Annotated in this window: 120 protein-coding genes, 6 tRNA genes and 4 rRNA genes (1 of these 130 cut by a window edge); 95 read left to right on the plus strand and 35 right to left on the minus strand. The window is 54.7% G+C overall.

Annotated elements, in window-relative coordinates; all coding sequences use genetic code 11:
* From fkpA to bfr, 11 genes are all read left to right on the plus strand, one after another.
* Positions 1-232, plus strand: the 3' end of a protein-coding gene (fkpA, locus tag LZU96_RS02445) for an FKBP-type peptidyl-prolyl cis-trans isomerase (RefSeq protein ID WP_233986952.1). 605 nt of this gene lie to the left of the window's left edge; only the last 232 of its 837 coding nucleotides appear in the window; its start codon lies off the left edge, out of view; it ends in the stop codon at positions 230-232.
* Between the two features lie 165 nt (positions 233-397).
* Positions 398-1,120, plus strand: a complete 723-nt coding sequence (locus tag LZU96_RS02450; protein WP_009087612.1) for a helix-turn-helix transcriptional regulator — start codon at positions 398-400, stop codon at positions 1,118-1,120.
* On the plus strand, positions 1,120-1,506 hold the full coding sequence (tusD, locus tag LZU96_RS02455; RefSeq protein WP_233986953.1) for a sulfurtransferase complex subunit TusD: 387 nt from the start codon (positions 1,120-1,122) through the stop codon (positions 1,504-1,506). The genes LZU96_RS02450 and tusD overlap by 1 nt, the downstream gene beginning before the upstream one ends.
* Entirely contained in the window at positions 1,506-1,865 is a 360-nt protein-coding gene (tusC, locus tag LZU96_RS02460) for a sulfurtransferase complex subunit TusC (RefSeq protein WP_233986954.1), read from the plus strand. The genes tusD and tusC overlap by 1 nt, the downstream gene beginning before the upstream one ends.
* 9 nt (positions 1,866-1,874) lie before the next feature.
* Positions 1,875-2,162 carry a sulfurtransferase complex subunit TusB gene (tusB, locus tag LZU96_RS02465; RefSeq protein WP_233986955.1) on the plus strand — a complete coding sequence of 96 codons (288 nt, stop codon included), beginning with the start codon at positions 1,875-1,877 and terminating at the stop codon, positions 2,160-2,162.
* Between the two features lie 124 nt (positions 2,163-2,286).
* Entirely contained in the window at positions 2,287-2,661 is a 375-nt protein-coding gene (gene rpsL / locus LZU96_RS02470) for a 30S ribosomal protein S12 (RefSeq protein ID WP_003852912.1), read from the plus strand.
* Positions 2,662-2,757: 96 nt separating this feature from the next.
* Entirely contained in the window at positions 2,758-3,228 is a 471-nt protein-coding gene (gene rpsG, locus LZU96_RS02475) for a 30S ribosomal protein S7 (protein ID WP_003852909.1), read from the plus strand.
* A 90-nt stretch (positions 3,229-3,318) separates the two neighbouring features.
* On the plus strand, positions 3,319-5,433 hold the full coding sequence (gene fusA / locus LZU96_RS02480; protein WP_031376823.1) for an elongation factor G: 2,115 nt from the start codon (positions 3,319-3,321) through the stop codon (positions 5,431-5,433).
* Positions 5,434-5,501: 68 nt separating this feature from the next.
* Entirely contained in the window at positions 5,502-6,686 is a 1,185-nt protein-coding gene (gene tuf / locus LZU96_RS02485) for an elongation factor Tu (RefSeq protein ID WP_105099977.1), read from the plus strand.
* Positions 6,687-6,863: 177 nt separating this feature from the next.
* Positions 6,864-7,058, plus strand: coding sequence for a bacterioferritin-associated ferredoxin (bfd, locus tag LZU96_RS02490; protein WP_094121651.1), 195 nt, complete (start codon positions 6,864-6,866; stop codon positions 7,056-7,058).
* A gap of 109 nt (positions 7,059-7,167) precedes the next feature.
* Positions 7,168-7,641, plus strand: a complete 474-nt coding sequence (gene bfr, locus LZU96_RS02495; protein WP_094121650.1) for a bacterioferritin — start codon at positions 7,168-7,170, stop codon at positions 7,639-7,641.
* Here bfr and LZU96_RS02500 read toward each other — a convergent pair.
* The gene (locus LZU96_RS02500; RefSeq protein ID WP_233986956.1) at positions 7,628-8,407 is read right to left on the minus strand and encodes a prepilin peptidase; all 780 of its coding nucleotides are present in this window, start codon (positions 8,405-8,407) and stop codon (positions 7,628-7,630) included. The genes bfr and LZU96_RS02500 overlap by 14 nt on opposite strands.
* A 398-nt stretch (positions 8,408-8,805) precedes the next feature.
* Here LZU96_RS02500 and rpsJ point away from each other — a divergent pair, with 398 nt between their 5' ends.
* From rpsJ to LZU96_RS02660, 32 genes are all read left to right on the plus strand, one after another.
* A complete protein-coding gene (rpsJ, locus tag LZU96_RS02505) occupies positions 8,806-9,117 on the plus strand; it encodes a 30S ribosomal protein S10 (protein WP_001181005.1) in 312 nt (103 codons plus the stop codon).
* Positions 9,118-9,149: 32 nt separating this feature from the next.
* A complete protein-coding gene (gene rplC, locus LZU96_RS02510; RefSeq protein ID WP_003850712.1) occupies positions 9,150-9,779 on the plus strand; it encodes a 50S ribosomal protein L3 in 630 nt (209 codons plus the stop codon).
* A 10-nt stretch (positions 9,780-9,789) separates the two neighbouring features.
* Positions 9,790-10,395, plus strand: coding sequence for a 50S ribosomal protein L4 (gene rplD, locus LZU96_RS02515; RefSeq protein ID WP_003850711.1), 606 nt, complete (start codon positions 9,790-9,792; stop codon positions 10,393-10,395).
* Positions 10,392-10,694, plus strand: a complete 303-nt coding sequence (gene rplW, locus LZU96_RS02520; RefSeq protein WP_094121649.1) for a 50S ribosomal protein L23 — start codon at positions 10,392-10,394, stop codon at positions 10,692-10,694. Before rplD ends, rplW begins: the two co-directional genes overlap by 4 nt.
* 17 nt (positions 10,695-10,711) lie before the next feature.
* On the plus strand, positions 10,712-11,533 hold the full coding sequence (gene rplB / locus LZU96_RS02525) for a 50S ribosomal protein L2 (protein ID WP_094121648.1): 822 nt from the start codon (positions 10,712-10,714) through the stop codon (positions 11,531-11,533).
* Between the two features lie 16 nt (positions 11,534-11,549).
* Positions 11,550-11,828: a 30S ribosomal protein S19 gene (gene rpsS, locus LZU96_RS02530; RefSeq protein ID WP_001138115.1), complete on the plus strand. Its 279-nt coding sequence runs from the start codon at positions 11,550-11,552 to the stop codon at positions 11,826-11,828.
* Positions 11,829-11,841: 13 nt separating this feature from the next.
* Entirely contained in the window at positions 11,842-12,174 is a 333-nt protein-coding gene (gene rplV, locus LZU96_RS02535; protein ID WP_008927136.1) for a 50S ribosomal protein L22, read from the plus strand.
* Positions 12,175-12,191: 17 nt separating this feature from the next.
* A complete protein-coding gene (gene rpsC, locus LZU96_RS02540) occupies positions 12,192-12,890 on the plus strand; it encodes a 30S ribosomal protein S3 (RefSeq protein ID WP_009087585.1) in 699 nt (232 codons plus the stop codon).
* Between the two features lie 12 nt (positions 12,891-12,902).
* Entirely contained in the window at positions 12,903-13,313 is a 411-nt protein-coding gene (rplP, locus tag LZU96_RS02545) for a 50S ribosomal protein L16 (protein WP_008927134.1), read from the plus strand.
* Positions 13,313-13,504: a 50S ribosomal protein L29 gene (gene rpmC, locus LZU96_RS02550; protein ID WP_003850146.1), complete on the plus strand. Its 192-nt coding sequence runs from the start codon at positions 13,313-13,315 to the stop codon at positions 13,502-13,504. The genes rplP and rpmC overlap by 1 nt, the downstream gene beginning before the upstream one ends.
* Positions 13,504-13,758: a 30S ribosomal protein S17 gene (gene rpsQ, locus LZU96_RS02555; RefSeq protein WP_003850147.1), complete on the plus strand. Its 255-nt coding sequence runs from the start codon at positions 13,504-13,506 to the stop codon at positions 13,756-13,758. Before rpmC ends, rpsQ begins: the two co-directional genes overlap by 1 nt.
* A gap of 359 nt (positions 13,759-14,117) precedes the next feature.
* On the plus strand, positions 14,118-15,470 hold the full coding sequence (locus LZU96_RS02560) for an 8-oxoguanine deaminase (RefSeq protein ID WP_233986957.1): 1,353 nt from the start codon (positions 14,118-14,120) through the stop codon (positions 15,468-15,470).
* 248 nt (positions 15,471-15,718) lie between these two features.
* Positions 15,719-16,090, plus strand: a complete 372-nt coding sequence (gene rplN / locus LZU96_RS02565; RefSeq protein ID WP_006120590.1) for a 50S ribosomal protein L14 — start codon at positions 15,719-15,721, stop codon at positions 16,088-16,090.
* 10 nt (positions 16,091-16,100) lie between these two features.
* Positions 16,101-16,415, plus strand: a complete 315-nt coding sequence (rplX, locus tag LZU96_RS02570; RefSeq protein WP_003850150.1) for a 50S ribosomal protein L24 — start codon at positions 16,101-16,103, stop codon at positions 16,413-16,415.
* Between the two features lie 14 nt (positions 16,416-16,429).
* Positions 16,430-16,969, plus strand: coding sequence for a 50S ribosomal protein L5 (gene rplE / locus LZU96_RS02575; RefSeq protein ID WP_031376676.1), 540 nt, complete (start codon positions 16,430-16,432; stop codon positions 16,967-16,969).
* Between the two features lie 14 nt (positions 16,970-16,983).
* Complete coding sequence (rpsN, locus tag LZU96_RS02580) at positions 16,984-17,289, plus strand: 30S ribosomal protein S14 (protein ID WP_094121646.1); 306 nt, start codon at positions 16,984-16,986, stop codon at positions 17,287-17,289.
* Between the two features lie 32 nt (positions 17,290-17,321).
* The gene (rpsH, locus tag LZU96_RS02585) at positions 17,322-17,714 is read left to right on the plus strand and encodes a 30S ribosomal protein S8 (protein WP_031376675.1); all 393 of its coding nucleotides are present in this window, start codon (positions 17,322-17,324) and stop codon (positions 17,712-17,714) included.
* 12 nt (positions 17,715-17,726) lie between these two features.
* Positions 17,727-18,260 carry a 50S ribosomal protein L6 gene (gene rplF, locus LZU96_RS02590; RefSeq protein ID WP_003850161.1) on the plus strand — a complete coding sequence of 178 codons (534 nt, stop codon included), beginning with the start codon at positions 17,727-17,729 and terminating at the stop codon, positions 18,258-18,260.
* Positions 18,261-18,269: 9 nt separating this feature from the next.
* On the plus strand, positions 18,270-18,623 hold the full coding sequence (gene rplR, locus LZU96_RS02595; protein ID WP_031376674.1) for a 50S ribosomal protein L18: 354 nt from the start codon (positions 18,270-18,272) through the stop codon (positions 18,621-18,623).
* Positions 18,624-18,637: 14 nt separating this feature from the next.
* A complete protein-coding gene (rpsE, locus tag LZU96_RS02600; RefSeq protein ID WP_003850164.1) occupies positions 18,638-19,138 on the plus strand; it encodes a 30S ribosomal protein S5 in 501 nt (166 codons plus the stop codon).
* A gap of 5 nt (positions 19,139-19,143) precedes the next feature.
* Entirely contained in the window at positions 19,144-19,323 is a 180-nt protein-coding gene (gene rpmD, locus LZU96_RS02605) for a 50S ribosomal protein L30 (RefSeq protein WP_031376672.1), read from the plus strand.
* 3 nt (positions 19,324-19,326) lie between these two features.
* Positions 19,327-19,761 carry a 50S ribosomal protein L15 gene (rplO, locus tag LZU96_RS02610; protein ID WP_009087579.1) on the plus strand — a complete coding sequence of 145 codons (435 nt, stop codon included), beginning with the start codon at positions 19,327-19,329 and terminating at the stop codon, positions 19,759-19,761.
* 7 nt (positions 19,762-19,768) lie between these two features.
* Positions 19,769-21,100, plus strand: coding sequence for a preprotein translocase subunit SecY (gene secY, locus LZU96_RS02615; protein WP_003850175.1), 1,332 nt, complete (start codon positions 19,769-19,771; stop codon positions 21,098-21,100).
* Between the two features lie 32 nt (positions 21,101-21,132).
* The gene (gene rpmJ / locus LZU96_RS02620; protein ID WP_004160566.1) at positions 21,133-21,249 is read left to right on the plus strand and encodes a 50S ribosomal protein L36; all 117 of its coding nucleotides are present in this window, start codon (positions 21,133-21,135) and stop codon (positions 21,247-21,249) included.
* Positions 21,250-21,395: 146 nt separating this feature from the next.
* Positions 21,396-21,752: a 30S ribosomal protein S13 gene (gene rpsM / locus LZU96_RS02625; RefSeq protein WP_003850176.1), complete on the plus strand. Its 357-nt coding sequence runs from the start codon at positions 21,396-21,398 to the stop codon at positions 21,750-21,752.
* 16 nt (positions 21,753-21,768) lie between these two features.
* Positions 21,769-22,158: a 30S ribosomal protein S11 gene (rpsK, locus tag LZU96_RS02630; RefSeq protein ID WP_004160563.1), complete on the plus strand. Its 390-nt coding sequence runs from the start codon at positions 21,769-21,771 to the stop codon at positions 22,156-22,158.
* 33 nt (positions 22,159-22,191) lie between these two features.
* Complete coding sequence (rpsD, locus tag LZU96_RS02635; protein ID WP_008927131.1) at positions 22,192-22,812, plus strand: 30S ribosomal protein S4; 621 nt, start codon at positions 22,192-22,194, stop codon at positions 22,810-22,812.
* 25 nt (positions 22,813-22,837) lie between these two features.
* Complete coding sequence (locus LZU96_RS02640; RefSeq protein ID WP_003850179.1) at positions 22,838-23,827, plus strand: DNA-directed RNA polymerase subunit alpha; 990 nt, start codon at positions 22,838-22,840, stop codon at positions 23,825-23,827.
* A 40-nt stretch (positions 23,828-23,867) separates the two neighbouring features.
* A complete protein-coding gene (gene rplQ / locus LZU96_RS02645) occupies positions 23,868-24,254 on the plus strand; it encodes a 50S ribosomal protein L17 (RefSeq protein WP_009087575.1) in 387 nt (128 codons plus the stop codon).
* A gap of 109 nt (positions 24,255-24,363) precedes the next feature.
* Positions 24,364-24,735 carry a DUF1992 domain-containing protein gene (locus LZU96_RS02650; RefSeq protein WP_233986958.1) on the plus strand — a complete coding sequence of 124 codons (372 nt, stop codon included), beginning with the start codon at positions 24,364-24,366 and terminating at the stop codon, positions 24,733-24,735.
* On the plus strand, positions 24,736-25,152 hold the full coding sequence (zntR, locus tag LZU96_RS02655; protein WP_233986959.1) for a Zn(2+)-responsive transcriptional regulator: 417 nt from the start codon (positions 24,736-24,738) through the stop codon (positions 25,150-25,152).
* Between the two features lie 59 nt (positions 25,153-25,211).
* Positions 25,212-25,475, plus strand: coding sequence for an alternative ribosome-rescue factor A (locus tag LZU96_RS02660; RefSeq protein ID WP_233986960.1), 264 nt, complete (start codon positions 25,212-25,214; stop codon positions 25,473-25,475).
* Here LZU96_RS02660 and mscL read toward each other — a convergent pair.
* The 5 genes from mscL to def all read right to left on the minus strand — a co-directional run bounded on the left by mscL (position 25,446) and on the right by def (position 30,190).
* Positions 25,446-25,856 (minus strand): large-conductance mechanosensitive channel protein MscL, encoded by a 411-nt coding sequence (mscL, locus tag LZU96_RS02665; protein ID WP_031376667.1) that lies wholly within the window; start codon positions 25,854-25,856, stop codon positions 25,446-25,448. The genes LZU96_RS02660 and mscL overlap by 30 nt on opposite strands.
* A 110-nt stretch (positions 25,857-25,966) precedes the next feature.
* On the minus strand, positions 25,967-27,343 hold the full coding sequence (gene trkA, locus LZU96_RS02670) for a Trk system potassium transporter TrkA (RefSeq protein ID WP_233986961.1): 1,377 nt from the start codon (positions 27,341-27,343) through the stop codon (positions 25,967-25,969).
* Between the two features lie 18 nt (positions 27,344-27,361).
* Complete coding sequence (gene rsmB / locus LZU96_RS02675) at positions 27,362-28,663, minus strand: 16S rRNA (cytosine(967)-C(5))-methyltransferase RsmB (RefSeq protein ID WP_233986962.1); 1,302 nt, start codon at positions 28,661-28,663, stop codon at positions 27,362-27,364.
* 49 nt (positions 28,664-28,712) lie between these two features.
* Positions 28,713-29,657, minus strand: coding sequence for a methionyl-tRNA formyltransferase (gene fmt, locus LZU96_RS02680; protein ID WP_233986963.1), 945 nt, complete (start codon positions 29,655-29,657; stop codon positions 28,713-28,715).
* A gap of 20 nt (positions 29,658-29,677) precedes the next feature.
* Positions 29,678-30,190, minus strand: a complete 513-nt coding sequence (gene def / locus LZU96_RS02685) for a peptide deformylase (protein WP_233986964.1) — start codon at positions 30,188-30,190, stop codon at positions 29,678-29,680.
* A gap of 115 nt (positions 30,191-30,305) precedes the next feature.
* On the opposite strand from def, the gene dprA reads away from it, so the two are divergent.
* From dprA to LZU96_RS02715, 6 genes are read left to right on the plus strand one after another with little or no spacing between them, the layout of a single operon-like run.
* Positions 30,306-31,421, plus strand: coding sequence for a DNA-protecting protein DprA (gene dprA / locus LZU96_RS02690; protein ID WP_233986965.1), 1,116 nt, complete (start codon positions 30,306-30,308; stop codon positions 31,419-31,421).
* Entirely contained in the window at positions 31,393-31,866 is a 474-nt protein-coding gene (gene smg / locus LZU96_RS02695) for a DUF494 family protein Smg (RefSeq protein WP_069729811.1), read from the plus strand. The genes dprA and smg overlap by 29 nt, the downstream gene beginning before the upstream one ends.
* A gap of 24 nt (positions 31,867-31,890) precedes the next feature.
* Positions 31,891-32,436, plus strand: coding sequence for a type I DNA topoisomerase (locus tag LZU96_RS02700; RefSeq protein WP_233986966.1), 546 nt, complete (start codon positions 31,891-31,893; stop codon positions 32,434-32,436).
* A gap of 6 nt (positions 32,437-32,442) precedes the next feature.
* A complete protein-coding gene (gene tsaC / locus LZU96_RS02705) occupies positions 32,443-33,015 on the plus strand; it encodes an L-threonylcarbamoyladenylate synthase type 1 TsaC (protein ID WP_233986967.1) in 573 nt (190 codons plus the stop codon).
* Between the two features lie 3 nt (positions 33,016-33,018).
* Positions 33,019-33,837: a shikimate dehydrogenase gene (aroE, locus tag LZU96_RS02710; RefSeq protein WP_233986968.1), complete on the plus strand. Its 819-nt coding sequence runs from the start codon at positions 33,019-33,021 to the stop codon at positions 33,835-33,837.
* Complete coding sequence (locus LZU96_RS02715; RefSeq protein WP_233986969.1) at positions 33,834-34,091, plus strand: DUF1488 domain-containing protein; 258 nt, start codon at positions 33,834-33,836, stop codon at positions 34,089-34,091. Before aroE ends, LZU96_RS02715 begins: the two co-directional genes overlap by 4 nt.
* Here the strand turns inward: LZU96_RS02715 and LZU96_RS02720 are convergent.
* On the minus strand, positions 34,058-34,612 hold the full coding sequence (locus tag LZU96_RS02720; RefSeq protein ID WP_233988117.1) for a gamma carbonic anhydrase family protein: 555 nt from the start codon (positions 34,610-34,612) through the stop codon (positions 34,058-34,060). The two genes, LZU96_RS02715 and LZU96_RS02720, sit on opposite strands and share 34 nt — an antisense overlap.
* A 491-nt stretch (positions 34,613-35,103) precedes the next feature.
* On the opposite strand from LZU96_RS02720, the gene LZU96_RS02725 reads away from it, so the two are divergent.
* The 7 genes from LZU96_RS02725 to rrf (LZU96_RS02755) all read left to right on the plus strand — a co-directional run bounded on the left by LZU96_RS02725 (position 35,104) and on the right by rrf (LZU96_RS02755) (position 40,697).
* Positions 35,104-36,645, plus strand: a 16S ribosomal RNA gene (locus LZU96_RS02725).
* A gap of 74 nt (positions 36,646-36,719) precedes the next feature.
* Positions 36,720-36,796: transfer RNA gene (locus LZU96_RS02730), tRNA-Ile, on the plus strand.
* Positions 36,797-36,938: 142 nt separating this feature from the next.
* Positions 36,939-37,014, plus strand: a tRNA-Ala gene (locus LZU96_RS02735).
* 212 nt (positions 37,015-37,226) lie between these two features.
* Positions 37,227-40,131, plus strand: a 23S ribosomal RNA gene (locus LZU96_RS02740).
* Between the two features lie 211 nt (positions 40,132-40,342).
* A 5S ribosomal RNA gene (gene rrf / locus LZU96_RS02745) occupies positions 40,343-40,458 on the plus strand.
* 14 nt (positions 40,459-40,472) lie between these two features.
* Positions 40,473-40,548 (plus strand) — tRNA-Thr (locus LZU96_RS02750).
* A gap of 33 nt (positions 40,549-40,581) precedes the next feature.
* A 5S ribosomal RNA gene (rrf, locus tag LZU96_RS02755) occupies positions 40,582-40,697 on the plus strand.
* Together the 16S, 23S and 5S rRNA genes with 3 tRNA genes alongside form the textbook arrangement of a ribosomal RNA operon.
* 171 nt (positions 40,698-40,868) lie before the next feature.
* Here rrf (LZU96_RS02755) and LZU96_RS02760 read toward each other — a convergent pair.
* The 14 genes from LZU96_RS02760 to msrP form a co-directional block, all read right to left on the minus strand.
* A complete protein-coding gene (locus LZU96_RS02760) occupies positions 40,869-41,630 on the minus strand; it encodes an amino acid ABC transporter ATP-binding protein (protein WP_094121126.1) in 762 nt (253 codons plus the stop codon).
* Between the two features lie 8 nt (positions 41,631-41,638).
* On the minus strand, positions 41,639-42,739 hold the full coding sequence (locus LZU96_RS02765; RefSeq protein ID WP_233986970.1) for an amino acid ABC transporter permease: 1,101 nt from the start codon (positions 42,737-42,739) through the stop codon (positions 41,639-41,641).
* A gap of 15 nt (positions 42,740-42,754) precedes the next feature.
* Positions 42,755-43,933: an amino acid ABC transporter permease gene (locus LZU96_RS02770; RefSeq protein ID WP_233986971.1), complete on the minus strand. Its 1,179-nt coding sequence runs from the start codon at positions 43,931-43,933 to the stop codon at positions 42,755-42,757.
* A 68-nt stretch (positions 43,934-44,001) separates the two neighbouring features.
* Positions 44,002-45,027 (minus strand): amino acid ABC transporter substrate-binding protein, encoded by a 1,026-nt coding sequence (locus LZU96_RS02775; protein ID WP_233986972.1) that lies wholly within the window; start codon positions 45,025-45,027, stop codon positions 44,002-44,004.
* Between the two features lie 545 nt (positions 45,028-45,572).
* Positions 45,573-45,869: a DNA-binding transcriptional regulator Fis gene (gene fis, locus LZU96_RS02780; RefSeq protein ID WP_003855228.1), complete on the minus strand. Its 297-nt coding sequence runs from the start codon at positions 45,867-45,869 to the stop codon at positions 45,573-45,575.
* 23 nt (positions 45,870-45,892) lie between these two features.
* Positions 45,893-46,858 (minus strand): tRNA dihydrouridine synthase DusB, encoded by a 966-nt coding sequence (dusB, locus tag LZU96_RS02785; RefSeq protein ID WP_031375133.1) that lies wholly within the window; start codon positions 46,856-46,858, stop codon positions 45,893-45,895.
* A gap of 369 nt (positions 46,859-47,227) precedes the next feature.
* The gene (prmA, locus tag LZU96_RS02790; protein WP_233986973.1) at positions 47,228-48,109 is read right to left on the minus strand and encodes a 50S ribosomal protein L11 methyltransferase; all 882 of its coding nucleotides are present in this window, start codon (positions 48,107-48,109) and stop codon (positions 47,228-47,230) included.
* A 16-nt stretch (positions 48,110-48,125) separates the two neighbouring features.
* Entirely contained in the window at positions 48,126-49,571 is a 1,446-nt protein-coding gene (gene panF / locus LZU96_RS02795; RefSeq protein WP_233986974.1) for a sodium/pantothenate symporter, read from the minus strand.
* The gene (locus LZU96_RS02800) at positions 49,561-49,803 is read right to left on the minus strand and encodes a YhdT family protein (protein WP_233986975.1); all 243 of its coding nucleotides are present in this window, start codon (positions 49,801-49,803) and stop codon (positions 49,561-49,563) included. Before LZU96_RS02800 ends, panF begins: the two co-directional genes overlap by 11 nt.
* A gap of 72 nt (positions 49,804-49,875) precedes the next feature.
* On the minus strand, positions 49,876-51,225 hold the full coding sequence (gene accC, locus LZU96_RS02805; RefSeq protein ID WP_233986976.1) for an acetyl-CoA carboxylase biotin carboxylase subunit: 1,350 nt from the start codon (positions 51,223-51,225) through the stop codon (positions 49,876-49,878).
* Positions 51,226-51,236: 11 nt separating this feature from the next.
* Positions 51,237-51,698 (minus strand): acetyl-CoA carboxylase biotin carboxyl carrier protein, encoded by a 462-nt coding sequence (gene accB / locus LZU96_RS02810; protein ID WP_031375128.1) that lies wholly within the window; start codon positions 51,696-51,698, stop codon positions 51,237-51,239.
* A gap of 25 nt (positions 51,699-51,723) precedes the next feature.
* Positions 51,724-52,176, minus strand: a complete 453-nt coding sequence (gene aroQ, locus LZU96_RS02815; RefSeq protein WP_233988118.1) for a type II 3-dehydroquinate dehydratase — start codon at positions 52,174-52,176, stop codon at positions 51,724-51,726.
* A 232-nt stretch (positions 52,177-52,408) separates the two neighbouring features.
* The gene (gene msrQ / locus LZU96_RS02820) at positions 52,409-53,014 is read right to left on the minus strand and encodes a protein-methionine-sulfoxide reductase heme-binding subunit MsrQ (protein ID WP_233986977.1); all 606 of its coding nucleotides are present in this window, start codon (positions 53,012-53,014) and stop codon (positions 52,409-52,411) included.
* Positions 53,015-54,019: a protein-methionine-sulfoxide reductase catalytic subunit MsrP gene (msrP, locus tag LZU96_RS02825; protein WP_233986978.1), complete on the minus strand. Its 1,005-nt coding sequence runs from the start codon at positions 54,017-54,019 to the stop codon at positions 53,015-53,017. It abuts the gene before it with no gap.
* Positions 54,020-54,304: 285 nt separating this feature from the next.
* Between msrP and csrD the strand changes: the two genes are divergently transcribed.
* The 8 genes from csrD to tldD all read left to right on the plus strand — a co-directional run bounded on the left by csrD (position 54,305) and on the right by tldD (position 66,814).
* Positions 54,305-56,254: an RNase E specificity factor CsrD gene (gene csrD / locus LZU96_RS02830; protein WP_233986979.1), complete on the plus strand. Its 1,950-nt coding sequence runs from the start codon at positions 54,305-54,307 to the stop codon at positions 56,252-56,254.
* Positions 56,255-56,564: 310 nt separating this feature from the next.
* The gene (gene mreB, locus LZU96_RS02835) at positions 56,565-57,608 is read left to right on the plus strand and encodes a rod shape-determining protein MreB (RefSeq protein WP_003855260.1); all 1,044 of its coding nucleotides are present in this window, start codon (positions 56,565-56,567) and stop codon (positions 57,606-57,608) included.
* Between the two features lie 148 nt (positions 57,609-57,756).
* On the plus strand, positions 57,757-58,779 hold the full coding sequence (gene mreC / locus LZU96_RS02840) for a rod shape-determining protein MreC (RefSeq protein WP_233986980.1): 1,023 nt from the start codon (positions 57,757-57,759) through the stop codon (positions 58,777-58,779).
* On the plus strand, positions 58,776-59,264 hold the full coding sequence (mreD, locus tag LZU96_RS02845) for a rod shape-determining protein MreD (protein WP_233986981.1): 489 nt from the start codon (positions 58,776-58,778) through the stop codon (positions 59,262-59,264). Before mreC ends, mreD begins: the two co-directional genes overlap by 4 nt.
* Positions 59,265-59,272: 8 nt before the next feature.
* Positions 59,273-59,866, plus strand: a complete 594-nt coding sequence (locus tag LZU96_RS02850) for a Maf family protein (RefSeq protein ID WP_233986982.1) — start codon at positions 59,273-59,275, stop codon at positions 59,864-59,866.
* A complete protein-coding gene (gene rng / locus LZU96_RS02855; RefSeq protein WP_233986983.1) occupies positions 59,856-61,325 on the plus strand; it encodes a ribonuclease G in 1,470 nt (489 codons plus the stop codon). Before LZU96_RS02850 ends, rng begins: the two co-directional genes overlap by 11 nt.
* 157 nt (positions 61,326-61,482) lie before the next feature.
* Positions 61,483-65,304, plus strand: a complete 3,822-nt coding sequence (gene yhdP / locus LZU96_RS02860; RefSeq protein ID WP_233986984.1) for an AsmA2 domain-containing protein YhdP — start codon at positions 61,483-61,485, stop codon at positions 65,302-65,304.
* A gap of 64 nt (positions 65,305-65,368) precedes the next feature.
* Complete coding sequence (tldD, locus tag LZU96_RS02865) at positions 65,369-66,814, plus strand: metalloprotease TldD (protein ID WP_094121111.1); 1,446 nt, start codon at positions 65,369-65,371, stop codon at positions 66,812-66,814.
* A gap of 33 nt (positions 66,815-66,847) precedes the next feature.
* On the opposite strand, the gene aaeR is transcribed toward tldD, so the two are convergent.
* Entirely contained in the window at positions 66,848-67,765 is a 918-nt protein-coding gene (gene aaeR / locus LZU96_RS02870) for an HTH-type transcriptional activator AaeR (protein WP_094121110.1), read from the minus strand.
* A gap of 232 nt (positions 67,766-67,997) precedes the next feature.
* Between aaeR and aaeX the strand changes: the two genes are divergently transcribed.
* From aaeX to LZU96_RS02895, 5 genes are all read left to right on the plus strand, one after another.
* Positions 67,998-68,201, plus strand: a complete 204-nt coding sequence (aaeX, locus tag LZU96_RS02875; RefSeq protein WP_031375118.1) for a p-hydroxybenzoic acid efflux pump operon protein AaeX — start codon at positions 67,998-68,000, stop codon at positions 68,199-68,201.
* A 7-nt stretch (positions 68,202-68,208) separates the two neighbouring features.
* A complete protein-coding gene (gene aaeA / locus LZU96_RS02880; protein WP_233986985.1) occupies positions 68,209-69,141 on the plus strand; it encodes a p-hydroxybenzoic acid efflux pump subunit AaeA in 933 nt (310 codons plus the stop codon).
* A gap of 9 nt (positions 69,142-69,150) precedes the next feature.
* The gene (gene aaeB, locus LZU96_RS02885; protein ID WP_233986986.1) at positions 69,151-71,103 is read left to right on the plus strand and encodes a p-hydroxybenzoic acid efflux pump subunit AaeB; all 1,953 of its coding nucleotides are present in this window, start codon (positions 69,151-69,153) and stop codon (positions 71,101-71,103) included.
* Positions 71,104-71,215: 112 nt separating this feature from the next.
* Positions 71,216-72,667 carry an NAD-dependent succinate-semialdehyde dehydrogenase gene (locus tag LZU96_RS02890; RefSeq protein WP_233986987.1) on the plus strand — a complete coding sequence of 484 codons (1,452 nt, stop codon included), beginning with the start codon at positions 71,216-71,218 and terminating at the stop codon, positions 72,665-72,667.
* Between the two features lie 55 nt (positions 72,668-72,722).
* Entirely contained in the window at positions 72,723-72,992 is a 270-nt protein-coding gene (locus LZU96_RS02895) for a barstar family protein (RefSeq protein ID WP_233986988.1), read from the plus strand.
* A 53-nt stretch (positions 72,993-73,045) separates the two neighbouring features.
* On the opposite strand, the gene yhcN (LZU96_RS02900) is transcribed toward LZU96_RS02895, so the two are convergent.
* From yhcN (LZU96_RS02900) to argR, 4 genes are all read right to left on the minus strand, one after another.
* Positions 73,046-73,309 carry a peroxide/acid stress response protein YhcN gene (yhcN, locus tag LZU96_RS02900; RefSeq protein ID WP_094121106.1) on the minus strand — a complete coding sequence of 88 codons (264 nt, stop codon included), beginning with the start codon at positions 73,307-73,309 and terminating at the stop codon, positions 73,046-73,048.
* Positions 73,310-73,406: 97 nt separating this feature from the next.
* Positions 73,407-73,679 (minus strand): YdgH/BhsA/McbA-like domain containing protein, encoded by a 273-nt coding sequence (locus LZU96_RS02905; RefSeq protein WP_233986989.1) that lies wholly within the window; start codon positions 73,677-73,679, stop codon positions 73,407-73,409.
* A gap of 94 nt (positions 73,680-73,773) precedes the next feature.
* Complete coding sequence (gene yhcN / locus LZU96_RS02910) at positions 73,774-74,037, minus strand: peroxide/acid stress response protein YhcN (RefSeq protein WP_233986990.1); 264 nt, start codon at positions 74,035-74,037, stop codon at positions 73,774-73,776.
* Between the two features lie 489 nt (positions 74,038-74,526).
* Positions 74,527-74,997 carry a transcriptional regulator ArgR gene (argR, locus tag LZU96_RS02915; protein ID WP_031375110.1) on the minus strand — a complete coding sequence of 157 codons (471 nt, stop codon included), beginning with the start codon at positions 74,995-74,997 and terminating at the stop codon, positions 74,527-74,529.
* A gap of 431 nt (positions 74,998-75,428) precedes the next feature.
* Here argR and mdh point away from each other — a divergent pair, with 431 nt between their 5' ends.
* A complete protein-coding gene (mdh, locus tag LZU96_RS02920; RefSeq protein ID WP_233986991.1) occupies positions 75,429-76,367 on the plus strand; it encodes a malate dehydrogenase in 939 nt (312 codons plus the stop codon).
* A gap of 47 nt (positions 76,368-76,414) precedes the next feature.
* Here mdh and mscM read toward each other — a convergent pair whose 3' ends face one another.
* From mscM to rsgA, 3 genes are all read right to left on the minus strand, one after another.
* Positions 76,415-79,747 (minus strand): miniconductance mechanosensitive channel MscM, encoded by a 3,333-nt coding sequence (gene mscM, locus LZU96_RS02925; RefSeq protein ID WP_233986992.1) that lies wholly within the window; start codon positions 79,745-79,747, stop codon positions 76,415-76,417.
* A gap of 13 nt (positions 79,748-79,760) precedes the next feature.
* The gene (gene asd, locus LZU96_RS02930) at positions 79,761-80,660 is read right to left on the minus strand and encodes an archaetidylserine decarboxylase (protein ID WP_233986993.1); all 900 of its coding nucleotides are present in this window, start codon (positions 80,658-80,660) and stop codon (positions 79,761-79,763) included.
* 213 nt (positions 80,661-80,873) lie between these two features.
* On the minus strand, positions 80,874-81,923 hold the full coding sequence (gene rsgA / locus LZU96_RS02935) for a small ribosomal subunit biogenesis GTPase RsgA (RefSeq protein WP_233986994.1): 1,050 nt from the start codon (positions 81,921-81,923) through the stop codon (positions 80,874-80,876).
* A gap of 101 nt (positions 81,924-82,024) precedes the next feature.
* Between rsgA and orn the strand changes: the two genes are divergently transcribed.
* From orn to LZU96_RS02955, 4 genes are all read left to right on the plus strand, one after another.
* The gene (orn, locus tag LZU96_RS02940; protein WP_233986995.1) at positions 82,025-82,573 is read left to right on the plus strand and encodes an oligoribonuclease; all 549 of its coding nucleotides are present in this window, start codon (positions 82,025-82,027) and stop codon (positions 82,571-82,573) included.
* Between the two features lie 154 nt (positions 82,574-82,727).
* Positions 82,728-82,803 (plus strand) — tRNA-Gly (locus LZU96_RS02945).
* Positions 82,804-82,827: 24 nt separating this feature from the next.
* Positions 82,828-82,903 (plus strand) — tRNA-Gly (locus LZU96_RS02950).
* 24 nt (positions 82,904-82,927) lie between these two features.
* A tRNA-Gly gene (locus LZU96_RS02955) sits at positions 82,928-83,003 on the plus strand.
* A gap of 348 nt (positions 83,004-83,351) precedes the next feature.
* On the opposite strand, the gene queG is transcribed toward LZU96_RS02955, so the two are convergent.
* Complete coding sequence (queG, locus tag LZU96_RS02960) at positions 83,352-84,491, minus strand: tRNA epoxyqueuosine(34) reductase QueG (protein WP_233986996.1); 1,140 nt, start codon at positions 84,489-84,491, stop codon at positions 83,352-83,354.
* On the opposite strand from queG, the gene nnr reads away from it, so the two are divergent.
* From nnr to LZU96_RS03035, 15 genes are all read left to right on the plus strand, one after another.
* Complete coding sequence (gene nnr, locus LZU96_RS02965) at positions 84,490-86,010, plus strand: bifunctional ADP-dependent NAD(P)H-hydrate dehydratase/NAD(P)H-hydrate epimerase (protein ID WP_233986997.1); 1,521 nt, start codon at positions 84,490-84,492, stop codon at positions 86,008-86,010. The two genes, queG and nnr, sit on opposite strands and share 2 nt — an antisense overlap.
* Positions 86,007-86,483 (plus strand): tRNA (adenosine(37)-N6)-threonylcarbamoyltransferase complex ATPase subunit type 1 TsaE, encoded by a 477-nt coding sequence (gene tsaE, locus LZU96_RS02970; protein ID WP_233986998.1) that lies wholly within the window; start codon positions 86,007-86,009, stop codon positions 86,481-86,483. Before nnr ends, tsaE begins: the two co-directional genes overlap by 4 nt.
* On the plus strand, positions 86,480-88,150 hold the full coding sequence (amiB, locus tag LZU96_RS02975) for an N-acetylmuramoyl-L-alanine amidase AmiB (RefSeq protein ID WP_233986999.1): 1,671 nt from the start codon (positions 86,480-86,482) through the stop codon (positions 88,148-88,150). Before tsaE ends, amiB begins: the two co-directional genes overlap by 4 nt.
* Before the next feature lie 49 nt (positions 88,151-88,199).
* The gene (mutL, locus tag LZU96_RS02980; RefSeq protein ID WP_233987000.1) at positions 88,200-90,044 is read left to right on the plus strand and encodes a DNA mismatch repair endonuclease MutL; all 1,845 of its coding nucleotides are present in this window, start codon (positions 88,200-88,202) and stop codon (positions 90,042-90,044) included.
* A complete protein-coding gene (gene miaA, locus LZU96_RS02985) occupies positions 90,037-90,987 on the plus strand; it encodes a tRNA (adenosine(37)-N6)-dimethylallyltransferase MiaA (RefSeq protein ID WP_233987001.1) in 951 nt (316 codons plus the stop codon). Before mutL ends, miaA begins: the two co-directional genes overlap by 8 nt.
* A 103-nt stretch (positions 90,988-91,090) precedes the next feature.
* Positions 91,091-91,405, plus strand: a complete 315-nt coding sequence (gene hfq / locus LZU96_RS02990; protein ID WP_094120614.1) for an RNA chaperone Hfq — start codon at positions 91,091-91,093, stop codon at positions 91,403-91,405.
* 76 nt (positions 91,406-91,481) lie between these two features.
* On the plus strand, positions 91,482-92,762 hold the full coding sequence (hflX, locus tag LZU96_RS02995; RefSeq protein ID WP_233987002.1) for a ribosome rescue GTPase HflX: 1,281 nt from the start codon (positions 91,482-91,484) through the stop codon (positions 92,760-92,762).
* A 227-nt stretch (positions 92,763-92,989) separates the two neighbouring features.
* A complete protein-coding gene (gene hflK / locus LZU96_RS03000) occupies positions 92,990-94,228 on the plus strand; it encodes an FtsH protease activity modulator HflK (protein ID WP_233987003.1) in 1,239 nt (412 codons plus the stop codon).
* A 3-nt stretch (positions 94,229-94,231) separates the two neighbouring features.
* Positions 94,232-95,236 (plus strand): protease modulator HflC, encoded by a 1,005-nt coding sequence (gene hflC / locus LZU96_RS03005; protein WP_233987004.1) that lies wholly within the window; start codon positions 94,232-94,234, stop codon positions 95,234-95,236.
* A gap of 56 nt (positions 95,237-95,292) precedes the next feature.
* The gene (locus LZU96_RS03010; protein WP_031376418.1) at positions 95,293-95,493 is read left to right on the plus strand and encodes a DUF2065 domain-containing protein; all 201 of its coding nucleotides are present in this window, start codon (positions 95,293-95,295) and stop codon (positions 95,491-95,493) included.
* Between the two features lie 165 nt (positions 95,494-95,658).
* Entirely contained in the window at positions 95,659-96,957 is a 1,299-nt protein-coding gene (locus tag LZU96_RS03015) for an adenylosuccinate synthase (RefSeq protein WP_233987005.1), read from the plus strand.
* A 219-nt stretch (positions 96,958-97,176) separates the two neighbouring features.
* On the plus strand, positions 97,177-97,620 hold the full coding sequence (gene nsrR / locus LZU96_RS03020) for a nitric oxide-sensing transcriptional repressor NsrR (protein ID WP_233987006.1): 444 nt from the start codon (positions 97,177-97,179) through the stop codon (positions 97,618-97,620).
* 16 nt (positions 97,621-97,636) lie between these two features.
* A complete protein-coding gene (gene rnr, locus LZU96_RS03025) occupies positions 97,637-100,129 on the plus strand; it encodes a ribonuclease R (protein ID WP_233987007.1) in 2,493 nt (830 codons plus the stop codon).
* Between the two features lie 70 nt (positions 100,130-100,199).
* Positions 100,200-100,934 carry a 23S rRNA (guanosine(2251)-2'-O)-methyltransferase RlmB gene (gene rlmB, locus LZU96_RS03030; protein WP_233987008.1) on the plus strand — a complete coding sequence of 245 codons (735 nt, stop codon included), beginning with the start codon at positions 100,200-100,202 and terminating at the stop codon, positions 100,932-100,934.
* Between the two features lie 220 nt (positions 100,935-101,154).
* Positions 101,155-102,783: an isovaleryl-CoA dehydrogenase gene (locus LZU96_RS03035; RefSeq protein WP_233987009.1), complete on the plus strand. Its 1,629-nt coding sequence runs from the start codon at positions 101,155-101,157 to the stop codon at positions 102,781-102,783.
* On the opposite strand, the gene bsmA is transcribed toward LZU96_RS03035, so the two are convergent.
* Entirely contained in the window at positions 102,757-103,083 is a 327-nt protein-coding gene (gene bsmA, locus LZU96_RS03040) for a biofilm peroxide resistance protein BsmA (protein ID WP_233987010.1), read from the minus strand. The two genes, LZU96_RS03035 and bsmA, sit on opposite strands and share 27 nt — an antisense overlap.
* 56 nt (positions 103,084-103,139) lie before the next feature.
* The gene (locus LZU96_RS03045; RefSeq protein ID WP_233987011.1) at positions 103,140-105,071 is read right to left on the minus strand and encodes a methyl-accepting chemotaxis protein; all 1,932 of its coding nucleotides are present in this window, start codon (positions 105,069-105,071) and stop codon (positions 103,140-103,142) included.
* A 159-nt stretch (positions 105,072-105,230) separates the two neighbouring features.
* On the opposite strand from LZU96_RS03045, the gene yjfP reads away from it, so the two are divergent.
* Entirely contained in the window at positions 105,231-105,980 is a 750-nt protein-coding gene (gene yjfP / locus LZU96_RS03050; protein WP_233987012.1) for an esterase, read from the plus strand.
* A 57-nt stretch (positions 105,981-106,037) separates the two neighbouring features.
* Here yjfP and LZU96_RS03055 read toward each other — a convergent pair whose 3' ends face one another.
* Entirely contained in the window at positions 106,038-106,241 is a 204-nt protein-coding gene (locus LZU96_RS03055; protein WP_233987013.1) for a hypothetical protein, read from the minus strand.
* A gap of 405 nt (positions 106,242-106,646) precedes the next feature.
* Here LZU96_RS03055 and rpsF point away from each other — a divergent pair, with 405 nt between their 5' ends.
* The 4 genes from rpsF to rplI are packed head-to-tail and all read left to right on the plus strand — an operon-like array spanning position 106,647 to position 108,087.
* On the plus strand, positions 106,647-107,042 hold the full coding sequence (gene rpsF, locus LZU96_RS03060) for a 30S ribosomal protein S6 (protein ID WP_031376410.1): 396 nt from the start codon (positions 106,647-106,649) through the stop codon (positions 107,040-107,042).
* A gap of 6 nt (positions 107,043-107,048) precedes the next feature.
* Entirely contained in the window at positions 107,049-107,366 is a 318-nt protein-coding gene (priB, locus tag LZU96_RS03065) for a primosomal replication protein N (protein ID WP_094120600.1), read from the plus strand.
* 4 nt (positions 107,367-107,370) lie between these two features.
* Positions 107,371-107,598 (plus strand): 30S ribosomal protein S18, encoded by a 228-nt coding sequence (rpsR, locus tag LZU96_RS03070; protein WP_000135199.1) that lies wholly within the window; start codon positions 107,371-107,373, stop codon positions 107,596-107,598.
* Between the two features lie 39 nt (positions 107,599-107,637).
* Positions 107,638-108,087, plus strand: a complete 450-nt coding sequence (gene rplI, locus LZU96_RS03075) for a 50S ribosomal protein L9 (RefSeq protein WP_233987014.1) — start codon at positions 107,638-107,640, stop codon at positions 108,085-108,087.
* Between the two features lie 70 nt (positions 108,088-108,157).
* On the opposite strand, the gene LZU96_RS03080 is transcribed toward rplI, so the two are convergent.
* A complete protein-coding gene (locus LZU96_RS03080) occupies positions 108,158-108,829 on the minus strand; it encodes an OapA family protein (protein ID WP_293002060.1) in 672 nt (223 codons plus the stop codon).
* A gap of 218 nt (positions 108,830-109,047) precedes the next feature.
* Between LZU96_RS03080 and fklB the strand changes: the two genes are divergently transcribed.
* Positions 109,048-109,668, plus strand: a complete 621-nt coding sequence (gene fklB / locus LZU96_RS03085) for an FKBP-type peptidyl-prolyl cis-trans isomerase (protein WP_233987016.1) — start codon at positions 109,048-109,050, stop codon at positions 109,666-109,668.
* Positions 109,669-109,713: 45 nt separating this feature from the next.
* On the opposite strand, the gene LZU96_RS03090 is transcribed toward fklB, so the two are convergent.
* The gene (locus tag LZU96_RS03090; RefSeq protein WP_233987017.1) at positions 109,714-111,657 is read right to left on the minus strand and encodes a bifunctional 2',3'-cyclic-nucleotide 2'-phosphodiesterase/3'-nucleotidase; all 1,944 of its coding nucleotides are present in this window, start codon (positions 111,655-111,657) and stop codon (positions 109,714-109,716) included.
* Positions 111,658-111,888 lie beyond the last annotated feature (231 nt).

Raw genomic sequence — 111,888 nt, forward strand, 5'->3', positions numbered from 1 at the left:
CCGTCTGGATGGTGTGATTCCGGGCTGGACTGAAGGTCTGAAGCATGTGAAGAAAGGCGGTAAGATTAAGCTGGTGATCCCACCACAGCTGGCTTACGGCAAAAATGGCGTTCCGGGTATCCCGGCTAACTCCACGCTGGTGTTTGATGTCGAGCTGCTTGATATCAAACCGGCCCCTAAAGCAGACGAAAAAGCGCAGGCACCTGCTGCTGACGCGAAAAAAGCACAGTAATCTGCTCACCGCCGCCTTCGGGCGGCGGTTTCATTTCTGCGTCATGACAAACCACTGGCATAAGCCGACGACATTTGCCAGACTAGCGCCTGCCTAATTATCCCAATATTGAGTCTGCCCATAAGCCGCTGTGACAGGCTCCAGCCATTCAGGGTGATCTCTTCAATGTCTAATCCATTCAATCCCGGTGAACTGAGCGACTTCGATCTGCTGGAGCAGCGCCCGTTCGAGCAAACAGATTACGATATTCTGAAATCATACGAGGCTGTCGTCGATGGTCTGGCGATGCTGATCGGTTCACACTGTGAAATTGTCCTGCACTCGCTGGAAGATCTGAAATGTTCCGCGGTGCGTATCGCCAATGGTGAGCACACCGGCCGTAAGGTGGGATCGCCGATTACCGACCTGGCGTTGCGGATGTTACATGACATGCACGGCGCCGACAGTAACGTCTCGCGCGCCTACTTTACCCGCGCCAAAAGCGGCGTGCTGATGAAGTCGGTCACTATTGCGATCCGTAACCGGCAGCAGCGGGTGATTGGCCTGCTCTGTATCAACATGAACCTGGATGTGCCGTTCTCTCAGATTATGTCGACCTTTATGCCGCCGGAGATGCAGCAGGTTGACTCCAGCGTCAACTTTGCCAGTTCCGTTGATGACCTGGTGATGCAGACGCTGGAGTTCACGATTGAAGAGGTGAGCGCTGACCGCAATGTGTCCAACAACGCCAAGAATCGCCAGATTGTGCTGAATCTGTATGAGAAGGGCATCTTCGATATTAAAGATGCAATTAACCAGGTTGCCGATCGGCTCAACATTTCGAAGCACACGGTCTATCTCTACATTCGCCAGTTCAAAAACGGTGATTTTCAAGGGCAGGATCGGTAATGCGCTACACCTTACTGGTTACCGGTCCGGCTTACGGCACGCAGCAGGCGACCAGTGCCTTGCTGTTTGCCCACGCGCTGCTGGCGGAAGGTCATCAGCTTGAGAGCGTCTTCTTCTATCGCGAAGGCGTGCTGAATGCAAACCAACTGACCGCACCGGCCAGTGATGAATATGATGTGGTTCGGGCCTGGCAGGCACTGCATCAGCAGCAGGGCGTGGCGCTTAATATCTGTGTGGCGGCTGCGCTGCGTCGTGGCGTGACGGATGAACAGGAGGCGGCACGCCTGCAACTGCCCGCCAGTAATCTCCAGCCCGGCTTTACGCTGAGCGGGCTGGGTGCGCTGGCCGAAGCCGCGTTAGGCTGCGAACGTCTGGTGCAATTCTGATGAATCGAGTGGCTTTTGTCTTTACCCGCGCACCGCATGGCAGCAGCGCAGGACGTGAAGGGCTGGATGCCGCGCTGGCAACCGGTGCGCTGAGCGAGGATATCGGATTATTTTTCATTGGCGATGGCGTGCTGCAGCTCAATTCACAGCAGCAGCCCGACGCGATTGCCAGTCGTCACTATGCGCCGACCTTTGGCGTGCTGGCGCTGTATGACATCGATCACTGCTATCTCTGTCGGGCGTCGCTGGCCGCGCGTGGAATGCAGGTTGACGCCGACCGGGTAATGGATGTTACGCTATTGTCTGCGCTGGAACTGCGTCAGACACTGGCCGGTTACGATCGCATTCTTACCTTTTAGAGGCTTTTCATGCTGCACACGCTCCTGCATTCACCGGCCTACAGCGATCTTGAGACGCTGCTGTTAATGGCTGGCGCGGATGACGACATACTGCTGTTGCAGGATGGCGTGCTTGCCGCTTTAGCCGGAAGCCGGGCGCTGCAACAGCTTTCAGCCTGTGCGGCAGCACTGTGGGTGCTGGAAGAAGATGTTCGCGCCCGCGGCCTGGCTGGACAAATTTCAACCAATGTGCGTCCGGTGGACTATACTGGTTTCGTCGCACTGACGGTAAAGCATCCACAACAAATGACCTGGTAATCGTCTAAAACCTGGTTATTTCTTGACACCCTTTTGACGCAGCCCTAAAATTCTGCCTCCTCGTAATTCTACGAGGCGATTTATTACGTGTTTACGAAGCAAAAGCAAATCCAGGAGCTATTTAATGGCAACAGTTAACCAGCTGGTTCGCAAACCACGCGTCCGCAAAGTTGCAAAGAGCAACGTGCCGGCGCTGGAAGCTTGCCCGCAAAAACGTGGCGTTTGTACTCGTGTGTACACCACCACTCCTAAAAAACCAAACTCAGCACTGCGTAAAGTTTGCCGTGTGCGTTTGACTAACGGTTTTGAAGTTACCTCCTACATTGGTGGTGAAGGTCACAACCTGCAGGAACACTCCGTGATCCTCATCCGTGGCGGTCGTGTAAAAGACCTGCCAGGTGTGCGTTACCACACCGTTCGTGGCGCGCTTGACTGCTCAGGTGTTAAAGACCGTAAGCAGGCTCGCTCCAAGTACGGCGTGAAGAAGCCAAAGGCTTAATGGTTCTCCGTTAAGTAAGGCCAAACGTTTTAAATTAAATGTCAAAATAAACTCATAGAGTTTTGGACAATCCTGAATTAACAACGGAGTATTTCCATGCCACGTCGTCGCGTCATTGGTCAGCGTAAAATTCTGCCAGATCCTAAGTTCGGATCAGAGCTGCTGGCCAAATTTGTAAATATCCTGATGGTAGATGGTAAAAAATCTACTGCAGAATCAATCGTTTATACCGCGCTTGAGACCCTGGCTCAGCGTTCAGGTAAAAACGCGCTGGAATCTTTTGAAGTAGCCCTGGAAAACGTGCGTCCGACTGTCGAAGTTAAGTCACGTCGCGTTGGTGGTTCTACTTATCAGGTACCAGTTGAAGTCCGTCCGGTTCGTCGTAATGCTCTGGCAATGCGCTGGATCGTAGATGCTGCTCGTAAACGCGGTGATAAATCAATGGCTCTTCGCCTGGCGAACGAACTTTCTGATGCTGCAGAGAACAAAGGTACAGCAGTTAAGAAACGTGAAGACGTTCACCGCATGGCAGAAGCCAACAAGGCGTTCGCACACTACCGTTGGTAATCACCACGTAGATGTTAAACCAGCGGGCGCTCAATCAGCCAACCCGCTGGGGTCGACTTACCTTGAACGTCCGAGAATCAGAGGAATCAAATGGCTCGTAAAACACCCATTGCTCGCTACCGTAATATCGGTATCAGTGCGCACATCGACGCCGGTAAGACTACCACTACCGAACGCGTTCTGTTCTACACCGGTGTAAACCACAAAATCGGTGAAGTACATGACGGCGCAGCAACCATGGACTGGATGGAGCAGGAACAGGAACGTGGTATTACCATCACTTCCGCTGCGACCACCTGTTACTGGTCTGGTATGGCCAAGCAGTTTGAACCACACCACATCAACATCATCGACACCCCAGGACACGTTGACTTCACCATCGAAGTTGAACGTTCTATGCGTGTGCTTGATGGCGCGGTAATGGTTTACTGTGCAGTTGGTGGCGTTCAGCCACAGTCTGAGACCGTATGGCGTCAGGCTAACAAATATAAAGTTCCACGCATTGCGTTCGTTAACAAAATGGACCGCATGGGTGCTAACTTCCTGAAAGTTGTTAACCAGATGGAAGTTCGTCTGGGCGCAACTCCAGTTCCTCTGCAGCTGGCTATCGGCGCAGAAGAGAAATTCACTGGTGTTGTTGACCTGGTGAAAATGAAAGCAATCAACTGGAACGACGCAGATCAGGGTGTAACCTTCGACTACGAAGATATTCCAGCTGATATGCAGGAACTGGCTGAAGAATGGCACGCGAAGCTGGTTGAAGCCGCTGCTGAAGGCTCTGATGAGCTGATGGAGAAATTCTTCGGTGGTGAAGAACTGACTGAAGAAGAGATCAAAACATCTCTGCGTAAGCGTGTTCTGAACAACGAAATTATCCTGGTAACCTGTGGTTCTGCATTTAAGAACAAAGGTGTTCAGGCGATGCTGGATGCAGTTGTTGAATATCTGCCAGCACCGACTGACGTTACCGCGATCAACGGTATGCTGGACGACGGTAAAGACACGCCGGCTGTTCGTCACTCTGATGACAACGAGCCGTTTGCTGCACTGGCGTTCAAAATCGCTACCGACCCGTTCGTGGGTAACTTAACCTTCTTCCGCGTTTACTCTGGTGTTGTTAACACAGGTGACACCGTGTTCAACCCGGTTAAGTCAAACCGTGAGCGTCTGGGCCGTATCGTTCAGATGCACGCTAACAAGCGTGAAGAGATTAAAGAAGTTCGTGCGGGCGATATCGCAGCTGCGATCGGCCTGAAAGATGTGACCACTGGTGACACCCTGTGTGACCCAGATAACGTCATCATCCTTGAGCGCATGGAGTTCCCGGAGCCGGTAATCTCTATCGCCGTTGAGCCAAAAACCAAAGCTGACCAGGAAAAAATGGGTCTGGCTCTGGGCCGTCTGGCAAAAGAAGACCCATCATTCCGCGTATGGACTGATGAAGAATCTAACCAGACCATCATCGCCGGTATGGGTGAATTGCACCTCGACATCATCGTTGACCGTATGAAGCGTGAGTTCAACGTTGAAGCAAACGTGGGTAAACCACAGGTTGCTTACCGTGAAGCGATTCGCACCAAAGTTACCGATGTTGAAGGTAAACATGCCAAGCAGTCTGGTGGTCGTGGCCAGTATGGTCATGTTGTTATCGACATGTACCCACTGGAGCCAGGTTCGAACCCGAAAGGCTACGAATTTGTCAACGACATCAAAGGTGGTGTGATTCCTGGTGAATACATCCCTGCGGTTGACAAAGGTATCCAGGAGCAGCTGAAATCAGGCCCTCTGGCTGGTTACCCGGTTGTGGATCTGGGCGTGCGTCTGCACTTCGGTTCTTACCACGATGTCGACTCCTCAGAACTGGCGTTTAAACTGGCCGCGTCTCTTGCCTTCAAACAAGGCTTTAAACAAGCGACACCTGTTCTGCTTGAACCTATCATGAAGGTTGAAGTTGAAACGCCAGAAGAGAACACGGGTGATGTCATCGGTGACCTTAGCCGTCGTCGTGGTATGCTCAAAGGGCAGGAATCTAACGCTACTGGCGTTCAGATTCACGCTGAAGTTCCGTTGTCTGAGATGTTCGGATACGCAACTCAGCTGCGTTCTCTGACCAAAGGTCGTGCTTCTTACTCCATGGAGTTCCTGAAGTATGACGATGCGCCAAACAACGTAGCGCAGGCCGTTATTGAAGCTCGTAGCAAATAAGCTACGGTTTAAATTTGAACTGATGCCTTCACCCAGATGGTGAAGGCACAACGTAAGGAATTATCGCCATGGCGAAAGAGCAATTTCAGCGTAACAAACTGCACGTAAACGTGGGCACCATCGGTCACGTCGACCACGGTAAAACCACCCTGACTGCAGCTATCACCACCGTACTGTCTAAAACTTACGGCGGCCAGGCGCGTGCATTCGATCAGATCGATAACGCACCAGAAGAGAAAGCACGTGGTATCACCATCAACACTTCACACGTTGAGTATGAAACCCCGACTCGTCACTACGCACACGTTGACTGCCCAGGCCACGCCGACTATGTGAAAAACATGATCACCGGTGCTGCGCAGATGGACGGCGCGATCCTGGTTGTTGCTGCGACTGATGGCCCAATGCCACAGACCCGTGAGCACATCCTGCTGGGTCGTCAGGTTGGCGTTCCTTACATCATCGTGTTCCTGAACAAGTGTGACATGGTTGATGATGAAGAGCTGCTGGAACTGGTTGAGATGGAAGTTCGTGACCTGCTGTCAGCTTATGACTTCCCAGGCGACGATACTCCAATCGTTCGTGGTTCTGCACTGAAAGCGCTGGAAGGCGAAGCTGAGTGGGAAGCGAAAATCATCGAACTGGCTGAGCATCTGGATAACTACATCCCAGAACCACAGCGTGCGATCGATATGCCGTTCCTGCTGCCAATCGAAGACGTATTCTCAATCTCTGGCCGTGGTACTGTTGTTACCGGTCGTGTTGAGCGCGGCATCGTTAAAGTCGGCGACGAAGTTGAAATCGTGGGTATCAAAGATACTGCGAAATCAACCTGTACCGGTGTTGAGATGTTCCGTAAGCTGCTGGACCAGGGTCAGGCAGGCGAAAACTGTGGTGTTCTGCTGCGCGGTATCAAGCGTGAAGACATCCAGCGTGGCCAGGTTCTGGCTAAGCCAGGCAGCATCAAGCCACACACCCAGTTCGAGTCAGAAGTTTACGTTCTGTCTAAAGACGAAGGTGGCCGCCATACTCCGTTCTTCAAAGGTTACCGTCCTCAGTTCTACTTCCGTACAACTGACGTAACTGGCTCAGTAGAGCTGCCAGAAGGCGTGGAAATGGTAATGCCAGGCGACAACATCAAAATGGTTGTTACCCTGATCCACCCAATCGCTATGGACGAAGGTCTGCGCTTCGCAATCCGCGAAGGCGGCCGTACCGTTGGCGCGGGTGTTGTTGCTAAAGTTATCGCTTAATTGTGATATCTGCTGTGGTCGTGTAAACGGCCACTGCAACAGAATAAAAGAGCACTTCGGTGCTCTTTTTTTTTGTCGGCCGAAAAGGCAAGGGTAAGTCCCCACAAAGGCTGGGTTTGAAATAAAAACGATTCGCATTTACACTGTGTACAGAAAATGTACCTGAGTGATGAGTCAATGTACGTCTGCCTGTGTAATGCCGTAAGTGATAAAACCCTTCGTGAAGTTGTACGCCGCTATCAGCCCAAATCTATCCAGCAGCTTCGTCAGCTTGTTCCGGTTGGCAAGCAGTGTGGTAAATGTATTCGCGCTGCGCGTGAAATCATGAACGAAGAGATGCAGCATGCCCCGCTGTATAAAGAGATTGCCTGAGCATCGGGCAATCTGTTCTCTGTGTGAATAACCACATTATTTGTCGCGTTTTTTTGACTTCTTTTTAACCGCATCTACGCTCTAATAAACCGGACGCGGAGGGTTAACAATGAAGGGCGACATAAAAGTTATCAGTCATCTCAATAAACTGCTTGGAAATGAGCTGGTTGCCATCAATCAGTACTTTTTGCATGCACGGATGTTCAAAAACTGGGGGCTGACACGCCTCAACGATGTCGAATACCACGAATCGATCGATGAGATGAAGCATGCCGACAAGTACATTGAACGCATTCTTTTTCTGGAAGGCATTCCCAACCTGCAGGATTTAGGCCGGCTTCGCATTGGTGAAGATGTTGAAGAGATGCTGGGTTCCGATCTTGCGCTGGAGCTGGAAGGGGCAAAAGATCTGCGTGAAGCGATCTCCTATGCAGACAAAGTTCATGACTACGTCAGTCGTGACATGATGATAGAAATCCTCGCCGATGAGGAACACCATATCGACTGGATCGAAACCGAACTTGAGCTTATCCGGAAAATGGGGATCCAGAACTATCTGCAGGCGCAGATCAAAGAAGAGTAAAGCGCGTCTGAAGCACAATCATCACCCAGCCCGCGATGGCCAGGAATGGGCCAAACGGCAGCGGGCTGTTACTTAACGCTTTAGATCCACGCCAATACCCAATCACCACACATCCCAGTGCCAGCGATGTCGCTCCCACGGCTATCCAGGGTAATGCCTGCCAGCCACAACAGCTACCCAGCGCCGCAAACAGCTTCATGTCGCCATATCCCAGCCCGTCACGCCTTCGATACAACCGATAGCCCCAGCCCAGCAGCCAAAGCGAGCAATAGCCTGCCAGGCCACCTGCAATCGCTGTCGCTTCAGATCCCGTCGTCATCGCATGGGTTAAACCCAGCCAGAGCAGCATAGCGTTGAGCGGGTCAGGCAGACAGAGATGCCGAAGGTCAATCGCGGCCAGTAACAGCAGCAGGCAAGAGCAGGCAATAATGAACAGGCAGTCCGTTATCTGCGTAAACGTATTGAGTGCCAGCAGGCAGAGCAGGGCGATTAGCATCTCTGTCATCAGGCTACACGGGCTAACAGGCTGACGGCAGAAGCGGCATCTACCCTTTAAGGCTGGCCAGCTTATCAGCGGTAAGCTGTCGCGCCACAGGAGCCGATGTTGGCAGCAGTCACACTGCGAGCCGGGTGAGCAGAGTGCGCCAAACCAGCGGGCAGGCGAGAAAGCGGGTGAGTAGCGATGAGAGGCCAGCGCGATAAAGCTGCCTAATGCACTGCCAGCGATAAGGGTAACGGCGTTAATCGCCATCAGAAGCGAGTTCATAGCGGTTCCTGAGTGGAATAAAAGGTCTGGCGGGACTCTGCGCGTAATCCGCTTGGCTGTCATGGCGCCGATCGCCTTATCGGGAAATGGCGCGCAGTAAAAGAGTGAAACAGAGACGAAGAGGAAGGTGCAGTGCGAGGCCGATCGAAAAACATCCGGCGATAATCCCAGGGAAAAGGGCAACACGGGTTGCTTCCTGAGCAGATTTACGTATAATGCGCGGGCCTGCAGATATTGCAGGCGCGATTCGAGCAGAATCGCAGACGGCAGAATTTTAGGCCGCCTGACAATACTCCCAATTGGGGAGTTATATGCTGAACGATTACACTCTCCCATCAATCGTAATGGGCTCGAGTAGTAATTTTTTTCGTCTATAAAAAGTTTGGAGCTCTGGTCTCATGCAGAACCAAAGAATCCGTATCCGTCTTAAAGCGTTTGATCATCGTCTGATCGATCAATCAACCGCGGAAATCGTTGAGACCGCCAAGCGCACTGGTGCGCAGGTTCGTGGTCCGATCCCGCTGCCAACCCGCAAAGAGCGCTTTACCGTTCTGATCTCTCCGCACGTTAACAAAGATGCGCGTGATCAGTACGAAATCCGCACTCACAAGCGTCTGGTAGACATCGTTGAGCCAACTGAAAAAACCGTTGATGCTCTGATGCGTCTGGATCTGGCTGCCGGTGTTGACGTGCAGATCAGCCTGGGTTAATCAGGTCATCGAGCGATTGAGAGGTTGAAACAATGATTGGTTTAGTCGGTAAAAAAGTGGGCATGACCCGCATCTTCACTGAAGATGGCGTTTCTATCCCCGTCACCGTAATCGAAGTTGAAGCGAACCGCGTAACTCAGGTCAAAGGCCTGGAAAACGATGGTTACCAGGCAATTCAGGTTACCACCGGTGCTAAAAAAGCAAACCGTGTGACCAAACCTGAAGCTGGTCATTTTGCTAAAGCTGGCGTTGAAGCTGGCCGTGGCCTGTGGGAATTCCGCACCGCTGAAGGTGAAGAATACTCTGTAGGTCAGAGCATCAGCGTTGAGATTTTCGCTGAAGTTAAAAAAGTTGACGTAACCGGTACCTCTAAAGGTAAAGGTTTCGCCGGTACCGTTAAGCGCTGGAACTTCCGTACCCAGGACGCGACTCACGGTAACTCCTTGTCTCACCGCGTTCCGGGTTCAATCGGTCAGAACCAGACTCCGGGCAAAGTGTTCAAAGGCAAGAAAATGGCAGGTCAGCTGGGTAATGAGCGCGTAACCGTTCAGAGTCTGGACGTAGTACGTGTTGACGCTGAGCGCAACCTGCTGCTGGTTAAAGGTGCAGTTCCCGGTGCAACCGGTAGCGACCTGATCGTTAAACCAGCTGTGAAGGCGTAAGGGGATAGCAATGGAATTAGTATTGAAAGACGCGCAGAGCGCGCTGACTGTTTCCGAAACTACCTTCGGTCGTGATTTCAACGAAGCGCTGGTTCACCAGGTTGTTGTTGCTTACGCATCTGGCGCCCGCCAGGGTACTCGTGCGCAGAAAACGCGTGCTGAAGTAACTGGTTCAGGCAAAAAGCCATGGCGTCAAAAAGGCACCGGCCGTGCGCGTGCAGGTTCTGTAAAGAGCCCAATCTGGCGTTCAGGTGGCGTGACCTTTGCTGCGAAGCCGCAGGACCACAGTCAAAAAGTTAACAAAAAGATGTACCGCGGCGCGCTGAAAAGCATCCTGTCCGAGCTGGTACGTCAAGATCGTCTGATCGTTGTCGAATCATTTGCTGTAGAAGCACCGAAAACCAAGCTGCTGGTACAGAAACTGAAAGACATGGCGCTGGAAGACGTGCTGATCATCACTGGCGAACTGGATGAGAATCTGTTCCTGGCTGCGCGTAACCTGTACAAGGTAGACGTGCGTGATGCATCAGGTATCGACCCAGTTAGCCTGATCGCCTTCGACAAAGTCGTTATGACTGCTGATGCAGTTAAGCAAGTTGAGGAGATGCTGGCATGATCCGTGAAGAACGTCTGCTGAAAGTACTGCGCGCGCCGCACGTATCTGAAAAAGCATCTAGCGCGATGGAAAAAACCAATACCATCGTTCTCAAAGTTGCTAATGACGCGACCAAAGCAGAGATCGTTGCTGCTGTTGAGAAACTGTTCGAAGTAGAAGTTAAAGACGTAAACACCCTGGTTGTTAAGGGTAAAGTTAAGCGTCACGGACAGCGTATCGGTCGTCGTAGCGACTGGAAAAAAGCTTACGTCACCCTGAAAGAAGGCCAGAATCTGGACTTCGCTGGCGGCGCTGAGTAAGTCGGAGGAGAAAGACAATGGCAGTTGTTAAATGTAAACCGACATCTCCGGGTCGTCGCCATGTAGTTAAAGTGGTAAACGCGGAGCTGCACAAGGGCAAACCATTTGCCCCGCTGGTAGAAAAAAACAGCAAATCCGGTGGCCGTAACAACAATGGTCGTATCACTACCCGTCACATCGGTGGTGGTCATAAGCAGGCTTACCGTCTGGTTGACTTCAAACGCAACAAAGATGGTATCCCGGCAGTTGTTGAACGTCTTGAGTACGATCCGAACCGCTCTGCGAACATCGCACTGGTTCTGTACAAAGACGGCGAGCGCCGTTATATCCTGGCCCCTAAAGGCCTGAAAGCCGGCGACCAGATCCAATCTGGCGTTGATGCTGCGATCAAAGCAGGTAACACTCTGCCGATGCGTAACATCCCGGTGGGTTCTACTGTGCATAACGTAGAAATGAAACCAGGCAAAGGCGGTCAGATTGCTCGCTCAGCCGGTGCTTACGTGCAGATCGTTGCGCGTGAAGGTTCTTACGTTACCCTGCGTCTGCGTTCTGGTGAAATGCGTAAAGTCGAATCTGACTGCCGCGCAACACTGGGCGAAGTCGGCAACGCTGAGCATATGCTGCGCGTTCTGGGTAAAGCTGGTGCAGCCCGTTGGCGTGGTGTTCGTCCGACCGTTCGTGGTACCGCGATGAACCCAGTTGATCACCCGCACGGTGGTGGTGAAGGTCGTAACTTTGGTAAGCACCCGGTTACTCCGTGGGGCGTTCAGACCAAAGGTAAGAAGACCCGTAGCAACAAGCGTACCGATAAGTTTATCGTACGTCGCCGTAGCAAATAATATTAGAGGATAAGCCATGCCACGTTCTCTCAAGAAAGGTCCTTTTATTGACCTGCACTTGCTGAAGAAGGTAGAGAAAGCGGTGGAAAGCGGTGACAAGAAGCCTTTGCGCACTTGGTCCCGTCGTTCAACGATCTTTCCTAACATGATCGGTTTGACCATCGCTGTCCATAATGGTCGTCAGCACGTTCCTGTCTTTGTTTCCGACGAAATGGTTGGTCACAAGCTGGGTGAATTCGCGCCGACACGTACTTATCGCGGTCACGCGGCTGATAAAAAAGCCAAGAAGAAATAAGTAGGAGGAAGAGATGGAAACTTTAGCTCAACATCGCCACGCTCGTTCTTCTGCTCAGAAGGTTCGCCTTGTTGCTGACCTGATTCGCGGTAAGAAAGTGTCGCAGGCACTGGACATTTTGACCTACACCAATAAGAAAGCGGCTGTACTGGTCAAAAAAGTTCTGGAATCTGCCATTGCTAACGCCGAACACAACGATGGCGCTGATATCGACGATCTGAAAATCACGAAAATTTTCGTTGATGAAGGTCCGACCATGAAACGCATTATGCCGCGTGCCAAAGGTCGTGCAGATCGCATCCTGAAGCGCACCAGCCACATTACTGTGGTTGTGTCCGATCGCTGAGACTCTGGAGACTAGCAATGGGTCAGAAAGTACATCCTAATGGTATTCGCCTGGGTATTGTAAAACCATGGAACTCTACCTGGTTTGCGAACACCAAAGAATTCGCTGACAACCTGGACAGCGACTTTAAAGTACGTCAGTTTTTGACTAAAGAACTGGCTAAAGCATCTGTCTCTCGTATCGTTATCGAGCGTCCAGCGAAGAGCATCCGTGTGACTATTCACACCGCTCGTCCGGGCATCGTTATCGGTAAGAAAGGCGAAGATGTAGAAAAACTGCGCACGGTCGTCGCGAATATCGCTGGCGTTCCTGCACAGATCAATATCGCCGAAGTCCGCAAGCCGGAACTGGACGCGAAACTGGTAGCTGACAGCATCACTTCACAGCTGGAGCGTCGTGTGATGTTCCGTCGTGCTATGAAGCGTGCGGTTCAGAACGCCATGCGTCTTGGCGCGAAGGGTATTAAAGTCGAAGTTAGCGGCCGTCTGGGTGGCGCCGAGATCGCACGTACCGAATGGTATCGTGAAGGTCGCGTGCCATTGCACACACTGCGTGCTGACATTGACTACAACACCTCTGAAGCGCACACCACTTATGGTGTAATTGGCGTTAAGGTATGGATCTTCAAAGGTGAGATCCTGGGTGGTATGGCTGCTGTTGAACAACCGGAACCGGCTGCTCAACCTAAAAAGCAGCAGCGTAAAGGCCGTAAGTAAGGAGAGTCGCTGATGTTACAACCAAAGCGTACGAAATTCCGTAAAGTGCACAAAGGCCGTAACCGCGGTCTGGCTGCGGGTACGGATGTCAGCTTCGGTACTTTCGGTCTGAAAGCTGTTGGCCGTGGTCGTCTGACTGCTCGTCAGATCGAAGCAGCACGTCGTGCTATGACCCGTGCAGTTAAGCGTCAAGGTAAGATCTGGATCCGAGTATTCCCGGACAAACCGATCACCGAGAAGCCGCTGGAAGTGCGTATGGGTAAAGGTAAGGGTAACGTGGAGTATTGGGTTGCCCTGATCCAGCCTGGTAAAGTCCTGTATGAAATGGACGGCGTACCAGAAGAGCTGGCCCGTGAAGCATTCAAGCTGGCAGCAGCAAAACTGCCTATCAAAACCACCTTTGTAACTAAGACGGTGATGTAATGAAAGCAACAGAGCTGCGTGAAAAAAGCGTTGAAGAGCTGAACACTGAGCTGCTTAATCTGCTGCGTGAGCAATTTAACCTGCGCATGCAGGCAGCATCTGGCCAACTGCAGCAGACTCATCTGCTGAAGCAAGTGCGCCGTGATGTTGCACGCGTTAAGACTTTACTGACTGAGAAGGCGGGTTCGTAATGACCGATAAAATCCGTACTCTGCAGGGTCGTGTAGTAAGTGACAAAATGCAGAAATCTGCAGTTGTTGCTATCGAACGTTTCGTGAAACACCCGATCTACGGCAAATTCATTAAGCGTACGACTAAGCTGCACATCCATGACGAGAACAATGAATGTGGAATTGGTGACGTGGTAGAAATCCGCGAATGCCGTCCACTGTCCAAGACTAAATCCTGGACCCTGGTTCGCGTAATTGAGAAAGCTGTTCTGTAATAAGAATCGTTTTTTCTGAGAAAACCCTCTGCTTCGGCAGGGGGTTTTTTTTTGCCTTGAGTCTGGAGCTTGATCCATTTGTGCCTGTGCGATTACAGAAGTGATGGCGCTCACAAATTTCGCAGGATCTGCGGCTTATGCTGCGGATCTCCGGGCCTGTCGCCTGGAAACCCTGATCTCAGTCAGAACAGGGTTATCATAACCGTACAAGGAAATGTGCTGTGAATATGGAGAGTCCAGACCGCTTGCGGCGGTCGCTGTTAAAATTGCCTCTGCTGGCTGCGTTACCTGCGGTTAGCTCAGCGAAAAACTTGCCGCTATTATCAGGAGCTACACAACAGCAACCTGCAGGCAATCAGATGGAACGAACGCTATTACTAAAGAACGCCGACTGTGTGGTTTGCATGGATGCCGACCGTCGTGAAATAGGTCACGCCAGTATTCTGATAAAAGGGAATCAGATCGTTGCCGTCGGGGCAGCAGCAACGCTTCCAGACCATGCTGATGAGGTGATCGACCTCAAAGGCCATATCGTCATTCCAGGGCTGATTAATACGCATCACCACATGTATCAGAGCCTGACCCGTGCAATCCCCGCCGTCCAGAATGGTGAGCTGTTTAACTGGCTGACTCACCTCTATCCGCTATGGCAGAACCTGACGCCGGAGATGATTCGAATCTCGACAAAAATCTCGATGGCGGAACTGATGCTATCGGGCTGCACTACAACCAGCGACCATCTCTATGTTTATCCTAACGGCTGCCGGCTTGATGACAGTATTGAAGCGGCGCAAGAGATGGGGATGCGTTTTCATGCCAGCCGCGGCAGTATGAGCGTCGGTAAGTCACTGGGCGGCCTGCCGCCGGACAGTCTGGTGGAGAATGAGGCTGCAATCTTAAAAGATACTCAGCGTGTCATAGAGCGCTATCACGACGCTAGCCACGGGTCGATGTTACGGGTGGTAGTGGCGCCCTGCTCGCCGTTCTCCGTCAGCCGAGAGCTGATGAAGCAGTCTGCAACGATGGCGCGTCACTATGGCGTTTCAATGCATACCCACCTGGCTGAAAACGACAGTGATATCCGTTACAGCCGCGAGAAGTTCAATATGACGCCAGCACAGTATGTAGAGGACCTCGGCTGGGTAGGTCCGGACGTCTGGCATGCGCACTGTGTGAAGCTGGATCAGCACGGTATTGAGCTCTTTGCCCGCACCGGTACCGGTATCGCGCACTGTCCCTGCTCGAATATGCGACTGGGCTCGGGTATCGCGCCTGTACGTCACATGTGCGATGCCGGTGTGCACGTTGGTATGGGTGTCGATGGTTCCGCCTCCAATGACAGCTCTGACATGATTGCAGAGGTGCGTCAGGCGCTGCTGCTACAGCGTGTCGGCTTTGGTCCGGACGCGATGACGGCACGACAGGCACTGGAACTGGCGACGCTTGGCGGGGCGAAGGTACTGAACCGCGATGATGTCGGAACGATTGCGCCGGGCATGATGGCCGATTTGGCGGTTTTTGACCTGAATCAGATTGGGCTGGCCGGGGCAGGGCACGATCCGGTTGCCTCGCTGGTCTTCTGTAATCCCGGTCAGGTCGCTTACAGCATCATCAACGGCAATGTCAGGGTGCGTAACGGCCAACTGACGGGAATTGAGCTGCCAGCGGTGTTGCGTCAGCATAACCAACTGGCCAGAAAGTTGGTCAGTTAGTCCATTCGGGCACTTTATTCAGGAAGCGACGAAAAATAAGGCAGATTACATTTGCTACTGTTCGCACTATTCCCTAGAATACGCCCTCCCTGTCATCAGGGAAAATCAGCGGCTCGATTGAGAGCCGTTTATTTTTTCTACCCATCTGTGAGAACCGGTGTTACAATGCCGCGCCCTCAATTATGGGGCTTTCTAACGACCTGAGGTTTAGGTCCCGAAGTAGTAGTTGACATTAGCGGAGCACTAAAATGATCCAAGAACAGACTATGCTGAACGTCGCCGACAACTCCGGTGCACGTCGCGTAATGTGTATCAAGGTTCTGGGTGGCTCGCACCGTCGCTACGCAGGCGTCGGTGACATCATCAAAGTTACCATCAAGGAAGCAATTCCTCGTGGTAAAGTCAAAAAAGGTGATGTCCTGAAGGCGGTAGTGGTGCGCACCAGGAAGGGTGTTCGTCGCCCGGACGGTTCTGTCATTCGCTTCGATGGTAATGCATGCGTTATTTTAAACAATAACAGTGAGCAGCCTATCGGTACGCGTATTTTTGGGCCGGTAACTCGTGAACTTCGTACTGAAAAGTTCATGAAAATTATCTCTCTGGCACCAGAAGTACTCTAAGGAGCGAACAATGGCAGCTAAAATCCGTCGTAACGACGAAGTTATCGTGTTAACCGGTAAAGATAAAGGTAAGCGCGGTAAAGTTAAGAATGTCCTGTCTTCTGGTAAGGTCATCGTTGAAGGTATCAACCTGGTGAAGAAACATCAGAAGCCGGTTCCGGCTCTGAACCAACCAGGTGGCATCGTTGAAAAAGAAGCTGCAATTCAGGTTTCTAACGTTGCACTGTTCAATGCGGCAACTGGTAAGGCTGACCGTGTAGGCTTTAGATTCGAAGACGGCAAAAAAGTCCGTTTCTTCAAGTCTAACAGCGAAACTATCAAGTAATTTGGAGTAGTACGATGGCGAAACTGCATGATTACTACAAAGACGAAGTAGTCCAGAAACTCATGACAGAGTTTGGCTACAATTCTGTCATGCAAGTCCCTCGGGTCGAGAAGATCACCCTGAACATGGGTGTTGGTGAAGCGATCGCTGACAAGAAACTGCTGGATAACGCAGCAGCTGACCTGGCAGCAATCTCCGGTCAAAAACCGCTGGTCACCAAAGCACGCAAATCAGTTGCAGGCTTCAAAATCCGTCAGGGCTATCCGATCGGCTGTAAAGTAACTCTGCGTGGCGAACGCATGTGGGAGTTCTTTGAGCGTCTGATCACCATTGCTGTTCCACGTATCCGTGACTTCCGTGGCTTGTCCGCTAAGTCATTCGATGGTCGTGGCAACTACAGCATGGGTGTACGTGAGCAGATCATCTTCCCAGAAATCGACTACGACAAAGTCGATCGCGTTCGTGGTTTGGATATTACCATTACCACTACTGCGAAATCTGATGATGAAGGCCGTGCTCTGCTGGCTGCCTTTGACTTCCCGTTCCGTAAGTAAGGTAGGGTTACTTAATGGCTAAGCAATCTATGAAAGCACGCGAAGTTAAGCGTGCAAAATTAGCAGACAAATTCTTCGCTAAACGCGCTGAACTGAAAGCGATCATTTCTGATGTGAACGCTTCCGACGAAGATCGTTGGGGTGCCGTTCTGAAGCTGCAGAGTCTGCCGCGTGATTCCAGCCCTTCACGTCAGCGTAACCGCTGCCGTCAAACAGGTCGTCCGCACGGTTTCCTGCGGAAGTTTGGGTTGAGCCGTATCAAGGTCCGCGAAGCCGCCATGCGCGGTGAAATCCCGGGCCTGAAAAAGGCTAGCTGGTAATTGTCACCAATTGAATCACGGGAGTAACACAGATGAGCATGCAAGATCCGATCGCGGATATGCTGACCCGTATCCGTAACGGTCAGGCCGCGAACAAAGTTGCGGTCACCATGCCTTCCTCCAAGCTGAAATTGGCAATTGCCAACGTTCTGAAGGAAGAAGGATATATTGAAGATTTTAAAATCGAAGGCGACACCAAGCTGGAACTGGAACTGACTCTTAAGTATTTCCAGGGCAAAGCGGTTGTGGAAAGCATTCAGCGAGTAAGCCGTCCTGGTCTGCGCATCTATAAGAAAAAAGATGAGCTGCCAAAGGTAATGGCTGGTATGGGCATCGCTGTAGTTTCTACATCTAAAGGTGTCATGACTGATCGTGCAGCGCGCCAGGCAGGTCTTGGTGGCGAAATTATCTGCTACGTAGCGTAATCGGAGGATACTATGTCTCGTGTTGCTAAAGCACCTGTCGTTGTTCCTGCCGGCGTAGAGGTAAAACTCAACGGTCAGGTAATTTCGATTAAAGGTAAAAACGGCGAGCTGACTCGTACTATCAATGATGCTGTTGAAGTTAAGCATGCTGACAACGCTCTGACTTTCGCTCCGCGCGAAGGTTTCGTTGACGGCTGGGCGCAGGCGGGTACGTCTCGCGCGCTGCTGAACGCAATGGTTATCGGTGTTACCGAAGGCTTCACTAAGAAGCTGCAGCTGGTTGGTGTAGGTTATCGTGCAGCCGTTAAAGGCGACGTGGTTAACCTGTCTCTGGGCTTTTCTCATCCAGTCGATCACCAGCTGCCCGCAGGTATCACTGCAGAATGTCCGACTCAGACTGAAATCGTGCTGAAAGGCGCTGATAAACAGCTGATTGGTCAGGTTGCAGCTGACTTGCGCGCCTACCGTCGTCCTGAGCCTTATAAAGGCAAGGGTGTCCGTTACGCCGACGAAGTCGTGCGTACCAAAGAGGCTAAGAAGAAGTAAGGTAACACTATGGATAAGAAATCTGCTCGTATCCGTCGTGCGACCCGTGCACGTCGCAAGCTCAAAGAGCTGGGTGCTACTCGCCTGGTGGTACATCGTACCCCGCGTCATATTTACGCACAGGTAATCGCCCCGAACGGTTCCGAAGTTCTGGTCGCTGCTTCTACAGTAGAAAAAGCTATCACTGAACAACTGAAGTATACCGGTAATAAAGAAGCCGCAGCTGCAGTAGGTAAAGTTATTGCAGAACGCGCAATCGAAAAAGGCATCACTGGTGTTTCTTTCGACCGTTCCGGTTTCCAATATCATGGTCGCGTCCAGGCACTGGCAGATGCTGCCCGTGAAGCTGGCCTTCAGTTCTAAGGTAGAGGTCTAAGATGGCACACATCGAGAAACAAGCTGGCGAACTGCAGGAAAAACTGATCGCGGTAAACCGTGTATCTAAAACTGTTAAAGGTGGTCGTATTTTCTCCTTCACAGCACTGACTGTGGTAGGCGATGGTAACGGTCGCGTTGGTTTTGGTTACGGTAAAGCGCGTGAAGTTCCAGCAGCGATCCAGAAAGCGATGGAGAAAGCCCGTCGCAACATGGTTAACGTCGCGCTGACCAACGGCACCCTGCAGCACCCAGTTAAAGGTGCACACACGGGTTCCCGCGTGTTCATGCAGCCGGCTTCTGAAGGTACCGGTATTATTGCCGGTGGTGCAATGCGCGCCGTCCTGGAAGTCGCTGGAGTTCATAACGTTCTGGCAAAAGCCTATGGTTCCACCAACCCGATTAACGTGGTTCGTGCAACTATCGACGGCCTGGGCAATATGAAATCTCCGGAAATGGTCGCTGCTAAGCGTGGTAAATCCGTTGAAGAAATTCTGGGGTAATCACGATGGCTAAGACTATTAAAATCACTCAAACCCGCAGTGCTATTGGCCGTTTGCCTAAGCATAAAGCCACTCTGGTTGGCCTGGGTCTGCGTCGTATTGGCCACACCGTTGAGCGTGAAGATACGCCTGCAGTACGCGGTATGGTTAACGCGGTTTCCTATATGGTTAAAGTGGAGGAGTAAGAGATGCGTTTAAATACTCTGTCTCCGGCCGAAGGGTCTAAGCACGCTACCAAGCGTCTGGGTCGTGGTATCGGTTCTGGCCTCGGAAAAACCGGTGGTCGTGGTCACAAAGGTCAGAACTCACGTTCTGGCGGTGGCGTACGTCGCGGTTTCGAAGGTGGTCAGATGCCTCTGTACCGTCGTCTGCCGAAGTTCGGTTTCACCTCTCGCAAAGCAATGATCACCACAGAGATTCGTCTGTCTGATCTGGCGAAAGTTGAAGGCGGTATCGTCGACCTGAACGCGCTGAAAGCAGCCAACATTGTCGGTGTTCAGATTGAATTCGTTAAAGTAATTCTTTCTGGTGAAGTTTCTGCACCGGTAACGGTTCGCGGTCTGCGTGTCACCAAAGGTGCACGTGCTGCAATCGAAGCTGCTGGCGGTAAAATCGAGGAATAAGTAGCAGATGGCTAAACAACCGGGATTAGATTTTCAAAGTGCCAAAGGTGGCTTTGGTGAGCTGAAACGCAGACTGCTGTTTGTAATCGGCGCACTGATTGTCTTCCGAATTGGCTCTTTCATTCCAATCCCTGGTATTGATGCCACTGTACTTGCCAAACTGCTTGAGCAACAGCGTGGCACCATCATTGAAATGTTCAACATGTTCTCTGGTGGTGCTCTCAGCCGTGCTTCTATTTTCGCACTGGGTATCATGCCGTATATTTCGGCATCAATTATTATCCAGCTATTAACGGTGGTTCATCCAGCGTTAGCGGAAATTAAGAAAGAAGGGGAGGCTGGCCGTCGTAAGATTAGCCAGTACACCCGATACGGTACGTTGGTATTGGCCATATTTCAGTCAATCGGTATTGCTACCGGTTTACCGAATATGCCAGGGATGCAGGGCCTGGTGATGAATCCAGGCTTTGCCTTCTATTTTACCGCTGTTGTGAGTCTGGTCTCAGGGACAATGTTCCTGATGTGGCTGGGCGAACAGATTACTGAGCGCGGTATCGGTAACGGTATTTCGATCATTATCTTCGCAGGTATTGTTGCGGGTCTCCCGCCGGCCATTGGCCATACCATCGAGCAAGCGCGGCAAGGTGACCTGCACTTCCTTCTGTTGCTGTTGGTTGCAGTACTCGTATTCGCCGTGACCTTCTTTGTTATTTTCGTTGAGCGTGGTCAACGCCGCATTGTGGTGAACTATGCAAAACGTCAGCAAGGTCGTCGTGTATACGCTGCACAGAGCACACATTTACCGTTGAAAGTGAACATGGCGGGCGTAATCCCGGCTATTTTTGCTTCCAGCATTATTCTGTTCCCGGCAACGATTGCATCGTGGTTCGGGGGCGGTACCGGTTGGAACTGGCTGACAACAATTTCGCTGTATTTGCAGCCAGGACAGCCGCTTTATGTGCTACTCTATGCGACTGCAATCATCTTCTTCTGTTTCTTCTATACGGCGTTGGTTTTCAACCCACGTGAAACAGCAGATAACCTGAAGAAGTCTGGTGCATTCGTACCGGGAATTCGTCCGGGAGAGCAAACGGCGAAGTACATCGATAAAGTTATGACGCGTTTAACCTTAATCGGTGCGCTGTATATTACTTTTATCTGCCTTATCCCGGAGTTCATGCGTGATGCGATGAAGGTTCCCTTCTACTTTGGCGGTACGTCACTGCTTATCGTAGTTGTCGTCATCATGGACTTTATGGCTCAAGTGCAAACTCTGATGATGTCAAGTCAGTACGAGTCGGCATTGAAGAAAGCTAACCTGAAGGGCTACGGCCGTTAATTCAGGTGGTTGAGAAGTTACGGAGAGTAAAAATGAAAGTTCGTGCTTCCGTCAAGAAATTATGTCGTAACTGCAAAATCATTCGTCGCGACGGTGTCGTCCGTGTGATCTGCAGCGCCGAGCCAAAGCATAAACAGCGCCAAGGCTGATTTTGTCACATATTTTTCTTGCAAAGTCGGGTTGAGCTGGCTAGATTAGCCAGCCAATCTTTTGTATGTCAGTGCGTTTCCATTTGAGTATCCTGAAAACGGGCTTTTCAGCATGGGACGTGCTTATTTAATTATAGGAGTGCATAGTGGCCCGTATAGCAGGCATTAACATTCCTGATCAAAAACATACCGTTATCGCATTAACTTCGATCTTCGGTATCGGTAAAACTCGTTCTAAAGCCATCTGCGCTTCAACGGGTATTGCTGAAAATGTTAAGATCAGTGAGCTGTCTGAAGAACAAATTGATCAGCTGCGTGATGCAGTTGCGAAATTCGTTGTAGAAGGTGATCTGCGCCGTGAAATCACCCTGAGCATCAAGCGTCTTATGGACCTTGGTTGCTACCGTGGTTTGCGCCATCGTCGTGGTCTCCCGGTTCGCGGTCAGCGTACCAAGACCAACGCACGTACCCGTAAGGGTCCGCGTAAACCGATCAAGAAATAATCGGGGTGAGTAAATAATGGCAAAGGCACCAGTTCGTGCACGTAAGCGTGTAAGAAAACAAGTCTCAGATGGCGTGGCTCATGTCCATGCTTCTTTTAACAACACCATCGTTACCATTACTGATCGTCAGGGTAACGCACTGGGTTGGGCAACCGCCGGTGGTTCCGGTTTCCGCGGTTCACGTAAATCCACTCCGTTTGCTGCTCAGGTCGCTGCAGAGCGCTGTGCAGAAGCGGTAAAAGATTACGGTATTAAGAACCTGGAAGTTATGGTTAAGGGTCCGGGTCCGGGTCGCGAATCTACGATTCGTGCCTTGAACGCCGCTGGTTTCCGCATCACTAATATTACTGATGTGACTCCGATCCCTCATAACGGTTGTCGTCCGCCGAAAAAACGTCGCGTATAACGCCCGTTTTTTTAGGATAGTTGGAGAAAGAAAATGGCAAGATATTTGGGTCCTAAGCTCAAGCTGAGCCGTCGTGAGGGCACTGACTTATTCCTTAAGTCTGGCGTTCGCGCGATTGATTCCAAGTGTAAGATCGAACAAGCGCCTGGTCAGCATGGTGCGCGTAAACCGCGTCTGTCTGATTACGGCGGTCAGTTACGTGAGAAGCAGAAAGTTCGTCGTATCTACGGCGTGCTGGAGCGTCAGTTCCGTAACTACTATAAAGAAGCAGCACGTCTGAAAGGCAACACAGGTGAAAACCTGCTGGCTCTGCTGGAAGGCCGTCTGGACAACGTAGTTTATCGTATGGGCTTTGGTGCCACTCGTGCGGAAGCACGTCAGCTGGTGAGCCATAAGTCTGTTCTGGTAAATGGCCGCGTTGTTAACATCGCTTCTTATCAGGTATCTCCGAATGATGTCGTTAGCATCCGTGAGAAAGCCAAAAAGCAATCTCGCGTGAAGGCCGCTCTGGAGCTGGCTGAGCAGCGTGAAAAGCCAACCTGGCTGGAAGTTGATGCGACTAAGATGGAAGGTGTGTTCAAGCGTATTCCTGAGCGTACTGATCTGTCTGCGGACATTAACGAACACCTGATCGTCGAGCTTTACTCTAAGTAAAGCTTAGTACCAAAGAGAGGACACAATGCAGGGTTCTGTGACAGAGTTTCTAAAACCGCGCCTGGTAGATATCGAGCAAGTGAGTTCGACGCACGCCAAGGTGACCCTTGAGCCTTTAGAGCGTGGCTTTGGCCATACTCTTGGTAACGCACTGCGCCGTATTCTGCTTTCTTCCATGCCGGGTTGCGCGGTGACCGAGGTTGAAATTGATGGTGTACTACATGAGTACAGCACCAAAGAGGGCGTACAGGAAGATATCCTGGAAATCCTGCTCAACCTGAAAGGGCTGGCGGTAAGAGTTCAGGGTAAAGATGAAGTCATTCTGACCCTGAATAAATCTGGCATTGGCCCTGTGACTGCAGCCGACATTACCCATGATGGTGATGTCGAAATCGTCAAGCCTCAGCACGTGATCTGCCATCTGACCGATGAGAACGCTGCTATCAGCATGCGTATCAAAGTTCAGCGTGGTCGTGGTTATGTGCCGGCTTCTGCCCGAATTCATTCGGAAGAAGATGAGCGCCCAATCGGCCGTCTGTTAGTTGATGCTTGCTACAGCCCTGTAGATCGTATTGCCTACAATGTTGAAGCAGCGCGCGTCGAACAGCGCACCGACCTGGACAAGCTGGTCATCGAAATGGAAACCAACGGCACAATCGATCCTGAAGAGGCGATTCGTCGTGCGGCTACCATCCTGGCAGAACAACTGGAAGCTTTCGTTGACTTACGTGATGTACGTCAGCCGGAAGTGAAAGAAGAGAAACCAGAATTCGATCCGATCCTGCTGCGCCCTGTTGACGATCTGGAATTGACTGTCCGCTCTGCTAACTGCCTTAAGGCAGAAGCTATCCACTACATCGGTGATCTGGTACAGCGTACCGAGGTTGAGCTGCTTAAAACGCCTAACCTGGGTAAAAAATCTCTTACTGAGATTAAAGATGTGCTGGCCTCACGTGGTCTTTCTCTGGGCATGCGCCTCGAGAACTGGCCGCCGGCAAGCATTGCTGATGAATAACCCGATCACAGGTTAAGGTTTCACTGAGAAGGATAAGGTCATGCGCCATCGTAAGAGTGGTCGTCAACTGAACCGCAACAGCAGCCATCGTCAGGCTATGTTCCGTAACATGGCTGGCTCTCTGGTTCGTCATGAGATCATCAAGACGACTCTGCCGAAAGCCAAAGAGTTGCGCCGCGTAGTTGAGCCGCTGATTACTCTTGCCAAGACCGACAACGTAGCTAATCGTCGTCTGGCATTCGCCCGCACTCGTGATAACGAGATCGTGGCAAAACTGTTTAATGAGCTGGGCCCGCGTTTCGCGAGCCGTGCCGGTGGTTACACTCGCATTCTGAAGTGTGGCTTCCGCGCTGGTGACAACGCTCCGATGGCATACATCGAGCTGGTTGATCGTCCAGAAGCTCAAGCAGAAGCAGCCGCAGAGTAATCTGTAGCAATGTAAAAAACCCGCTTCGGCGGGTTTTTTATTGCCCGGAATTTACTATCTTTAGGTCTTATCATCAGGTTGCGCTATCTGGAGAGCAGAGGAGTTGACCATGTGGTTGATTGATCAGCTTGCAGAACAACACATCAAAGCCGCGCTGGATAAGGGAGAGCTGAGCCAGTTGCCCGGTGAAGGCAAGCCGCTTCAGCTTGATGACGACAGTCATGTCCCGCCAGAGCTTCGTGCCGGTTATCGGCTGCTAAAGAATGCCGGTTTTCTGCCGCCCGAACTGGAACTACGTCGTGAAGCGATCGAAGTTAACGATCTGATTCGCCAGCTTGATCCTGCCGATCCGCGCTATCAGGATCATTGCCGCCGCCTTAAAGTTCTGGAGCTGAGGCTACAGCAGGCCGGTATGCGCACCGATTTTCTGCACGGTGACTATGCCGACGCCATCCAGCAACGTTTTTCTCAGGAGAAATAGATGTACAGAATTGGTCAGTTGGCAAAACTTGCCGATGTAACGCCCGATACTATCCGTTTCTACGAGAAGCAGCAGATGATGGACCATAACGGGCGTACGGAAGGCGGTTTTCGTTTATACAGTGAAAATGATCTGCAACGGCTTAAATTTATCCGTTACGGTCGTAAACTCGGCTTCAGCCTTGAAGCTATCAGAGAGCTACTTTCCATTCGCGTTGACCCGGCACACCATACGTGTCAGGAGTCGAAGTCGATCGTTGAAAAACGGCTTGGGGAAGTTGCGGAGATGATTGCTGAATTAGAATCAATGCAGCGCTCGCTTCAGCATCTGTCAGATGCCTGCTGTGGTGATAGTCACAGTAGCGTTTCGTGCTCAATTCTTGAAGCGCTTGAACGAGGAGAAGGGATCAGCAGTTAGGGATATTGTTTTTTTTGTGCAAAGGAATAAAGTATCTCGCTATTCCAACAGGAGGAATCATGAGTAAATATCAGCACACCAAAGGGCAGATACGCGATAACGCGATTGAAGCACTGTTACACGATCCACTGTTCCGGCAGCGCATAGAACAGAAGCAAAAAGGGAAAGGAAGTTTTAAACGGAAAGAGAAACACGCTAAGGGACAGAACTGGGAGGCCAGTGATAAGACAGCATCTTATCACTGGCCTTCTGCTTTCAGCGGGAAAAAAACCGCCTGGCAGGCGGCTTATTATTTAAACCCGGGTATTCTGCTGCTTCAGTAAGTCACGAATTTCAGTCAGTAAGACTTCTTCATTCGATGGCTTAGCCGCTGGCTTTTCGACTTCTTTTTTCGTATAGAGACGGTTCATCAGTTTAATCGCCATGAAAATGGCAAAAGCAATGATGACGAAGTCGAAGATTGTCTGCAGGAAAACACCGTACTGCATGACAACAGCAGGCGTATCGCCCACCGCAGGTTTAAGTACCCAGCTGAACGATTTGAAATCAACGCCACCAATCAGCAGCCCGAGCGGCGGCATAATGATGTTGGCGACGAGCGACGACACGATCTTACCAAACGCGGCACCGATAATTACACCCACCGCCAAATCCACCACGTTGCCGCGCATTGCAAAATCACGAAACTCTTTGAATAAACTCATACTTATCTCCTTGCCCTGGCCAATGCCCTAAAGTCTAACAAACCCTGCTGTTTTTGCCATAAGCTCAGGGAATTAAGCGGCAGTTTCCCGCTGGGTTTATCCCATTGCTGTTACAGGAAGAAAGGACTCGGCTGGAACAGGCGTTCCACATCTGACACAAACTTTTTGTCAGTCAGGAACATGATGACATGATCGCCTTGCTCAATACGCAGGTTGTCATTGGCTATCATCACATCATCACCGCGCACCACCGCACCGATAATGGTGCCAGGCGGCAGTTTGATATCATCGATGGAACGTCCGACAACGCGTGAGGTAGTTTCGTCGCCGTGGGCGATGGCTTCGATGGCTTCAGCGATACCGCGCCGCAGGGATGAGACGCCAACGATATCGGCTTTACGCACATGACCCAGCAAAGCAGAAATGGTGGCCTGCTGTGGGGAGATTGCGATGTCGATGACGCTGCCCTGGACCAGGTCGACATAAGCGCGACGCTGGATCAGCACCATCACTTTCTTCGCCCCCATCTTTTTCGCCAGCATGGCTGACATGATGTTAGCTTCATCATCATTGGTGACGGCGATAAACAGATCGACCTGCTCAACATGCTCTTCTGCCAGTAACTCCTGATCCGAAGCATCACCATAGAAAACGATCGTGTCCTGAAGATGCTCTGCCAGTTCCGCCGCGCGTTGCGGATTACGTTCAATCAGCTTCACGCTGTAATTTTTTTCCAGCCGCTGCGCCAGGCCGAAACCGATATTGCCGCCGCCGACCAGCATAATACGTTTATAGGGTTTCTCCAGACGCTGCATTTCACTCATCACCGCACGAATATTCTGGCTGGCAGCGATGAAAAACACTTCATCACCCGCTTCCACAATGGTTGAACCTTGCGGGCGAATAGGGCGGTCCTGACGAAAAATGGCGGCGACGCGGGTGTCAATGTGCGGCATATGCTCGCGCATGATGGAGAGTGGATTACCCACCAGCGGTCCGCCATAGTAGGCTTTGACTACCGCCAGGCTGACTTTGCCTTCTGCAAAGTTCACCACCTGTAACGCGCCCGGATACTGGATCAGACGATAGATATTGTCGATCACCAGCTGCTCGGGTGAGATCAAATGATCGATCGGTACCGCTTCAGGGATAAAAAGTTTATCGGCGTCACGCAAGTAATCCGCAGCGCGGATCCGGGCGATCCGGTTAGGCGTGTTGAAGAGCGAATAAGCGATCTGACAGGCGATCATATTGGTTTCATCGGAGTTGGTAACGGCAACCAGCATATCGGCATCTTCTGCGCCTGCTTCTCGCAATATCCGTGGATGGGAACCGTGACCCTGCACCACACGCAGATCGAATTTATCCTGCAAATGACGTAAGCGCGAAGAGTCAGTATCGACCACCGTGATATCGTTATTCTCACCGACCAGGTTTTCTGCCAGCGTGCCGCCGACCTGTCCTGCACCCAGAATGATTATTTTCATCGCTTATCAACGCTCATATCAATTAGCATCCGCTTTTTTTATCAGCTTAGCGTAGAAGAAACCATCTCCGCCCTCGGCCTCAGGAAAGAGCTGCCAGCCATTAGCTGGCGCATTCTGCAGCGGCTTCGCTTCGGCATCCGGCTGACGCTGTAAAAAGGCCTCAATTTGCTGCTGATTCTCTTCAGGCAGAATCGAGCAGGTGGCGTAAATCAGGGTGCCACCAGGTTTGAGGTGGGGCCAGACCGCATCCAGGATTTCGCGTTGCAGCTTCGCCAGTTCAGCGATGTCACGATCGCGACGCAGCCACTTAATATCCGGATGACGGCGAATGACGCCCGTTGCTGAGCAGGGCGCATCCAGCAGAATACGGTCAAACTGACGATCGCCGCACCACTGCTGTGGCGTGCGTCCATCACCCTGTTTCACCTCAGCCTTCATCCCCAGACGCTGAAGGTTTTCTTCAACGCGCTTGAGACGCTGTGCATCCACATCTACCGCCAGCACCTGAGCTTCGGGCGCCACCTCAAGAATATGTGTTGTTTTGCCGCCCGGCGCGGCACACAGGTCGAGAATCTGCTCACCATTCTGCGGCTCCAGCAACAAGGCGCAACGCTGGGCGGAGAGATCCTGAACGGTTACCCAGCCCTGATCGAAGCCCGGTAGCTGGCTGACCGATGCCGGCGATTCAAGACGCAGGGCATCCGGCACGTCTGCTGCGGGATGGGCGAGCTTGCCGCTTTCAGTCAGCATCGCCAGCCAGCCATCACGGTCGTGATGCTGACGGTTAACGCGCAACCACATTGGCGGGCGCAGATTGTTCGCTTCAACGATCTGCTGCCATTGTTCCGGCCAGGCGTGCTGTAACCGCTTTAACAGCCAGCCCGGATGCAGATAGCGCTGCGGGCCATCCTGAATGCTGGCAAGCAGCTCTTCTCTCTGGCGTTGATACTGGCGTAAAACACCGTTAAGCAACCCTTTCAGGCTGGTGCGTTTCAGTACTTCCGCGCCAGCCACGGTTTCAGCCAGCGCCGCATGAGCGGGAACGCGGGTATATTCCAGCTGATAGAGGCCGACCATGATCAGGTAATGCAGAACACGCTGTTTGCCGGTCAGTGGACGCTCCATCAGCTTGCCAATTAAGGCCTCAAGCTGCGGCAACGTACGCAACACACCAAAGCAGATCTCCTGCACTAAAGCGCTGTCTTTGTCAGAAAGTTTTTTCTGCGCCGCTGGTAATGCCGTATTAAGCGATTCGCCTTTATCGACAACGCGCTCAATGAGCTGAGCGGAGAGGCTACGCAGGTTGGTTGATTTATTCATAGGATTTTGTCATCAAACAAAAAGCCCGGTGCATGACCGGGCCAGAGAGTCAGTCGAGAAGGGTTCCAGCTTCAAACCATTCCCGGCGCGAGTTGAGAAGATCCTGAGCCGACATCGGTTTTTTACCGGCGGGCTGCAACTGCAACAGATTAAGCACACCCTGAGCGGTCGCCACCTGGATGCCATGTTTGTCAGCACGGATGATTTGACCGGGCTGATGATCGCTGTGTGGCAACACGCTGGCCTGCCAGACTTTAACCAGCTGGTCATCAACCATGAAGAAACTCATCGGCCAGGGGTTAAAGGCGCGAATACAGCGTTCGAGCTGTTCAGCCGGGAGCATCCAGTCCAGACGCGCCTCTTCTTTACTCAGTTTCTCCGCGTAATTAGCGAGTGATTCGTCCTGTTTTTCGGGTACAGCCTGCTGGCTGGCAACTAAGCTCAGCGTGTCAAGTAAGCCCTGCGGTCCCAGTTGCGCCAGCTTGTCGTACAGTGTCGCGCTGGTGTCCTGTGCCGTAATCGGACAGGTCAGTTTATACAGCATGTCTCCGGTATCTAATCCCACATCCATTTGCATGATGGTGATACCTGTCTCACTGTCGCCAGCCCAAAGCGCACGCTGGATAGGCGCGGCACCACGCCAGCGCGGCAGCAGAGAACCATGCACGTTGATACAGCCAAGACGCGGCATATCAAGTACCGGTTTCGGTAAAATCAACCCATATGCCACCACAACCATCACATCGGCCTGTAAATCGGCGACCAGCTGCTGGTTCTCTTCGGGTCGCAACGACTTAGGCTGATAAACCGGAATATTGTGAGCCAGTGCCAGCGTTTTAACCGGGCCGGGCGTTAACTTATTGCCGCGACCTGCGGGACGGTCAGGCTGGGTGAATACGCCGACTACCTGATGCTCAGAAGCAAGCAGCGCGTCAAGATGACGCGCTGCAAAGTCAGGTGTGCCGGCAAAGATAATTTTTAGCGGGGCAGACACGTTTATCCCTTCTCAGAAACTCAGGAAGCCTGCGCGTTCTGGCGCGCCAGCTTCTCTAACTTTGTTTTGATTCGCTGACGCTTTAAAGGCGACAGATAATCAATAAACAGTTTGCCATCCAGATGATCGATCTCATGCTGAATGCAGATGGCCAGAAGCTCACTGGCTTCCAGTTCAAAGCTGTTGCCGTCACGATCCAGCGCGCGAACCTTGACCCGTTCCGCGCGCGGCACAAAGGCACGCTGTTCAGGGATAGAGAGACAGCCCTCTTCGATACCGGTTTCGCCGCTTTTTTCCAGCAGTTCAGGGTTGATCAATACCAGACGCTCTTCACGACTTTCAGAAACATCAATGACGATGATGCGCTGGTGGATGTCCACCTGCGTCGCAGCAAGACCGATGCCTTCTTCGGCATACATGGTCTCGAACATATCATCAACGATACGCTGAATGTCTGCGTTAACTTCTTTAACGGGCGCAGCGATTTTGCGAAGGCGCTCGTCAGGGAAATGTAATACCTGCAAAACTGACATAAATATCCAGATCTGTATTCGGTTAAGAAAAGATTACTACCTCATATTGTAGACTTTTTGAGGCCTGATTGACAGCATTCTGCGGCAGGAAGCAAGCGGGATCAGGGAGTCAGAGATGGACAAAATAGCGCGCTATGTACGGCTGGCTGCGGTCAGCGGAATGACCGGCAGAGGCTGGATTGAGGTCGCCACCCAACTGGAGGCCGCGGATGGCGATCTGCGGCACACCAGACTGGATGCTGCACAATGCCTGCAGTATCAGGCACTGCCCGAAAAGCAGGTGGATGAGGTACGGCGCTGGCTGACAAGCAGCCCTGACCATCATCTGCTTACCGCTCTGGATGCGGGCTATCCTGTCCGGCTGAAAGAAACTGCGCGCTTTCCGCCCGTGCTGTACATCCAGGGCGATCCCGGCGTACTGAATACGCCTCAGCTTGGTGTGGTAGGCAGCCGTAATAGTTCGCACGCTGGCCGCTACTGGTGCGACTGGTTTACCCAGCAGCTGGCACTTAGCGGGCTGACTATTACCAGCGGTTTAGCGCGCGGGATTGACGGTGTGGCACATCAGGCCGCACTCAATGTGGGTGGCAAAACGGTGGCGGTGTCAGGCAGCGGCCTTCAGCATCTCTATCCGAAGAGCCATCTGCGGCTGGCCGGCGAGATTACAGAACAGGGCGGGGCGATCATTTCTGAATTTCCGCTGGCCACTCTTCCCCATCCACACAATTTTCCACGCCGGAATCGTATCATCAGCGGTTTAAGCCTCGGCGTGCTGGTGGTTGAAGCCTCACTGAAGAGTGGTTCACTGGTTACTGCTCGTTATGCGCTGGAGCAGAACCGGAATGTTTATGCGCTGCCTGGTGCGCTGGGCAATCCATCAGGCGAGGGCGTTAACTGGCTGATTCAGCAGGGGGCGCTGCTGGTGGCGCATCCGAATAATATCCTGGAGGATCTGGTGAGTGTCCTGAGCTGGTTGCCCGATACACAAACAGACCAAATTTATTCTGATGACAGTGACGATGCTCCATTGCCATTTGCTGATGTGTTGGCTAACGTAGGTGATGATGTTACACCTGTTGACGTTGTCGCTGAACGTGCCGGCCAACCTGTGCCAGTTATCTCAGCTCAGTTGCTGGAACTGGAGTTAGCAGGATGGATCGCAGCTGTACCCGGCGGCTATGTCCGATTAAGGAGGGCATGCCATGTTCGACGTACTCATGTACTTGTTTGAGACATATATCCACAACGAAGCAGAAATGGGTGTTGATCAGGACAGATTGACAGATGACTTGACGGATGCCGGGTTTCATCGTGAAGATATTTACAGCGCGTTGAACTGGTTAGAAAGGTTGGCCGACTATCAGGAAGGGCTGGTTGCGCCAATTTTACTGGCAAATGATCCGCTCTCTATGCGCATCTATACCGATGAAGAGAGCAACCGTTTAGATGCTGAAAGCCGTGGTTTCCTGCTTTTCCTGGAACAAATTCAGGTGCTGAGTCTGGAAACGCGCGAGATGGTCATCGAACGAGTCATGGCGCTTGATACCCCTGAGTTTGACTTAGAGGATCTCAAATGGGTGGTGCTGATGGTGCTGTTTAACATCCCCGGATGTGAAAATGCTTATCAGCAGATGGAAGAACTGCTATTCGACGTCAATGAAGGTATGCTGCATTAAAATTCCTTTCATGCATTCATCGTTATGAGTAAAGCTGCACTCTTCACCGTGCGTAAACAGGATCCCTGCCCCGCTTGCGGGGCAGAACTGGTTATACGCTCCGGCAAACATGGCCCTTTTTTGGGCTGCGCAAATTATCCAGCGTGCGACTATATCCGGCCTTTAAAAAGCCAGGCTGACGGACATGTCGTTAAAGTGCTGGAAGGACACGCCTGTCCGGACTGCGGCGCAGACAAAGTTTTGCGTCAGGGACGCTTTGGCATGTTTATCGGCTGCAGCCACTACCCGGAATGTGGCTATACGGAAACCATCGATAAACCGGATGAAACGACACTGACATGTCCGCAATGTCAGCAAGGTAAATTAGTCCAGCGGCGTTCACGCTATGGCAAAACCTTTCATTCCTGCGATCGTTATCCGGTCTGCCAGTTTGCAGTTAATCTGATACCCGTAGCCGGGACCTGTCCCCATTGTCAGTTTCCGCTATTAGTAGAAAAGAAGACGGCGCAGGGCGTGAAACGCTTTTGTGCCAGTAAGAGTTGTGGCAAAGCCATCGCTGAAGAGAACTGAGACATTATGGATAATCAACACCTCGCCGGCTCCATTGAGCGCTGCGTGAGTCATCTGAATCGCCAGGCGGTGATCGCCTATCCCACTGAAGCTGTGTTTGGGCTGGGCTGTGATCCAGACAGTGAGTCTGCCGTTATGGCGTTGCTGGCGCTGAAACAGCGCCCGGTGGAGAAGGGGCTGATCCTGATTGCTGCTGATTATTCGCAGCTCGAACCCTATATCTCCGATCGCGAACTCTCGGTGATTCAGCGTGAACGGATGTTTGCCTGCTGGCCGGGCCCGGTCACCTTTGTGGTTCCCGTTCCACCGCAGACCCCACGCTGGTTAACCGGGCAGTTTGATTCACTGGCGATTCGCGTCAGCGATCATCCCGATGTCCAGGCGCTTTGCCGCGCGTTTGGTAAACCGCTGGTTTCTACCAGTGCCAACCTGTCGGGGCAGCCTCCGTGCCGCACGGCCGAAGAGGTTAAGCAGCAGTTTGGGGATGATTTTCCGGTCCTGTCGGGCAAAACCGGTGGGCGGCAAAACCCTTCTGAAATCCGCGATGTCATCAGCGGCGAACTCATACGTCAGGGCTAAATCATGGACCAATTCGCCGTTTTCGGTAATCCAATCAACCACAGCAAATCACCGTTAATCCATCAGGCTTTTGCAGAACAGACCGGGATAGAGCACCGTTATGGCCGGATCTGCGCGCCGGTTGATGGTTTTCCGCAGGCTCTGACGGCGTTTTTTGAACAGGAAGGCCGCGGGGCGAATGTCACTCTGCCTTTCAAGCAGCAGGCGTGGGAGTTTGCCGATCGGCTCAGCGATCGGGCTGCCCGTTCGGGTGCGGTGAATACCCTGAAGAAACTCAGCGACGGACAGATTTATGGCGATAACACCGATGGTATTGGCTTACTGAGCGATCTTCAGCGGCTGGCAATGATCAAAACCGGCGATAATGTGTTGCTGGTGGGAGCGGGCGGGGCAGCTCGCGGCGTGATCCTGCCGCTGCTGTCAGCCGGGGTCTCAATGACTATCGTCAACCGTACCTTTGCCCGTGCTGAGGAACTGGCAGAGCTGTTCCGGCAGAATGGCGCAATTAATGCGTGTGGCTTTGAGCAACTGGCAGACAAAACTTTTGATCTGGTCATCAATGCGACCTCAAGCGGCGTAGAGGGAAAAACGCCGCCTCTGCCAGTAACACTTATTCATCCTGAACTGCGCTGTTATGACATGTTCTACCAACGCGGTCTGACCCCTTTCCTGCAGTGGTGTCAGGAGCAGGGTGCGCAACATCTGGCAGATGGATTAGGCATGCTGGTGGGCCAGGCGGCGCATGCTTTTCATTTATGGCACGGCGTAATGCCAGACATCACGCCGGTTATTGCTCAGTTGAAGCAGGCGATGCAGTCGTGAATCAGGCCATCCAGTTTCCCGATGATGAGATTTATGACGCGGCGCGGCAGGCGATCTGTTTTCCGGTGCTGGTTAACGGTATGCGGTTGACCTGTGCCATCAGCGCCGCGACATTACGATCCCGCTTTGGTGAGGAAGACGCGATGACGCTGTTTCAGCATCACCGCTGGGATCTGGAAGAGGAAGCCGAAACGGCGATTCGTCAGGATGATATTGATACTCAGGGCTGGATCTGGTTGTCTTCGCCAGAGTAATCATTTTTCCAGCTGACATAGTTGTTGGCTGAATAGCGTAAACCTTCTTTTTCCTGCTCATTGAGCGGACGAACCTGCCTGACCGGGCTGCCGAGGTAAAGGTAGCCACTCTCCAGCCGTTTACCCGGCGGCACCAGACTTCCGGCACCGATCATCACCTCTTCTTCTACTATTACGCCATCCAGCAGGATTGACCCCATTCCAACCAATACGCGATCGCCAATGGTACAGCCATGCAGCATCGCTTTATGCCCGACTGTCACATCCTGCCCAATAATCAGCGGAAAGCCTTCTGGGTTGGAGGCCGACTTATGGGTGACATGCAGCACGCTGCCATCCTGAATGTTGGTGCGGGCGCCAATGCGAACCTGGTTCACGTCACCGCGAATCGCAACCAGCGGCCAGATGCTGACGTCATCTTCCATAATCACATCGCCGACGACGACGCTACTCGGATCGACCATCACGCGCTGGCCGGTTTGCGGGAAGAGATGTTTATAGGGGCGTAAGGCGGAAGTCATCATGTTCTCCTTGATACTGAATTTATTGCAGCCTGATGTTATTTCAGGCAACTGACAAGCCAATTCTGACCCGGATCGCTGGCGATCTCACCAATCTGGATCATTTATAACCACTCAGGAAAAAGATCCAAAAAAAGGGTTGTGCTCTGAAGCGGGATCCCTATAATGCGCCTCCATCGACACGGAACAACGGCTTACCGGCCGCCGGGTTGAGAGGCACAGGAGACTGCGCCGCCGGAGAAAAACTTCCCAAAAAGAAGTTGACTCTGAAGGAGGAAAGCGTAATATACGCCACCTCGCGACAGACGGTTAACCCGCTGCTCGCACTGCTCTTTAACAATTTATCAGACAATCTGTGTGGGCACTCGCAGGATTGATATCAGCGTCTCCGGACGTAAAAAATATCAAGCCTCACGAGTGAACACATAATGAAATTCATTATGACGTTTTACAGATGAGCACCGCTTAACTTGTTTAAGCAAATCAAACTTAAATTGAAGAGTTTGATCATGGCTCAGATTGAACGCTGGCGGCAGGCCTAACACATGCAAGTCGGACGGTAGCACAGAGGAGCTTGCTCCTTGGGTGACGAGTGGCGGACGGGTGAGTAATGTCTGGGGATCTGCCCGATAGAGGGGGATAACCACTGGAAACGGTGGCTAATACCGCATAACGTCGCAAGACCAAAGAGGGGGACCTTCGGGCCTCTCACTATCGGATGAACCCAGATGGGATTAGCTAGTAGGCGGGGTAATGGCCCACCTAGGCGACGATCCCTAGCTGGTCTGAGAGGATGACCAGCCACACTGGAACTGAGACACGGTCCAGACTCCTACGGGAGGCAGCAGTGGGGAATATTGCACAATGGGCGCAAGCCTGATGCAGCCATGCCGCGTGTATGAAGAAGGCCTTCGGGTTGTAAAGTACTTTCAGCGGGGAGGAAGGCGATGTGGTTAATAACCGCGTCGATTGACGTTACCCGCAGAAGAAGCACCGGCTAACTCCGTGCCAGCAGCCGCGGTAATACGGAGGGTGCAAGCGTTAATCGGAATTACTGGGCGTAAAGCGCACGCAGGCGGTCTGTTAAGTCAGATGTGAAATCCCCGGGCTTAACCTGGGAACTGCATTTGAAACTGGCAGGCTTGAGTCTTGTAGAGGGGGGTAGAATTCCAGGTGTAGCGGTGAAATGCGTAGAGATCTGGAGGAATACCGGTGGCGAAGGCGGCCCCCTGGACAAAGACTGACGCTCAGGTGCGAAAGCGTGGGGAGCAAACAGGATTAGATACCCTGGTAGTCCACGCCGTAAACGATGTCGACTTGGAGGTTGTTCCCTTGAGGAGTGGCTTCCGGAGCTAACGCGTTAAGTCGACCGCCTGGGGAGTACGGCCGCAAGGTTAAAACTCAAATGAATTGACGGGGGCCCGCACAAGCGGTGGAGCATGTGGTTTAATTCGATGCAACGCGAAGAACCTTACCTACTCTTGACATCCAGCGAACTTTCCAGAGATGGATTGGTGCCTTCGGGAACGCTGAGACAGGTGCTGCATGGCTGTCGTCAGCTCGTGTTGTGAAATGTTGGGTTAAGTCCCGCAACGAGCGCAACCCTTATCCTTTGTTGCCAGCGATTCGGTCGGGAACTCAAAGGAGACTGCCGGTGATAAACCGGAGGAAGGTGGGGATGACGTCAAGTCATCATGGCCCTTACGAGTAGGGCTACACACGTGCTACAATGGCGCATACAAAGAGAAGCGACCTCGCGAGAGCAAGCGGACCTCACAAAGTGCGTCGTAGTCCGGATCGGAGTCTGCAACTCGACTCCGTGAAGTCGGAATCGCTAGTAATCGTGGATCAGAATGCCACGGTGAATACGTTCCCGGGCCTTGTACACACCGCCCGTCACACCATGGGAGTGGGTTGCAAAAGAAGTAGGTAGCTTAACCTTCGGGAGGGCGCTTACCACTTTGTGATTCATGACTGGGGTGAAGTCGTAACAAGGTAACCGTAGGGGAACCTGCGGTTGGATCACCTCCTTACCTGAAGATACCTTCCCGCGTAGTGCTCACACAGATTGTCTGATAGAAAAGTAACGAGCAGAAAAAACCTCTACAGGCTTGTAGCTCAGGTGGTTAGAGCGCACCCCTGATAAGGGTGAGGTCGGTGGTTCAAGTCCACTCAGGCCTACCAAATTCGCACTCACGCTGCGTTATGTCTCCGGCTCGCATAGTTCACTATGCTTCGCGGAAACATGCCTTGCCTGAGCACGAATTGCATTTCTTACGGAATGTACTCGGTTGAGTGGTAGTAGTGGTCTCTGCAGTAACTGTATGGGGCTATAGCTCAGCTGGGAGAGCGCCTGCCTTGCACGCAGGAGGTCAGCGGTTCGATCCCGCTTAGCTCCACCATACCGTCTTACTGTTTTTTCTGAAAAAAATACTTCAGAGCGTACCGGCAACGGTGTGCTGCGAAGTATTATGCTCTTTAACAATCCGGAACAAGCTGAAAATTGAAACGACATGTCGTTTTCATTCTCCGTAATAAGAATGAAAAACACGATATGTTCGAGTCTCTCAAATGCTTGCAACACGCAGCGTTGAAAAACGCCTGTGGGTTGTGAGGTTAAGCGACTAAGCGTACACGGTGGATGCCCTGGCAGTCAGAGGCGATGAAGGACGTGCTAATCTGCGTAAAGCGACGGTAAGGTGATATGAACCGCTACAGCCGTCGATGTCCGAATGGGGAAACCCGGTGCACTCAGTGCATCATTGCAGCATGAATACATAGTGCTGCAAGGCGAACCGGGGGAACTGAAACATCTAAGTACCCCGAGGAAAAGAAATCAACCGAGATTCCCCCAGTAGCGGCGAGCGAACGGGGAGCAGCCCAGAGCCTGAATCAGCTTGTGTGTTAGTGGAAGCGTCTGGAAAGTCGCAGGGTACAGGGTGATACTCCCGTACACAAAAACACACATGCTGTGAGCTCGATGAGTAAGGCGGGACACGTGGTATCCTGTCTGAATATGGGGGGACCATCCTCCAAGGCTAAATACTCCTGACTGACCGATAGTGAACCAGTACCGTGAGGGAAAGGCGAAAAGAACCCCGGCGAGGGGAGTGAAACAGAACCTGAAACCGTGTACGTACAAGCAGTGGGAGCCTCTTTATGGGGTGACTGCGTACCTTTTGTATAATGGGTCAGCGACTTATATTCTGTAGCAAGGTTAACCGTATAGGGGAGCCGCAGGGAAACCGAGTCTTAACTGGGCGTTAAGTTGCAGGGTATAGACCCGAAACCCGGTGATCTAGCCATGGGCAGGTTGAAGGTTGGGTAACACTAACTGGAGGACCGAACCGACTAATGTTGAAAAATTAGCGGATGACCTGTGGCTGGGGGTGAAAGGCCAATCAAACCGGGAGATAGCTGGTTCTCCCCGAAAGCTATTTAGGTAGCGCCTCGTGAACTCATCTTCGGGGGTAGAGCACTGTTTCGGCTAGGGGGCCATCCCGGCTTACCAACCCGATGCAAACTGCGAATACCGAAGAATGTTATCACGGGAGACACACGGCGGGTGCTAACGTCCGTCGTGAAGAGGGAAACAACCCAGACCGCCAGCTAAGGTCCCAAAGTCATGGTTAAGTGGGAAACGATGTGGGAAGGCACAGACAGCCAGGATGTTGGCTTAGAAGCAGCCATCATTTAAAGAAAGCGTAATAGCTCACTGGTCGAGTCGGCCTGCGCGGAAGATGTAACGGGGCTAAACCATGCACCGAAGCTGCGGCAGCGACGCTTATGCGTTGTTGGGTAGGGGAGCGTTCTGTAAGCCGTCGAAGGTGTGCTGTGAGGCATGCTGGAGGTATCAGAAGTGCGAATGCTGACATAAGTAACGATAAAGCGGGTGAAAAGCCCGCTCGCCGGAAGACCAAGGGTTCCTGTTCAACGTTAATCGGAGCAGGGTGAGTCGACCCCTAAGGCGAGGCCGAAAGGCGTAGTCGATGGGAAACAGGTTAATATTCCTGTACTTGGTGTTACTGCGAAGGGGGGACGGAGAAGGCTATATCGGCCGGGCGACGGTTGTCCCGGTTTAAGCGTGTAGGTGTGTGTTCCAGGCAAATCCGGTTCACTTTACACTGAGGCGTGACGACGAGGCACTACGGTGCTGAAGTGATAAATGCCCTGCTTCCAGGAAAAGCCTCTAAGCATCAGGTAACACAAAATCGTACCCCAAACCGACACAGGTGGTCAGGTAGAGAATACCAAGGCGCTTGAGAGAACTCGGGTGAAGGAACTAGGCAAAATGGTGCCGTAACTTCGGGAGAAGGCACGCTGGCGCGTAGGTGGAGGGACTCGCTCCCCGAGCCGAAGCCAGTCGAAGATACCAGCTGGCTGCAACTGTTTATTAAAAACACAGCACTGTGCAAACACGAAAGTGGACGTATACGGTGTGACGCCTGCCCGGTGCCGGAAGGTTAATTGATGGGGTTATCCGCAAGGAGAAGCTCTTGATCGAAGCCCCGGTAAACGGCGGCCGTAACTATAACGGTCCTAAGGTAGCGAAATTCCTTGTCGGGTAAGTTCCGACCTGCACGAATGGCGTAATGATGGCCAGGCTGTCTCCACCCGAGACTCAGTGAAATTGAACTCGCTGTGAAGATGCAGTGTACCCGCGGCAAGACGGAAAGACCCCGTGAACCTTTACTACAGCTTGACACTGAACATTGAGCCTTGATGTGTAGGATAGGTGGGAGGCTTTGAAGCGCAGACGCCAGTCTGCGTGGAGCCAACCTTGAAATACCACCCTTTAATGTTTGATGTTCTAACGTGGCCCCGTGATCCGGGGTGCGGACAGTGTCTGGTGGGTAGTTTGACTGGGGCGGTCTCCTCCTAAAGCGTAACGGAGGAGCACGAAGGTCAGCTAATCACGGTCGGACATCGTGAGGTTAGTGCAATGGCATAAGCTGGCTTGACTGCGAGAGTGACGGCTCGAGCAGGTGCGAAAGCAGGTCATAGTGATCCGGTGGTTCTGAATGGAAGGGCCATCGCTCAACGGATAAAAGGTACTCCGGGGATAACAGGCTGATACCGCCCAAGAGTTCATATCGACGGCGGTGTTTGGCACCTCGATGTCGGCTCATCACATCCTGGGGCTGAAGTAGGTCCCAAGGGTACGGCTGTTCGCCGTTTAAAGTGGTACGCGAGCTGGGTTTAGAACGTCGTGAGACAGTTCGGTCCCTATCTGCCGTGGGCGCTGGAGAATTGAGGGGGGTTGCTCCTAGTACGAGAGGACCGGAGTGAACGCACCACTGGTGTTCGGGTTGTCATGCCAATGGCATTGCCCGGTAGCTAAGTGCGGAAAAGATAAGTGCTGAAAGCATCTAAGCACGAAACTTGCCCCGAGATGAGTTCTCCCTGACCCTTTAAGGGTCCTGAAGGGACGTTGAAGACGACGACGTTGATAGGCCGGGTGTGTAAGCGCAGCGATGCGTTGAGCTAACCGGTACTAATGACCCGTGAGGCTTAACCTTACAACGCCAGAGGCGTTTTTAAGAGACACGATTTTCAGCTTGTTACCGGATACGTTTGTGTCCTGCGGACCCGGGTCCGGAGGATTTTGCGCTGAGGCAGGGCGGCAACCGAGCGATACGAAGGAGCATACTGAAGTATGTGACGGAGTAGCGCGAGGGCGGCCAACGCAGCATCAGCACAAAAGACACAGGACAGAGCACAAAGAATTTGCCTGGCGGCTGTAGCGCGGTGGTCCCACCTGACCCCATGCCGAACTCAGAAGTGAAACGCCGTAGCGCCGATGGTAGTGTGGGGTCTCCCCATGCGAGAGTAGGGAACTGCCAGGCATCAAATTTAGTGTGCTGATATGGCTCAGTTGGTAGAGCGCACCCTTGGTAAGGGTGAGGTCCCCAGTTCGACTCTGGGTATCAGCACCAGTTAAGGCATGAGTTCGGTAAATAAAGAATTTGCCTGGCGGCTGTAGCGCGGTGGTCCCACCTGACCCCATGCCGAACTCAGAAGTGAAACGCCGTAGCGCCGATGGTAGTGTGGGGTCTCCCCATGCGAGAGTAGGGAACTGCCAGGCATCAAATAAGAGAGAGCCCTTCGCGTATGCGAAGGGCTTTTTTCGTTGTGGCAATCGCCAGAATCTCTCCTTTTCTCCATTGCAAACCACCCTGTCCAGCACTAGCCGCCTCTGTTATACAGCCAATAAAAAACCCGGCACCAGGCCGGGTAATAGAGATTGTGTGCTACGTCAGTGAATCACCTGCGACAGGAAGGCGCGGGTGCGTTCTGATTTAGGATGAGCGAAGAACTCCTGCGGTGGCGCCACTTCAACGATCTCACCCCGATCCATAAAGATCACACGGTCCGCAACGGTACGGGCAAAGCCCATTTCATGGGTAACGCACAGCATGGTCATGCCATCTTCAGCCAGCCCAATCATAGTATCCAGCACTTCCTTCACCATCTCAGGATCGAGCGCTGAGGTCGGCTCATCAAACAACATGATTTTGGGTTTCATGCAGAGCGAGCGGGCGATGGCAACGCGCTGCTGCTGACCGCCGGAGAGCTGGCCAGGAAACTTGTGCGCATGTTCGGCGATACGCACCCGCTGCAGATAATGCATCGCCAGCTCATCGGCCTCTTTCTTAGGGATCTTTCTGACCCAGGACGGCGCCAGCGTACAGTTCTGTAATACGGTCAGGTGCGGAAACAGATTAAAGTGCTGGAAGACCATCCCCACTTCGGTACGGACCCGCTCAATGTTGCGCACATCCTCATTCAGATGAATACCATCGACGACAATGCGCCCCTGCTGATGCTCTTCAAGATGGTTTATGCAGCGAATGGTGGTCGACTTACCGGAGCCGGATGGACCACACAGCACGATGCGCTCGCGGGGTTTAACCTGCAGGTTGATGTCTTTCAGTACGTGAAACTGCCCGTACCATTTATTCACGTTCTCAAGCGAGATCATCAACGCGTCGGAAGAGTGTGTCATAGAGTGTGTCATGTAAAACCTCAGTGCGATTTACGCCCGGTGTGAAAGCGCTTTTCCAGGTACTGGCTGTAGCGCGACATGCTAAAACAGAAAATCCAATAGACCAGCGCAGCAAAGACATAACCTTCAGTCGACATGCCCAGCCACGTCGGATCGACGGTAGCCTGCTGGACGCTGCTGAACAGATCGAACAGGCCGATGATGATCACCAGGCTGGTATCTTTAAACAGCGCAATGATGGTATTCACCAGGCCGGGGATGGTCATCTTGAGGGCCTGCGGCAGAATCACCAGCATCTGCGTCTTCCAGTAGCCCAGCGCCAGTGACTCGGCGGCTTCATACTGGCCTTTCGGCAGCGCCTGCAAACCGCCACGCACCACCTCAGCCACATAGGCGGACTGGAATAAAATGACCCCAACCAGCGCACGCACCAATTTGTCGATGGTAGTGCCTTCAGCCATAAACAGCGGCAGCATCACGGATGACATAAACAGCACGGTGATCAGAGGTACGCCGCGCCAGAACTCGATGAAGATAATCGACAGCGTACGCACGACCGGCATCTTTGAGCGACGTCCCAGCGCCAGTAAAATTCCCAGCGGCAAAGCGCCGGCAATCCCGACCGATGCGATAATCAGCGTCAGGGTTAAGCCGCCCCACTGGCGGGTTTCGACCCGCTCCAGCCCCAGATAGCCGCCATAAAGCAGAAACCAGACGATGACCGGATAAGCGATTGCCCAGAGTGCAATGTAGCGTCCACGGTACGGCAGGCTTTTGATAAACATCGGGATAATCGACAGTAGTCCAATTACCAGCGCCAGGTTAATCCGCCAGCGCAATTCATGCGGATAGAGCCCATACATGAACTGGCCAAAACGGGCATGGATAAAGACCCAACAGGCGCCCTCTTTGGTGCAGTCAGCACGGGTGGTACCGAACCAGTTAGCCTGAAAGATCAGCCAGTTCAGCGCAGGCGGAATAACGTGCCAGATCACCCAGATGCAAAACAGCGTGAGCAGGGTGTTAAACCAGCTGGAAAATAAATTCTTACGCGCCCAACGCCAGGCGCGACTCGCCAGATTCGTCGGGACGGGGGGCGTTTCATGTGTGGTAACAGACATAGTCATCCCGTTCTCTTAACGCTCAACCAGCGCAATTTTGCGGTTATAGAGGTTCATTAGCAGTGAAATCAGCAGGCTGATGATCAGATAAACGCCCATGGTGATAGCAATGGTCTCAATCGCCTGGCCGGTCTGATTCAGTACTGAACCGGCAAACAGCGACACCATATCGGGATAACCGATGGCGGCAGCCAGTGAGGAGTTTTTCACGATGTTCAGATACTGGCTGGTCAGCGGAGGAATAATCACGCGCATTGCCTGCGGGATAATCACCTGCCGCAGCGTAACCGGATTAGGCAGGCCCAGCGAACGTGCCGCCTCATGTTGCCCGTACGGTACCGACTGAATCCCCGAGCGGATCACTTCAGCAATAAACGATGAGGTATAGATCGACAACGCCAGGGTCAGCGCCGCCAGCTCAGGGATCATCACTGAGCCGCCACGGAAGTTAAAACCGCGTAGCTGTGGCACGTCCCAGTGGGTCGCCGCGCCAAAACCGAGATGCGCAATCAGCGGGAACAGAATCAGCATCGCGATAGCCGCCGGCCATGAGCGACGTAACTGACCAGTTTTCAGCTGATGTTTACGGTTAAACCGGTACAGGCCGTAACTGCCGGCAATAGCCAGCAGCAGCGCAATCACAAACGGCCAGCTGCCTGCTGCATAGGTTGGCCAGGGGACGTATAAACCACGGTTGCTGACATAGGCCAGGTCAAAAGCATTCAGCGCCTGACGCGGGCCAGGCAGATTGCGTAACACCGCAAAGTACCAGAAGAAGATCTGCAGCAGCGGCGGAATATTACGGAAAGTTTCGATATAGATATTGGAAAGTTTCCGCAACAGCCAGTTGTCAGAAAGCCGCGCAAGACCAATAGCGAAGCCGAGAATGGAGGCAAAGACGATACAGAGCGCGGAGACCAGCAGGGTATTGGTCAACCCGACCATAAACACGCGCGCGTAAGTATCTCCTTCGGTGTACTCAATCAGGTGCTGAACAATACCAAAACCGGCAGTGCGCTCAAGGAATCCAAACCCGGAAGTGATACCGCGATTGGCCAGGTTGATAATGGTGTTATGCACCAGATAACCCACCACACCAAGCACCGCGACTATCGCTATGAGCTGATAAAGCCAGGCGCGAACCGTGGGATTACCGAATGAAAAATCCCTTTTCACGGTTGGGCGTTGTGACATGTTGAAACCTCAGTAACGAAAGCTGGGGTAGGGCACCGCAGAATACGGTGCCCGATTGGCGAGGAGTATTAACGTACTGGCGGTGCGTACTGAATGCCGCCCTGGTTCCACAACGCATTCTGACCACGAGCGATCTTCAATGCGCTATCTTTACCCACGTTACGATCGAAACTTTCCTGATAGTTGCCCACTTGCTTGATGATGTTGTAGGCCCATTTGTTGTCCAGTTTCAGATCCTTGCCAAAATCACCCTCAGCACCCAGCAGATGGGCCATATCTGGCGTAGTCGGTTTGGCGGTCATCTCATCAACGTTTTTCGAGGAAACGCCCATCTCTTCAGCATTCAGCATGGCGTAGAGTGACCACTTAACGATGGTGAACCAGTCATCATCACCGCGGCGAACGACCGGGCCCAGCGGTTCTTTAGAGATCACTTCTGGCAGCACGATAAATTCGTCAGGCTTGCCCAGCTTGATGCGTAACGCATAGAGCTGAGACTGGTCAGAAGCCAGCGTATCGCAGCGGCCGCTATCCAGCGCTTTGGCCGATTCGTCGGAGCGATCAAAGGTCACCGGCGTATATTGCATCTTATTGGCTTTAAAGAAGTCCGCCACGTTCAGCTCGGTATCGGTACCCGCCTGAATACAGACAGTAGCGCCGTCCAGTTCTTTAGCACTTTTCAGTCCGGCTTTCTGGTGAGTCAGGAAGCCAATACCGTCGTAATAATTGACGCCAGCAAACAGGAAGCCCATGCCGCCATCACGTGATGAGGTCCAGGTGGTATTGCGCGACAGGATATCGACTTCACCTGACTGCAGCGCGGTAAAACGCTCTTTAGCGGTCAGCGGGGTATATTTCACTTTGGTCGCATCGCCAAACACCGCTGCGGCCGCCGCACGGCAGACATCAACATCGATACCGGTAAACTTGCCGCTGGCATCGGCATAGGAGAAGCCGGGTAAACCGTCACTGATACCGCATTGAATAAAGCCTTTCTTCTTTATCGCATCCAGCGTCGTGCCAGCGTGAGCCTGCTGAGCAACGGCCAACAGCGAGGCCGCAGCAACCAGCGTGGAGAGCATCATCTTTTTCATAAAGCATCCTGTGTGGAGGAATCATGTTGTTATGTTTGCGCACTTTAGTGTGCGTTTTTCCTGTCTGTGGCGGTCAGCCATCCACGACTCTGCAAACCTGATGCCAGGTTTGCAGAGCCCTGAATTATCATGAAAGAACGGTTAATAATCGGAAGCAGCGGGAAAGTTCCGCTAATATGGCGCACCAAAAGGAAGCAATGCGAGTCGACCCGATCACATTTAGTGCAAATAGTTTCACTATATGGAAGCAATGTGAGCCATCACTCAGGCGCAAATGTATGCAGGAGATGCTTTGCTTTTAAAGGCGTGCAGGATCACAGAAGCCAGCGCTGACCGGGAATCGCCGGGCGGGCTGACGTATCGGAGAGGCGACGTCGGGAGAGAAGAGTGAGAAAGCGAGGCAGTGAAATATCACGGCAGCGATTGCAACTATAGTTACCATATTGACGATAACTGTTTCACCTGAATTGCCGATGCTTTGTGGAACAGCGCACAAATAAAAACGCCAGCCCGAAGGCTGGCGTAATTAACAGACAGAACCAGAATCAGTTCATGCCGTATTTTTTCAATTTCTTACGCAGCGTACCGCGGTTGATACCCATCATCAGGGCAGCACGGGTCTGGTTGCCACGGGTATACTGCATCACCATGTCCAACAGAGGCTGCTCGACTTCAGCCAAAACCAGCTCATACAGGTCACTTACATCCTGACCGTTCAGTTGAGCAAAATAGTTCTTCAGTGCCTGTTTAACCGAATCACGCAAAGGTTTTTGAGTTACCTGATCCTGTGAGTTAACGGTAGAAACGGTCAGTACGTCAGAATTTACGCGTTGTTCGAACATAGTTCTTTCAGCTCTTTATTTCGTTACGCAAGATTTTCGAAGTATGCCTCCAACGCCTCCAGCTGTTCGCTGGCATCCTCAATGGCGTTGAATGTGCGCCGAAACTGGTCATTCGGGGCGTGCTCCTGGAGATACCAGGAGACGTGCTTTCGCGCTATACGGTATCCCTTGCCTGAACCGTAAAAGTCGTGCAGCTCACGTATATGCGAAACAAGCAAGCGCTTGACCTCTGCCATTGGCAGCGGGGCAAGCAGCTCCCCAGTGTCCAGATAATGCTGGATTTCCCGGAAGATCCACGGTCTTCCCTGAGCAGCGCGTCCTATCATCAGAGCATCGGCCCCTGTATAGTCGAGCACCGCTCTGGCTTTATGCGGGTCAGTTATGTCTCCATTCGCGATAATCGGAATAGAGACACTCTGCTTAACTGTCCGAATGCTGTCATATTCAGCTTCCCCGTTGAACAGGCAGGCACGAGTGCGGCCATGTATCGTCAGAGCCTGAATACCACAACGTTCAGCCAATTGGGCAATCGCGACACAGTTCCTGTTTTCAGGATCCCAGCCAGTACGAATTTTCAGTGTTACCGGCACATCCACTGCATTGACCACTGCGGAGAGAATTGACTCCACCACGGCGGGATATTGCAGCAAGGCTGAACCCGCCATTTTGCGGTTAACCTTTTTGGCAGGGCAGCCCATATTAATGTCGATAACCTGTGCACCGGCCTCAACATTAATCCGTGCAGCTTGCGCCATTTCGCTGGGATCGCAACCGGCAATTTGCACGGCGCGAATGCCTGGCTCATCACTGTGCACCATGCGTAAACGAGATTTGTCACTGGCCCAGACTTCCGGGTTCGAAGACAACATCTCAGAAACTGCCATGCCTGCACCCATTTCATGACACAGCGTCCTGAATGGCCTGTCGGTAATCCCGGCCATAGGGGCTGCAATCAGTCGATTTCTCAGCTGGAGGTTTCCAATACGCATGAAGTCAGAATGGCCATACTGTGTCTGCAAGGCGGCGTATATTACGCATTTTTTCCTGAAGATGAAAGGCCAAACTTTGAACAATCAGCAAGAAAGATCAATGAAATCCGGGTGATCACTCCGCCATTTACAAAATAACCATAATTATCAGGCAATTAGATATTAATGCTGAAATTGTGAACAAACGTTTTTCCGAAAAAGCAGCCTGTTTAACCAGATAATAAACGTCACATGCCGTGATTAACGATACAAGCAACCATTCAGCATGCAGAAAGCCCGCACCTTACGCTACGGGCTGGCCGGAGAGGCTCTGCAGCCCGTTCAGTGCAAATCCGGGAGGCTGTCAGGCGACAAAATCATGCGCTGGATTCAGGCCTTCACGCCGGTGATCCGGCACCACTCTTCTTTGACCGCAACCGGGTCGAGCGCGAACTGCTCAGCATAGGCTTCGCAGACGCCTTCGGCCTGGCTCTCTAATACACCAGAGAGTCCAAGGTGACCGCCCGGCTTTGGCAGTACGCTAATCAGCGGGGCCAGTTCACGTAATGGACCGGCCAGGATATTGGCGACCACCACATCCGCTTGCAGGTTCTCCGGCTGCTGGTGGGGCAGATAGAGCGACAGACGATCGGAAACGCCATTGCGTTCAGCATTATCGCGACTGGCTTGGATCGCCTGCGGATCGATATCAATACCAATGGCCTGCGCTGCACCGAGCTTCAGCGCAGCGATCGCCAGGATCCCCGAGCCACAGCCAAAGTCGATCACCGTTTTCCCGGTCAGATCCAGTCCATCCAGCCAGGTCAGGCAGAGCGAGGTGGTGGGATGGGTGCCGGTGCCAAAGGCCAGGCCTGGATCGAGCATCACATTCACCGCCGTCGGATCGGGCACATCGCGCCAGCTTGGGCAGATCCACAGCCGTTCGCCAAAACGCATCGGGTGGAAGTTCTCCATCCATTCGCGTTCCCAGTCTTTATCTTCGATCTGTTCGATCTTGTGTCGGAAATCAGCACCTAACAGCGGATGTTGCGCCAGTTCAGCGACAATGGCGTCCATGTCACTTTCCGCATCGAACAGGCCGATCACATCCGTATCGCCCCACAGGCGGGTTTCGCCCGGCAGTGGCTCATAGACCGGATTATCATGGGTATCCTGAAAGGTGACGGAGACCGCACCGGTCTCCATCAGCGCATCGCTCAGCGTTTCAGCATGTTCACCCGAGCTGTTTATCTTGATTTGAATCCACGGCATAACGTCTCTCTTACGTTCAATGTTGCGGCGCGTCGGCAGTTTGCGGCGCGCGTCCAAACAGGTTACCCACTAAAAACGCCAGCAGGCTTAAAAGCAGGGAAGGCACAATCGGATGGAAGCCCATGATTTGCAGGTTAAGGCTCGCCAGAAACGCGTAGCAACCGCCACCGGTAACCATACCGGTGATGGCTCCTGCCGCATTGGCACGTTCCCAGTAAAGGCCCAGCACCAGCGGCCAGAGGAATACCGCCTCCAGGCCGCCAAACGCCAGCAGGTTGAGCCAGATGATCATATCAGGCGGATTCCAGGCGGCAATCAGCAGCAGAATGCCCAGCACAAAGGTAATGCCGCCAGATAACAGCCGCAGCCGCGGCTCATTTTCCATCTGCTGCGGCGCCACGCGCAGATAGAGATCTTTAATCAGCGTAGCGGATGCCTGCAACAGTTGGGCATTGATGGTCGACATAATCGCCGCCATCGGGGCCGCCAGAAACAGTCCAGCGGCCAGCGGCGGCAGCACGGTGATCATTAAGGTGGGGATCACCCGGTCCGGCACCGTCAGATCGGGCAGGATGGCCCGTCCCAGCGCGCCCGCCAGATGCATACCCAGCATCAGGATCACCACCACAATGGTGCCAAGGATAATCGCCCGATGTACCGCCTTGCTGTCTTTATAGGAGATGCAGCGTACCGCGGTATGCGGCAGGCCGATCACGCCAAAGCAGACCAGCACGATAAATGAGCTCAGAAAGGTCGGGGTAATGATCTCGCCTGGTCCCTGCGGCGACAGTAATTGCGGATCGATAGCGTGCAGCTTCTGCACGGCGGTGCCCAGCCCGCCCGCCTGATGGATCACGGCGAACAGCAGCAGGAAGGTGCCGATCAGCATCACCACGCCCTGCATCGCGTCATTGAGCACGCTGGCGCGGAAGCCACCAAAGGCGGTATAGAGCGCAATGGTGCCGCCGAAAATCAGTAAGCCGGTGTCATACGGAATCCCCGCCGCGGTTTCCAGCAATCGCGCACCGCCGATAAACTGCACCGTCATGGCACCAATGAACGCCACCAGCAGGCTCAGGCTGGCCAGCCAGATCAGCAGCGGACTCTGATAGCGCGCGTAAAGCATGTCATTCAGCGTCACCGCATTATGCTTACGCGCCAGGATAGCGAATTTCTTGCCCAGCACGCCGAGCGACAGCCAGACGGCAGGAACCTGAACCATCGCCAGCAATACCCATCCCAGGCCATATTTATAGGCGGCACCGGGTCCGCCAATAAACGAGCTGGCGCTGATATAGGTGGTCGTGAGGGTCATGGCCAGCACAAACCCGCCCATTGAGCGGCTGCCAAGAAAATATTCGGTCAGGAAGTTGCCCTGACGCTGTTTACGGACCGCGAAGACTGACAGCGCGGCGATCAGCACCAGATAAATTAAGAGAGGCAGGATAATGTCAAAATTCATTTTTATCCTCCAGCGACATGTCGCGGAAAATCACGCGGACCATCAGCCAGCATAAAAAAATGAACAGCAGAGGCGCAAAGACACAGGAGAGTTCGAACCAGCGTGGTAAGCCGGTGATCCCCATTTCGCTCCCGCCCAGCCAGGCGGAAAGCCCCCAAACAGCCAGCCAGAGCAGGGTCAGATAGAGTGACCAGCGGGCCTCTTTATGCGCCTGAATAAAACGAGCATCCATGATTCAACCTTAACGCCAGCGGCAAAAGAAAAAGGCCGGATTAACCGGCCTCTGACTAACTCAGCGTTGCGATTACTTCTCGTGCAAGCCGAGTTTTTTCTCCAGATAGTGGATATTGGTTCCACCGTGCTGGAAGTTTTCGTCGGACATGATCTTCATCTGCAGTTCAATGTTGGTCTTGATACCGTCGATGATCAGTTCCGCCAGCGCATTCTTCATGCGGGCAATGGCCACTTCACGGGTTTCGCCGTAGGTGATCAGCTTGCCAATCATGGAATCGTAGTAAGGCGGTACGCTGTAACCCGAATAGATGTGCGATTCCCAGCGCACGCCAAAACCGCCTGGCGCGTGGAAGCGGGTGATTTTACCCGGGCTCGGCAGGAAGGAAACCGGATCTTCAGCGTTGATACGGCATTCAACCGCATGTCCGCGAATGATCACATCTTCCTGTTTGATCGACAGTGGCTGACCAGCAGCGATACGCAGCTGCTCTTTGATCAGATCGACGCCGGTGATCATCTCGGTCACCGGATGCTCAACCTGAATACGGGTGTTCATCTCAATGAAGTAGAACTCACCGTTTTCATACAGGAACTCGAAGGTGCCTGCGCCGCGGTAGCCAATCTCAATACAGGCTTTGGCACAGCGATCGCCGATGAAGCGACGCTGTTCCTCAGTGATACCTGGGCCTGGCGCTTCTTCCACGACTTTCTGATGACGACGCTGCATTGAGCAGTCGCGCTCGCCCAGATAGATGGCGTTGCCCTGACCGTCAGCCAGTACCTGAATCTCGATGTGGCGAGGGTTCTCCAGATACTTCTCCATGTAAACCATGTCGTTGTTGAAAGCCGCTTTGGCTTCCGCTTTCGTCATGTTGATGGATTGTTCCAGATCTTTGTCGCCGCGCACGACGCGCATACCACGACCGCCGCCGCCGCCGGACGCTTTGATGATCACCGGATAACCGATGCGCTTCGCAAAGGCACGGTTCTTTTCCATATCATCGGTCAGCGAGCCGTCGGAGCCCGGTACGGTTGGCACACCGGCTTTCTTCATCGCGTTAATCGCTGACACTTTGTCGCCCATCAGGCGAATGGTGTCTGCTTTCGGGCCGATAAAGATAAAGCCTGAGCGCTCAACCTGCTCGGCAAAATCAGCATTCTCAGAGAGGAAGCCGTAGCCTGGGTGAATCGCCACCGCGCCGGTGATCTCCGCTGCGGAGATCAACGCCGGGATGTTGAGGTAACTTTTGACTGACTGCGCCGGGCCGATGCAGACGGTTTCGTCCGCCAGCAGCACGTGCTTCAGGTCACGATCCGCGCTTGAGTGGACCGCCACAGTCTTGATGCCCAGCTCTTTACAGGCACGCAGAATGCGCAGCGCGATCTCACCGCGGTTAGCAATAACAATTTTATCCAGCATGGTCCGCCCCGTTATTCGATGACAACCAGTGGCTCGTCAAATTCGACCGGCTGACCGCTCTCGACCAGAATGGCTTTCACCACACCAGACTTGTCGGCTTCGATCTGGTTCATCATCTTCATGGCTTCAACGATACACAGGGTATCGCCGGCATTCACTTTCTGACCCACTTCGATGAAGGCTTTTGCGTCCGGGCTTGGCGTGCGATAGAACGTCCCGACCATTGGTGAACGCACAATATGGCCGCTGATTTCAGCCGGTGCGGCTTCAGCAATGGCCGCAACAGGCGCGACAGCTGTCGCCAGAGCGGGTTGCTGTACCGGCGCAGCATAAGCCTGCTGCATCATCGGATAACCAACATTTGCAGGTGCACGGCTGATACGAACGGACTCTTCGCCCTCGGAGATTTCCAGCTCGGAGATGCCAGATTCTTCAACCAGTTCGATCAGTTTTTTAATTTTACGAATATCCATGAGTGGGGTTCCGTACTCAGTATGATTAATTAGTTTGAGACAGGCGTTTTACTGCCGTTTGTAAAGCCCATGTGTAGCCGTCAGCGCCAAGCCCACAGATGACGCCAGCAGATACATCAGATAGATAGGAGTGATGGCGGAAGGGCTCGCGTGCATGCACATTTGAGAGATGAACCTCAATAAACGGAATCGATACCGCTAACAGGGCATCACGCAGCGCGACGCTGGTATGGGTAAACGCGGCAGGATTGATAATGATGTAATCCACATTGCCTTTGGCCTCATGAATGCGATCAATCAGCTGAAACTCAGCGTTGGATTGCAAGTGGCTTAATTCCACATTCAGCTGGTCTGCCTGACGTGCAAGATCGTCCACAATCTGCTGCAGTGTGGTGTGACCATACTTCTCTGGCTCGCGCGTTCCCAACAGATTCAGGTTGGGTCCGTTTAAAAGCAGAATATGTAATTTATGCGCCATCTTGCTGCCATCTCCCGCAATCATTGAGGCATCGCGTAAAATACCTTGCCAATTTCCTTTTGTCACCTTTCACGATGAAAAAGAAGACCCGCCTTGCAATAAAGCCGGGCATTATATCCGTTTCGTGTCATTTCGCAGCAAAATACTGGTCTTATCTGCGAAGATGATCGGATGTGACCCGAAGGCCACATCTTTTAGCAGATAGTCAGGGAGGAAAACAACCACAGAAGGACTAGCGGGGCCACCATTTGAGAAACTTTTTGTAACGCCACGCTAACAACAGCGCAGCGAGCAGTGCATAGATAAGTGGCTGCGGCGACAGGATTTTGACTGACCAGATGTAGTGGATCGGGGCGAGAATTGCGACCAGATAGATGGCGTTATGCAATGTCTGCCAGCGTTTGCCGAGCTTACGTTGCGCCCGCTGGAAAGAGGTCAGCGCCAGGGCCAGTAATATCACCCAACTGATGATACCCAGTGTCAAATAGGGACGAGAAATTAACTCGCTGCCCAGCAGACGCAGATTATCAGCGCCTAATTCCAGCAGGTAGTAGCTCAGCAGATGGAGGCAGGCCCAGACAAAGGTCCAGATACCCAGCAGGCGACGCGTGCGGATCAACAGCGGCTGCTTGCCATAGCGCGCCAGCGGAGAGACCAGCAGCGTGCCCAGCAGCAATTTCAGCGCCATCCGCCCGGTAAAGTGCTGAATGTCTTTGGCCGGATCAGCACTTAATCCGCCCTGCATAGCGGCAAGGATCAGATAAACCAGCGGCAGCAGAGCCGCCAGATGCAGAATCACCTTGAGCCAGGTGATCTGTTTTAGCGACAGGCGTACCACTCAGTAATTCTCCCGCAGGTCGAGGCCGCGATAGAGCGAAGCCACCTGCTCGGCATAGCCGTTAAACAGCAGAGTGGGCTGGCGCTCCACTTTCAGGCTGCCGCCGGGACCAATAAAGCGCTCGGTGGCCTGCGACCAGCGCGGGTGGTTAACGTGCGGATTAACGTTGGCATAGAAACCATATTCATCCGCCGCGATCTGGTTCCAGGTGGTCGGTGGCTGATTGGCGGTCAGGGTGATTTTGACGATCGACTTAATGCCCTTAAAGCCATATTTCCATGGCACCGTCAGGCGAATCGGCGCGCCATTTTGTGGCGGAAGCGCCTTGCCGTAGACGCCGGTGCTCAGCAGTGTCAGCGGGTGCATCGCTTCATCCAGCCGTAATCCCTCAACATAAGGATAATTAAGCCCGCCACCAATAAAGCGATCTTTCTGACCCGGCATCTGCTCGGGATCGTACAGCGTCTGGAAAGCAACAAAACGTGCTTTGCTGGTGGGTTCGGCCAGAGAGAGAAGCTTGCCCAGCTCAAAGCCGACCCATGGCACCACCATCGACCAGGCCTCGACACAACGCATACGGTAAATACGCTGCTCCATGGCAAAACGTTTGAAGATGTCATCCATATCCAGAGTGATCGGCCTGGCTACCTCACCATCAATAGTGAGTTTCCAGGGATCGGTTTTCAGCGTGCCGGCATTGGCGGCGGGATCGGCTTTATCCAGACCAAACTCATAGAAGTTGTTATAGCCAGAAACCTTTTCCGCTGGCGTCAGTGTCAGGTCGGCCTGGTACTGCGGCGGCTTGCTAAAGTCCAGCGCACGGCCGGCGGGTGCAGCGGGACGATCGTTGCCTTTAAACCAGCTGAGAATATCGGCCTTTGCCACGCCCGGCATACCCATCGCGGCCGCGCTCAGTCCCAGCGTCTTCAGCACCTGGCGGCGCTTCATATTAAAAATCGTTTCCGGCGTTACGTCGGCTTCCGTCAGAACATTGTTGCGCTTCATGGTGCACTCTCCAGCCGTGGTCTTATTGACCAGCATGATGACTATTACCGATCGCAGCCAGTTTCGCCGATAAAATGTGAAATTTCCTGGCTGACTGGTGCGATGAGAATGCACCGAAAAGCGCCGGGATCAACATCAGCGCCGCTTTCCCGACGATATACTTCCGCTTCAGTCGTCACGGCGCTGTCGCTAAACGCAAATTATGCTATTTTGCTCGCGTTTTCGTCAGGCTGACGGTACAAGGTTGGGTGATCCGGTTATCACCGCAGTAACACAGGCACAGGGATGCGATTAACCACAAAACTTTCTGCGTTTATTACCTTTCTTAGCATACTGGCCATCATATTGATGCTGGTTGGCTGTGCTTTTAGCGTTTTCTGGTTCAGCCATCAGCGTGGCGAACAGCGCGCGCAGGTACTGGCAACCGAAGTGGACAAGGCGCTGTTTACCCAGACTCCTGCTCAGTTAGATAGCTGGATTACGCGATTAATGCCGATCATTAATGCCGAGCAGGTTTCACTCTACAGCGGTGACCACACCTTTTTTACGTTATCCCGTCACGAAAATCTGATGCTGGATAACCAGCCTAATCGTTTTATCCAGTTCGACGTGCCGTTGATCCATCAGCCTGGTATGCATCTGCGGGTGGTGACTCTCGATCCGGCCAGGACCTGGCTGCGTTCCATTATCGGAGCGTACGCGCTGGGCACGCTGTCAACGGTGATGCTGGTGATGAGTCTGCTGCTGTTTATTCTGCATCGCTGGCTCCGCCGTCAGTGGCGCGGCATGGAGCACCTTGAAGTCCGCGCCGGGGCGATCATCGACGGTGAACGCGGCGTGATGCCGAAACGTAATCTGGATGAGTGGCCGCCGAAAGCAAGCCGTGCGCTGGATGTGCTGCTCTCCGATCTGCAGGAAGCGGGTGAACAGCGTCTGCGCATCGATACGCTGATCCGTACCTTTGCGGCGCAGGATGGTCGTACCGGCCTGAATAATCGACTGTTCTTTGATAACCAGCTCGCCACGTTGCTGGAAGATCAGGAGGATGTCGGTACCCACGGCGTTGTGATGATGATTCGCCTGCCGGATCTGGATATGCATAGCGAAACGCTGGAGCCAGGCCTGGTCGACGAGTACCTGTTTAATTTCGTCAACATGCTCTCGACCTTTGTGCTGCGCTATCCTGGCGCATTGCTGGCCCGCTACTTTCGCAGTGATTTTGCCGTGTTGCTACCGCACCGCAGCCTGAAAGAGGCCAACAGCATTGCCGATCAGCTGATTAACGCCGTCGATTCTCTGCCGCCGATGCGGATGGTGAACCGCGATGATCTGATTCATATCGGTATCAGCGCCTGGCACAGCGGACAGACCGTGCCACAGGTGATGGAAAACGCCGAAATGGCGACCCGACGGGCGGCGCTGTTAGGCGGCAATAACTGGACTAACGGTGCCGGTAATCCGCTGGATGCCGGGCGCGGAAGCGTGCGCTGGCGAACGCTGCTGGAAAATACCCTGAGCCGCGGCGGCCCGCGTCTGTATCAGAAACCGGCGGTGAGTATCGAGGGTAAGGTGCAGCATCGCGTCATGCTGACCCGTATTTTTGACGGCGATAAAGAGGTGCTGGCGGCCGAATATATGCCGCTGGTGCAACAGCTCGGCATGGCCGACAGCTGGGATCGCCAGCTGGTGACGCGCATCGCGGCCTTATCGGAGCTCTGGCCGGAAGAGACGCTGGTATTGCCGGTCACGATCGACTCGCTGTTACACCGTTCTTTTGTGCTCTGGCTGCAGAATATGTTGCTGCAATGCCCGAAAGGACAAAGAAAGCGATTTTTATTTGAACTTGCCGAGGCAGATGTCTGTCAACACATCAATCGTTTAACGCCAGTATTTCGCGCACTTAAGGCATTTGGTTGTCGTATCGCGGTCAATCAGGCGGGTTTAACGGTGGTCAGTAGCGCCTATATCCGACAACTTCCGGTGGAACTGATCAAGCTTGATGCCGGTCTGGTGCGCAACATTGAGCGCCGTACCGAAAATCAGCTCTTTGTGCAGAGCCTGCTGGAAGTCTGTAAATCAACCCATACCCAGGTGTTTGCTGCCGGGGTGCGGACGAAAGCCGAGTGGCAGACGCTGGTGGCATTGGGTGTTGCAGGCGGTCAGGGCGACTTCTTTGCGCCTTCGCTTCCGGTAAACAGTAACGTGAAGAAGTATTCCCAACGTTACCGTATTTAGCGGATTGCGGACTTTTTGACGGCGACGCCGCCCTTTTTTAGCGTTGAGTCAGGATGACGTCGCAAATGAGCCTGTCGGAAATGTTAGATTTTATGTCGGAAACAAGGGTGCGAAATGCCATGAAAACCGGAGCCGATGGCGTGTTGTCGCCATTCTGCTGCCACTGATGGCCGGTTCAGATGACTTAAACGCAATTTGGCGTCTTTTTTCACCGAAGCAGAACGTTTTTGCGCCTTGTGGCAGCTTCGTGTGGTTGGTAAAGTAAGCGGATTTTATTTTCCGCCCCCAGCTTGCAGGATTATCCCTTAGTATGTTTAAAAAATTTCGTGGCATGTTTTCCAATGACTTGTCCATTGACCTGGGTACCGCGAATACCCTGATTTATGTGAAAGGACAGGGCATCGTGCTGAACGAGCCTTCCGTGGTAGCTATTCGCCAGGATCGTGCCGGTTCGCCGAAAAGTGTCGCGGCCGTGGGTCATGACGCAAAACAGATGCTTGGCCGTACGCCAGGCAACATCGCAGCCATTCGCCCGATGAAAGATGGCGTTATTGCTGACTTTTTCGTCACCGAAAAGATGCTGCAGCACTTCATCAAACAAGTCCACAGCAACAGTTTTATGCGTCCCAGCCCGCGTGTGCTGGTCTGCGTCCCCGTTGGGGCCACGCAGGTTGAACGTCGTGCCATCCGTGAGTCCGCTCAGGGTGCCGGTGCGCGTGAAGTCTTCCTGATTGAAGAGCCGATGGCGGCTGCGATCGGTGCTGGCCTGCCCGTGTCGGAAGCAACCGGTTCAATGGTAGTCGATATCGGTGGCGGTACCACAGAAGTGGCCGTGATCTCGCTGAACGGCGTGGTCTACTCCTCGTCGGTGCGTATTGGTGGTGACCGTTTCGATGAAGCTATTATTAATTATGTGCGTCGTAACTACGGTTCACTGATTGGTGAAGCGACCGCAGAACGTATCAAGCATGAGATCGGTTCCGCTTATCCGGGCGACGAAGTGCGTGAAATTGAAGTGCGCGGCCGTAACCTGGCTGAAGGGGTACCGCGCGGCTTTACGCTCAACTCCAACGAAATCCTTGAAGCGCTGCAGGAGCCGTTAACCGGCATCGTTAGCGCGGTGATGGTTGCCCTGGAACAGTGTCCGCCTGAACTGGCGTCGGATATCTCCGAGCGTGGCATGGTACTGACCGGCGGGGGTGCGCTGCTGCGTAATCTGGATCGTCTGCTGATGGAAGAGACCGGCATTCCGGTGGTTGTCGCTGAAGATCCGCTGACCTGTGTGGCACGCGGTGGCGGCAAGGCGTTGGAAATGATCGACATGCATGGCGGCGATTTGTTCAGCGAAGAATAATTGCCTCAACCGGCTGAGAACGTCATGACGATGCGCAGGGAGTCGCGTGTCAACCGGCGCGCTATGCGCCGGTGCAATGCGTCCAGCTCAGGGGAGCACGGTGTTATGCCGGGCTTCCTTACCTGTCGTCGAGGATCATGCAGATTATATGAAGCCGATTTTTAGCAGGGGACCATCCCTGCAGTTGCGTCTTTTCCTGGCTGTCATTGTGGCGATAGCCATTATCATTGCTGACAGCCGTGTGGGTTCGTTTACCCAAATACGCAACTATCTGGATACGTCGGTCAGTCCGTTTTACTTCCTGGCCAATGGGCCGCGCCAGATTCTGGATGGCGTGTCGGAGTCGCTGGCGTCACGTCAGCAACTTGAGCAGGAAAACAAAGCCTTACGTCGCGAGCTCTTCCTGAAAAACAGTAACCTGCTGATGCTGGGGCAATACAAGCAGGAAAACGCACGCCTGCGTGAACTGCTGGGTTCACCGCTGCGTCAGGACGAGCAAAAGATGGTCACCCAGGTTATCTCGACCGGCACTGACCCCTATACCGACCAGGTCGTGATCGACAAAGGCAGCGTTAACGGTGTCTATGAAGGTCAGCCGGTCATTAGTGATAAAGGGGTGGTCGGGCAGGTGATTGCGGTGAGTCAGCTGACCAGCCGCGTGCTGCTGATTTGCGATGCCTCTCATGCGCTGCCGATTCAGGTCTTGCGTAATGACATCCGCGTCATTGCCGCCGGTAACGGCTGTACCGAAGATCTGCAACTTGAGCATCTGCCGGGCAATACCGATATTCGGGTTGGCGACGTACTGGTTACCTCAGGTATTGGCGGACGCTTCCCGGAAGGCTATCCGGTGGGTGTGGTTTCCTCGGTTAAAGTGGATACCCAACGCGCTTACACCGTGATTCAGGCCCATCCGACCGCTGGCCTGCAGCGCCTGCGCTATCTGCTGCTGCTGTGGGGTGCCGATCGTAACGGTGATATGCCGCTGCCGCAGGATGAAGTGCATCGCGTAGCCAACGAACGGCTGATGCAGATGATGCCGCAGGTTCTGCCGCCTGCGGGTGAAATGGGGCCGCCTGCGCCCGCAGCGCAGATGGGACCGCCGGCACCGGCGACCGGCAGCAGTGCCGGACAGAACAGTTCTTCGCGTTCGCGCGGAGGTCAGCCTTGAGTCGATATCGCAGCCAGGGACGTTGGGTCATCTGGCTCTCTTTCCTGGTTGCGCTGATTCTGCAGATCATGCCGTGGCCGGATGAGATCTATATGTTCCGGCCCTCCTGGCTGTTGTTGATCCTCATCTATTGGGTACTTGCGCTGCCGCATCGGGTTAACGTCGGCAGCGGCTTCCTGATGGGCGCGATTATGGATCTGATCGCCGGCTCCACTCTCGGAGTACGGGCACTGGCGCTCAGCATCATCGCCTACCTGATCGCCTTTAAGTTCCAGTTATTCCGCAACTTAGCGTTGTGGCAGCAAGCGTTAATGGTTATGGTGCTGTCACTGGCTATGGATGTGATTGTCTTCTGGGCTGAATTCCTGGTGATCAACGTTTCATTCCGACCTGAAATTTTCTGGAGCAGTGTCGTCGACGGTATTCTCTGGCCATGGCTATTCTTACTCATGAGAAAGATTCGTCGTCAGTTCGCTGTTCAATAAGGAAATTTATGGTAACCCTCTATCTGGCTTCCGGTTCACCGCGTCGGCGTGAGCTGTTAACTCAACTTGGCCTGGCCTTTGAGCGCATCGTGACTGACGTTGAAGAACAGCGTCAGCCGAATGAGGCGGCGGAAAACTATGTCCGCCGTCTCGCCAACGACAAAGCGCAGGCGGGTGTCAGGCTGGCCGCGCAGGATCTGCCGGTACTCGGCGCAGATACCATCGTGGTGCTGAATGGCGAGGTGCTGGAAAAGCCGCACGATGCTGCCCATGCCGCCGCGATGCTGCATAAGCTCTCCGGACAGACGCATCAGGTGATGACGGCGGTGGCGCTGGCCGATGCTCAGCAGTCCCTTGATTGTGTCGTCATCACGGATGTGACCTTCCGCACCTTAACCACTTCTGACATCACCGACTATATTGCAACCGGTGAGCCGATGGATAAAGCCGGCGCATACGGCATTCAGGGCAGGGGTGGAAACTTCGTCCGCAAAATTAATGGAAGCTATCACGCGGTGGTTGGACTGCCTCTGGTTGAGACTGCAGAGTTGCTCAGCCACTTTCAGTCACTGCGTGCCGTAAGGGGTCAACATGACGGCTGAATTACTGGTTAACGTCACGCCTTCTGAAACGCGTGTTGCCTATATTGATGGCGGCATACTGCAGGAAATTCATATTGAGCGCGAAGCGCGGCGCGGCATCGTCGGCAATATCTACAAAGGCCGGGTCAGCCGTGTCCTGCCGGGGATGCAGGCGGCGTTTGTCGATATCGGTCTGGATAAGGCCGCTTTTCTGCACGCTTCCGACATCATGCCGCATACCGAATGCGTGGCGGGCGATGAGAAAAAGAACTTCATCGTGCGGGATATTGCCGAGCTGGTTCGTCAGGGACAGGATCTGGTGGTGCAGGTGGTGAAAGATCCGCTGGGCACCAAAGGCGCGCGGCTGACCACCGATATCACGCTGCCGTCGCGTTACCTGGTGTTTATGCCGGGCGCGTCACACGTCGGCGTTTCACAGCGCATCGAGAGTGAAAAAGAGCGTGAACGTCTCAAAGCGGTGGTAGCCGATTATTGCGACCATCTGGGCGGCTTTATTATCCGCACCGCCGCTGAAGGGATCGGCGAAGAGGAGCTGGCGCAGGACGCCGCCTTTCTCAAGCGTCTGTGGACCAAAGTCAGCGAGCGCAAAAAGCGTAACCAGACCCGCTGTCTGCTCTACGGCGAGCTGGCTTTAGCCCAGCGTATTTTGCGTGATTTCGCCGGCGCAGCGCTGGACCGCATCCGTGTCGATTCGCGTCTCACCTGCGATATGCTGGTGGAATTTACCAGTGAATACATTCCGGAGATGGCCGGTAAGCTGGAGCTCTACAATGGCAAACAGCCGATCTTTGATCTGTTCGACGTTGAAAATGAGATTCAGCGTTCGCTGGATCGCAAAGTTGAACTAAAGTCAGGCGGATACCTGATCATCGATCAAACCGAAGCGATGACCACCATCGATATTAATACCGGTGCCTTTGTCGGCCATCGCAACCTCGATGAGACTATTTTCAATACCAACGTTGAAGCCACGCAGGCGATTGCCCGTCAACTGCGACTGCGTAATCTTGGCGGCATCATCATTATTGATTTCATCGACATGAGCAACGAAGAGCATCGCCGCCGGGTGCTGCATTCGCTGGAAACGGCGCTGAGTAAAGATCGGGTGAAAACCGGTATCAGTGGTTTCTCGGCGCTGGGCCTGGTGGAGATGACGCGCAAGCGGACGCGTGAAAGTATTGAGCACGTGCTGTGTGAAGATTGTCCGGTGTGTAAAGGGCGCGGCACGCTGAAGACGGTTGAAACGGTCTGCTACGAGATCATGCGCGAGATCGTGCGGGTCCACCACGCGTATGACGCTGACCGCTTCCTGGTCTACGTCTCGCCGACGGTAGGTGAAGCCCTGAAAACTGATGAGTCACATGCGCTGGCAGAAGTAGAAATCTTTGTCGGCAAACAGGTCAAAGTCCATGTCGAAGCGCTCTATACCCAGGAGCAGTTTGACGTGGTGATGATGTAATATCAGGCACGTCAGCCCGACCGGCTTTTCTCTGATCGTCGGGCTAAAAAATCGCCCTTGTCTGGGATAACATGCGCCTGTCTGGTGCTTTTGTCTGAAGACGGCCGGGTTTCAGAATTAACTATCCGTCGTTAACGGAAGGCAAGGAGAGGTGTGAGTGAGGCAGTTGCCGAGGATCTTGTTACTGCTGGTCGCCGCGATCATCGTGATTGTCGCGCTGCTGGTCAGCGGGCTGCGTCTGGTAATGCCGCATCTCGACAGCTATCGCAGCAACCTTCTGCAATTCGTCTCCGAGCGCAGTGGCGTACCCGTGAGCGCCCGTCAGCTGCAGGGGAAATGGGAGAATTTTGGCCCAGCTCTTCAGATACGCGATCTCAACGTCGATCTGCAGGAAAACGGCAAACTCACCATCGCCCGCATCAATCTGGCCCTCGACGTCTGGCAATCCCTGCTGCACTGGCGCTGGCAATTCCGCGATCTCACTTTCTGGCAGCTGCATCTCGACAGTAACCGCCCATTGCTGGACAGCGATAAAGAGAAGAACAGCTTTCGTCCGGCTCAAATCAATGAACTTTTCCTGCGCCAGTTTGACCATTTCGACCTGCGCGACAGCACCATTCGCTTCCGTACGCCATCCGGTCAGCATGCCGAGCTGGCGATTCCGCGACTCACCTGGCTGAATGAAAAAACGCGCCATCGGGCTGAGGGTGAAGTCAGCCTGTCGAGCTTTACCGGTCAGCATGGCGTGGTTCAGGTGCGGCTTGATCTTAATGACAGCAACGGTCTGCTGAATGATGGCCGCATCTGGATGCAGGCCGATGACGTGGATATGCGTCCGTGGCTGGGCCGCTGGATGCGTGATAATACCCGGCTGGATAGCGCCCGCTTTAGCCTGGCGGCCTGGGTCAACCTGCGCGACGGCGACATTTATGCCGGTGATCTGCTGCTGCGGCAGGGCGGTGCCAGCTGGCAGGGGGAAACGGGCCGGCATACGCTGCAGGTTGATGGCCTGACGGCGCACCTGTCGCGCTTCCAGAACGGCTGGGTGGTGAATATTCCGCAGACGCGTCTCAGCACCGACGGCAATCCGTGGCCGGCCGGACACTTCTCGCTGCTATGGCGGCCGGAAGATAAGCAGATGCTGGGTGCCAATGGCCAGCCTGAAGTGCGGGTGCGAGCCACCCAACTGGCGCTGGATCACATTGCGCCGATCGTGCCGCTATTTGCGCCGCTCTCGCCAGCGCTGTTTGAAAACTGGCGCACGCTGCGGCCTCAGGGCACCATCGAAGGCCTGGCGCTGGATATTCCGCTACAGCAGCCGGAGCAGACGCGTCTGCAGGTCAAATGGCGCGACTTTAGCTGGCAACACTGGAAACTGCTGCCGGGAATCAGCCATTTAAGCGGAGAGGCGCGTGGCAGCCTGAATCATGGTCAGGTCAGCGTCGACATGGGCGCAGCCACCGTGCCGTATGGCGATGTCTTTCAGGCACCGCTTGAGATCAAACAGGTCACCGGTAACCTGCGCTGGCAGCGTGATCAGCAGGGCCTGACGCTGGCGGGCGAAAATCTTGATCTGCAGGCGCGCTCGCTCTGGGCGCGTGGCGACTTCAGTTACCAGCAAAACAGCGGCGGTGAGCCGCGGCTGGATATCCTGGCTGGCATCCGGCTAACCGATGCGGGCGATGCCTGGCGCTATTTTCCGGTGCCATTGATGGGCAACGGACTGACGCACTACCTGAGCGGCGCGATCAAGGGCGGTAAAGTGGATAACGCCACGTTGCTGTTTGCCGGTAACCCGGCGCTGTTCCCGTTCAAGCACAACGACGGCATGTTCCAGGTCTGGGTACCGCTGCGCCAGGCAACGTACGCTTTCCAGCCCAAATGGCCGGCGCTCAGCAATCTGGATATCGATCTTAACTTCCTCAATGACGGCTTGTGGATGAATGCCGCCACGGCCCGGCTGGGTGAGGTTGATGCACGTAACGTCAGCGCCGTTATTCCCGATTACCTGAAAGAGAAGCTGATTATCGATGGCGATATCAGCGGAGACGGCAAACAGATCGCCGACTATTTCCAGCAGACGCCGCTGAAATCGTCACTCGGTGCGGCGCTGGAGCAGCTGGAAATCAAAGGCACTACGCGGGGACATCTGAACCTGGATATTCCGCTGGATGGTCAGCAGGTTCATGCCAGCGGCAACGTGGTAATGAACAACAACTCACTGTTTATCAAGCCGTTGAAAACGACGCTCACCGGTCTCACCGGCCGCTTCCGTTACAACAACGGTAATCTGGAAAGTGAAGAGATGCGGGCTGCCTGGTTTGGTCAGCCGCTGGGAGTCAGTTTCAGCACCCGGGAGAATCCGGATGATTTCGGCGTGAAGGTGAAACTGCTGGGTGACTGGCAGCCGGCCAAAATCAGCGAGATTCCTGCGGCCGCCAGCCGCCAGCTGGGTGGACATCTGCCGTGGCAGGGTGATGTGAATATTACGCTGCCGCATCGGGGCGGGGCGAAATATGAAGTAGAGCTGAACGGGGATGCCAGGGAAGTGAGCAGTCGCTTACCTTCACCACTGGATAAAAAGGCCGGTGAGGCGATGCCGATCAATATCAAAGCCAGCGGCGACCTGCAGCATTTCGATCTCAGCGGCAGCGTGGCGACCCGTCATCGGTTCAACAGCCGCTGGCTGCTGGAGCCGACCTTACGCGTCGATCGCGGCATCTGGCTGAATGACACGGCGAAAACGCCTGCGCTTCCCGATCATGCCGGCATGGTGCTGAATCTGCCGCCGCTGGATGGCGAAGCCTGGGTAGCAATGATGGCTGGCGCAAGTGGCGGTACCGGCGGCAGCGCTGAACAGCGTCAGCTGGGCGGCGTCACGCTGCCGGGCAACCTGATTGTGCGCACTCCGGCGGTCACGCTGGCGGGGCAGCAGTGGCATGCGGTAGACGCGACGCTGGCAGAGACGGCCGATGGCAAGGCGCAGGTCAGCGTCAATGCCCAGGAGATACGCGGTAAACTGGAGATAACGCCTAAGGCACCGTGGCAGATTGGTCTGGATTACCTCTATTACAATCCGCAGTGGCACCATGACGCGCAGCAGGGCGACAACGCCAGCGCTCAGCAAGCCAGCCAGATTAACTTCAGCGGCTGGCCAGCGTTACAGTTGCGCTGTGCCGAATGCTGGGTACTGGGACAGAAATATGGCCGGGTTGCGGCGACGCTGCAACCGAAAGGAGATACGTTAGCACTTACTAACGGAACGGTAGATACCGGCAGCTCGCAGCTGAAAATTAAGGGTGACTGGGTCAATCGCCGGGACGATCAGCGTACTTCACTGAAAGGGACGCTGAAGGGGCCCAATATCAACAACGCCACCAACTGGTTTGGCGTCAATACCCCGCTGCGCGATGCGCCGTTCAATATTGATTACGATTTACACTGGCGCGCCGCGCCGTGGCAGCCGTCAGCTGAAACCCTGAGCGGCACGCTGAAAACCCATTTTGGCAAAGGGCAGATCGCTGATGTGAATACCGGGACTGCCGGCCAGATCCTGCGCCTGTTCAGCTTTGATGCGCTGCTGCGCAAGCTGCGCTTCGATTTCAGTGACACCTTTAATAATGGCTTCTATTTCGATTCGATTAATGGCACCGCCTGGATCGAAAATGGCGTGATGCGCACCGATAACCTGCGGGTCGATGGGCTGGAAGCCGACATCGCGATGCAGGGCAATATGGATCTGGTTAAACGCCGGATCGATATGGAAGCGGTCATCACGCCGGAAATTTCTGCTTCAGTCGGCGTTGCGGCGGCGTTTGTGGTTAACCCGGTGATTGGCGCGGCGGTGTTCGCCGCCAGCAAGGTGCTGGGACCGGTATGGAACCGGATATCGCTGCTGCGTTATCACATCAGCGGCCCGCTGGATAAACCGGAAATCAATGAAGTGCTGCGTAAACCGCGTGAAACTGACAACAAGTGAATTTGACGCGGTACCGGAATTACCGCAGGCTATGATTATCCGAGCACATAATGAGTGAGAAACGATGACTCTGAACCTGGTAAGTGAGCAGTTACTAACTGCTAACGGCATTAATCAGCAGGACCTTTTTTCCCTGTTAGGGCAGCTTTCAGAACGTCGTCTGGATTATGCCGATCTCTATTTTCAGTCCAGTTTCCACGAATCCTGGGTGCTGGAAGACAAAATCATCAAAGATGGCTCCTACCATATTGACCAGGGCGTCGGCGTGCGTGCCGTCAGCGGTGAGAAAACCGGCTTTGCCTATGCTGACCAGATCACGCTGAACGCCCTGCGGCTGTCATCGGAAGCGGCACGCAGCATCGTACGCGAACAGGGCAACGGCAAGGCGCATACCCTGTCTGCGGTAATGAACCGCTCGCTCTACTCCACGGTTGACCCGCTCAGCAGCCTGACGCGTGAAGACAAAATTGCGTTGCTGCACCGTGTCGATCAGGTGGCCCGTGCGGCCGACCCGCGCGTGCAGGAGGTCAACGCCAGCCTGAGCGGCGTGTATGAGCAGGTGCTGGTGGCCGCGACGGATGGCACGCTGGCGGCTGATGTGCGTCCGCTGGTTCGTCTCTCAATCAGTGTTCAGGTCGAAGATCAGGGTAAACGCGAGCGCGGCTCAAGCGGCGGCGGCGGACGTACCGGTTATGAGTTCTTCCTCGCCGATGAAAATGGCGATGTGCGTGCCGATGCCTGGGCGCGTGAAGCGGTGCGAATGGCGCTGGTTAACCTTTCTGCCGTGGCGGCACCTGCCGGTACGCTGCCGGTGGTGCTGGGCGCGGGCTGGCCGGGCGTACTGCTGCATGAAGCGGTGGGACACGGTCTGGAAGGCGACTTCAACCGTCGTGGCACCTCGGTATTCAGCGGCAAAATGGGCCAGCTGGTGGCGTCAGAACTCTGTACGGTGGTCGATGACGGCACCATTGAAGGGCTGCGCGGCTCCCTGGCGGTCGATGATGAAGGCGTACCGGGTCAGTACAATATGCTGATTGAGAACGGCGTGCTGAAAGGCTACATGCAGGACAAGCTCAATGCGCGCCTGATGGGCGTCAGTCCTACCGGAAACGGTCGTCGTGAGTCGTATGCTCATCTGCCGATGCCGCGTATGACCAACACCTATATGCTGGCCGGCAAGTCGACGCCGCAGGAGATCATCGAAAGCGTTGAATATGGCCTGTATGCGCCTAACTTTGGTGGCGGCCAGGTGGATATCACCTCAGGCAAATTTGTCTTCTCTACCTCAGAAGCCTATCTGATTGAGAACGGCAAAATTACCAAACCGGTGAAGGGCGCGACCCTGATTGGTTCCGGTATTGAAGCGATGCAGCAGATCTCAATGGTAGGTAACGACCTGGCGCTGGATAAAGGCGTTGGCGTCTGCGGTAAGGAAGGCCAGAGCGTGCCGGTGGGCGTGGGCCAGCCGACCCTGAAGCTGGATAAACTGACTATCGGCGGCACCGCCTGATATCCTCTCAACAACCCGCCGCCCGGCGGGTTGTTAGCTTTTACGCTGCTGCTGATACTGCTCGGCAACCTGTTCGAAGTAGCCAGTCAGATAATCGATACAGACCTGAACCTTGAGCGGCAACTTATCCTTTTCGGTATAAAGCGCGTAAACCGGGCGCGGCTCGGACTGATACTGCGGAAACAGAATATCAATCTCACCGGCATTGATCTCATCAATCACCCACATCATTGGCACGTAGGCGATGCCGTTACCCGCTTTCAGCCAGCGGATCAGGGTCAGTGAATCGTTAGTGACGAAACGCCCCTGCGGCGCCAGTCGCGTCACCAGCCCTTCTGGCGCAATCAGCTCAAAGTTATTATCGGGACGCACGCTATATTCCAGCCAGGCGAAATTATCGATATCGCCCGGTTTTTCCGGCGTACCGTGCTGCGCCAGATAACTTTTTGCCGCGCAGACCACCATCGGCATGGCGCCCAGGCGACGTGAAAACAAGCTGGAATCTTTTAGCGCACCGACCCGAATCACCAGGTCCAGGCCATCGGCAATCAAATCCGGTGCCGGAATGCCGGTGACCAGATTGACGCTCAATCCCGGATACTCACGCAGCATATCGCTGGTCATGCCAGCCAGCACGTTCTGCGCCATGGTAGAGGAGCTGCCAATACGCAGTACGCCAATCGGCGTGTTATTAAAGGCGTAGAGCTGCTCATGCACCTGGGTAGCTTCCGCCAGCATACGACGACAGCCCTGATAATAAATTTTGCCCGCTTCTGTCAGCCCGATACTGCGTGTGCTGCGATTAAGCAATTTGACCTGTAGCTCATCTTCCAGTTTTGCCACGATCTGACTGATCGAAGAGACGCTCAGATGGAGCTGGCGTGCGGCAGCGGTAAACGAACCCAGTTCAACCACTTTGGCGAAAATCGACATGCCCTTCAGTCGTTCCATTATTTACTCTGGCTTAAAAGTGATTTAGATCACATTCTGTAGAAAACTTATAGTCAGGCGCGTTACTATAAGCGCGCCGGGGTATTTCCCGGTGATTCTTCATTGCCTGTTGCCCTTCGATGATACGCTATTATTAAGCCAGCTGGGGTTCGGATAGAGCGACCAGTGGCTTTTCCTGCGACATCTGACGAGGCAAAGGAGTATCCCGGCAAGGTCGAACTAAGGATTTCTGATGAGTGTGCTTCCGGTATTTGTCATGTTTGGGCTCTCTTTTCCGCCCGTTTTCATCGAATTAATTATCTCGCTAATGCTGTTCTGGTTAGTGAAACGTGTGCTGACGCCGAGCGGTATTTACGATCTTGTCTGGCATCCGGCACTTTTTAATACAGCGCTTTACTGCTGTGTGTTTTACCTTGTATCCCGTTTATTTGTCTGAGGTTTAAGTGAAAGCACTCATAAGAAAAATCGCGCGTTACGCGATTACTATCCTGCTGGTCATCATCGCTGTGGTGATTATTTTCCGCGCCTGGGTGTTTTATACCGAATCGCCCTGGACCCGTGACGCAAAATTCGCTGCCGACGTCGTCGCCATCTCACCCGATGTCACCGGTCTGATTACCGACGTACCGGTTCATGACAACCAGCTGGTGAAGAAGGGCGACACCCTGTTTGTGGTGGATCGCCCGCGTTATCAGAAAGCGCTGGACCAGGCCCAGGCTGACGTCGAATATTATCAGGCGCTGGTCGGTGAGAAACGCCGCGAAGCGGGACGTCGTAACCAGCTCGGTACTTCCGCTATGTCTCGCGAAGCGATTGATCAGGCTAACAACGATCTGCAAACCAGCGAACACCAGCTGGCGAAATCGGTGGCGACCCGCGACCTGGCGAAGATCGATCTGGAGCGCACTACCGTTAAGGCACCGTCTGATGGCTGGGTCACCAACCTGAATGTCTACCAGGGCGAATTTATCACCCGCGGTTCGGTGGCGGTGGCGCTGGTGCAACAGCACTCCTTCTACGTGCTGGCCTACCTGGAAGAGACCAAACTGCACGGCGTGGAGCAGGGCTTCCGCGCTGAAGTGACGCCGCTCGGCAGCAATGTGGTGCTGCGCGGTACGGTGGACAGCGTGGCTGCCGGCGTCACCAACAGCAGCAGCTCGGTCGACAGCAAAGGCATGGCAACTATCGACTCTAACCTGGAGTGGGTGCGTCTGGCGCAGCGTGTGCCGGTGCGTATTCGTCTTGATCAACAGCCAGGCAACCGCTTCCCGGCAGGCACCACGGCGACGGTGGTGATCACCGGTCAGGCCGATCGCCAGCCGGAACAGGTGTCGCCAATGACCCGACTGTTTAATCGCCTGCGTGAGTTTGGTTAAGAGGGCGATATGATCGAGTTCTTGCGTTTCCCGGTGAAGCTGACCTTCGCGCTGCTTGCCGCGCTGATGATTGGTTTTCACCTTAACCTTGAAACGCCTCGCTGGGCGGTGATGACCGCGGGCATTGTTGCCGGCGGCACCGCCTTCGCCGCCGGTGGCGATCCCTATTCAGGTGCGCTACGTTACCGCGGTGTGCTGCGAATCATCGGTACCTTCATCGGCTGTATCGCCGCCCTGACCATTATGATCGCCACGGTGCGTGCGCCGGTGGTGATGCTGCTGCTCTGCTGCATCTGGGCCGGTCTTTGCGTCTGGCTCTCATCGCTGATCAAAGTTGAAAACTCCTATGCTCTGGGGCTGGCAGGCTATACCGCACTGATTATCGTGGTTACCGCCGACGCCAGCGGCGGCCTGACGCTGGCACCGCAGTATGCGGTAGAGCGCTGCAGTGAGATCGTGCTCGGGATTTTGTGCGCCATTCTGGCGGATATGATCTTCTCGCCGCGCTCGATTAAAAAAGTGATCGATGCTGAAGTGGACTCGCTGCTGGTGGCGCATTATCAGCTGCTGCAGCTCTGCGTCGCGCACGGTGACAAAGAAGAGGTTGATAAGGCCTGGAGCGCGCTGGTGCGCCGTACCACTGCGCTAAACAGTATGCGCAGCCAGCTGATGATGGAATCCTCGCGCTGGAAGAACAGCAATCGACGGCTGCAGATGCTCAATACGCTCTCGCTGACCCTGATTACCCAGGCGGCCGAAACCTTTCTGATTCAGAATGCGCGCCCCGACTACATTCCGCCGCAGTACCGTTTGCTGATTGAAAAAGAGGCCACGACGGTTGAAGAGGTGCATAAGCGGATGAAGGTGATGCGGCGGGTAATGGGTGCCAGCGGCAAATCGACGCCGGACACGCTGGTGAGCTGGGTCGGTGCGGCAACCGAATATCTGCTGCTGCTCAACGGCATTAAAAGTAACAGCCGTATCACCTCGCTGGAAGAGGAGATCCTGCAACGCGAAATCGTGATTCAGGCGCGTTCGGCTGAAACCCATCACGCGATGATCAATGGCATCCGTACTTTTGTTGCCACCGCGCTGGGATCGTTATTCTGGTTATACACCGGCTGGACCTCGGGCAGCGGCTGCATGGTGATGCTGGCGGTGATTACCGCGCTGGCGATGCGGATGCCGAATCCGCTGATGATGGCGAAAGACTTTCTCTACGGCATGACGGTCGCGGTGCCGCTTGGCGCGCTCTACTTTATCTACGTCTTGCCCAATACCCAGCAGAGCGCACTGTTGCTCTGTATTGCCATCGGCCTGCTCGGCTTTATCGGCGGTATCTTTGTACAGCGACGTCAGCTGGGCACCCTTGGTGCGTTAATCGGGACGCTTAACGTGCTGGTGCTGGATAACCCGATGGAGTTCAGATTCAATGTGTTCCTCGATAACGTGCTGGGCCAGGTGATCGGCTGTTTCGTGGCGATGATGGTGATCCTGTTGATTCGGGATAAATCGAAAGCGCGCACCGGACGCAAACTGCTTAACCGCTTTATGTATGCGGCCGTGTCGGCGATGACCACCAATCAGGCGCGCCGCCGTGAAAACCATCTGCCAGCGCTCTATCAGCAACTATTTCTGCTGTTAAACCTGTTTCCCGGCGACATCGATAAATATCGCATCGCGCTGACGCTGATCATTGGACATCAGCGGTTACGCAATGCAGAAGTGCCGGTGAACGACGTTCTCTCCGCCTACCATCGCCAGCTGCGCTACACCGCCGATCGGGTGATCTCCGCCGGCAGCGATGACAAACGACGCTACTACTTTGAGCAGTTATTGCAGGAGCTGGAGGTCTATCAGCAGAAGCTGGTGCATTACGATGCGCCCGTCAGCGTAACCGAACCGGTAAAACGGCTGGCGACCATGCTGAACAAGTATCAGAACACCCTAATCCAAATCTGAAACCGGCCGCTGCGTCCTGCAGCGGCCGGTGTAATGCCATCCCGTCACAAAACCTGTCGCTTTTGCCAACTATACTCTTCTGACGGAAGGGTAAAATGACAGGAGCGAATCAATGACATCACTGCACACAAGCGAACTATTTCAGACCGGTTATTTAGCTGACGGTCAATGGCATCGCACCTCTACCACTTTTGACGTGACCAATCCCGCCACCGGCGAGGTGATCGCGCAGGTTGCTAAAGCGGGTAAAGCGGAAACGGAGCAGGCGATTGCTGCCGCTGAGCGCGCCTTTCCCGCCTGGCGCGCCCTGACCGCCAAAGCGCGCGCGGAGATCCTTTATCGCTGGTACCAGCTGATCATTGAGAACAAGCGCTGGCTGGGCGAGCTGATGACCGCTGAACAGGGGAAACCGCTGAAAGAGGCGGAAGGCGAAGTGGAGTATGCCGCCAGCTTTATTCAGTGGTTTGCCGAACAGGCAAAACGCGCCAACGGTGAAATCATCCCGCCAGCCAAACCGGGTTCCCGTATTCTGGCGACCCGCGAACCGATTGGCGTCGTTGCTGCCATCACGCCGTGGAATTTCCCGATGGCGATGCTGACGCGCAAGCTGGGTCCGGCGCTGGCGGCAGGCTGTACCGGCATCATCAAACCCGCCAACAATACGCCGCTTTCTGCCTTTGCCTTGCTGGCGTTAGCGAAGCAGGCTGGCGTGCCGGATGGCGTACTCAACGCAGTGGCAGGTGATACGCATGCGATTAGCGACGCCATCATGGCCAGTAAAGCGGTGCGTAAAATCTCGTTCACCGGTTCAACCGAGGTCGGCAAGCTGCTGATGCGCAATGCCGCAGAGACGATGAAAAAAGTCTCTATGGAGCTGGGCGGCAATGCGCCTTATATCGTGTTTGAGGATGCGGATATTGATGCCGCCGTGCAGGGCGCGATCGCCAATAAATTCCGTAATGCGGGTCAGGTCTGTGTCAGCGTGAACCGCTTCTACATTCACAGCGCTATCTATGACCGCTTTACCCGCCAGCTGGCAGACGAAGTCAGTAAGCTCAAAGTGGGTAACGGCATGGAAGAGGGGGTGATTGTCGGGCCGCTGATTGAGGCCTCTGCGCTGGAAAAGGTGGAACAGCACGTTAAGGATGCGGTCGCCAAAGGCGGCAAACTGCTGGCTGGCGGCGAGCGTCACGCGCTGGGTGGCAACTTCTGGCAACCGACGGTGATTACCGAGGCGCACGAAGGAATGCAGCTGGCACAGGAAGAGACCTTTGGTCCGGTCGCCGCCTGCTTCCGGTTCGATGATGAGGCAGAGGTGATCCGCTGCGCCAACGATACGCCCTTTGGTCTGGCGGCTTATTTCTACACCCAGAACCTGCAGCGGGTGTTCCGCGTCTCTGCCGCGCTGGAAAGCGGCATGATCGGGATAAACGAATGCGCCGTGTCGACGGAAGTCGCGCCGTTTGGTGGCGTGAAAGAGTCGGGACTGGGGCGCGAAGGTTCGGTGCTGGGTATGGAAGAGTATCTGGAGATCAAAGCGCTGCATCTCGGCGGTTTGGGCTAGCGGTCAGGAACGGGCGGCGCGGGTCGCCCGCAGACGGAGGATGGGAGCCGTCAGCATGAAAACCGAGCGTTTTGATTTCAACGAGATAGTCGATCAGGCACATTTTTTTCGCCAGTTCAGCGAGCGGTTTGCGCTGGAAGAGCGGCGGATCTGCGATCTGGATGGACTATGGGATGTGGTGACCGGCGATCTGTTGCCGATGCCGCTGGAGATTGAGTTTGTAAATCTGGGGAAAGGGCAGCGACGACGCTATGGTGCGCTGATTTTGCTGTTTGATGAAGCAGAAGAGGAGCTGGAAGGTCAGCTGCACTTTAACGTCAGATGAAAAAGGGCCCCGGCGAGCGGGGCCAAAGGGTTCGTCATAAATCTGACGAGGAATTACTTATAGAGCTGAGCGGTGAAGTGATAGTTATCGCCGGTACGGGCCTCAATCACTTTATAGGCGCTGGCACCCTGCTCATCGGCTTTCTGAGAAAGCTCCGCACGATAATCCATCGGTGCCCCCGCTGTACCACTGATGGTGACGGTTCCCGCAGGCTGCAGGTTTTGTGTCTGTTCACCGGTTACCAGCTGTGCGGCAGAAGCGCCGAACGCCATAACGGAAAGCAGGCTGACTGTAGCGATGGTTGTTTTGATTTTCATTGTTCGTCTCCTCATTACGTTCAACAACCTGCGGTGAAAAGAAAGAAGCGGGTCGTCGATACGGGTCCGGCGCCGTTCAGGGCGACGTGACGGTTAATTATTTATACAGCTCAGCGGTGACGTGGTAGGTGTCATCCTGGTTGTTTTCGATGATGCGATAGTGGCTGGCACCCTGCGCATCGGCTTTCTCCGACAGAACCTGACGGATATTGGTCTGATCGCCGTCACGGCCGCTGACGCTGATAGTCTGGTTCATCGGTTGCAGATTCTGGCTCTGTGCCTGCTGATTCGATACCAGGCTGGCTGCGCTGGCACCCATTGAGAACACGGAAGCCAGACTCAGTACGGCAATAGCGAATGTCTTTTTCATGATTAACTCTCCTGAAATTGTTTGCCTGAACCCACCGAGGCGCATAACCGCGCGTCAAAAAGAGGGTTCGGGGCGATATCTGATGACGCTGGGCTTAGTTGTACAAACGGGCAGTGGCGTGATAGTTGCCGTTGTTGTACGCCTCGATCACGCGATAGGCTTTTGCGCCCTGCTGATCGGCTTTATCACTCAGCTGCTGGTTAATTTCCATCGGTGAGCCTGCAACGCCACTGACGCTGACGGTACCTGCGGGTTGCAGATCCTGTGCCTGCGCTGCGGTGACAGATTCTGCTGCCACAGCACCAAAAGAAAGAGCAGAGAGAATGCTCAGCGTAGCGATGGTAGTTTTTACGTTCATGTATTTTTCCTCGTCGTCAATTTTTATCTTTTTAGTTGGTGTGATTTGCATCACGAAAAGAAGTATAGAACTAATAACGGAAGAAATTAATACTCCGCTAATAATGTTTTTTTGTGATTCTTTATCCTTATGGCTACTTTTAATAACCCAGCGTTATAAAAACCGGCTGAAAAATGACCTTTTCAGCCCTTTTTGCTGCAAAAACAGCGGGATAAATCACTTTATCTTTTTGTGCGAAAAGAGGTGGTCGATCAGCCTGGACTTTGATTCAGATCTGGGTAATGTCGCCAGTGTCGTGATGTAAAGCAGTGTAAAATAGCGCGAAAGGTTAAGCAGACCAAAAGGTATGACCATTATTCAGACGAGAGAAAACGACCAAAGCATGACGCTAACGCACTGATTTTAATCAGGACAGGGCAGGAGAAGTGGCAGGCGCGGGCAAAACAGGCTGTTGACCGGCACGATTATGCTCAGTCAACAGGTCCGCTATCAGAGTTCCTGTTCAAACAGGTTAAGAATGGCACCGTGCAGTTGCTTAACCGTGAAGTCGCGTGCGCGGGTGATAAAAATGGTGTCATCCCCGGCGATGGTGCCCAGGATGCCTTCTGATTTGCCCAGCGAGTCGAGCAGGCGCGCAATCAGCTGTGCGGCGCCCGGGCTGGTATGAATCACCACCAGCGCATCGTTGTAATCGATGTCCAGAACCAGGTTTTTTAACGGGCTGGTGGTGGTCGGCACGCCAAGTTCGGCAGGCAAGCAGTAAACCATCTCCATTTTGGCATTGCGGGTGCGTACCGCGCCAAATTTGGTCAGCATACGAGAAACCTTTGACTGGTTGATGTTCTCGAAGCCTTCATCCTGGAGCGCCTGAACGATTTCGCCCTGGGAACTGAATTTTTCTTCTTTTAATAAGGCCTTGAAAGCCTTGATCAGATCGTCTTGTTTCGATGGGTTTCGCATAGGTTACCAATAAATAGAGGGAATAACCGCGCAGCCGCCCGCGGCAGAGTGGTGATTATGCATTTAAATGCATTTTTATGCAATCGGTTGATTGATGAGCAGGGTTCGGGCGGCTAGCGGGCGGCGATAATAGCAAAGAAATCGTCTCATACCAAAACCCCTGTCACAGCGCTGGAAGGCGAAGGTTGCAAAGTTGTTATATTATTGGTGGTGTAGTAACAGAAAACGCACGTAGCCGTTCTCTGTCTGACGACGGCACAGTTGTCGGTCATTCAGGTATGAAGATGATAAGTAACTTTTGAATCCGGCGATTAAGTGTGAAAACACGTAGAATTAACAGCGGGTATTTATCATCGCCTGAGCAGTTGATTAAGGTCTGACACAGATAGAATTTCGGCCCATCTCTGCCCCACCTTAATAAGGAGTTAAGAATGAAAGTTGCCGTTCTCGGTGCCGCTGGCGGCATAGGCCAGGCGCTCGCACTTCTGCTCAAAACCCAGCTTCCTGCAGGTTCAGAACTTTCACTGTATGACATCGCACCGGTGACGCCGGGTGTTGCCGTCGATCTCAGCCATATTCCGACGGCGGTCGCTATCAAGGGATTTAGTGGAGAAGACGCCACGCCCGCCTTGCAGGGTGCCGATGTGGTACTGATCTCTGCTGGTGTAGCGCGTAAGCCTGGTATGGATCGCGCCGACCTGTTCAACGTGAATGCCGGCATTGTGCGCAACCTGATTGATCAGGTGGCGACGACGGCACCCAAAGCCTTAATCGGGGTGATCACTAACCCGGTCAATACCACGGTGGCGATTGCGGCGGAGGTGCTGAAAAAACATGGCGTCTACGACAAAAACCGCCTGTTTGGCGTCACCACGCTGGATATCATCCGCGCCAATACCTTTGTGGCCGCGTTAAAAGGTAAGCAACCTGGCGAGGTTGAGGTACCGGTTATCGGCGGTCATTCCGGTGTGACCATTCTGCCTCTGCTGTCGCAGGTGCCAGGCGTCAGCTTCAGCGAACAGGAAGTGGCGGATCTCACCAAACGCATCCAGAACGCCGGGACGGAAGTGGTTGAAGCCAAAGCGGGTGGCGGTTCTGCCACGCTGTCGATGGGCCAGGCTGCCGCGCGTTTCGGTTTATCGCTGGTGCGTGCGCTTAACGGTGAGGCCAATGTGGTGGAGTGTGCTTATGTAGAAGGGGATGGCGAATATGCGCGTTTCTTCTCTCAGCCGCTGCTGCTGGGTAAAAACGGCATTGCCGAGCGTCAGCCGATTGGCACGCTGAGTGCTTTCGAACAGCAGGCACTGACCGGGATGCTGGATACGCTGAAGAAAGATATCGCCCAGGGCGAAGAATTTGTGAAGCAGTAAATCATCGCCCTGACCCAACAACGCCCGGCTTAGCCGGGCGTTGTCGTTTACAGGCCGCCAGATTTATAAGCGCGTGCCGCGGGCGTACCGTTGCTGGCTGGCAGCTTCTTGCCCAGCATCTCCATCCGCATCTGGAACGGCGGGAACGGCATCTCGATACCGTGCTGCTCAAATCCGCTGAGGATCAGCTGATGCAGCTCATGACGCAGCGGCATACGATGCCCCATCTCAGCCGCATGTACACGCAGTTCAAACAGCTGAATGCCCTGCTGTAAATCGACCAGGAACACTTCAGGTGGCGGCGTATCCAGCACATAGCTGCAACGTTCAGCCGCCTGTTTCAGGATGGTTGTCACCTGTTCGCTGCTGACTTTCGCCGGTGCAGGAATGGTCAGCACCACACGCGTCACCGAATCGGACAGCGACCAGTTAACGAACTGCTCGGTGATAAAGGCTTTGTTCGGCACAATAATCTCTTTGCGGTCCCAGTCAGTGATCGTGGTGGCGCGGGTATTGATGCGGGTAATGCTGCCGGTCAGGTCGCGAATCGTGACCGTGTCGCCAATGCGGATCGGTTTTTCAAACAGAATGATCAGACCCGAGATAAAGTTGGCAAAAATTTCCTGCAAGCCAAAACCGAGCCCGACACCGAGTGCGGCCACCAGCCACTGTAATTTCGACCACTCAATACCGATCAGCGAGAAACCAATCAATCCGCCAATCAGCAACAGCAGGTATTTGGTCAGCGTGGTGATGGCATAGCCGGTACCGGGCGTCAGATTAAGGTGCTGCAGCAGCGCCAGTTCCAGCAGAGCGGGCATATTGCGCACCAGCTGGGTGGTGATAATAAACACCAGAATGGCGATCAGCACCGAACCCAGGGTAATCGGCTGGATAGACTCCACGCCCTGTACCGAGGTGTTGACGTCCCACAGCGGAATATTCTCCAGGAAGCCAAAAGCTGAGTGAATTTCCGACCACAGCACAATCACCGAAACCAGCGCAATCAGCGTCAGAATTGAGCGCACCAGCCGCAGTGACTGCGCACTGATAGCGTCAAGATCGATCACCGGCTCTTCAATCTCAATCGCGTCGGTATTCTGTGCGCCTTGTTCTTTCTCTTCTTCACTGCGCGCCCGGTTCGCCAGCATATCAGCGCGGCGCTGACGGGCGCGGTCAAAGCCAAGACGGCGCCGCTGAATCAGCATCCAGCGGCGGATAATGTGATAGATCACCAGCAGCAGGAACCAGATGGCAACCGAGGTTTCCAGCCGGGCCAGCAAGGCCTGCGCCGTCGCCAGATAACCGATTGCCGAGGCGAGCGCCGCCATCAGCGGCATCGCGATCATCAGGTTCCACAGCATACGGTTGATCATGTTGTCGCCATTGCCCTCTTTATCCAGATAGAGCGGAATCCCGGCGCGTTTCAGGCTGACGGTAACGATGCTGATCGCGCCACAAATCAGAATGAAACAGAGGCGTCCCAGTGACGAAGAGAACTGACGATCTTCCAGATTACCAAAGGCGATTAACAGCATGATCAGCGGCACAATCAGACCGATGCTCAGCGAGTAGTAGCGCATAGCGCGCGCCACGCGGTTCTGCGGCCAGCGGAAATGGACGATGAACAGGCCGTTGGAGCGGGCAAAGGCGGCGCTGATCATAAAGGCCCACAGCAGCGGCAGCGTGGCGGTAATACCATCGCCGATGGCGACGGCAATCGGGTAGGGCCAGGCGTTCTGCAGACCATAACCCAGCGTGCCCCACAACACCGGCAGCGGCAGCGCCACCAGTATCGACCAGAATACGGTACGAATGGTGAGCCGGAAGCGGTCCTGAGTGACCTTGCCGACTTTGCTGGCGGAGCGTTCAAGGAAGGCGTTGAAATGGCGACGCGAACTGATGCTGAAACCGACCAGCAGCAGGGCGCCAATGATCGGCAGCACGGTGTTGCGGCTGGTAAACATCATTGCCATCGCTTTGCCGAGCTGACCCAGTGTATCCAGCGACAGCAGGCGTGACAGATCCTTAGCCAGATCCAGCGGGTAACTCAGGCCGATCGGGCTGACGTCTGCGGTCCAGAACAGATAACGGTGGGTGGCATCTTTTACTTCGGTCAGCGCATCTTGCAACTGCGTGTTGCCGACCTTCAGCTTGGTGATCTCCAGGATCAGGGTGTCGCAGCCGGAGATCAGGGAATTAAGCAGTTCGCGCTGGGTCCGCAGCTGGGCATCAAGAATTCGCTTCTGCTCGCTGGTAAAGGGCTGTCCATCTGCCTGATGGCCCTTGCGTAGCGCCTCCTGACGATCCAGCAAATCTTCATAATGGAGTCGCTGAACCCGCAGCTGCGCCATCTCGTTATCAATCTGCTGAGATTTGGGCATCTCCGGCAGACGCGCCACCTGGGCCCGTAGCGCTTCCCCCAGTAAATTAGAGGCGCCGAGCCACTGTGACTGCTCGCGCAGGGTTGAGAGCGCCTGACGTACCTGAATAATTTGATTGGTTGCCAGCCGCTGCTGCGACGCTACCAGATCCATCCGCTGCGCCTGCTGATTCAGGGCAACGGAGAGATCGCGGTTAACGCGGAACTGATCGCTGATTGCCGGTGGCAGATCGCCACTATTTTCCGCCAGTTGCTCGGTGCGTGCCAGCGCCAGTTCGGCTTCACGCTGGCGCTGATCGTTGAGCTGATTACGCAGCGCCTGCAGATAGTTATCCAGCTGAGCGGCTTTGCGCTGGTGCGCTTCGGCCCGCATCCGCGCCAGTTCCTGACGATTATTGGCGGAGAGCTGCGCCAGCTCCAGCTCATCAACGCGCGCTTTATTGGCGGCATTTTCCGCCTGACGCGCCGCCAGTTGCAGCTGGCCCTGCGGCGAGGCACTGTTGCTGGCCGCCTGCAAACGTCGTTCACTTTCGGTCATGGCGCGGCGGGCTTCGGTCTGCTGTTGTGGCAGCTGCGACAGGGAGTCGCTGATCTCACGTGCGCGATCCTGCTCCTGCTGCGCCTGACGACCCTCTTCCAGCAGCTGGCTGCTGACCTGCAGAATCTCCTGATCCAGTTCCGCGCTGCTCATGTTGCTGCGCACGGTCTTTGCGCTGTCGCCCATCGCAGCGATCTGTTGACGTAACTCGCGAGCCAGACGCGGGAAATCATCAATGACCTGCTGATACTGGGCGGCACGCTCCAGCGAGTCATCACGTTCAGAGAGGAAATTTAACGCGGCTTCAATGGACTGGATCTGTTCTGCCTGGGCGGGTGAACTTTTGGCGGCTTTGACTTCTTCCAGCTGCTGTTTTAGCTGGTTCGCGTCAGGCAGGCTGGCCGCAAAGGCCGGGCTGCTGAGCCACAGGCTCAGCAGCAGGAGGAGAATCGAACGCACAGGTGACACTCACTTAGTCGACGATGACGTCGGAAACGTCTGTCGCCACCGGCAGGGCAATCGCCAGCGGTTGACCCAGACGGGTTTTACTTTCAGCTTCAAGGCTTTCAGCCAGTTTGACCCGGCCCGGTGCGAACAGGTTAATCACGGTAGAGCCCAGCTTAAAGCGACCCATTTCCTGACCTTTCAGCAGCACCACCGCACCTTCATCATCCGCTGCCGGATAGTGCCAGCGTTTAATCACGCCTTCACGCGGCGGGGTTATGGTACCGGCCCACACCGTTTCGATGCTGCCGACGATGGTGGCACCGACCAGAATCTGCACCATTGGACCGATATCCGTCTCGAAATAGCAGATCACGCGCTCATTGCGGGCAAACAGGTTAGGGATGTTGCGCGCGGTCAGCGGGTTAACTGAGTAGAGATCGCCCGGCACGTAGATCATCTCACGCAGGATACCGTTGCACGGCATATGAACGCGGTGATAGTCGCGCGGTGCCAGATAGGTCGTAACAAATTCACCGTCAACAAAGCGGGCCGCCATCTGCTCATTTCCGGCCAGCAGGGCTTCAAGCGTGTAGTGATGACCTTTCGCCTGGAAGATCTGGTCACCCTTGATGTGGCCGAGCTGGCTGATTGCGCCATCAGCGGGCAGGGCGATCAGGTTGGCGTCAGCATCTACCGGACGCGCATCGTCTTTTAACGGACGGACAAAGAAGTCGTTAAAGGTGCGATAGCTGGCGGTGTCCGGCTTGCGCGCTTCCGCCATGTCGACTTTGTAAAACCAGACAAAGATGTCAATGACCAGTTTGGTCAACCAACCACCGCGGCGACTGGCGCCCCAACCGGCGAGTTCAGTCAGCCATTTCTTCGGGAGAATATGATTCAAGCCGAGTTTCAAACGATCAAACACCTTAGCCTCCTGGCTATTTTCATGACGTTGATAAAAAAGGGAGCGGATTGTAGCAGCGCCCCGGTCAGATGGCGACTATAGCCGATTTATGCCACGCGGCGAATCGCCGGGCCTCTGGCCAATTGGCGCGCAGCATCGGGACCGGGTAACCCGCCGCAGCGGGCAGCACCGCGCGCCGGATGAAAATCTGCGTTCAGGACGCGGTTATACCCGTTAACCTTCACCGTCAGGGAAGTTTTTACGCGTTTTTACCTGCGCCATGCTCTCCAGAATGCGGTGGTAGTTATCGAAACGGGAAACGTTGATTTTTCCCTGCTCTACCGCTTCGCGGATTGCACAGCCGGGATCGCTGCCGTGCTTACAGTCACGAAACTTGCAATCGCCGAGGTAGGCACGAAATTCGACAAATCCGCGGGTGATTTGTTCCGGTTCAAGATGCCATAAGCCAAACTCGCGCACGCCGGGCGAATCGATCACATCGCCGCCGTGTGGGAAGTGATACAACCGCGAGGCGGTGGTGGTGTGCTGACCGAGACCGGAGTTATCAGAGACTTCATTGGTCAGAATGGCCACCTGTTCCTCTTTATCGAGGCCGAGCAGGGCATTCAGCAGGCTCGATTTACCAACGCCAGACTGGCCGGCGAAGATGCTAACGCGATCGGTTAATGCAGCTTCCAGCTCATCCAGACCGTTTTTCGCCCGGCTGGAGACCATGACGACCCGGTAACCAATCTCACGATAAATATCCATCTGCCGATCGACAAAGGCGCGCGCCTTCTCATCCAGCAGATCGGTTTTGTTCAGGACCAGCAGCGGCTCAATATCCAGCGTTTCACTGGCAACCAGATAGCGGTCGATGATGTTCAGCGACAGTTCGGGCAGAATGGCCGACACGATAATGATCTGATCGATATTGGCGGCGATCGGTTTGACGCCATCGTAAAAGTCGGGACGGGTTAATACGCTGGTGCGTTCATGCACCGCTTCGACAATACCTTTGCCGCCGCTCAGCGCCGGACGCCACAGCACGCGGTCGCCGGTCACCAGCGAACGAATAGTACGACGAATATTGCAGCGGTGGGCGACGCCTGCGCTGTCCTCGACATCGGCGTGCATGCCAAAACGGCTGACAACGACCCCATCTGCAGCTTCACCAAACAGGTTATCATCCGCTTCCGGACGCTCTCTGCGCTGGTTGAGACGGCGATCGTGGTTAGCGCTTACGCGACGTTGTTGGCCCTTCGACAGTTTATTTTTGCTCACTCACCCTCACAGTGTTAGCCAGATTTCGCCCGGCTGGGCAAAACGTCTATGATACACCTTATTCATCCTGAATGACGACTACAGCAACCGCAGGAAACAGCATGGCTACTGGAAATGAACAGAATCTGATCTGGATTGATCTTGAGATGACCGGACTGGATCCGGAACGCGATCGCATTATTGAGATCGCGACCCTGGTAACGGACGCCAATTTAAACATCCTGGCGGAAGGCCCGGTGATGGCCGTCCACCAGTCTGACGCGCAACTGGCGCTGATGGATGAGTGGAACGTTCGTACCCACACCAACAGTGGACTGGTAGAAAGGGTAAAGGCGAGCCAGATAGACGATCGGGCAGCGGAACTGGCCACCATTGAATTTCTGAAACAGTGGGTGCCAGCCAATACTTCGCCGATTTGCGGTAACAGCATTGGCCAGGATCGGCGCTTCCTGTTCAAATATATGCCTGAGCTGGAAGCCTACTTCCATTATCGCTATCTGGACGTCAGCACGCTGAAAGAACTGGCGCGCCGCTGGAAGCCCGACATCCTGCCTGGCTTTAAAAAGAGCGGTTCACATCAGGCGCTGGATGACATTCGCGAGTCCGTTGCGGAGCTGGCTTACTACCGCGAACACTTTTTGCAGCTTTAATCAACAGCGGGTGCGCAGGAAATCGTCAGGTTGCTGATTTAATCAGCAATCGCGCGGAAAGCGAAAAATTTTGCTTTCAAGGGCTTGCAGCAGCAACGATTTCTCGTATAATGCGCACCCCGTACCGGTGAAGAATTTATTAACGGTACAAGGCGCGGGAATAGCTCAGTTGGTAGAGCACGACCTTGCCAAGGTCGGGGTCGCGAGTTCGAGTCTCGTTTCCCGCTCCAGATTTAATTAGCAGTACCCTCTTTGCGGGAATAGCTCAGTTGGTAGAGCACGACCTTGCCAAGGTCGGGGTCGCGAGTTCGAGTCTCGTTTCCCGCTCCAGATTTTTTAGCACTGCCCTTCTATGCGGGAATAGCTCAGTTGGTAGAGCACGACCTTGCCAAGGTCGGGGTCGCGAGTTCGAGTCTCGTTTCCCGCTCCAGTTTTACGTCATACCCCATCCAGCCGATTATCAGGCTGTTTATTGTTGCGGGATACAAGAGTTTCCAGAAGGTTATCCACAGCACTGCACGCCATCATTTGCGCTGTTTTCCCCGATCTGTAAAATGCTTTTGAACAGAGTTATCCACAGCTTTATCTGTTAACCGAAGCGATAGCCTCATTATTAAATAAACACAACTTTGCGGTAACCCGTTGATAATTATCAATATGAAAATATTTCAGATTGTTATTTCCCAGCGTAATCAGCCTTATGGCATTTGAATGACAACGCCTTTTTATTTTTATTCACAGCATGTGGAAAACGCCTGACTGCCGGCTGGCTGCTCACTCATGCATCACGCGGTAATCCCTTCTCAACTGCACGGACCAGGCGCTTATGCTGCGCGGGCTGCACGTCGACCACCAGCTGCTGACGTTGATCCTGCTGCCGGGCGATAGCCCAGCGGATATGTTCATCCAGCATTTCACTTTCACCCAGCCGCTGCTCCAGCACCGGAATAATCTCTGCTGACCAGGGCGCATTTCCCAGCGCCACGGCGATATTGCGCAGCCAGCGTAAATGACCGATGCGCCGAATGGCCGATCCTTCCGTAATACGCAAAAACTTCGCTTCATCCCACTGAAACAGATCGATCAGTTCGGGCGCATGCAGGGCGGCGCGCGGCGAAAAATCACTTTCATCACTAAGCTGCCCGTAACGATTCCACGGACAGATCAGCTGACAATCGTCACAGCCGTAAATCCGGTTGCCCATCAGCGGACGAAATTCTTCCGGAATGGCCCCTTCCAGTTCGATGGTGAGATAGGAGATGCAGCGCCGGGCATCGACCACATAAGGTTCAACGATGGCGCTGGTCGGGCAGATCGTCATGCAGGCGACGCAGCGGCCGCACTGCTCTTCCTGCGGCGCATCCACAGGCAGCGGCAGGTCAATCAGCAGCTCGCCGAGAAAAAACCATGAACCCGCTTCGCGATTAAGAATCAAAGAGTGTTTGCCGGTCCAGCCGAGCCCGGCTTTCGCGGCCAGCGGCCGTTCAAGCAATGGGGCAGAGTCGACAAAGGGGCGAAAATTGAGCTCGCCACAGTGCTGCTGGATCATTTCTCCGAGCTTTTTCAGTCGATTGCGCAATACTTTGTGGTAATCACGGCCTAAGGCATAACGGCTGACATAGCCCAGTCGGGGGTTTTTCAGGGTGCTGGCAAAGGCGGCTTTGGCCGGAAGGTAGTTCATGCGAACGCTGATGACGCGCAGCGTACCGGGTAACAGTTCATGCGGACGCGCCCGCATCATACCGTGGCGCGACATCCACGCCATCTCGCCATGATATTGCTTGTCCAGCCAGGCCTGAAGACGCGGCTCTTCCGCACTCAGATCGGTATCGGCGATACCGACCTGCTGAAAGCCGAGATCCAATCCCCACTGTTTAATCTGTTGTGCGAGTTGATGAAGATCGAGAGGGTATGACATGAGTGACCAGGGTTCGAAGAAAAACCGCCGCAGTTTACCATATTCTGTCTGGCCTGCGCAGGCGGTGGCGCAACTGGAGCGTGAAGGTGCTGATGCGCTCGGCATCACCTTGTATGAACTGATGCTGCGCGCCGGGCAGGCGGCCTATGAACATCTCAACGCCTGCTGGCCTGACGCCCGGCACTGGCTGATCCTGTGTGGTCATGGCAATAACGGCGGCGATGGCTATGTGGTGGCGCGTCTGGGGCAGGCGGCGGGTAAACAGGTGACGCTGTTGGCCTGTGAAGGGGCGAAACCGCTGCCTGAAGAGGCGCAGCGCGCGCGGGATGCCTGGCTGGATGCGGGCGGCGACATTCATGCTGCGGATGCCGCCTGGCCAGAACAGGTTGATGTAATTGTTGATGCGCTGCTCGGGACCGGCATTAATCGCGCGCCCGCTGAACCCTATAGCACGCTGATCCAGCTGGCGAATGCCCATGCCGCGCCGATCCTCGCTATCGACATGCCTTCTGGTTTAGCCGCCAGTACCGGCAGTGTGCCCGGCGAGGTCATCAACGCCACCCATACCCTGAGCGTGCTGGCGCTTAAACCGGGACAGATTACCGGCAAGGCCCGCGATTATGTCGGTGAGTTGCACTATGCCGACCTTGGCCTGCAGGCTTTTCTGGCGGCGGAATCAGCACCGATGGCGCGCTATGATGCCAGCGCGCTTACGCAGTGGCTCAGGCCGCGTAAACCGACCTCGCACAAAGGCGATCAGGGGCGTTTACTGGTGGTTGGCGGCGATACCGGTACCGCGGGCGCGGTGCGAATGACGGCGGAAGCGGCCCTGCGCAGCGGTAGTGGGTTAGTGCGAGTACTTACTCACAAAGATAATATTATCCCGATCCTGACGGCGCGGCCGGAAATCATGGTCGATGAACTGACTGATGAACAGCTGACCGCCGCACTGGCGTGGGCGGATGTGATTGCGATTGGTCCAGGCCTGGGGCAGCGCGAGTGGGGCAAGCGGGCGCTGGAACGGGTCGCCGAAAGCGAAAAGCCGATGCTTTGGGATGCGGATGCACTTAACCTGCTGGCAATCAGTGCGGAGAAACGTCAGAATCGCATCATTACGCCACATCCTGGCGAAGCGGCACGTCTGCTCAATATCAAGACCAGTGAAGTTGAGAGTGACCGCTTACATGCAGCGCAGATGCTGACGCAGCGCTACGGTGGTGTGGTGGTACTGAAAGGCGCGGGCACGCTGATCGCCAGCGAGCAGGGTGAAATGGCGTTTGCCGACGTGGGAAATGCCGGTATGGCTTCCGGCGGCATGGGGGATCTCCTGAGTGGGATTATCGCCTCGCTGATGGGCCAGAAACTGGCGCTGTTTGATGCTGCCTGTGCCGGCTGCGTAGCCCACGGTGCCGCTGCGGATGCGGTGGCTGCACAACGAGGCACGCGCGGTATGCTGGCAACAGATTTACTTGAGCTGCTGTGGCAGTTTGTTAATCCTGAGATGAATTACGAAGCATGAAGACCTGTGTTATTTCTTTGCCCGATGAGGCGGCAACGCTCGGTTTGGGCGCTCAGCTGGCGCGTGCCTGTGGCAACGCGGCGGTCATTTATCTCTATGGCGATCTGGGGGCGGGTAAAACCACCTTCAGCCGCGGCTTTCTGCAGGCGCTGGGTCACCAGGGTAACGTAAAAAGCCCGACCTACACGCTGGTCGAGCCTTACACCCTGGGTGAGCGCTCACTTTATCATTTTGACCTCTATCGTCTTGCCGATCCGGAAGAGCTGGAATTTATGGGCATCCGCGATTACTTCAGCGGCGATGCCATCTGTCTGGTCGAATGGCCGCAGCAGGGCGAAGGGTTTCTGCCGTCGCCCGACCTCTCCTTAACGCTGCGCTACGTCGGTGACGCGCGTGAAGCGGAACTGGCGGCCCATACGCCACTGGCAGAGCAGTGGATAGCGTCACTTGCACAACACAGGGACCCGGCATGAAGTCACGGATGAAATGGGCGTTAGTGACACTGCTGCTGCTGGTCTGCACGCCGCTGTTCGCGGCCACACTGTCTGATATCAAAGTCGCCAATGGCGATAACCAGGCCACGGTGACCCTGAGCTTTGCTGGTCAGCCCGTGTATGGTTTTTTCCCGCTGCGCAATCCGGATCGGGTGGTGCTGGATGTGCGCCAGAGTGGGGTAGTGCAGGGACTGCCGCTGAACTTCAGCGGTGAAAACATCGTAAAGCGCATCCGCACCAGCACGCCGAAAGATAAACAGAGCGTACGGCTGGTGTTTGAGCTGACGCAGCCTGGCAAAACCCGGGCGGTTACGCAGCGTAACGGTAGCAACTACAGCGTGGTGTTTACCATTACCGGTACGCGTCCGGCCGTCACCCGCACGGTGCCCGCTCCGGCAACGGCACCAGCGCGCGCGCCGGTTCAGAGCGCGGCCGCTGCCAATCCGTTTAATGCTAATCCGGTCACCGCTGTCACCAGCACGGCCAGCACGGTACGTCCGGGCAGCGCGGTGAGCCGCAACGACACGGTGATCGTGGCGATTGATGCCGGACACGGCGGTCAGGACCCTGGCGCGATCGGACAGCGCGGGCTGAAAGAGAAGAATGTCACCATCGCTATCGCCCGTAAGCTGCGGGTGCTGCTAAATAATGACCCGATGTTCAAAGGCGTCCTGACCCGTGATGGCGACTACTTTATTTCGGTGATGGGCCGTTCCGACGTGGCGCGTAAAGCCAACGCCAACGTGCTGGTTTCAATTCACGCCGACGCCGCGCCAAGCCATGCGGCGACTGGTGCCTCGGTCTGGGTACTGTCAAACCGTCGCGCCAACAGTGAGATGGCCAACTGGCTGGAGCAGAAAGAGAAACAGTCTGAACTACTGGGCGGCGCAGGCGATCTGCTGGCGAACAGCCAGGCGGACCCTTATCTCAGCCAGGCAGTGCTTGACCTGCAGTTTGGTCATTCACAGCGTGTCGGTTATGACATCGCCCAGAAAGTGCTGCAGCAGTTACGTGGCGTCACCTCGCTGCATAAACGCTTACCTGAGCATGCCAGTCTTGGCGTGCTGCGTTCGCCGGATATTCCTTCGCTGTTGGTGGAAACCGGCTTCATCAGTAATTCCTCGGAGGAGCGACTGCTTGGCAGTAGCGCACACCAGGATAAGATTGCGCAGTCGATCTATAAAGGTCTGCGCACTTATTTCCTGGCGCACCCGCTGCAATCCATCCCAAAGGAGGAAAACCGGCCGCTGGGCTCGTCGCCAGCGGTTAGCGTGGTCAGTAATCCGGCGACCGGTGTGACGCAATATACCGGCGCCGTTCAGCGCCACACGGTGACGCGCGGCGAGACGCTCTCTGGCATCGCCGCGAAGTATGGCGTCAGCATGGCGACCCTGCGTGAGATGAATACGCTGAAGCGCGATGTGGTGTGGGTTGGACAGCGTCTTAAAGTCCCGGCCAGTGCCGCCATCAGCCGGACGACGCGTGCCGCCCCGCGCGGCGTGATACGTCACAAAGTGGTCCGTGGCGATTCCCTGACCGCGATAGCCGCCCACTATGGCGTCAGCCCGAAAGCGATAATGCAGACCAATAATCTGAAGTCGACCAACGTAATGTTGGGGCAGAACCTGAAAATTCCTGCATCCTGATTGTTCGCCCGGCCACTGCGCCGGGCTGTCAGCTAAAAGGATATCCATCATGCCGATACAAATTTTACCGCCGCAGCTGGCGAACCAGATTGCGGCGGGAGAAGTGGTCGAGCGTCCTGCATCGGTTGTGAAAGAGCTGGTGGAAAACAGCCTTGATGCTGGCGCAACGCGCATTGATGTTGAGATTGAAAAGGGCGGCGCGAAGCTGATTCGTATCCGTGATAACGGGTGCGGCATCGTTAAAAGCGAACTGGCGATGGCGCTGGCCCGTCACGCCACCAGTAAAATTGCCTCACTGGATGACCTCGAGGCGATCATGAGCCTCGGTTTTCGTGGTGAAGCGCTGGCCAGCATCAGCTCGGTCTCGCGTCTGACCCTGACCTCACGTACCGCCGATCAAACCGAAGCCTGGCAGGCTTATGCCGAAGGGCGCGATATGGCCGTGACGGTCAAACCGGCTGCGCATCCGTGCGGCACCACGCTGGAAGTGCTGGATCTGTTTTACAACACGCCGGCGCGCCGCAAATTCATGCGTACCGAAAAAACCGAATTTGGCCACATTGACGAAGTGATTCGCCGCATTGCGCTGGCTCGCTTTGATGTCGCTATCTCGCTCAGCCACAATGGCAAAATGATGCGTCAGTATCGGGCGGTAAGTGATGAGAGTCAGCGCGAACGGCGGCTGGCGGCGATTTGCGGCGTGACCTTTATGCAACATGCGTTACGCATCGAGTGGCAGCACGACGATCTGTCGCTGCGCGGCTGGGTCGCCGATCCTACCGGTTCCCGTCAGGTCAGCGAGCTGCAGTATTGCTACGTCAATGGCCGCATGATGCGGGACAAGCTGATCAATCATGCTATTCGTCAGGCTTTCCAGACCCAGCTGCAGGACGATCAGCAACCCGCCTATGTGCTCTATCTGGAAATTGACCCGCACCAGGTGGATGTTAACGTCCATCCGGCGAAACATGAGGTGCGCTTTCATCAGTCGCGGCTGGTGCATGATTTTATTTATCAGGGCGTGATGAGTGTCCTGCAGGCCAGCGCCTCACCCGCCTTGCCGACGCTGCAGGCTGAAGAGCCTGCCCCGCGCTGGCAGCCGGAGAACCGGCAGGCCGCCGGCGGCAACCACTTCTCACAGCCCAGCGCGCGTCGCAGCGAGTCAACGCCCGCCGCCGCGCCCGCCTGGCAGAACAAAGAGAACAGCTATCGTCAGCGGGAAGGGGCGGTTTATCAGCAGTTGCTGAAAACCCCTGCCAGCGGCGCGTCACCGGCGAAGCAGGCTGAAGCTGCGCCGCGTCCCGTCGCTGTCGCTAAAGAGTCACCGCTGGCGGCACATGCTCAGAGTTTTGGCCGGGTACTGACGGTGCTGCATCACCACTATGCGTTACTGGAGCAGGATCAGCGATTGCTGCTGCTGGCCTTGCCGGTCGCGGCACGCTGGTTAAAACAGGCGCAGCTGCAGCCGGGTGAAGCGGGATTAAAACCGCAGCCGTTACTGATCCCGGTACGGCTTAAAATTGCGCAGACAGAGCGGCAGGCGGCCGAGGAAAATAGCAGTCTGCTCAGTCAGATGGGCATTGATTTGCAGCTGGAATGGGACCATGTGACCCTCCGCGCGGTTCCTTTACCGTTACGAACACAAAATTTACAAATCTTGATTCCTGAACTGTTAGGCTATCTCGCCCGGCAGCAGGATAACTCTGCGACGCAGCTGGCCCAGTGGCTGGCGCGGCGTCAGGATGCAGAGTCATCTGACTGGAATCACTCACAGGCGATCAATCTGCTGGCTGAGCTCGAAAGGCTCTGTCCACAGTTACTGAAATCGCCGCCTTCAGGTCTGTTACAGGCCATTGAGATTGAGAGCGCGATTGACGCGTTGAAGCATGAGTGAACAAAACCAGGCTGGCCGGCCAAAGGCTATTTTTTTGATGGGACCCACAGCATCGGGTAAAACTGCCTTAGCGATTGAGCTACGTAAGCAGTTGCCAGTGGAACTAATCAGCGTAGATTCTGCCTTAATCTATCGTCAGATGGATATTGGTACGGCGAAACCGTCGGTTGAAGAGTTAGCAGTGGCACCCCATCGTTTGCTGGACATACGCGATCCCGCGGAGGCCTATTCGGCTGCCGAGTTTCGACGTGATGCGTTAGCAGAAATGGCGGATATCGTTCAGGCCGGACGAATTCCGTTGCTTGTTGGTGGAACCATGCTCTACTTCAAGGCGTTACTTGAGGGATTGTCGCCGTTGCCCTCGGCCGATCCTGAGGTTCGTCAGCGGATAGAGCAAACGGCGCGTGAAAAAGGCTGGGAAGCTTTACACCGCCAGCTGTGTGAAATCGACCCGGTTGCCGGCAGTCGTATTCATCCGAATGATCCGCAGAGACTTTCGCGAGCACTGGAAGTTTTTTTTATTTCGGGTAAAACTTTAACGGAACTGACAAAAACTTCCGGCGAAGCGTTACCCTACGACGTGTACCAGTTTGCCATCGCCCCCGCGAGCCGTGAACTGTTACATCAGCGCATCGCGTTGCGTTTTGAGCAGATGCTGGCGTCAGGATTTGAAGCGGAGTCTCGGGCCCTGTTTGCACGAGGTGATTTGCATACGGACATGCCTTCCATTCGTTGTGTGGGTTATCGCCAGATGTGGTCTTATTTATCGGGCGAAATCGATTATGACGAGATGGTTTATCGGGGAATTTGCGCAACCCGGCAACTTGCTAAGCGTCAAATCACCTGGTTACGCGGCTGGGAAAACGTGCACTGGTTAGACAGTGACGAGCCCCAACTGGCGCGTGACAGGGTGTTACAGGTTCTTAGTGCGAAGCATGGGTGATTGTGTACAATTAACTGGTTATCGTGCGCAAATTTTTACGCAGTTTTTTCAGAACCATAGGTTCTACAAGCAACAAACAACAAGCATATAAGGAAAAGATAGAATGGCTAAGGGGCAATCATTACAAGACCCGTTTTTGAACGCACTGCGTCGTGAACGTGTTCCGGTTTCGATTTATTTGGTTAACGGTATCAAGCTGCAGGGTCAGATTGAGTCATTTGATCAATTTGTAATTTTGCTGAAAAACACGGTAAGTCAGATGGTTTATAAACACGCCATTTCTACCGTTGTTCCTTCGCGCCCGGTTTCACACCATAGTAATAATACCGGTGGCGGCGGCAGCAATAATTACCATCATGGCGGCAGCAACACATCTGCGCAGCCACAGCCACAACAAGACGGTGATAACGCAGAGTAACGCGTCACCGTACAGCCAGGACTGGAGAGCACATTTGGTTTTCCGTCCTGGTCTTTTATTTTAGCGAGGTTATAGCTTGTTTGACCGTTATGATGCCGGTGAGCAGGCCGTACTGGTACACATCTGGTTCTCCCAAGACAAAGAAGTAGAAGATTTACAGGAGTTTGAAACCCTGGTCTCTTCTGCTGGCGTTGAGGCGCTGCAAGTGATCACTGGCAGCCGCAAAGCGCCACATCCCAAGTATTTTGTCGGTGAAGGAAAGGCCGTTGAAATTGCCGATGCGGTAAAAACAACTGGAGCATCGGTCGTGTTATTCGATCATGCCCTTACGCCCGCTCAGGAAAGAAACCTTGAGCGCCTGTGCGAATGCCGGGTGATCGATCGTACCGGCCTAATTCTTGATATCTTCGCCCAACGCGCACGCACCCATGAAGGTAAATTGCAGGTTGAGCTGGCACAGCTACGCCATCTTGCCACACGTCTGGTGCGCGGCTGGACTCACCTTGAACGTCAGAAAGGCGGGATCGGCTTACGCGGTCCGGGTGAAACGCAGTTAGAAACTGACCGCCGTTTATTGCGCGGACGTATCAGCCAGATTTTATCCCGTCTTGAGCGGGTAGAGAAACAGCGTGAGCAGGGACGTCAGGCGCGTGCCAAAGCCGACGTGCCGACCGTATCGCTGGTAGGCTATACCAACGCCGGTAAATCGACGCTGTTTAACGCGATGACCTCGGCCAACGTCTTTGCTGCCGATCAACTGTTTGCAACCCTGGACCCTACGCTGCGCCGCCTGAACGTCGCCGATGTCGGTGAAGTGGTGCTGGCGGATACGGTCGGCTTTATCCGTCATCTTCCTCACGATTTGGTTGCTGCGTTTAAAGCGACTCTGCAGGAGACGCGTCAGGCGACGCTGCTGCTGCATGTGATTGACGGTGCCGATGTACGCGTCACGGAAAATATTGAAGCCGTGGATGCCGTACTGGAAGAGATTGAGGCGGACGAAATCCCCACCTTACTGGTCATGAACAAGATCGATATGCTCGATGGTTTCGAACCGCGCATCGATCGTAACGAAGAAAACCTGCCAATCCGCGTCTGGCTCTCTGCGCAGAGCGGCGCTGGCATTCCGTTGTTATGGCAGGCGCTCTCTGAACGGCTGTCGGGTGAAATTGCCCAGTATGAATTACGTCTGCCACCCGAAGCGGGGCGCTTGCGCAGCCGTTTCTACCAGTTGCAGGCGATTGAGAAAGAGTGGAATCAGGAAGACGGCAGTGTAGGATTGCAGATTCGTATGCCAATCATTGAATGGTTGCGCTTATGCAAACAGGAACCGTCGCTGACCAGTTATATTGTTTGATATTGCCCAAACGCATTTACCTTAAAAATTGAAGATTGTCGCATTTTCGTTGCAGACCGGAATACGCAGGAATGACCCGAGTATTTCGGATTTCAGCAAGGCGGCAACTGAGTGAAGCCCCGGGAGCTTACGCAGGTAAGTGACCGGGGTGAGCGAAGGCAGCCAACACCGCTGCAATCCGAAAGATGAAGGGTAAAAACCGCAAATACAATAAATGGAGTAGAGACATGGCGTGGAATCAGCCCGGAAATAACGGACAGGACCGCGACCCGTGGGGAAGCAGCAATAATCAAGGCGGCAACTCTGGGGGGAATAAAGGAGGACGGGAATCCGGGCCTCCCGATCTGGATGATATCTTCCGTAAGCTGAGCAAGAAGCTTGGTGGTCTGGGCGGTGGCAAACAGAACGATAGCGGTCAGCGCGGCTCCGGCAGCGGCGGCAAAATTGTTGGCATTGTAGCCGTTGCGGCCGTGGTTATCTGGGCGGCAAGCGGTTTCTACACCATCAAAGAAGCGGAACGTGGCGTGGTGACGCGCTTCGGCAAATTCAGTCATCTGGTTGAACCGGGTCTGAACTGGAAGCCGACTTTCATCGATCAGGTGCGTGCCGTTAACGTTGAAGCGGTGCGTGAACTGGCGGCGTCAGGCGTGATGCTGACCTCGGACGAAAACGTGGTACGGGTTGAGATGAACGTCCAGTATCGGGTTACCGATCCGGAACGTTATCTGTTTGCCGTGACCAGCGCGGATGACAGTCTGCGTCAGGCCACTGACAGCGCACTGCGCGGCGTGATTGGCCGTTCCACCATGGACCGTATTCTGACCGAAGGTCGTACCGTGGTGCGTAGCGATACCCAGCGTGAGATTGATGAGACTATTCGTCCATACAATATGGGCATCGCGGTACTGGACGTTAACTTCCAGGCGGCGCGTCCACCGGAAGAAGTGAAGTCAGCGTTTGATGACGCTATTGCGGCGCGTGAAAACCGCGAGCAGTACGTTCGTGAAGCCGAAGCCTACGCCAATGAAGTTCAGCCGCGTGCTAACGGCCAGGCGCAGCGTATTCTGGAAGAAGCCCGCGCCTATAAAGAGCGTACGGTTCTGGAAGCACAGGGTGAAGTGGCGCGGTTTGCCAAGATTCTGCCTGAGTACAAAGCGGCTCCGGAAATTACCAAAGAGCGTCTCTATATCGAAACGATGGAACGCGTGTTAAGCCATACGCGCAAAGTACTGGTTAACGATCGTGGCAATAACCTGATGGTGCTGCCGCTCGATCAACTGATGCGTGGCGGTCAGGCTTCAGCCGGCCAGAACGGTCAGAAAGGGGGCAATGCCGCCTCGCAGCCTGCGCTCTCCGATCGCAGCGCCAGCCGCAGTGACACGTCGTCATACAGTCCGGATAGCATCATGGATCAGCGTCGGGCTAACGCTCTGCGCAACGACAGCCAGCGCGAAGGGAGAGAGTAATCGATGCGTAAGCCAATTATAGTATTAATCATTGTCGTGCTGGTGGCGCTCTATGCGTCGCTGTTTGTGGTGCAGGAAGGCCAGCGTGGCATTGTACTGCGCTTCGGTAAAGTCCTGCGCGACAATGAAAACAAACCGCAGGTGTTTGAACCGGGTCTGCATTTCAAAATTCCTTTCCTGGAAACGGTAAAAACGCTGGATGCCCGTATTCAGACCATGGACAACCAGGCCGATCGCTTCGTCACCAAAGAGAAGAAAGATCTGATCGTCGACTCCTACATCAAATGGCGTATCAGCGACTTCAGTCGTTACTACCTGGCCACCGGTGGCGGCGATGTCTCTCAGGCGGAAGTGCTGCTGAAACGTAAGTTCAGTGACCGTCTGCGTTCGGAAATGGGCCGTCTGGATGTGAAAGACATCGTGACCGACTCTCGTGGTCGTCTGACCACTGACGTACGTGATGCGCTGAATACCGGTAGTGCGGGCAACGATGATGAAATCGCGACGCCAGCCGCCGATGATGCAATCGCCAGTGCGGCCGCGCGTGTCGAGCGTGAAACCAACAGCAGCGAACCGGCACCAAACCCGAACAGTATGGCGGCGTTAGGTATTCAGGTGGTGGATGTGCGCATTAAGCAGATCAACCTGCCGACCGAAGTCTCTGATGCGATCTTCAACCGTATGCGTGCTGAACGTGAAGCGGTGGCGCGTAGCCAGCGTTCACAGGGTCAGGAAGAGGCAGAAAAACTGCGCGCCCAGGCGGATTATCAGGTGACGCGTACGCTGGCCGAAGCCCAGCGTGAAGCGCTGATTACCCGCGGTGATGGTGATGCGGAAACGGCGCGACTGTTTGCTGCGGCATTCAGCCAGGACCCGGACTTCTACGCCTTTATTCGTAGCCTGCGTGCCTATGAAAACAGCTTCAATGATAATCAGGATGTGATGGTGTTAAGCCCGGATAGCGACTTCTTCCGATATATGAAGGCGCCCTCTAACGCGACCCGTTAAGAACTGATATAACCTACAGGCCGACAATGTTGTCGGCCTTTTTTTTGGGTATCAGTATGAAAACAAGCATCTGGATGGCGCTGGCGCTGGTGTTAGTGCTGGAGGGATTGGGACCGATGTTCATGCCGCGCGCCTGGCGCCGGATGATACTGGCCATGACGCAGCTGCCCGATCGGCTGTTGCACCGTTTTGGCGGCGGCCTGGTGGTGGCAGGAATGGTGATCTATTGCATGCTCAGTCTGCACGGTAATCTCTGACGCCTGGCTGACGGCGCATAAATTGTGCCTGTTGCCTCCATTTTCCCCAACATGTTGTAGTGATCAAAACACAGGCAAAAAAGCGCGCAATCGTATGCTAAAAGTGCTGAAAACCACCGGATCAGATGGTAGAATCCTTTTTTAAGCAATCGGTGATTTTGAGAAATGGGTAAGAACGTCGTCGTACTGGGCACCCAATGGGGTGACGAAGGTAAAGGTAAGATTGTAGACCTTCTGACTGAACGCGCGAATTACGTTGTGCGTTATCAAGGCGGCCACAATGCGGGCCACACGCTTGTCATCAACGGTGAAAAAACCGTCCTCCACCTGATCCCTTCTGGCATTCTGCGCGATAACGTCACCAGCATCATTGGTAACGGCGTAGTGCTCTCTCCTGAAGCCTTAATGAAAGAGATGAAAGGCCTCGAAGAGCGCGGGATTCCGGTACGCGAACGTCTGCTGATTTCTGAAGCCTGCCCGTTGATTCTGCAGTATCACGTTGCGATGGACATGGCGCGCGAAAAAGCGCGTGGTGCGAAAGCGATCGGGACTACCGGTCGTGGTATTGGTCCTGCCTATGAAGATAAAGTCGCTCGCCGTGCGCTGCGCGTCAGCGATCTGTTCAACAAAGAGACCTTTGCCGCCAAGCTGAAAGAAGTGGTCGATTTCTACAACTTCCAGCTGGTGCACTACTACAAAGAAGAGGCCGTTGACTTCGATAAAGTGCTGAGCGATGTGATGGCGATTGCCGATATCCTCACCAGCATGGTAGTTGACGTCTCTGAGCTGCTGGATGGCGCGCGTAAGCGTGGCGATCTGATCATGTTCGAAGGCGCGCAAGGCACGCTGCTGGACATCGACCACGGTACCTATCCGTACGTCACCTCATCCAACACCACCGCAGGCGGCGTTGCGACCGGTTCAGGCATTGGCCCGCGCTATGTCGACTACGTACTGGGCATTGTCAAAGCGTACTCAACCCGCGTGGGTGCCGGTCCTTTCCCGACCGAGCTGTTTGATGAAACCGGCGAGTTCCTCTGCGCGCAGGGTAACGAGTTTGGTGCCACCACCGGCCGTCGTCGTCGTACCGGCTGGCTGGATGCAGTTGCCGTGCGCCGTGCCGTACAGATAAACTCCCTGTCAGGTTTCTGCATGACCAAGCTGGACGTGCTGGATGGCCTGAAAGAGGTGAAAATCTGTGTCGCTTACCGCATGCCGGATGGCCGCGAAGTGACCACCACGCCACTGGCGGCAGAAAACTGGGAAGGCATTGAGCCAATCTACGAAACGCTGCCAGGCTGGAGCGAGACCACGTTTGGCGTGAAGACGCTGGAGGGCTTACCACAAGCCGCTCGCGACTATATCAAGCGTGTTGAAGATGTGACTGGCGTTCCGGTGGATATTATCTCAACCGGTCCGGACCGCAGTGAAACGATGATTCTGCGCGACCCGTTTGACGCATAATCACCCAGGCCGGACCTTGTCCGGCCTTTGTTTTTCCACTCTGTGATGCCACTTATCCCCGCTTCGCTTGTCCAACTTAGTGCTGGCTGAAAAAAACGCACGGTCAATCAGACTCTGGTTTATCATCATAGCCATTCGCATGGCGATCCGATCTATTCCTGACATCAATCGCAAGCCGGATTATGTGATGCCAATTTTTGATGATTCACTGAGGTTACTGTGCAGCTGACGAGTTTTACTGATTATGGTTTACGGGCCCTGATTTATCTGGCTTCGTTGCCCGAAGGCCGACAGACCAACATCACTGAAGTGACCAATACTTACGGTGTTTCACGTAATCATATGGTCAAAATCATTAATCAACTGAGCCGGGCGGGCTATATCGCAGCCACGCGCGGCAAAAATGGTGGCATTCGTCTGGGCATGCCAGCCAGCCAGATTGTGATTGGAGACGTTGTGCGTAAGATGGAACCGCTACAATTAGTGGACTGCGCATCCTGTTCGATCTCGCCCGCCTGTCGCCTGAAGAAGGCGCTCCATGATGCGGTGCAGCGTTTCCTGCAGGAACTGGATAGCTACACGTTGGCGGATTTGGTTGAAGGAAACTCCCAACTTTATGAAATCATATTGTCCGAACCGCCGGTGGCAATAAATACTCAATGACATCGGAGGAACCGCTATGTCAAAAGATCCTTTTCAGGATAGAGAAGCTGAAAAATACGAAAACCCTATTCCCAGCCGTGAATTTATTCTGGCGCTGTTAGAAAAACGTGAAAAACCGGCCAGCCGCGAAGAGCTGGCACAAGAGATGAACCTGCAGGAAGAAGAGCACATTGAGGCGCTGCGCCGCCGCCTGCGCGCCATGGAGCGTGATGGTCAGCTGGTCTTCACCCGCCGTCAATGCTATGCCCTGCCTGAACGTCTGGACCTGCTGCGCGGGAAGGTCATCGGCCACCGTGACGGCTACGGCTTCTTACGGGCCGAAGGTCAGAAGGATGATCTCTACCTCTCCGCCGAACAGATGAAATTCTGTATGCACGGCGACGTCATTCTGGCGCAGCCGCTGGGTGCCGATCGTAAAGGCCGCCGCGAAGCGCGCGTGGTCCGGGTGCAGGAACCGCGTAATAACCAGATTGTTGGCCGCTACTTCACCGATGCCGGTGCTGGCTTTGTAGTGCCGGACGACAGCCGCCTGAGTTTTGACATCCTGGTTCCGCCGGAAGAGACGATGAATGCCCGCATGGGCTCGGTCGTGGTGGTGGAGCTGGTTCAGCGCCCGACCCGCCGCAGCAAAGCGATCGGTAAAGTGACTGAAATCCTCGGCGATGACATGGGCACCAGCCTGGCCGTCGATATGGCGCTGCGCACCCATGAAATCCCGCACAGCTGGCCGCCAGAAGTTGAAGCGCAGGTCAGTACGCTGAAGGAAGAGGTGCCGGAAGAGGCGAAGAAAGGACGGGTCGATTTACGTAAGCTGCCGCTGGTCACCATTGATGGCGAAGATGCCCGTGACTTCGATGATGCGGTCTACTGTGAGAAAAAACGCGGTGGTGGATGGCGTCTGTGGGTGGCGATTGCGGATGTGAGCTATTACGTTCGTCCGGGCACGCCGCTCGACAACGAAGCGCACCAGCGCGGCACGTCAGTTTACTTCCCGTCGCAGGTGGTCCCGATGCTGCCGGAAGTGCTGTCGAACGGCTTATGTTCGCTCAATCCGCAGGTCGACCGCCTCTGTATGGTGTGCGAAATGACCATCTCCTCGAAAGGGAAACTGACCGGCTTCAAACACTATGAAGCGGTGATGAATTCCCACGCGCGTCTGACCTACAACAAGGTGTGGAATATTCTGCAGGGCGATAAGGAACTGCGTCAGCAATATTCGCCGCTGGTGAAAGATCTGGAAGAGCTCTACAACCTCTATCAGGCGCTGGAAACGGCGCGTGAAGAGCGCGGTGGTATCTCGTTCGAAACCGAAGAAGCGAAATTTATCTTCAACGCTGAGCGCCGGATTGAGCGTGTTGAGCGCGTTTCACGTAACGATGCTCACAAACTGATCGAAGAGTGCATGATCCTGGCGAACATCGCCTCGGCGCGCTTCGTTGAGAAAAATCAGGAACCGGCACTGTTCCGCGATCACGATCGCCCGACTGACGAAAGCATCAAGAGCTTCCGTACCGTGCTTAACGAACTGGGACTGAGTCTGCCCGGCGGCAACAAACCGCAGCCTGTCGACTATGCGGCGCTGCTGAAGCAGGTGGCCGATCGTCCTGATGCGGAAATGCTGCAAACCATGCTGCTGCGTTCAATGAAGCAGGCGGTGTATGACCCGGAAAACCGCGGCCACTTTGGTCTGGCGCTCTCGTCATATGCTCACTTTACCTCGCCAATCCGTCGCTATCCGGATCTGACGCTGCACCGCGCCATCAAGTATCTGCTGGCCAAAGAGCAGGATGAAGGTAAAGGCCTGGTACAACGCGCCATGAAATACCTGATGCCAAAAGAGCGCAGCGTAGCCAAAGATCTGACGACAGCGACCGGTGGCTATCACTACGAGATGCCGGAGATGCTGCAGCTGGGACTGCACTGCTCAATGACCGAGCGCCGTGCCGATGAGGCGACGCGTGACGTTGCCGACTGGCTGAAGTGTGACTTCATGCAGGATCAGGTCGGTAACCTGTTCAATGGCGTGATCTCCAGCGTCACCGGCTTCGGCTTCTTTGTTCGCCTGAGCGATCTGTTCATTGATGGCCTGGTGCATGTTTCGACGCTCGACAACGACTACTACCGTTTCGATCCGGTGGGTCAGCGCCTGATTGGTGAATCTGGCGGTCGTACCTATCGTCTTGGCGATATTGTGGAAGTGCGGGTGGAAGCGGTCCATATGGACGAGCGTAAAATCGACTTCGCCCTGGTCTCCAGCCAGCGTCAGGTGCGTGGCGAAGGAAAGACCGAGCGCGATCGGGCGAAGCGTGATGGCAAACCGCCATCAAAGCGTCGCCGTGATGTGAGCAAGAAATCTAATTTCGAGCCCGACTCGGCATTCCGCGGTGACAAGTCCCGACCGGCACCAGCAAATACCGAGAAAAAAAGTAAAAACGTCTCGGAAAAAAGCCGTAAAATCGCCGCCGCCACTCGGGCGAAGCGCGCCAGCAAGAAAGCGCAAACTGACTGATGCGCGTATCCGCCCTTTCTCCTGCGGGAAAGGGCGGTAATTTATTCATTTCCAAACACTGAGCAGATCGATGAGCGAAATTATTTTTGGTATCCATGCCGTGCAGGCGCTGCTGGAGCGCGATCCCCAGCGTTTTCAGCAAGTCTTTATCCTTAAAGGCCGTGACGATCGTCGCCTGCAACCTCTGATTGCCGCGCTGGAAGCTCAGGGGATCGTGATCCAGCTGGCGGAGCGCAAGTGGCTGGATAGCCAGGTAGAAGGCGGTGTGCATCAGGGTATCGTGGCGCAGGTTAAGCCGGGTCGTCAGTATCAGGAAGGCGACCTGCCGGACCTGCTGCAAAGCCTGGAAAAACCGTTTCTGCTGGTACTGGATGGCGTCACCGATCCGCATAACCTGGGTGCCTGTCTGCGCAGCGCTGACGCGGCGGGCGTCAATGCGGTGATCGTGCCAAAAGATCGTTCCGCTCCGCTGAACGCCACCGCCAAAAAAGTGGCCAGCGGCGCGGCAGAAAACGTGCCGTTGATCCGCGTCACCAACCTTGCCCGGACGCTGCGCCTGTTGCAGGAGTACAACATCTGGGTGGTCGGTACCGCTGGCGAAGCGGATCACACCGTTTACCAGAGCAAAATGACCGGCCCGATGGCGCTGGTGATGGGTGCCGAAGGTGAAGGGATGCGTCGCCTGACGCGTGAACACTGCGACGAGTTAATCAGCATCCCGATGGCGGGCAGCGTCTCTTCGCTCAACGTCTCGGTTGCCACCGGCGTTTGCCTGTTTGAAGCGGTGCGTCAGCGCAACGCCTGATCCCCGATGTGATCCTCGCCACAAATTAGTTTCTGTACCAGGCATAACTGCGCGTCATTCGTATATACCCAAAGGATTTCGGGTTGCATTGAGGCGGCAAGAGAACGAATCCCGATGAGCTTACATGAGTAAGTGATTCGGGTGAGTGAACGCAGCCAACAAAAATGCAGCTTGAAAGACGACGGGTATACTTACTGAGTGACATCCGCGAGGAGTGGTTATGACCTGGACAACACACACCGTTTTTAATCAGCCCCATCCTCTCAGCAACAGCAATCTTTTCCTTTCCGATACGCCGCTGAGCGATGCACTACAGCGCGAGGGCGCGGAGTGGGACCGTGAATGGCTGGCCTCGGTCGGCCTGCAACTGGGCAGTGCCGAATCGCTGGAGCTGGGCCGGCTGGCCAACGCCGAGCCGCCCGAACTGCTGCGCTACGATGCGCGCGGTGTACGGCTCGACGAAGTGCGATTTCATCCCGCCTGGCATCTGCTGATGCAGGGCGTCTGCGCCAGTCGTCTGCATAACCTCAGCTGGCAACCCAGCGTACGCGAATATGCCAGCGTAGCGCGGGCCGCCCGATTTATCCTGCATGCCCAGGTAGAAGCCGGCACGCTCTGTCCGGTCACCATGACCCACGCGGCGATCCCGCTGCTGCAGACTTATCTGCCCGCCGCATTTGAAGGCTGGCTCGATCCGTTACTCAGTGACCGTTATGACACCCATGCGCAGCCCGGCGATCAAAAGCGCGGACTGCTGATTGGCATGGGGATGACCGAAAAACAGGGCGGCAGCGATCTGCTCACCAGCACCACTCGCGCTGAGCCGCTGGGCGCTCGCGGTCCGGGTGAAGCCTGGCGGCTTACCGGGCATAAATGGTTTTTCTCGGTGCCGCAAAGCGATGCGCATCTGGTACTGGCCCAGACACCGGCCGGTCTGAGCTGCTTCTTTCTGCCACGCCTGTTACCAGACGGTAGCCGCAATGCGATCCTGATCGAGCGGCTGAAAGATAAGCTCGGTAACCGATCCAATGCCAGTAGCGAAGTGGAATTTCGCGACGCCACCGGCTGGCTGCTGGGAGAAGAGGGCGAAGGTGTCCGGTTGATGCTGAAAATGGGCGGCATGACGCGTTTTGACTGCGCGCTCGGCAGCCACGGTCAGATGCGGCGCGCCTTCTCCGTTGCGCTCTACCATGCGCATCAGCGCCAGGTGTTGGGTAAAAATCTGGTGGATCAGCCGCTGATGCGTCAGGTACTGGCGCAGCAGGCGCTGCAGCTGGAAGGGCAGACCGCGCTGCTGATGCGGCTGGCACGCGCCTGGTCGCTGCCAGCAAAACCGCATGAAGTAGCCTTTGCCCGCCTGTTTACGCCAGCGGCGAAATACCAGATATGCAAAGCGGGCGCGCCGTTCGTCGCGGAATCGATGGAGGTATTAGGCGGCATCGGCTACTGCGAAGCGAGCGAACTGCCGCGCTTATATCGCGATATCCCGGTCAACAGCATCTGGGAAGGCTCAGGCAATGTGATGTGTCTTGACGTGTTGCGCGTGCTTTCCCGGCAGGACGATGTCACAGAGATGCTCAGTCAGGAGTTTGAGGCAGTCAAAGGCAGTAATCGCCATTTCGATGCGCGCTGGCGTCAGCTGCGGCTGCGGCTCAACAAAATGCCGGAGGCGCAGGCGCGGGAACTGACCCGCAGCCTGCTGCTGCTGGCTACCGGCGCACAGTTGCTGAAATATGCCGAACCGCCGCTGGCGGATGCATGGTGCCAGCAATGGCTCGATCAGCGCGGCGCACGTCCACTGGATGCCGCGCTGGCCGACCGCTTACTGGCTCGCGCCTGCGGTGGGTGAGGCACCGTACAGTATGGCGCTGGCATACCACAAGCCAGGCATCACCGTTTCACTCAGCGCCACGATCTGATAATAAGCCGCACCGGCCTGATTGGCGCGTGCGGCCACGGCGCGTTGCGCATCATCTGGCGAGCCGTGAACGTTAACGGTGATGTTGCCCAGCTTCGGCAAATGGGTACTTTGCGCCCGTGAAATTTCCTGCGCCTGTTGAGTCGGCGCGGGCGGCGCTTTTGGAGTTGTCTGAAACGCAGAACAGCCTGCCAGTGACAGGCTTAACACCAGTAAGTAAGCGAAACGCATAGGAAAACCCTCATTCAGGACGAAGCATTAAGTGTATGCCATCGTCCTGAATGACGTCAGGATTTGAGGTTAAAAACACTCACCAGCTGGGTCAGATGATGGCCTTTATCACTCAGATTCTGGGCGCTACTTTCCGCCTGGGCCACCAGTTCGCTGTTCTGATGCGTCGCCTGGCTGATCTGGTTCATCGCCAGATTAACCTGACCAATACCGGCCGCCTGCTGCTGTGCCGCCACGTTGATCTCACCCATCAGCGCCTGTACCTGCTCGATGTGAGTGACGATATGGGTCATCGCATCGCGGGTCTGTTCAGATAACAGATGGCCTTCCGCCACGTTGCCGATTGAGGTGGCGATCAGCCCATCAATCTCTTTCGCAGCCTGAGCAGATCGCTGCGCCAGCGCCCGCACTTCGGCCGCCACTACGGCAAAACCACGTCCCTGCTCACCGGCGCGCGCCGCTTCCACCGCGGCGTTCAGCGCCAGAATATTGGTCTGGAAGGCGATTGATTCGATCACATGAGTGATATCCGCAATGCTCTGGGAAGAGATTTTGATCGCTGACATGGTGTTCACGGAGCGCACCACGGTCTGGCTGCCCTGGCTGACAATATCGCTGGCTTCAGACACCAGCGACATCGCCTGACGCAGGCTGTCGGCGGTATGTTCGACCGTTGCGCCAAACTGTTCCATGCTGGCGGAGGTCTGCTCCACGCTGCTGGCCTGACGACCAATCTGTTCACTGATATTGTGACTGCTGGCGGCGATAGTATCGGTCCCGTCGCTGATCTCCTGCGCGGCGCTGCGCACCTGGCCTACGATCTTCTCCAGACCATCGCCGATGCCGTTAATGGCATTAATCAACTGGCCCACTTCGTCACGTCGTGAGGTATCCAGATGCACCTGCAAATTGCCGGCGGCATACTGCTGCGCCAGATGAATCACCTGCTGCAGTGGACGGGTAATCGCCCGGCGGCTGTACCAGACAAACCCCAGCGCAAACACCACCACCAGCGCCAGACCGGTAAGCAGGAACAGGTTACGGCTGTGGGTGATCGGGGCCAGCAGACTGGCGCGGTTAACCTCGCCGACAATCACCCAGTTCCATCCCTGTAGCTGCTGCCAGGCGAGCATCCGGGTTTCACCGTCGATATTCACCTGCTCTATCCCCTGCGGCTGAGTCAGCAGTGGCTGTTGCACCGACTGATCCCAGGCCGGCAGTTTGCCCTCGTTTTGCTGAGCAAACAGATACTGGCCCTGTGTGCTGCCTGGCGCGCCGTTAATCACATAAAAATGGCCGCTGTCGCCCAACCGACGCGCGAGGATTTTTTCACGCATCAGCGCATATTGCTGATCGATTCCGACCCCAACAAACAGAATGGCAACCACCGTGCCGCTGGCATCTTTAACCGGCTGATATTGAGTGATGTAGCGATGACCAAACAGCGTTGCCAGGCCACGATAGACCTGGCCCTGATGGACGTTTTTCCAGGCTGCACTGGCACGATCGAGCTGGGTGCCGATGGCGCGACTGCCATCCTGCTTCCTGAGTGAGGTCGAGATACGGATGAAGTCATCGCCGTCGCGCACAAAAATGGTGGCCACTGCGGCGGTGCGATCGGTGAAATCGTCCACCGCTGTCTGATCAAGGTTGAGCGTTTTTAATCCGGCGCGCAGCACCGGCGTTGAGAAGCTGCCGACCTGCACGCGCGCCGTCTCATCCAGGCTAAAACGCTTAGGCAGAAAGCTGGTAAACAGATTGGTATAGTTGCTCACCTCTTCGGAGAGCGTGGCGTTGAACATAGTCGCCATTTCGCTGATGCCCTGCACCTGATTGTGCATATCATCAATCGCGAGTTTTTCCAGCTGGCGCGAGGCGCTCTGGCTCTGAGTCAGCGTCAGAACCAGCAACAATAACGCTACGCTGAGAGACGTCAGTACAGACAGCTTAACTCCAAGACTCAGGCCGCTGAGAGAGAGACGCTTCATAAATTACCTTTGATCGCATTAGGGAGATATCGGATCAACGGCAGAAGCGCGGAAAAGTTTAGCGCGAAAGTTGGTGGCAGAGAGTGGCGGACCGGTTCGCAAATTCAGCGGCAGACCGTACACTGATCACGCACGTCTTGACCCTTTTCAGGAGATAACATGATCGAACTCATCACGGAAACGCTGGCCGGTATTGAGTGTCTGCACGCCGCGCCTGCCGGTCAGCGCCGTAACCGGCTGCCGACCGTGCTGTTTTATCACGGCTTCACCTCATCGAAAGAGGTCTACGCCTATTTCGCCGTCGCCTTAGCCCAGGCTGGCTTCCGGGCGGTGATGCCGGATGCGGATCTGCATGGCGCGCGCGATCAAGGCGATGCCGAAGGCCGCCTGCGCCGCTTCTGGGATATCCTTAAAACCAATATTGATGAGCTGCCGCAGCTGGAAGCCGCGCTGCGCGCTGAGGATCTGATCGCCGGAGAACGGTTTGCGGTGGCAGGCGCTTCAATGGGCGGCATGACGGCGCTGGGCGCGATGGCGCGCTATCCGCAGATCCACAGCGTCGCCTGCATGATGGGGTCCGGCTACTTTATGCAGCTCAGCCAGACGCTGTTTCCGCCGCTGGTGGTGCGCTCGCCGGAACAGCAGGCCGGGTTTGATGCCCGAATGGCGCCGCTGGCGGAGTACGATCCCAGCACCCGACTGGAAACGCTGGCCAATCGTCCACTGCTGCTGTGGCACGGCGAAGCTGATGAGGTGGTGCCGTTTGCCGAGAGTGCGCGGCTGGAAGCGGCGCTGCGCAGCCAGGGTTTAGCCCGGCATCTGACCTCACTGTCGGAAAAGCAGATTGGACATAAGATCACGCCGTCAGGCCTGACGGCGCTGGTTAACTTCTTTAAACACCAGTTATAAAACATCCGTTATAAAAAGGGCGGATTGATTCAATCCGCCCTTTATCTGCCCCGATTATCAGGGGGCAGCGAACCGTTCTGCCGGTCGGGCCGGCGTGCTGACCGGGCTTCTCTCCGGTGCATCCAGTCGATTCACATAGACATAACCCGATGCCGCTTTGCTGCTGTGACTTCTCATCTGCTGCGCACAGTCAGCATTGCTGGCAAGAGCGGGGAGAGACAGGAAGAGACCCAGTAAAGTGGCGATGACGTACCTTTTCATGGCCGACTCCTCACTTCAGGGAACACACTCTGTTAGACGCTGATAAGCCAAACCGTAACGTCTGCATTAAGTTTAGCGACTGGCGATATTATCGCCAGATCGTCCGCCTGAACCTCTTTGTCAGCATTTTTGAACAATGGCTGCTTAACAGATTGTATTGCTGTGATTAGCACGAAAAGCCACCCTATCTGGCACGCCACATCAGATTTGTTGAAATGTGCGCTTGAGTTTAGCGCCCGCCGCCAGTATGATTACGCGTCAATTTTTCAGCCGCATTCTCAGGCTGTGTCCCACAAGCGCTCGTCATGACGAACCTTTGTGGGACACAGCCTATAACGTTCCTTGCTTCCATGGGCCGCGGTTGACCCCGACAGGAGGCTGAATAATCCGTAAGGAGCAATTTCGATGCGTCATTACGAAATCGTATTTATGGTCCATCCTGACCAGAGCGAACAGGTTCCGGGCATGATCGAGCGTTACACTGGTGCTATCACTGGTGCACAGGGCACGATTCACCGTCTGGAAGACTGGGGCCGCCGTCAGCTGGCTTATCCGATCAACAAACTGCACAAAGCCCACTACGTTCTGCTGAACGTTGAAGCGCCGCAGGAAGCGATCGATGAGCTGGAAACGAACTTCCGCTTCAACGACGCCGTTATCCGTAGCATGGTTATGCGCGTTAAAAACGCGGTAACTGAAGCATCACCGATGGTTAAAGCGAAAGACGAGCGTCGTGAGCGCCGCGAAGATTTTGCTAACGAATCCGCTGATGACTCAGATGCTGGGGATTCTGAAGAGTAATCCATCGTGACGGTTAATCGACTGCGCTTGTCTGGCACGGTGTGCAAGACGCCGGTTCGAAAAATTAGCCCGTCAGGAATTCCGCACTGCCAGTTCGTGCTTGAGCACCGCTCAGTGCAGGAGGAGGCCGGGTTTCACCGGCAAGCCTGGTGTCGGATGCCGGTGATTATCAGCGGCAGCGCCCATCAGGTGATTACTCAACATATAACGGTCGGCACGCAACTCATACTCGACGGTTTCATTAGCTGCCATCAGGCACGCAATGGCCAGAGCAAAATGGTGTTACATGCCGAGCAGATTGAATTGATAGATTCTGGAGACTAGCCAAATGGCACGTTATTTCCGTCGTCGCAAGTTCTGCCGTTTCACCGCGGAAGGCGTTCAAGAGATCGATTATAAAGATATCGCAACGCTGAAAAACTACATCACTGAAAGCGGCAAGATCGTACCAAGCCGTATCACTGGTACTCGCGCAAAATACCAGCGTCAGCTGGCTCGTGCTATCAAGCGCGCGCGTTACCTGTCTCTGCTGCCGTACACTGATCGTCATCAGTAATCGGCAACTGTCCATTAACGACTTTAAGAGGATAAGGTAATGCAAGTTATTCTGCTTGATAAAGTAGCAAACCTGGGCAGCCTGGGTGATCAGGTTAACGTTAAAGCGGGCTACGCTCGTAACTTCCTGGTACCACAGGGCAAAGCTGTTCCTGCTACCAAGAAAAACGTTGAATTTTTCGAAGCACGCCGTGCAGAACTGGAAGCTAAACTGTCCGACGTTCTGTCTGCAGCAAATGCACGCGCTGAGAAAATTAATGCACTGGGCACCGTAACCATCGCGTCTAAAGCTGGCGACGAAGGTAAACTGTTCGGTTCCATCGGTACCCGCGACATCGCTGATGCAGTGACTGCAGCTGGCGTTGAAGTGGCTAAGAGCGAAGTTCGTCTGCCGAACGGCGTTCTGCGCACCACCGGTGAGCACGAAGTGAACTTCCAGGTTCACAGCGAAGTATTCGCGAAACTGATCGTGAGTATCGTTGCTGAGTAATTGTTATTACTGAGCACTGCGGGAACGCCGGCCTTGTGCCGGCGTTTTTGTTTTTGTCGCCGCGTAAAGATTACTGCGCGCGAATAAAGCTGCCGTCCGGCTGGCGGGTAAACAGCACCGGGCCGTTAGCGCCCTCTATCGTCAGTCCTGTCACCACGCCCTGTGCATCCTGACGGATTTTAACCTGCTGACCGCTTTTCAGTGAACTCAGCGGCTGATCGTTGCCTTCTACCCGCGCCATCGCAAACACATCATTCACCGGCAGACTGTTGTCACGGAACAGCTGCGCCAGCGTCTGGCCCGACGCGACAGTATAGTTGCGCCATTGTCCCTGTGAATCCGCTTTTGGCGTCGGCTGCGGCTGAGAAGGGGAGGAGTCGGCCTTGTTATCATAAATATCCGCCTGCATCGGCACCTCTTTCTCCGCTGTCGGGGTCACCGGCTGCTCCACCGGATAGCGTGGTGTGCTGACCGGCCAGAGAAACGCCAGCAGCATTACCAGCAGCGCGATAACAATGCCGCGACGATGAGGGGCCGGTAGCGGGTCCATCCAGCCGATGTGGTCGGTGAAATGCCAGATACGATGAAGCCATGTCGGTAGCCGGGATGACGCGTCTGAAGCCATTCGTGGTTCCTCCTCTCCAGCGGGTTGCTGCGGCTTGCGTGTGGCCAGCCAGGTTTGCAGCCGGGATACAATACGCGTTGCGCGCGTCCTGCGGCGTCGTGGGGCGATCTGGCCCATGTGTTCTCTCTTTTGGTGTGCAACAGACGGGTTAATTCCGTCAACAGTTATAGTATGGGCAATACCGGCGCGAAGTGCCTGCCAGCATTGATAAATTTGACGGGCCTATTGTTTCTCTTTCATCGGGAAAAGTCATCTGCGATGCAGGGCATTTTACGCCAGCGGCCTGCACTGTTATGCTGCCGGTTCGAATTTATCCGAGAGTGAAAGGAACGAAGATGACTACCCCTTCTTTCGACAGCGTCGAAGCACAAGCAAGTTACGGTATTGGTTTACAGGTTGGCCAGCAGCTGCTGGAATCTGGTCTGCAAGGGCTGCAACCAGAAGCACTGCTCGCGGGCCTGCGCGACGCGCTGGAAGGGAACTCGCCGGCGGTGCCGGTTGATGTGGTTCATCGCGCACTGCGTGAAGTGCACGAGCGCGCTGAAGGTGTGCGTCGTGAGCGCACCGAAGCGATGGCGGCAGAAGGTCAGGTGTTCCTGCAGGAACATGCGCAGCGTGAAGGCGTGAGCAGCACCGAATCTGGTCTGCAATTCAGCGTCATCACCCAGGGCGACGGTCCGATCCCATCACGTCAGGATCGCGTACGCGTCCACTATACCGGCAAACTGATCGACGGCACCGTGTTCGATAGCTCTGTAGCACGCGGTGAGCCAGCAGAGTTCCCGGTTAGCGGCGTGATCGCGGGCTGGATTGAAGCGCTGACCCTGATGCCGGTTGGCTCAAAATGGGAACTGGTGATCCCACACAACCTCGCGTACGGCGAGCGTGGTGCCGGTGCCTCTATCCCGCCATTCAGCACCCTGGTCTTTGAAGTAGAACTGCTGGAAATCCTGTAATTTAAAGACGCTGCAACCATCCTGGTTGCAGCGTTTTCTCCCGCCTTACTTCTGCTGTAAATTCACCTGCCACAGAGCAAAGCCAATCGCATCTGTCCCTTTGGGCTGAAGCGGATATTGCGCATGCTGCTTAATAAATCCGGTCGCCTTATCACCCGGTGCCGTTTCAAACTGAATATCGAGCGGGGTTGATGAGGTGATGGGTGCCAGTCGCCAGTTATTGTCCGCCTGCGGTCTGACCTCACCCTGTTTTTTCGTTTCCGCGCTGATATAGGCGGCCACCACGGAACGGTTCTCATCCGGTGAGGCAAAGGCAATGTACTTATCGCCAGTGCCGGCAAACTTGCCGCCATACGCGCGATAGTTGTTGGTCGCCACCAGGAAGGTCGCCTGCGGATCGATCGGTTTGCCCTGCCAGCTCAGCTGACGAATACGCGACGCCTGCGGATGAATCAGCTGACATTCTGCGTCATAGCGCGCCGGCTGGGTGATATCGATCTGATAACTGACCCCATCAATCACGTCGAAGTTATAGGTGCGGAAATCCCAGTTAATCAGCGACTGCGTTTTGCTGCTGTGCGGGTCGATCTGATTAAACTGGCCCGCTGAACACTCCAGCCACTCTTTGACCTGCGCACCGCTGACTTTCATCACCACCAGGGTATTCGGGTAGAGATAGAGATCGGCGGCGTTACGGAAGGTCAGAGGACCTTTCTCGACTTCAACGTAGCTGGCCGGATCGTTCTTACGTCCGCCCGCTTTAAAGGGTGCAGCGGCGGAGAGCACCGGCAGGCCACCGAGATCCGGATCGCCCTGAATGAAGTGTTCAACGTAAGCGCGCTGGGCATTGTTGACGATCTGTACCGTCGGATCGTCCTGCACCAGCGACAGATAGCTGTACATCACATCGGCGGATTTGCCGATCGGCTTGCCGACAAATTCCCGCGTGGCACGATGATCGTCAGCCAGCAGCTTAACCAGCGCCGGATCTTCTGCCGCTAACGACTTTTTCGCGGCCGCGTCATAAATGGGCCGCGCCTCGGCTTTGCCGCTGCTGACCTGCCAGCGTCCGCTGTCATTATTCAGCACCAGATCGACCACGCCCAGATGATCGCCCCACATGCCGGGCATCACGGCCGGGATGCCATTCAGCGTTCCCTGCGCAACATCCGCGCCTTTAATACTGGCGAAGTCGCTGCCCGGGAACACCGCATGGGCATGACCAAACAGTATGGCGTTGATGCCCTCAACCTGGCTGAGGTAGTAAACCGAGTTCTCGGCCATCGCGTGATACGGCTCGCTGCTCAGGCCGGAGTGGGGAATGGCGACGATAATATCCGCGCCCTGAGCGCGCATTTCAGGCACGTAGCGACGGGCGGTTTCGGTGATGTCATCCACCCGCACCTTGCCCTGCAGATTGGCTTTATCCCACACCATGATCTGCGGCGGCACAAAGCCGATATAGCCAATCTTCACCGTCTGCGCTTTGCCGTCGCGGTCCACCACGCGGGTGGATTTGATCAGATAAGGCGTGAACAGCGGCTTACCTGTTTTAACGTCGATGACGTTGGCGTTGACATAAGGAAAGCGTGCACCGGCCAGCGCTTTTTTGAGGTAAGGCAAACCATAGTTAAACTCATGATTACCCAGGTTACCGACGCTGTAATCGAGCGTGTTAAGCGCTTTATAGACCGGATGGATTTCGCCCGCTTTCAGGCCTTTGGCCGCCATATAGTCGCCCAGCGGGCTACCCTGGATGATGTCGCCGTTATCGACCAGTACGCTGTTTTTTACCTGCTGGCGCGCCGCATGAATCAGCGTGGCGGTGCGAACCAGACCAAATTTCTCGGTTGGCGTGTCTTTGTAGTAGTCGAAATCCATCATGTTACTGTGCAGATCGGTGGTTTCGAGTATCCGCAAATCGACCGTTGCCGCCTGCCCGGCGACGGAAACGCTCAGGGCCAGTAACATCATTCCAGGCTTAAACATGCTTGCTCCTGCTGCCAGATAAGTTAAGGCTCTCAAAATAATGTAAAAGCCTGATGAGTGGTCAGTTTAAATCGTGATGGATATAACGTTTTGGCGCATCGGTTAACCTGCCAGCCGTTCCGGAATAGGCGTAGTTGTGCAGGCGTGGCGATAAGCGGGTAACTATGGTATTGATATATCTATATATTGCTCCGTGCTGCCGCTGCGCGATCGGCTTGCAGAGCGGAACTG

Origin of the sequence: Pantoea agglomerans, assembly GCF_021397715.1 — a bacterium.
Classification (GTDB): domain Bacteria; phylum Pseudomonadota; class Gammaproteobacteria; order Enterobacterales; family Enterobacteriaceae; genus Pantoea; species Pantoea astica.

What these genes read in the sequence shown, in the direction of transcription:
- LZU96_RS02450 (WP_009087612.1), top strand. Translation starts at nt 398, where the DNA reads ATGTCTAATCCATTCAATCCCGGTGAACTGAGCGACTTCGATCTGCTG.
- tusD (WP_233986953.1), top strand. Translation starts at nt 1,120, where the DNA reads ATGCGCTACACCTTACTGGTTACCGGTCCGGCTTACGGCACGCAGCAG.
- tusC (WP_233986954.1), top strand. Translation starts at nt 1,506, where the DNA reads ATGAATCGAGTGGCTTTTGTCTTTACCCGCGCACCGCATGGCAGCAGC.
- tusB (WP_233986955.1), top strand. Translation starts at nt 1,875, where the DNA reads ATGCTGCACACGCTCCTGCATTCACCGGCCTACAGCGATCTTGAGACG.
- rpsL (WP_003852912.1), top strand. Translation starts at nt 2,287, where the DNA reads ATGGCAACAGTTAACCAGCTGGTTCGCAAACCACGCGTCCGCAAAGTT.
- rpsG (WP_003852909.1), top strand. Translation starts at nt 2,758, where the DNA reads ATGCCACGTCGTCGCGTCATTGGTCAGCGTAAAATTCTGCCAGATCCT.
- fusA (WP_031376823.1), top strand. Translation starts at nt 3,319, where the DNA reads ATGGCTCGTAAAACACCCATTGCTCGCTACCGTAATATCGGTATCAGT.
- tuf (WP_105099977.1), top strand. Translation starts at nt 5,502, where the DNA reads ATGGCGAAAGAGCAATTTCAGCGTAACAAACTGCACGTAAACGTGGGC.
- bfd (WP_094121651.1), top strand. Translation starts at nt 6,864, where the DNA reads ATGTACGTCTGCCTGTGTAATGCCGTAAGTGATAAAACCCTTCGTGAA.
- bfr (WP_094121650.1), top strand. Translation starts at nt 7,168, where the DNA reads ATGAAGGGCGACATAAAAGTTATCAGTCATCTCAATAAACTGCTTGGA.
- LZU96_RS02500 (WP_233986956.1), bottom strand. Translation starts at nt 8,407, where the DNA reads ATGAACTCGCTTCTGATGGCGATTAACGCCGTTACCCTTATCGCTGGC.
- rpsJ (WP_001181005.1), top strand. Translation starts at nt 8,806, where the DNA reads ATGCAGAACCAAAGAATCCGTATCCGTCTTAAAGCGTTTGATCATCGT.
- rplC (WP_003850712.1), top strand. Translation starts at nt 9,150, where the DNA reads ATGATTGGTTTAGTCGGTAAAAAAGTGGGCATGACCCGCATCTTCACT.
- rplD (WP_003850711.1), top strand. Translation starts at nt 9,790, where the DNA reads ATGGAATTAGTATTGAAAGACGCGCAGAGCGCGCTGACTGTTTCCGAA.
- rplW (WP_094121649.1), top strand. Translation starts at nt 10,392, where the DNA reads ATGATCCGTGAAGAACGTCTGCTGAAAGTACTGCGCGCGCCGCACGTA.
- rplB (WP_094121648.1), top strand. Translation starts at nt 10,712, where the DNA reads ATGGCAGTTGTTAAATGTAAACCGACATCTCCGGGTCGTCGCCATGTA.
- rpsS (WP_001138115.1), top strand. Translation starts at nt 11,550, where the DNA reads ATGCCACGTTCTCTCAAGAAAGGTCCTTTTATTGACCTGCACTTGCTG.
- rplV (WP_008927136.1), top strand. Translation starts at nt 11,842, where the DNA reads ATGGAAACTTTAGCTCAACATCGCCACGCTCGTTCTTCTGCTCAGAAG.
- rpsC (WP_009087585.1), top strand. Translation starts at nt 12,192, where the DNA reads ATGGGTCAGAAAGTACATCCTAATGGTATTCGCCTGGGTATTGTAAAA.
- rplP (WP_008927134.1), top strand. Translation starts at nt 12,903, where the DNA reads ATGTTACAACCAAAGCGTACGAAATTCCGTAAAGTGCACAAAGGCCGT.
- rpmC (WP_003850146.1), top strand. Translation starts at nt 13,313, where the DNA reads ATGAAAGCAACAGAGCTGCGTGAAAAAAGCGTTGAAGAGCTGAACACT.
- rpsQ (WP_003850147.1), top strand. Translation starts at nt 13,504, where the DNA reads ATGACCGATAAAATCCGTACTCTGCAGGGTCGTGTAGTAAGTGACAAA.
- LZU96_RS02560 (WP_233986957.1), top strand. Translation starts at nt 14,118, where the DNA reads ATGGAACGAACGCTATTACTAAAGAACGCCGACTGTGTGGTTTGCATG.
- rplN (WP_006120590.1), top strand. Translation starts at nt 15,719, where the DNA reads ATGATCCAAGAACAGACTATGCTGAACGTCGCCGACAACTCCGGTGCA.
- rplX (WP_003850150.1), top strand. Translation starts at nt 16,101, where the DNA reads ATGGCAGCTAAAATCCGTCGTAACGACGAAGTTATCGTGTTAACCGGT.
- rplE (WP_031376676.1), top strand. Translation starts at nt 16,430, where the DNA reads ATGGCGAAACTGCATGATTACTACAAAGACGAAGTAGTCCAGAAACTC.
- rpsN (WP_094121646.1), top strand. Translation starts at nt 16,984, where the DNA reads ATGGCTAAGCAATCTATGAAAGCACGCGAAGTTAAGCGTGCAAAATTA.
- rpsH (WP_031376675.1), top strand. Translation starts at nt 17,322, where the DNA reads ATGAGCATGCAAGATCCGATCGCGGATATGCTGACCCGTATCCGTAAC.
- rplF (WP_003850161.1), top strand. Translation starts at nt 17,727, where the DNA reads ATGTCTCGTGTTGCTAAAGCACCTGTCGTTGTTCCTGCCGGCGTAGAG.
- rplR (WP_031376674.1), top strand. Translation starts at nt 18,270, where the DNA reads ATGGATAAGAAATCTGCTCGTATCCGTCGTGCGACCCGTGCACGTCGC.
- rpsE (WP_003850164.1), top strand. Translation starts at nt 18,638, where the DNA reads ATGGCACACATCGAGAAACAAGCTGGCGAACTGCAGGAAAAACTGATC.
- rpmD (WP_031376672.1), top strand. Translation starts at nt 19,144, where the DNA reads ATGGCTAAGACTATTAAAATCACTCAAACCCGCAGTGCTATTGGCCGT.
- rplO (WP_009087579.1), top strand. Translation starts at nt 19,327, where the DNA reads ATGCGTTTAAATACTCTGTCTCCGGCCGAAGGGTCTAAGCACGCTACC.
- secY (WP_003850175.1), top strand. Translation starts at nt 19,769, where the DNA reads ATGGCTAAACAACCGGGATTAGATTTTCAAAGTGCCAAAGGTGGCTTT.
- rpmJ (WP_004160566.1), top strand. Translation starts at nt 21,133, where the DNA reads ATGAAAGTTCGTGCTTCCGTCAAGAAATTATGTCGTAACTGCAAAATC.
- rpsK (WP_004160563.1), top strand. Translation starts at nt 21,769, where the DNA reads ATGGCAAAGGCACCAGTTCGTGCACGTAAGCGTGTAAGAAAACAAGTC.
- rpsD (WP_008927131.1), top strand. Translation starts at nt 22,192, where the DNA reads ATGGCAAGATATTTGGGTCCTAAGCTCAAGCTGAGCCGTCGTGAGGGC.
- LZU96_RS02640 (WP_003850179.1), top strand. Translation starts at nt 22,838, where the DNA reads ATGCAGGGTTCTGTGACAGAGTTTCTAAAACCGCGCCTGGTAGATATC.
- rplQ (WP_009087575.1), top strand. Translation starts at nt 23,868, where the DNA reads ATGCGCCATCGTAAGAGTGGTCGTCAACTGAACCGCAACAGCAGCCAT.
- LZU96_RS02650 (WP_233986958.1), top strand. Translation starts at nt 24,364, where the DNA reads ATGTGGTTGATTGATCAGCTTGCAGAACAACACATCAAAGCCGCGCTG.
- zntR (WP_233986959.1), top strand. Translation starts at nt 24,736, where the DNA reads ATGTACAGAATTGGTCAGTTGGCAAAACTTGCCGATGTAACGCCCGAT.
- LZU96_RS02660 (WP_233986960.1), top strand. Translation starts at nt 25,212, where the DNA reads ATGAGTAAATATCAGCACACCAAAGGGCAGATACGCGATAACGCGATT.
- mscL (WP_031376667.1), bottom strand. Translation starts at nt 25,856, where the DNA reads ATGAGTTTATTCAAAGAGTTTCGTGATTTTGCAATGCGCGGCAACGTG.
- trkA (WP_233986961.1), bottom strand. Translation starts at nt 27,343, where the DNA reads ATGAAAATAATCATTCTGGGTGCAGGACAGGTCGGCGGCACGCTGGCA.
- rsmB (WP_233986962.1), bottom strand. Translation starts at nt 28,663, where the DNA reads ATGAATAAATCAACCAACCTGCGTAGCCTCTCCGCTCAGCTCATTGAG.
- def (WP_233986964.1), bottom strand. Translation starts at nt 30,190, where the DNA reads ATGTCAGTTTTGCAGGTATTACATTTCCCTGACGAGCGCCTTCGCAAA.
- dprA (WP_233986965.1), top strand. Translation starts at nt 30,306, where the DNA reads ATGGACAAAATAGCGCGCTATGTACGGCTGGCTGCGGTCAGCGGAATG.
- smg (WP_069729811.1), top strand. Translation starts at nt 31,393, where the DNA reads ATGTTCGACGTACTCATGTACTTGTTTGAGACATATATCCACAACGAA.
- LZU96_RS02700 (WP_233986966.1), top strand. Translation starts at nt 31,891, where the DNA reads ATGAGTAAAGCTGCACTCTTCACCGTGCGTAAACAGGATCCCTGCCCC.
- tsaC (WP_233986967.1), top strand. Translation starts at nt 32,443, where the DNA reads ATGGATAATCAACACCTCGCCGGCTCCATTGAGCGCTGCGTGAGTCAT.
- aroE (WP_233986968.1), top strand. Translation starts at nt 33,019, where the DNA reads ATGGACCAATTCGCCGTTTTCGGTAATCCAATCAACCACAGCAAATCA.
- LZU96_RS02720 (WP_233988117.1), bottom strand. Translation starts at nt 34,612, where the DNA reads ATGACTTCCGCCTTACGCCCCTATAAACATCTCTTCCCGCAAACCGGC.
- LZU96_RS02760 (WP_094121126.1), bottom strand. Translation starts at nt 41,630, where the DNA reads ATGACACACTCTATGACACACTCTTCCGACGCGTTGATGATCTCGCTT.
- LZU96_RS02765 (WP_233986970.1), bottom strand. Translation starts at nt 42,739, where the DNA reads ATGTCTGTTACCACACATGAAACGCCCCCCGTCCCGACGAATCTGGCG.
- LZU96_RS02770 (WP_233986971.1), bottom strand. Translation starts at nt 43,933, where the DNA reads ATGTCACAACGCCCAACCGTGAAAAGGGATTTTTCATTCGGTAATCCC.
- LZU96_RS02775 (WP_233986972.1), bottom strand. Translation starts at nt 45,027, where the DNA reads ATGAAAAAGATGATGCTCTCCACGCTGGTTGCTGCGGCCTCGCTGTTG.
- fis (WP_003855228.1), bottom strand. Translation starts at nt 45,869, where the DNA reads ATGTTCGAACAACGCGTAAATTCTGACGTACTGACCGTTTCTACCGTT.
- dusB (WP_031375133.1), bottom strand. Translation starts at nt 46,858, where the DNA reads ATGCGTATTGGAAACCTCCAGCTGAGAAATCGACTGATTGCAGCCCCT.
- prmA (WP_233986973.1), bottom strand. Translation starts at nt 48,109, where the DNA reads ATGCCGTGGATTCAAATCAAGATAAACAGCTCGGGTGAACATGCTGAA.
- panF (WP_233986974.1), bottom strand. Translation starts at nt 49,571, where the DNA reads ATGAATTTTGACATTATCCTGCCTCTCTTAATTTATCTGGTGCTGATC.
- LZU96_RS02800 (WP_233986975.1), bottom strand. Translation starts at nt 49,803, where the DNA reads ATGGATGCTCGTTTTATTCAGGCGCATAAAGAGGCCCGCTGGTCACTC.
- accC (WP_233986976.1), bottom strand. Translation starts at nt 51,225, where the DNA reads ATGCTGGATAAAATTGTTATTGCTAACCGCGGTGAGATCGCGCTGCGC.
- accB (WP_031375128.1), bottom strand. Translation starts at nt 51,698, where the DNA reads ATGGATATTCGTAAAATTAAAAAACTGATCGAACTGGTTGAAGAATCT.
- aroQ (WP_233988118.1), bottom strand. Translation starts at nt 52,176, where the DNA reads ATGGCGCATAAATTACATATTCTGCTTTTAAACGGACCCAACCTGAAT.
- msrP (WP_233986978.1), bottom strand. Translation starts at nt 54,019, where the DNA reads ATGAAGCGCAACAATGTTCTGACGGAAGCCGACGTAACGCCGGAAACG.
- csrD (WP_233986979.1), top strand. Translation starts at nt 54,305, where the DNA reads ATGCGATTAACCACAAAACTTTCTGCGTTTATTACCTTTCTTAGCATA.
- mreB (WP_003855260.1), top strand. Translation starts at nt 56,565, where the DNA reads ATGTTTAAAAAATTTCGTGGCATGTTTTCCAATGACTTGTCCATTGAC.
- mreC (WP_233986980.1), top strand. Translation starts at nt 57,757, where the DNA reads ATGAAGCCGATTTTTAGCAGGGGACCATCCCTGCAGTTGCGTCTTTTC.
- LZU96_RS02850 (WP_233986982.1), top strand. Translation starts at nt 59,273, where the DNA reads ATGGTAACCCTCTATCTGGCTTCCGGTTCACCGCGTCGGCGTGAGCTG.
- rng (WP_233986983.1), top strand. Translation starts at nt 59,856, where the DNA reads ATGACGGCTGAATTACTGGTTAACGTCACGCCTTCTGAAACGCGTGTT.
- tldD (WP_094121111.1), top strand. Translation starts at nt 65,369, where the DNA reads ATGACTCTGAACCTGGTAAGTGAGCAGTTACTAACTGCTAACGGCATT.
- aaeR (WP_094121110.1), bottom strand. Translation starts at nt 67,765, where the DNA reads ATGGAACGACTGAAGGGCATGTCGATTTTCGCCAAAGTGGTTGAACTG.
- aaeX (WP_031375118.1), top strand. Translation starts at nt 67,998, where the DNA reads ATGAGTGTGCTTCCGGTATTTGTCATGTTTGGGCTCTCTTTTCCGCCC.
- aaeB (WP_233986986.1), top strand. Translation starts at nt 69,151, where the DNA reads ATGATCGAGTTCTTGCGTTTCCCGGTGAAGCTGACCTTCGCGCTGCTT.
- LZU96_RS02890 (WP_233986987.1), top strand. Translation starts at nt 71,216, where the DNA reads ATGACATCACTGCACACAAGCGAACTATTTCAGACCGGTTATTTAGCT.
- LZU96_RS02895 (WP_233986988.1), top strand. Translation starts at nt 72,723, where the DNA reads ATGAAAACCGAGCGTTTTGATTTCAACGAGATAGTCGATCAGGCACAT.
- yhcN (WP_094121106.1), bottom strand. Translation starts at nt 73,309, where the DNA reads ATGAAAATCAAAACAACCATCGCTACAGTCAGCCTGCTTTCCGTTATG.
- LZU96_RS02905 (WP_233986989.1), bottom strand. Translation starts at nt 73,679, where the DNA reads ATGAAAAAGACATTCGCTATTGCCGTACTGAGTCTGGCTTCCGTGTTC.
- yhcN (WP_233986990.1), bottom strand. Translation starts at nt 74,037, where the DNA reads ATGAACGTAAAAACTACCATCGCTACGCTGAGCATTCTCTCTGCTCTT.
- argR (WP_031375110.1), bottom strand. Translation starts at nt 74,997, where the DNA reads ATGCGAAACCCATCGAAACAAGACGATCTGATCAAGGCTTTCAAGGCC.
- mdh (WP_233986991.1), top strand. Translation starts at nt 75,429, where the DNA reads ATGAAAGTTGCCGTTCTCGGTGCCGCTGGCGGCATAGGCCAGGCGCTC.
- orn (WP_233986995.1), top strand. Translation starts at nt 82,025, where the DNA reads ATGGCTACTGGAAATGAACAGAATCTGATCTGGATTGATCTTGAGATG.
- nnr (WP_233986997.1), top strand. Translation starts at nt 84,490, where the DNA reads ATGAGTGACCAGGGTTCGAAGAAAAACCGCCGCAGTTTACCATATTCT.
- queG (WP_233986996.1), bottom strand. Translation starts at nt 84,491, where the DNA reads ATGTCATACCCTCTCGATCTTCATCAACTCGCACAACAGATTAAACAG.
- tsaE (WP_233986998.1), top strand. Translation starts at nt 86,007, where the DNA reads ATGAAGACCTGTGTTATTTCTTTGCCCGATGAGGCGGCAACGCTCGGT.
- amiB (WP_233986999.1), top strand. Translation starts at nt 86,480, where the DNA reads ATGAAGTCACGGATGAAATGGGCGTTAGTGACACTGCTGCTGCTGGTC.
- mutL (WP_233987000.1), top strand. Translation starts at nt 88,200, where the DNA reads ATGCCGATACAAATTTTACCGCCGCAGCTGGCGAACCAGATTGCGGCG.
- miaA (WP_233987001.1), top strand. Translation starts at nt 90,037, where the DNA reads ATGAGTGAACAAAACCAGGCTGGCCGGCCAAAGGCTATTTTTTTGATG.
- hfq (WP_094120614.1), top strand. Translation starts at nt 91,091, where the DNA reads ATGGCTAAGGGGCAATCATTACAAGACCCGTTTTTGAACGCACTGCGT.
- hflK (WP_233987003.1), top strand. Translation starts at nt 92,990, where the DNA reads ATGGCGTGGAATCAGCCCGGAAATAACGGACAGGACCGCGACCCGTGG.
- hflC (WP_233987004.1), top strand. Translation starts at nt 94,232, where the DNA reads ATGCGTAAGCCAATTATAGTATTAATCATTGTCGTGCTGGTGGCGCTC.
- LZU96_RS03010 (WP_031376418.1), top strand. Translation starts at nt 95,293, where the DNA reads ATGAAAACAAGCATCTGGATGGCGCTGGCGCTGGTGTTAGTGCTGGAG.
- LZU96_RS03015 (WP_233987005.1), top strand. Translation starts at nt 95,659, where the DNA reads ATGGGTAAGAACGTCGTCGTACTGGGCACCCAATGGGGTGACGAAGGT.
- rnr (WP_233987007.1), top strand. Translation starts at nt 97,637, where the DNA reads ATGTCAAAAGATCCTTTTCAGGATAGAGAAGCTGAAAAATACGAAAAC.
- rlmB (WP_233987008.1), top strand. Translation starts at nt 100,200, where the DNA reads ATGAGCGAAATTATTTTTGGTATCCATGCCGTGCAGGCGCTGCTGGAG.
- LZU96_RS03035 (WP_233987009.1), top strand. Translation starts at nt 101,155, where the DNA reads ATGACCTGGACAACACACACCGTTTTTAATCAGCCCCATCCTCTCAGC.
- bsmA (WP_233987010.1), bottom strand. Translation starts at nt 103,083, where the DNA reads ATGCGTTTCGCTTACTTACTGGTGTTAAGCCTGTCACTGGCAGGCTGT.
- LZU96_RS03045 (WP_233987011.1), bottom strand. Translation starts at nt 105,071, where the DNA reads ATGAAGCGTCTCTCTCTCAGCGGCCTGAGTCTTGGAGTTAAGCTGTCT.
- yjfP (WP_233987012.1), top strand. Translation starts at nt 105,231, where the DNA reads ATGATCGAACTCATCACGGAAACGCTGGCCGGTATTGAGTGTCTGCAC.
- LZU96_RS03055 (WP_233987013.1), bottom strand. Translation starts at nt 106,241, where the DNA reads ATGAAAAGGTACGTCATCGCCACTTTACTGGGTCTCTTCCTGTCTCTC.
- rpsF (WP_031376410.1), top strand. Translation starts at nt 106,647, where the DNA reads ATGCGTCATTACGAAATCGTATTTATGGTCCATCCTGACCAGAGCGAA.
- rpsR (WP_000135199.1), top strand. Translation starts at nt 107,371, where the DNA reads ATGGCACGTTATTTCCGTCGTCGCAAGTTCTGCCGTTTCACCGCGGAA.
- rplI (WP_233987014.1), top strand. Translation starts at nt 107,638, where the DNA reads ATGCAAGTTATTCTGCTTGATAAAGTAGCAAACCTGGGCAGCCTGGGT.
- LZU96_RS03080 (WP_293002060.1), bottom strand. Translation starts at nt 108,829, where the DNA reads ATGGGCCAGATCGCCCCACGACGCCGCAGGACGCGCGCAACGCGTATT.
- fklB (WP_233987016.1), top strand. Translation starts at nt 109,048, where the DNA reads ATGACTACCCCTTCTTTCGACAGCGTCGAAGCACAAGCAAGTTACGGT.
- LZU96_RS03090 (WP_233987017.1), bottom strand. Translation starts at nt 111,657, where the DNA reads ATGTTTAAGCCTGGAATGATGTTACTGGCCCTGAGCGTTTCCGTCGCC.